General features: G+C 41.3%; 103 protein-coding genes (2 of these 103 running past the window's edge). 46 read left to right on the forward strand and 57 right to left on the reverse strand.

Going from position 1 to position 115,343, the window contains the following annotated elements; translation table 11 throughout:
• On the reverse strand, positions 1 to 707 hold the 5' portion of the coding sequence (locus tag J0X13_RS08875; protein ID WP_207071092.1) for a cupin-like domain-containing protein. 163 nt of this gene lie to the left of the window's left edge; only the first 707 of its 870 coding nucleotides appear in the window; it begins with the start codon at positions 705 to 707; its stop codon lies beyond the left edge, outside the window.
• Positions 708 to 928: 221 nt separating this feature from the next.
• Positions 929 to 2,761, reverse strand: a complete 1,833-nt coding sequence (locus tag J0X13_RS08880; protein ID WP_207071093.1) for a TonB-dependent receptor plug domain-containing protein — start codon at positions 2,759 to 2,761, stop codon at positions 929 to 931.
• 95 nt (positions 2,762 to 2,856) lie between these two features.
• On the opposite strand from J0X13_RS08880, the gene J0X13_RS08885 reads away from it, so the two are divergent.
• Together J0X13_RS08885 and J0X13_RS08890 are read left to right on the forward strand one after the other, a co-directional pair.
• Complete coding sequence (locus J0X13_RS08885) at positions 2,857 to 4,353, forward strand: aminotransferase-like domain-containing protein (protein WP_207071094.1); 1,497 nt, start codon at positions 2,857 to 2,859, stop codon at positions 4,351 to 4,353.
• Positions 4,354 to 4,425: 72 nt separating this feature from the next.
• Positions 4,426 to 5,925: an ArnT family glycosyltransferase gene (locus J0X13_RS08890; RefSeq protein WP_207071095.1), complete on the forward strand. Its 1,500-nt coding sequence runs from the start codon at positions 4,426 to 4,428 to the stop codon at positions 5,923 to 5,925.
• A 158-nt stretch (positions 5,926 to 6,083) separates the two neighbouring features.
• Here the strand turns inward: J0X13_RS08890 and J0X13_RS08895 are convergent, their stop codons facing one another.
• Positions 6,084 to 6,470 carry a putative signal transducing protein gene (locus J0X13_RS08895; protein WP_207071096.1) on the reverse strand — a complete coding sequence of 129 codons (387 nt, stop codon included), beginning with the start codon at positions 6,468 to 6,470 and terminating at the stop codon, positions 6,084 to 6,086.
• Positions 6,471 to 6,716: 246 nt separating this feature from the next.
• Between J0X13_RS08895 and J0X13_RS08900 the strand changes: the two genes are divergently transcribed.
• Together J0X13_RS08900 and J0X13_RS08905 are read left to right on the forward strand one after the other, a co-directional pair.
• The gene (locus J0X13_RS08900) at positions 6,717 to 8,513 is read left to right on the forward strand and encodes a M61 family metallopeptidase (RefSeq protein WP_207071097.1); all 1,797 of its coding nucleotides are present in this window, start codon (positions 6,717 to 6,719) and stop codon (positions 8,511 to 8,513) included.
• Positions 8,514 to 8,909, forward strand: coding sequence for a GNAT family N-acetyltransferase (locus J0X13_RS08905; protein ID WP_242535689.1), 396 nt, complete (start codon positions 8,514 to 8,516; stop codon positions 8,907 to 8,909). It begins immediately after the preceding gene.
• A 185-nt stretch (positions 8,910 to 9,094) separates the two neighbouring features.
• Here J0X13_RS08905 and J0X13_RS08910 read toward each other — a convergent pair whose 3' ends face one another.
• From J0X13_RS08910 to J0X13_RS08935, 6 genes are all read right to left on the reverse strand, one after another.
• Positions 9,095 to 9,373 carry a F0F1 ATP synthase subunit delta/epsilon gene (locus J0X13_RS08910; RefSeq protein ID WP_207028194.1) on the reverse strand — a complete coding sequence of 93 codons (279 nt, stop codon included), beginning with the start codon at positions 9,371 to 9,373 and terminating at the stop codon, positions 9,095 to 9,097.
• Positions 9,374 to 9,457: 84 nt separating this feature from the next.
• On the reverse strand, positions 9,458 to 10,966 hold the full coding sequence (atpD, locus tag J0X13_RS08915) for a F0F1 ATP synthase subunit beta (protein ID WP_207028196.1): 1,509 nt from the start codon (positions 10,964 to 10,966) through the stop codon (positions 9,458 to 9,460).
• A gap of 162 nt (positions 10,967 to 11,128) precedes the next feature.
• Entirely contained in the window at positions 11,129 to 13,888 is a 2,760-nt protein-coding gene (locus J0X13_RS08920) for a TonB-dependent receptor (RefSeq protein ID WP_207071098.1), read from the reverse strand.
• A gap of 209 nt (positions 13,889 to 14,097) precedes the next feature.
• Positions 14,098 to 15,945: a glutamine--fructose-6-phosphate transaminase (isomerizing) gene (gene glmS / locus J0X13_RS08925; RefSeq protein WP_207071099.1), complete on the reverse strand. Its 1,848-nt coding sequence runs from the start codon at positions 15,943 to 15,945 to the stop codon at positions 14,098 to 14,100.
• A 127-nt stretch (positions 15,946 to 16,072) separates the two neighbouring features.
• Positions 16,073 to 17,890 carry a DUF4270 domain-containing protein gene (locus tag J0X13_RS08930; protein WP_207071100.1) on the reverse strand — a complete coding sequence of 606 codons (1,818 nt, stop codon included), beginning with the start codon at positions 17,888 to 17,890 and terminating at the stop codon, positions 16,073 to 16,075.
• A gap of 5 nt (positions 17,891 to 17,895) precedes the next feature.
• Positions 17,896 to 18,705: a glycogen/starch synthase gene (locus J0X13_RS08935; RefSeq protein ID WP_207028204.1), complete on the reverse strand. Its 810-nt coding sequence runs from the start codon at positions 18,703 to 18,705 to the stop codon at positions 17,896 to 17,898.
• A gap of 102 nt (positions 18,706 to 18,807) precedes the next feature.
• Here J0X13_RS08935 and panC point away from each other — a divergent pair, with 102 nt between their 5' ends.
• The 6 genes from panC to J0X13_RS08965 all read left to right on the forward strand — a co-directional run bounded on the left by panC (position 18,808) and on the right by J0X13_RS08965 (position 25,846).
• Complete coding sequence (gene panC / locus J0X13_RS08940) at positions 18,808 to 19,656, forward strand: pantoate--beta-alanine ligase (protein WP_207071101.1); 849 nt, start codon at positions 18,808 to 18,810, stop codon at positions 19,654 to 19,656.
• A gap of 12 nt (positions 19,657 to 19,668) precedes the next feature.
• Entirely contained in the window at positions 19,669 to 20,019 is a 351-nt protein-coding gene (panD, locus tag J0X13_RS08945) for an aspartate 1-decarboxylase (protein WP_207028208.1), read from the forward strand.
• Between the two features lie 3 nt (positions 20,020 to 20,022).
• Positions 20,023 to 20,988, forward strand: a complete 966-nt coding sequence (locus J0X13_RS08950; RefSeq protein ID WP_207071102.1) for a lysylphosphatidylglycerol synthase transmembrane domain-containing protein — start codon at positions 20,023 to 20,025, stop codon at positions 20,986 to 20,988.
• Positions 20,989 to 21,013: 25 nt separating this feature from the next.
• Complete coding sequence (locus J0X13_RS08955) at positions 21,014 to 22,156, forward strand: alpha/beta hydrolase (RefSeq protein ID WP_207071103.1); 1,143 nt, start codon at positions 21,014 to 21,016, stop codon at positions 22,154 to 22,156.
• A gap of 124 nt (positions 22,157 to 22,280) precedes the next feature.
• Positions 22,281 to 23,639 (forward strand): DNA repair protein RadA, encoded by a 1,359-nt coding sequence (radA, locus tag J0X13_RS08960; protein WP_207071104.1) that lies wholly within the window; start codon positions 22,281 to 22,283, stop codon positions 23,637 to 23,639.
• Positions 23,640 to 23,689: 50 nt separating this feature from the next.
• Positions 23,690 to 25,846: an outer membrane protein assembly factor BamB family protein gene (locus J0X13_RS08965; RefSeq protein ID WP_207071105.1), complete on the forward strand. Its 2,157-nt coding sequence runs from the start codon at positions 23,690 to 23,692 to the stop codon at positions 25,844 to 25,846.
• Here the strand turns inward: J0X13_RS08965 and J0X13_RS08970 are convergent, their stop codons facing one another.
• Both J0X13_RS08970 and J0X13_RS08975 read right to left on the reverse strand, forming a co-directional pair.
• Entirely contained in the window at positions 25,847 to 26,887 is a 1,041-nt protein-coding gene (locus tag J0X13_RS08970) for an NADP(H)-dependent aldo-keto reductase (RefSeq protein ID WP_207071106.1), read from the reverse strand.
• Positions 26,888 to 26,946: 59 nt separating this feature from the next.
• Positions 26,947 to 27,711: an exodeoxyribonuclease III gene (locus tag J0X13_RS08975; protein ID WP_207071107.1), complete on the reverse strand. Its 765-nt coding sequence runs from the start codon at positions 27,709 to 27,711 to the stop codon at positions 26,947 to 26,949.
• 117 nt (positions 27,712 to 27,828) lie between these two features.
• Between J0X13_RS08975 and J0X13_RS08980 the strand changes: the two genes are divergently transcribed.
• The 6 genes from J0X13_RS08980 to J0X13_RS09005 all read left to right on the forward strand — a co-directional run bounded on the left by J0X13_RS08980 (position 27,829) and on the right by J0X13_RS09005 (position 33,902).
• A complete protein-coding gene (locus J0X13_RS08980) occupies positions 27,829 to 28,410 on the forward strand; it encodes a cysteine hydrolase family protein (RefSeq protein WP_242535690.1) in 582 nt (193 codons plus the stop codon).
• A complete protein-coding gene (locus tag J0X13_RS08985; protein ID WP_207071108.1) occupies positions 28,407 to 30,479 on the forward strand; it encodes a TonB-dependent receptor family protein in 2,073 nt (690 codons plus the stop codon). Before J0X13_RS08980 ends, J0X13_RS08985 begins: the two co-directional genes overlap by 4 nt.
• A gap of 51 nt (positions 30,480 to 30,530) precedes the next feature.
• A complete protein-coding gene (locus J0X13_RS08990; protein WP_207071109.1) occupies positions 30,531 to 30,878 on the forward strand; it encodes an iron chaperone in 348 nt (115 codons plus the stop codon).
• 6 nt (positions 30,879 to 30,884) lie between these two features.
• Entirely contained in the window at positions 30,885 to 31,367 is a 483-nt protein-coding gene (locus J0X13_RS08995) for a GyrI-like domain-containing protein (RefSeq protein ID WP_207071110.1), read from the forward strand.
• 115 nt (positions 31,368 to 31,482) lie between these two features.
• A complete protein-coding gene (locus tag J0X13_RS09000; protein ID WP_207071111.1) occupies positions 31,483 to 32,916 on the forward strand; it encodes an amidohydrolase in 1,434 nt (477 codons plus the stop codon).
• A complete protein-coding gene (locus J0X13_RS09005) occupies positions 32,913 to 33,902 on the forward strand; it encodes a metallophosphoesterase family protein (protein ID WP_207071112.1) in 990 nt (329 codons plus the stop codon). The genes J0X13_RS09000 and J0X13_RS09005 overlap by 4 nt, the downstream gene beginning before the upstream one ends.
• A gap of 41 nt (positions 33,903 to 33,943) precedes the next feature.
• On the opposite strand, the gene J0X13_RS09010 is transcribed toward J0X13_RS09005, so the two are convergent.
• A complete protein-coding gene (locus J0X13_RS09010; protein ID WP_207071473.1) occupies positions 33,944 to 34,147 on the reverse strand; it encodes a hypothetical protein in 204 nt (67 codons plus the stop codon).
• Between the two features lie 99 nt (positions 34,148 to 34,246).
• Between J0X13_RS09010 and J0X13_RS09015 the strand changes: the two genes are divergently transcribed.
• The 3 genes from J0X13_RS09015 to J0X13_RS09025 all read left to right on the forward strand — a co-directional run bounded on the left by J0X13_RS09015 (position 34,247) and on the right by J0X13_RS09025 (position 36,851).
• The gene (locus tag J0X13_RS09015) at positions 34,247 to 34,471 is read left to right on the forward strand and encodes a helix-turn-helix domain-containing protein (RefSeq protein ID WP_207071113.1); all 225 of its coding nucleotides are present in this window, start codon (positions 34,247 to 34,249) and stop codon (positions 34,469 to 34,471) included.
• Between the two features lie 94 nt (positions 34,472 to 34,565).
• On the forward strand, positions 34,566 to 35,078 hold the full coding sequence (locus J0X13_RS09020) for a DUF3124 domain-containing protein (protein WP_207071114.1): 513 nt from the start codon (positions 34,566 to 34,568) through the stop codon (positions 35,076 to 35,078).
• A 105-nt stretch (positions 35,079 to 35,183) separates the two neighbouring features.
• Positions 35,184 to 36,851: a formate--tetrahydrofolate ligase gene (locus tag J0X13_RS09025; protein WP_207071115.1), complete on the forward strand. Its 1,668-nt coding sequence runs from the start codon at positions 35,184 to 35,186 to the stop codon at positions 36,849 to 36,851.
• A gap of 3 nt (positions 36,852 to 36,854) precedes the next feature.
• On the opposite strand, the gene J0X13_RS09030 is transcribed toward J0X13_RS09025, so the two are convergent.
• Together J0X13_RS09030 and J0X13_RS09035 are read right to left on the reverse strand one after the other, a co-directional pair.
• On the reverse strand, positions 36,855 to 38,396 hold the full coding sequence (locus J0X13_RS09030; protein ID WP_207071116.1) for a glycine--tRNA ligase: 1,542 nt from the start codon (positions 38,394 to 38,396) through the stop codon (positions 36,855 to 36,857).
• Between the two features lie 36 nt (positions 38,397 to 38,432).
• Positions 38,433 to 39,329, reverse strand: coding sequence for a DUF8428 domain-containing protein (locus tag J0X13_RS09035; protein ID WP_207071117.1), 897 nt, complete (start codon positions 39,327 to 39,329; stop codon positions 38,433 to 38,435).
• Positions 39,330 to 39,377: 48 nt separating this feature from the next.
• Between J0X13_RS09035 and J0X13_RS09040 the strand changes: the two genes are divergently transcribed.
• Positions 39,378 to 40,076 (forward strand): ComF family protein, encoded by a 699-nt coding sequence (locus J0X13_RS09040; protein WP_242535691.1) that lies wholly within the window; start codon positions 39,378 to 39,380, stop codon positions 40,074 to 40,076.
• 65 nt (positions 40,077 to 40,141) lie between these two features.
• Positions 40,142 to 41,761: an Ig-like domain-containing protein gene (locus J0X13_RS09045; RefSeq protein WP_207071119.1), complete on the forward strand. Its 1,620-nt coding sequence runs from the start codon at positions 40,142 to 40,144 to the stop codon at positions 41,759 to 41,761.
• On the opposite strand, the gene J0X13_RS09050 is transcribed toward J0X13_RS09045, so the two are convergent.
• The 3 genes from J0X13_RS09050 to katG all read right to left on the reverse strand — a co-directional run bounded on the left by J0X13_RS09050 (position 41,745) and on the right by katG (position 45,320).
• Positions 41,745 to 42,521 carry an amidohydrolase gene (locus J0X13_RS09050; RefSeq protein WP_207071120.1) on the reverse strand — a complete coding sequence of 259 codons (777 nt, stop codon included), beginning with the start codon at positions 42,519 to 42,521 and terminating at the stop codon, positions 41,745 to 41,747. The genes J0X13_RS09045 and J0X13_RS09050 overlap by 17 nt on opposite strands.
• Positions 42,522 to 42,998 carry an ankyrin repeat domain-containing protein gene (locus tag J0X13_RS09055; RefSeq protein WP_207071121.1) on the reverse strand — a complete coding sequence of 159 codons (477 nt, stop codon included), beginning with the start codon at positions 42,996 to 42,998 and terminating at the stop codon, positions 42,522 to 42,524.
• 99 nt (positions 42,999 to 43,097) lie between these two features.
• Positions 43,098 to 45,320 carry a catalase/peroxidase HPI gene (gene katG, locus J0X13_RS09060; RefSeq protein ID WP_207071122.1) on the reverse strand — a complete coding sequence of 741 codons (2,223 nt, stop codon included), beginning with the start codon at positions 45,318 to 45,320 and terminating at the stop codon, positions 43,098 to 43,100.
• A gap of 236 nt (positions 45,321 to 45,556) precedes the next feature.
• On the opposite strand from katG, the gene J0X13_RS09065 reads away from it, so the two are divergent.
• A complete protein-coding gene (locus J0X13_RS09065) occupies positions 45,557 to 46,087 on the forward strand; it encodes a lipid-binding SYLF domain-containing protein (RefSeq protein ID WP_207071123.1) in 531 nt (176 codons plus the stop codon).
• A 52-nt stretch (positions 46,088 to 46,139) separates the two neighbouring features.
• On the opposite strand, the gene J0X13_RS09070 is transcribed toward J0X13_RS09065, so the two are convergent.
• From J0X13_RS09070 to J0X13_RS09090, 5 genes are all read right to left on the reverse strand, one after another.
• Positions 46,140 to 46,601, reverse strand: coding sequence for a hypothetical protein (locus J0X13_RS09070; protein ID WP_207071124.1), 462 nt, complete (start codon positions 46,599 to 46,601; stop codon positions 46,140 to 46,142).
• 69 nt (positions 46,602 to 46,670) lie between these two features.
• Positions 46,671 to 47,108 (reverse strand): hypothetical protein, encoded by a 438-nt coding sequence (locus J0X13_RS09075; RefSeq protein ID WP_207071125.1) that lies wholly within the window; start codon positions 47,106 to 47,108, stop codon positions 46,671 to 46,673.
• A gap of 11 nt (positions 47,109 to 47,119) precedes the next feature.
• Entirely contained in the window at positions 47,120 to 48,775 is a 1,656-nt protein-coding gene (locus J0X13_RS09080; RefSeq protein WP_207071126.1) for a hypothetical protein, read from the reverse strand.
• A gap of 157 nt (positions 48,776 to 48,932) precedes the next feature.
• On the reverse strand, positions 48,933 to 50,297 hold the full coding sequence (locus J0X13_RS09085; protein WP_207071127.1) for a DUF5689 domain-containing protein: 1,365 nt from the start codon (positions 50,295 to 50,297) through the stop codon (positions 48,933 to 48,935).
• 10 nt (positions 50,298 to 50,307) lie between these two features.
• Positions 50,308 to 53,040 carry a TonB-dependent receptor gene (locus tag J0X13_RS09090; RefSeq protein ID WP_207071128.1) on the reverse strand — a complete coding sequence of 911 codons (2,733 nt, stop codon included), beginning with the start codon at positions 53,038 to 53,040 and terminating at the stop codon, positions 50,308 to 50,310.
• A 100-nt stretch (positions 53,041 to 53,140) separates the two neighbouring features.
• Here J0X13_RS09090 and J0X13_RS09095 point away from each other — a divergent pair, with 100 nt between their 5' ends.
• Complete coding sequence (locus J0X13_RS09095; protein ID WP_207071129.1) at positions 53,141 to 54,178, forward strand: endonuclease/exonuclease/phosphatase family protein; 1,038 nt, start codon at positions 53,141 to 53,143, stop codon at positions 54,176 to 54,178.
• Positions 54,179 to 54,311: 133 nt separating this feature from the next.
• Here the strand turns inward: J0X13_RS09095 and J0X13_RS09100 are convergent, their stop codons facing one another.
• From J0X13_RS09100 to uvrC, 8 genes are all read right to left on the reverse strand, one after another.
• Positions 54,312 to 54,749: a hypothetical protein gene (locus J0X13_RS09100; RefSeq protein WP_207071130.1), complete on the reverse strand. Its 438-nt coding sequence runs from the start codon at positions 54,747 to 54,749 to the stop codon at positions 54,312 to 54,314.
• A gap of 99 nt (positions 54,750 to 54,848) precedes the next feature.
• Entirely contained in the window at positions 54,849 to 57,497 is a 2,649-nt protein-coding gene (locus tag J0X13_RS09105) for a TonB-dependent receptor (RefSeq protein WP_207071131.1), read from the reverse strand.
• 171 nt (positions 57,498 to 57,668) lie between these two features.
• A complete protein-coding gene (pgi, locus tag J0X13_RS09110) occupies positions 57,669 to 59,306 on the reverse strand; it encodes a glucose-6-phosphate isomerase (RefSeq protein ID WP_207071132.1) in 1,638 nt (545 codons plus the stop codon).
• The gene (locus J0X13_RS09115; RefSeq protein WP_207071133.1) at positions 59,306 to 60,586 is read right to left on the reverse strand and encodes a peptidoglycan DD-metalloendopeptidase family protein; all 1,281 of its coding nucleotides are present in this window, start codon (positions 60,584 to 60,586) and stop codon (positions 59,306 to 59,308) included. Before J0X13_RS09115 ends, pgi begins: the two co-directional genes overlap by 1 nt.
• Positions 60,587 to 60,605: 19 nt before the next feature.
• Positions 60,606 to 61,568, reverse strand: a complete 963-nt coding sequence (locus J0X13_RS09120; protein WP_207071134.1) for a tryptophan 2,3-dioxygenase family protein — start codon at positions 61,566 to 61,568, stop codon at positions 60,606 to 60,608.
• A gap of 11 nt (positions 61,569 to 61,579) precedes the next feature.
• Complete coding sequence (locus J0X13_RS09125; protein WP_207071135.1) at positions 61,580 to 62,362, reverse strand: DUF3108 domain-containing protein; 783 nt, start codon at positions 62,360 to 62,362, stop codon at positions 61,580 to 61,582.
• A 337-nt stretch (positions 62,363 to 62,699) separates the two neighbouring features.
• On the reverse strand, positions 62,700 to 64,967 hold the full coding sequence (locus tag J0X13_RS09130) for a patatin-like phospholipase family protein (RefSeq protein WP_207071136.1): 2,268 nt from the start codon (positions 64,965 to 64,967) through the stop codon (positions 62,700 to 62,702).
• Positions 64,968 to 64,970: 3 nt separating this feature from the next.
• The gene (gene uvrC, locus J0X13_RS09135; protein ID WP_207071137.1) at positions 64,971 to 66,764 is read right to left on the reverse strand and encodes an excinuclease ABC subunit UvrC; all 1,794 of its coding nucleotides are present in this window, start codon (positions 66,762 to 66,764) and stop codon (positions 64,971 to 64,973) included.
• Between the two features lie 481 nt (positions 66,765 to 67,245).
• On the opposite strand from uvrC, the gene J0X13_RS09140 reads away from it, so the two are divergent.
• On the forward strand, positions 67,246 to 67,809 hold the full coding sequence (locus J0X13_RS09140) for a 5-formyltetrahydrofolate cyclo-ligase (RefSeq protein ID WP_207071138.1): 564 nt from the start codon (positions 67,246 to 67,248) through the stop codon (positions 67,807 to 67,809).
• Here J0X13_RS09140 and J0X13_RS09145 read toward each other — a convergent pair.
• The 4 genes from J0X13_RS09145 to ileS all read right to left on the reverse strand — a co-directional run bounded on the left by J0X13_RS09145 (position 67,797) and on the right by ileS (position 72,919).
• Positions 67,797 to 68,447 (reverse strand): lipoprotein signal peptidase, encoded by a 651-nt coding sequence (locus J0X13_RS09145; RefSeq protein ID WP_207071139.1) that lies wholly within the window; start codon positions 68,445 to 68,447, stop codon positions 67,797 to 67,799. The two genes, J0X13_RS09140 and J0X13_RS09145, sit on opposite strands and share 13 nt — an antisense overlap.
• A 33-nt stretch (positions 68,448 to 68,480) precedes the next feature.
• The gene (locus J0X13_RS09150) at positions 68,481 to 69,062 is read right to left on the reverse strand and encodes a DUF4097 family beta strand repeat-containing protein (RefSeq protein WP_313786666.1); all 582 of its coding nucleotides are present in this window, start codon (positions 69,060 to 69,062) and stop codon (positions 68,481 to 68,483) included.
• A 67-nt stretch (positions 69,063 to 69,129) separates the two neighbouring features.
• The gene (locus tag J0X13_RS09155) at positions 69,130 to 69,513 is read right to left on the reverse strand and encodes a TraR/DksA family transcriptional regulator (RefSeq protein ID WP_207028286.1); all 384 of its coding nucleotides are present in this window, start codon (positions 69,511 to 69,513) and stop codon (positions 69,130 to 69,132) included.
• A gap of 4 nt (positions 69,514 to 69,517) precedes the next feature.
• Positions 69,518 to 72,919 (reverse strand): isoleucine--tRNA ligase, encoded by a 3,402-nt coding sequence (gene ileS, locus J0X13_RS09160; RefSeq protein ID WP_207071141.1) that lies wholly within the window; start codon positions 72,917 to 72,919, stop codon positions 69,518 to 69,520.
• Positions 72,920 to 73,098: 179 nt separating this feature from the next.
• Here ileS and J0X13_RS09165 point away from each other — a divergent pair, with 179 nt between their 5' ends.
• Complete coding sequence (locus J0X13_RS09165) at positions 73,099 to 73,413, forward strand: Hsp70 family protein (RefSeq protein ID WP_207071142.1); 315 nt, start codon at positions 73,099 to 73,101, stop codon at positions 73,411 to 73,413.
• 60 nt (positions 73,414 to 73,473) lie between these two features.
• Here J0X13_RS09165 and J0X13_RS09170 read toward each other — a convergent pair whose 3' ends face one another.
• The 4 genes from J0X13_RS09170 to J0X13_RS09185 form a co-directional block, all read right to left on the reverse strand.
• A complete protein-coding gene (locus J0X13_RS09170; protein ID WP_207071143.1) occupies positions 73,474 to 75,894 on the reverse strand; it encodes a TonB-dependent receptor in 2,421 nt (806 codons plus the stop codon).
• 2 nt (positions 75,895 to 75,896) lie between these two features.
• A complete protein-coding gene (recO, locus tag J0X13_RS09175; RefSeq protein ID WP_207071144.1) occupies positions 75,897 to 76,616 on the reverse strand; it encodes a DNA repair protein RecO in 720 nt (239 codons plus the stop codon).
• Between the two features lie 88 nt (positions 76,617 to 76,704).
• Positions 76,705 to 78,057: an NADP-specific glutamate dehydrogenase gene (gdhA, locus tag J0X13_RS09180; RefSeq protein ID WP_207071145.1), complete on the reverse strand. Its 1,353-nt coding sequence runs from the start codon at positions 78,055 to 78,057 to the stop codon at positions 76,705 to 76,707.
• Positions 78,058 to 78,185: 128 nt separating this feature from the next.
• Entirely contained in the window at positions 78,186 to 79,340 is a 1,155-nt protein-coding gene (locus J0X13_RS09185; RefSeq protein ID WP_207071146.1) for a cystathionine gamma-synthase, read from the reverse strand.
• Between the two features lie 74 nt (positions 79,341 to 79,414).
• Between J0X13_RS09185 and J0X13_RS09190 the strand changes: the two genes are divergently transcribed.
• Entirely contained in the window at positions 79,415 to 80,152 is a 738-nt protein-coding gene (locus J0X13_RS09190) for a DUF3298 and DUF4163 domain-containing protein (protein ID WP_207071147.1), read from the forward strand.
• On the opposite strand, the gene J0X13_RS09195 is transcribed toward J0X13_RS09190, so the two are convergent.
• Complete coding sequence (locus J0X13_RS09195) at positions 80,149 to 80,613, reverse strand: DinB family protein (RefSeq protein WP_207071148.1); 465 nt, start codon at positions 80,611 to 80,613, stop codon at positions 80,149 to 80,151. The two genes, J0X13_RS09190 and J0X13_RS09195, sit on opposite strands and share 4 nt — an antisense overlap.
• Before the next feature lie 174 nt (positions 80,614 to 80,787).
• Here J0X13_RS09195 and J0X13_RS09200 point away from each other — a divergent pair, with 174 nt between their 5' ends.
• The 3 genes from J0X13_RS09200 to J0X13_RS09210 all read left to right on the forward strand — a co-directional run bounded on the left by J0X13_RS09200 (position 80,788) and on the right by J0X13_RS09210 (position 82,875).
• Positions 80,788 to 81,141, forward strand: a complete 354-nt coding sequence (locus J0X13_RS09200; protein WP_207071149.1) for an arsenate reductase family protein — start codon at positions 80,788 to 80,790, stop codon at positions 81,139 to 81,141.
• On the forward strand, positions 81,138 to 82,037 hold the full coding sequence (locus J0X13_RS09205) for a DMT family transporter (protein ID WP_207071150.1): 900 nt from the start codon (positions 81,138 to 81,140) through the stop codon (positions 82,035 to 82,037). Before J0X13_RS09200 ends, J0X13_RS09205 begins: the two co-directional genes overlap by 4 nt.
• A 163-nt stretch (positions 82,038 to 82,200) precedes the next feature.
• Entirely contained in the window at positions 82,201 to 82,875 is a 675-nt protein-coding gene (locus J0X13_RS09210) for an SMI1/KNR4 family protein (RefSeq protein WP_207071151.1), read from the forward strand.
• A 27-nt stretch (positions 82,876 to 82,902) separates the two neighbouring features.
• Here the strand turns inward: J0X13_RS09210 and J0X13_RS09215 are convergent, their stop codons facing one another.
• The gene (locus J0X13_RS09215; RefSeq protein ID WP_207071152.1) at positions 82,903 to 83,376 is read right to left on the reverse strand and encodes an acyl-CoA thioesterase; all 474 of its coding nucleotides are present in this window, start codon (positions 83,374 to 83,376) and stop codon (positions 82,903 to 82,905) included.
• 117 nt (positions 83,377 to 83,493) lie between these two features.
• On the opposite strand from J0X13_RS09215, the gene J0X13_RS09220 reads away from it, so the two are divergent.
• The 7 genes from J0X13_RS09220 (at position 83,494) to J0X13_RS09250 (ending at position 88,759) form a co-directional block, all read left to right on the forward strand.
• Positions 83,494 to 84,471, forward strand: coding sequence for an NAD(P)H-dependent flavin oxidoreductase (locus J0X13_RS09220; protein WP_207071153.1), 978 nt, complete (start codon positions 83,494 to 83,496; stop codon positions 84,469 to 84,471).
• 3 nt (positions 84,472 to 84,474) lie between these two features.
• On the forward strand, positions 84,475 to 85,434 hold the full coding sequence (locus tag J0X13_RS09225) for a YheT family hydrolase (RefSeq protein ID WP_207071154.1): 960 nt from the start codon (positions 84,475 to 84,477) through the stop codon (positions 85,432 to 85,434).
• 115 nt (positions 85,435 to 85,549) lie between these two features.
• Entirely contained in the window at positions 85,550 to 86,026 is a 477-nt protein-coding gene (locus J0X13_RS09230; RefSeq protein ID WP_207028315.1) for a c-type cytochrome, read from the forward strand.
• A gap of 81 nt (positions 86,027 to 86,107) precedes the next feature.
• Positions 86,108 to 86,812: a DUF4488 domain-containing protein gene (locus tag J0X13_RS09235; RefSeq protein ID WP_207071155.1), complete on the forward strand. Its 705-nt coding sequence runs from the start codon at positions 86,108 to 86,110 to the stop codon at positions 86,810 to 86,812.
• 98 nt (positions 86,813 to 86,910) lie between these two features.
• The gene (locus tag J0X13_RS09240) at positions 86,911 to 87,330 is read left to right on the forward strand and encodes an META domain-containing protein (protein WP_207071156.1); all 420 of its coding nucleotides are present in this window, start codon (positions 86,911 to 86,913) and stop codon (positions 87,328 to 87,330) included.
• Positions 87,327 to 88,160: an META domain-containing protein gene (locus J0X13_RS09245; RefSeq protein ID WP_207071157.1), complete on the forward strand. Its 834-nt coding sequence runs from the start codon at positions 87,327 to 87,329 to the stop codon at positions 88,158 to 88,160. The genes J0X13_RS09240 and J0X13_RS09245 overlap by 4 nt, the downstream gene beginning before the upstream one ends.
• 2 nt (positions 88,161 to 88,162) lie before the next feature.
• A complete protein-coding gene (locus J0X13_RS09250) occupies positions 88,163 to 88,759 on the forward strand; it encodes a DinB family protein (RefSeq protein WP_207071158.1) in 597 nt (198 codons plus the stop codon).
• A 3-nt stretch (positions 88,760 to 88,762) separates the two neighbouring features.
• On the opposite strand, the gene J0X13_RS09255 is transcribed toward J0X13_RS09250, so the two are convergent.
• Positions 88,763 to 90,289 carry a SulP family inorganic anion transporter gene (locus J0X13_RS09255; RefSeq protein WP_207071159.1) on the reverse strand — a complete coding sequence of 509 codons (1,527 nt, stop codon included), beginning with the start codon at positions 90,287 to 90,289 and terminating at the stop codon, positions 88,763 to 88,765.
• Positions 90,290 to 90,371: 82 nt separating this feature from the next.
• On the reverse strand, positions 90,372 to 91,337 hold the full coding sequence (locus J0X13_RS09260) for a phytanoyl-CoA dioxygenase family protein (RefSeq protein WP_207071160.1): 966 nt from the start codon (positions 91,335 to 91,337) through the stop codon (positions 90,372 to 90,374).
• 138 nt (positions 91,338 to 91,475) lie between these two features.
• Here J0X13_RS09260 and J0X13_RS09265 point away from each other — a divergent pair, with 138 nt between their 5' ends.
• Positions 91,476 to 92,318, forward strand: a complete 843-nt coding sequence (locus J0X13_RS09265; protein ID WP_207071161.1) for an AraC family transcriptional regulator — start codon at positions 91,476 to 91,478, stop codon at positions 92,316 to 92,318.
• 95 nt (positions 92,319 to 92,413) lie between these two features.
• Here J0X13_RS09265 and J0X13_RS09270 read toward each other — a convergent pair whose 3' ends face one another.
• Positions 92,414 to 93,334: a nicotinic acid mononucleotide adenyltransferase gene (locus tag J0X13_RS09270; RefSeq protein WP_207071162.1), complete on the reverse strand. Its 921-nt coding sequence runs from the start codon at positions 93,332 to 93,334 to the stop codon at positions 92,414 to 92,416.
• A 124-nt stretch (positions 93,335 to 93,458) separates the two neighbouring features.
• Here J0X13_RS09270 and J0X13_RS09275 point away from each other — a divergent pair, with 124 nt between their 5' ends.
• A complete protein-coding gene (locus J0X13_RS09275) occupies positions 93,459 to 94,460 on the forward strand; it encodes an NAD(P)H-dependent glycerol-3-phosphate dehydrogenase (RefSeq protein ID WP_207071163.1) in 1,002 nt (333 codons plus the stop codon).
• On the opposite strand, the gene J0X13_RS09280 is transcribed toward J0X13_RS09275, so the two are convergent.
• The 9 genes from J0X13_RS09280 to J0X13_RS09320 form a co-directional block, all read right to left on the reverse strand.
• Positions 94,461 to 97,130, reverse strand: coding sequence for a carboxypeptidase-like regulatory domain-containing protein (locus J0X13_RS09280; protein WP_207071164.1), 2,670 nt, complete (start codon positions 97,128 to 97,130; stop codon positions 94,461 to 94,463).
• Complete coding sequence (locus J0X13_RS09285; RefSeq protein ID WP_207071165.1) at positions 97,127 to 97,846, reverse strand: GLPGLI family protein; 720 nt, start codon at positions 97,844 to 97,846, stop codon at positions 97,127 to 97,129. Before J0X13_RS09285 ends, J0X13_RS09280 begins: the two co-directional genes overlap by 4 nt.
• 320 nt (positions 97,847 to 98,166) lie before the next feature.
• Positions 98,167 to 98,889: a GLPGLI family protein gene (locus J0X13_RS09290; protein WP_207071166.1), complete on the reverse strand. Its 723-nt coding sequence runs from the start codon at positions 98,887 to 98,889 to the stop codon at positions 98,167 to 98,169.
• A gap of 241 nt (positions 98,890 to 99,130) precedes the next feature.
• Entirely contained in the window at positions 99,131 to 99,868 is a 738-nt protein-coding gene (locus tag J0X13_RS09295) for a GLPGLI family protein (RefSeq protein WP_207071167.1), read from the reverse strand.
• 7 nt (positions 99,869 to 99,875) lie between these two features.
• On the reverse strand, positions 99,876 to 100,613 hold the full coding sequence (locus J0X13_RS09300) for a GLPGLI family protein (RefSeq protein WP_207071168.1): 738 nt from the start codon (positions 100,611 to 100,613) through the stop codon (positions 99,876 to 99,878).
• Positions 100,614 to 100,669: 56 nt separating this feature from the next.
• Positions 100,670 to 100,876 carry a hypothetical protein gene (locus J0X13_RS09305; protein ID WP_207071169.1) on the reverse strand — a complete coding sequence of 69 codons (207 nt, stop codon included), beginning with the start codon at positions 100,874 to 100,876 and terminating at the stop codon, positions 100,670 to 100,672.
• 307 nt (positions 100,877 to 101,183) lie between these two features.
• Positions 101,184 to 102,851, reverse strand: coding sequence for a glycerol-3-phosphate dehydrogenase/oxidase (locus J0X13_RS09310; protein ID WP_207071170.1), 1,668 nt, complete (start codon positions 102,849 to 102,851; stop codon positions 101,184 to 101,186).
• A gap of 4 nt (positions 102,852 to 102,855) precedes the next feature.
• Positions 102,856 to 103,164: an antibiotic biosynthesis monooxygenase family protein gene (locus tag J0X13_RS09315; RefSeq protein WP_207071171.1), complete on the reverse strand. Its 309-nt coding sequence runs from the start codon at positions 103,162 to 103,164 to the stop codon at positions 102,856 to 102,858.
• Positions 103,165 to 103,521 carry a hypothetical protein gene (locus tag J0X13_RS09320; protein WP_207028351.1) on the reverse strand — a complete coding sequence of 119 codons (357 nt, stop codon included), beginning with the start codon at positions 103,519 to 103,521 and terminating at the stop codon, positions 103,165 to 103,167.
• Between the two features lie 60 nt (positions 103,522 to 103,581).
• On the opposite strand from J0X13_RS09320, the gene J0X13_RS09325 reads away from it, so the two are divergent.
• From J0X13_RS09325 to J0X13_RS09350, 6 genes are all read left to right on the forward strand, one after another.
• On the forward strand, positions 103,582 to 104,112 hold the full coding sequence (locus tag J0X13_RS09325) for a CvpA family protein (RefSeq protein ID WP_207028353.1): 531 nt from the start codon (positions 103,582 to 103,584) through the stop codon (positions 104,110 to 104,112).
• A gap of 189 nt (positions 104,113 to 104,301) precedes the next feature.
• Positions 104,302 to 104,814, forward strand: coding sequence for a CAP domain-containing protein (locus J0X13_RS09330; RefSeq protein ID WP_207071172.1), 513 nt, complete (start codon positions 104,302 to 104,304; stop codon positions 104,812 to 104,814).
• A gap of 107 nt (positions 104,815 to 104,921) precedes the next feature.
• Positions 104,922 to 105,464 carry a 3-hydroxyanthranilate 3,4-dioxygenase gene (locus J0X13_RS09335; RefSeq protein WP_207071173.1) on the forward strand — a complete coding sequence of 181 codons (543 nt, stop codon included), beginning with the start codon at positions 104,922 to 104,924 and terminating at the stop codon, positions 105,462 to 105,464.
• On the forward strand, positions 105,461 to 105,835 hold the full coding sequence (locus J0X13_RS09340; RefSeq protein WP_207071174.1) for a DUF1304 domain-containing protein: 375 nt from the start codon (positions 105,461 to 105,463) through the stop codon (positions 105,833 to 105,835). Before J0X13_RS09335 ends, J0X13_RS09340 begins: the two co-directional genes overlap by 4 nt.
• 70 nt (positions 105,836 to 105,905) lie before the next feature.
• The gene (gene amaB, locus J0X13_RS09345; protein ID WP_207071175.1) at positions 105,906 to 107,459 is read left to right on the forward strand and encodes an L-piperidine-6-carboxylate dehydrogenase; all 1,554 of its coding nucleotides are present in this window, start codon (positions 105,906 to 105,908) and stop codon (positions 107,457 to 107,459) included.
• 359 nt (positions 107,460 to 107,818) lie between these two features.
• Positions 107,819 to 108,382, forward strand: a complete 564-nt coding sequence (locus tag J0X13_RS09350) for a helix-hairpin-helix domain-containing protein (RefSeq protein WP_207071176.1) — start codon at positions 107,819 to 107,821, stop codon at positions 108,380 to 108,382.
• A gap of 15 nt (positions 108,383 to 108,397) precedes the next feature.
• On the opposite strand, the gene J0X13_RS09355 is transcribed toward J0X13_RS09350, so the two are convergent.
• On the reverse strand, positions 108,398 to 109,393 hold the full coding sequence (locus J0X13_RS09355; RefSeq protein ID WP_207071177.1) for an acyl-ACP desaturase: 996 nt from the start codon (positions 109,391 to 109,393) through the stop codon (positions 108,398 to 108,400).
• A 45-nt stretch (positions 109,394 to 109,438) separates the two neighbouring features.
• Positions 109,439 to 110,164: a metallophosphoesterase gene (locus tag J0X13_RS09360; protein ID WP_207071178.1), complete on the reverse strand. Its 726-nt coding sequence runs from the start codon at positions 110,162 to 110,164 to the stop codon at positions 109,439 to 109,441.
• 141 nt (positions 110,165 to 110,305) lie between these two features.
• Between J0X13_RS09360 and J0X13_RS09365 the strand changes: the two genes are divergently transcribed.
• Both J0X13_RS09365 and J0X13_RS09370 read left to right on the forward strand, forming a co-directional pair.
• Positions 110,306 to 111,250 (forward strand): carbohydrate kinase family protein, encoded by a 945-nt coding sequence (locus J0X13_RS09365; RefSeq protein WP_207071179.1) that lies wholly within the window; start codon positions 110,306 to 110,308, stop codon positions 111,248 to 111,250.
• The gene (locus J0X13_RS09370) at positions 111,251 to 113,170 is read left to right on the forward strand and encodes an amylosucrase (protein ID WP_207071180.1); all 1,920 of its coding nucleotides are present in this window, start codon (positions 111,251 to 111,253) and stop codon (positions 113,168 to 113,170) included.
• Here the strand turns inward: J0X13_RS09370 and J0X13_RS09375 are convergent.
• The 3 genes in view from J0X13_RS09375 to J0X13_RS09385 are tightly spaced (at most 12 nt apart) and all read right to left on the reverse strand, a layout consistent with a single transcriptional unit that may run on beyond the window.
• Positions 113,167 to 114,303 (reverse strand): ATP-binding protein, encoded by a 1,137-nt coding sequence (locus J0X13_RS09375; RefSeq protein WP_207071181.1) that lies wholly within the window; start codon positions 114,301 to 114,303, stop codon positions 113,167 to 113,169. The genes J0X13_RS09370 and J0X13_RS09375 overlap by 4 nt on opposite strands.
• Positions 114,300 to 115,055 (reverse strand): SDR family NAD(P)-dependent oxidoreductase, encoded by a 756-nt coding sequence (locus J0X13_RS09380; protein WP_207071182.1) that lies wholly within the window; start codon positions 115,053 to 115,055, stop codon positions 114,300 to 114,302. The genes J0X13_RS09375 and J0X13_RS09380 overlap by 4 nt, the downstream gene beginning before the upstream one ends.
• Before the next feature lie 12 nt (positions 115,056 to 115,067).
• Positions 115,068 to 115,343 carry the end of an aldo/keto reductase gene (locus J0X13_RS09385; protein WP_207071183.1) on the reverse strand. The gene runs 597 nt beyond the window's last position, so only the last 276 of its 873 coding nucleotides appear in the window; its start codon lies off the right edge, out of view; the stop codon is at positions 115,068 to 115,070.

The following is a 115,343-nucleotide window of genomic DNA, read 5'->3' on the forward strand; positions in this document are numbered from 1 at the left end:
CGTAAACTCATGGAAAAACCAGCTGTTATATACTTCATGTGGTGCCAATAACCTTCAGGTATATAAAGTACATTCCCGTGTTCCAAATGCGTAATGTAACCTTTTGCACGTTGCAGGGCGGGCCATTTTTGCATATCGGGATCGGTAAAATCTATGTCTTCCCTAGTAATCAAGGAATGGGGTATCTTATATAAAAACTTGGTCTCGTCCTGTGAAAAAAGAATACATTGTTTTGTTCCTTCAAAATGAAAATGAAAAATATTTGCCAAATCAATATCGTAGTGCATAAAAGTATGCGAATCTTCCCCTCCAAAAAACAACATGGGCAACCCTTTCATAAGCCGTAATCCAAAATCTGGATAAGTATAGTCTTTTTGAAGTTCCGGAACTTCCTTTAAAATATTCCAAAGAAAAATGCGGTATTTGGTAGGGCCACTTTTTAAAAGCTCCACATAGTCCGTCATTTTCATTTTGGCATGGGGTTCGTTAAAGCCTTCGTCATGCTTTACGGGGCGGTCATCATACAGGGGCACTTCCTTGTCCCCGGCAATTTCCTTCATATAATCCAAGTTCCACTTGGAATAGGCTGGCCAATCCTCAATAAAGCGCTCGATTACAACAGGCTTCTGAGGCTTGAAATATTTTTGGATAAACTCCTGCTTTGTCAGGGTTTTTTCCCGAGGTATCTGTTCAAGATTCAGCTTCAAAATTTCAAGGAATTTGAAACCCTAAATTAATAAAAGGTTTTTATATAGTTCGGGAACTTCTCCTTGGGTACCTATTTACCTTTCTCCTTGGCGGCCTCGTTCCGTTCTTCCCGCGACAATCGCACTTGTGCCCACGGCATTACAATACGGGGTAGTGGCCACCATCCGTATCATTTCCAATATTTTTGCAAAGGTTTTTAATATTCCATGGGTTGTTGTGCCTATTTAAAACTATATCGCAAGCCAAATAGAACATTACTTGGCGGCATAGGTACAAAACCAGACTCGATGTAATCTGCATCGAAAATATTACTTGCAGTAATGGTAAACTCCGCCTGTTTTACTTTAACAGCCAATGATGCATCCCAAACATTATATGTTTGTCCCGTAGTACGTTCTGCATACTTATAAATTATATTCTGACGTACATTTTTGAACAATTGTGTGCTTAAGCGCGTGGTATATTGGTGTTTTAGCGTATTTAAAGAGTAACGGGATAATTCTTCGTTTTGATCTAAAATATTATCATCTAAAAAAGCATAGCCTACACTTAAGGTTTGCGTAAAGTCTTTGAACTTAAAATTATAAGCAGCATCTAACTCTAAGCCTTTAGTATTTACTTCCGTAATGTTTGTAGCTACAAATACATCTTCAGATACATCGTTTCTAATATAATCTATTAGATTGTCTGCGTCTCTATTAAAAATGGCAACGCTGGCATTAAATTTAGGAGAGGTGTACTTCAAGCCTAATTCTTGCGCAAAAGCTTCTTCTGGCTCCAAATCTGCGTTACCACTGGTAACTGGGTCGTTATAGAACAAATCTGTATAAGTCGGTATGCGGTAGGTATAACCAATATTACCATATACTTTAAAAGTATTGGTAAGGTTATAACCTATATCCAATCCAGGGAACGCTTTAAACTTAAAGTCAGAAAAGTAGGTTAGCGCCACACCTGGAGTAATATCCAACTTGCTATCCGCTACACTAAAACGGTGCTCTAAAAACACATTGGACATAAAACGGTTTGGGTTACCTAGATTATTACTTCTTAGATAGATTTTAGAAAACTCTACTCCAAATCCTGTAATTCCTAATTTAGAGGCATAAGAGGCATTGGTTTCTACCCCAACCTTGTTAGAAATGTGCATGTTCCTATAAAAACCAGGATCATTTCGCCTCAAGAGAAACAAGTCTTGATTACGTTTCCAATAGATTCTTGGCTGTATTTTCAGTTTGTTTTTCTTAAAGGTGGTAGAAAACGCCAAAAGGCTGTTTTGGGTTTCTTCATACTCATTAAATGTAGGGTTAGTGGTATAAAAATTCTCAGCACCAAAATTACGCTCCAAGAAAGAAGCTGTCATTTCAATAGGCTGCGCATTTTTATTGAAAATGCTTTTTAAAAAGTAATTACCATTATCGTAATCTGAGTTATTTCTATACCCCTCAGATGTCATCCTTCCCACATGTATGATATGAGTCGAGTTTTCCTTATCGATACCAGCAGTTGCACTGCCGTTTAATTGCCCAAAAGAACCCGCTTCTACATTTAAGGAAACAGAATTATCCAAATTCTTCTTGGTAATTATATTAATAGCGCCAGCAAATGCATTTTGTCCAAAAACCCGTGCAGCGGGACCTTTTATAATTTCTATTCTTTCTATAACCTCCAATGGCAAAGCTGCGTTCATGGTATGGTGCCCCGTTTGCGCATCGTCCATTTTAACGCCATCTATTAATAATAGGGTTTGGTCAAAACCACCTCCTCTTATATACAAATCTGCTTGGCTACCACCGGTACCACGTCTTCTTATATCTACACCCGCAACTTGTTGTAGTAAATCTGCAACATTTACAGCAGCACTATTTTTAATATCATTGGAAGTGATGATATTAATGGTTCTTGAATTTTCCTTGAAAGGAAGGTTAATTCGGTTTGCGGTCACCACAACTTCGCCTAACGAATCTACCTTTACAACAGCATCGTCCTGTTGCGCTTTTACTTGAAAAGCACCGACCAGTAAAATCGCAGAAAATAAAATTGATTTCTTCATTATTTAAGCTTGTAACGTAAGTTTTTAAGTCAATTCATTATATGCTGCAAAAGTCCTAACTTTCCGGACGATTAAACTAGTCCAGTTTTAAAACAATGAATAGTCCGGTTTTTGATTTGTTGGTCCAGCTAGTATCTGTAGACAGATCTATTGTTCAGCCTGCATATGTACAAGTGGCACAACAAATCATGAACGCCATTCAACGTGGCTATTTGGAAAAAGGCAGCAAATTACCTGGAACACGGGTTTTAAGTAAGTTGTTGAACGTTCATCGCAATACAGCTGTGGCCATCTATGATGAATTGTCCTCGCAAGGTTGGGTAAACATCATACCCAACAAGGGAACTTTTGTGTTAGTTCCAGAAGATTCCAAAGTAAAAATCAAAGCAACCACACAGCATATCAATCAAGTTTACGAGTATCCAAAAATTCCAGGATTCCCGTTCCAACAATCTTTTAATCTAGCTTCTACCAAAAAGGAGACCACTGCCAAATATTCTATAAGTGATGGTAAGCCCGATTTAAGGTTACATCCCGTGCACCAATTTTCTCGGTGGTATAGTGCTGCAATGAAAAGAAAGCCATTAATCAACAAATGGAATAGAACCAATGCTTTGATTCCTTCTGTTTTTAGCACGCAACTTTGCAACTACCTAAATGCCACCAGGGGCTTCCATATAAAACCAACCAATTTATTGAATACCCGCAGTACGGAAATGAGTCTGTATATTGTTTCGCAGGTATTAATTAACCCAAGCGATTTGGTGCTGGTTGGACAACTAAGTAATTATGTGGCCAACATGATATTTCAACAAGCTGGGGCAAAAATAAAAACAGTACCTGTAGATGATGAGGGATTGGATATTGGTTATATAAAGAAGCATTTTATACATGAGCACATTCGTTGTATCTATGTTTGCTCCAATAGGGACTATCCTACAACCACAACATTGAGCACCAAAAGAAGACTGCAATTATTGGAATTGGCCAAAACGCATGGTTTTGCCATAATTGAGGACGATTTTGACCATGATTTTCAGTTTGAAGGGTCTTCCATGTTGCCCATGGCAAGTGCAGATGCCAATGGGAATATTATTTACTTGGGTAAACTGGGGCAGTCTTTATTTCCAAGTTTTCATACTGGGTTTGTCGTGGCGCCAGAACAGATAATTACCGAAGCCAATAATTACTTGCAATTATTGGATACCCAAGGAGACCTCATACAGGAACAAATGCTTTCGGAACTGATATCCGAAGGCGAAATATACCGGCTCAAGAAAAAGAATATAGTAACCTACAAACAACGTAGAGATGCTTTATGCGCTTTTTTAAATGAATATTTTGACAACGTACTTGATTGGCAAATACCTTCTGGAGGGCTTGCTATGTGGTTGCGATTTAAAAACCCTATATCCTTGTTAAAACTAGCCGAAGAAGCGGAAAAACTGGATTTATTCCTACCAAAAACCATTCTCTATCAAGATAAAAATACCTGCGCCATTCGTTTTGGTTATGGGAATTTAAATGAGGTGGAACTTAAAATCGTAATTGAAAAGTTAAAACAAGCGTACCTACAGTTGTTAGCTGATTAAAATAAAAAGAGACCATTTAAAAACGGTCTCTTTAAACATTCAAATTTATCTATATTGCAAAGATGATAATCAATGACCAAAAAGCTGAATACCGTCGTGCTTAAAAAATTACGTTCCTTAAGGTATGAAGATCTGGACTGGAAAACGGTCCTCTTTATTTTGGTCGTGCTCTCGGTCTTTATCCGTTTTCCGTTCTTTTTTAGGGATTATGTAGATCGTGATGAGAGCACTTTTATCCTGATGGGACAGTCTTGGGTAAACGGGCATTTGCCCTACACCCAACTTTGGGACTTGAAACCCCCGATTACCTTTCTTTATTTTGCCATTATTATCAAAATTTTTGGAAAAAGCTTTTTTGCCATTCGTTTTTTTGGTGCCTTTATGGTGGCCATTACCAGTTTGTTCACCTATGGTATCGCTACAAAGATCACTTCCAAAAAAATTGCCCTTTGGGTAGGCATTTTCTGCGTCTTTTTCCAAAGCCTGTTCGGGAGCCTGCAAGGGGTAATGTCGGAACATATTTGCACGTTCTTTTTTGTTGCCGGACTCTATATTCTGTTTTTGAAGAATGACCCAAAGTGGTTCTTTACTTCTGGCCTCCTCTTGGGATTATCAGTTATGACGAAACTGAACATGGCCTATCCTGTTTTATTTATAGGATTCTACTTTTTATGGCAAGGATTTTATGAAAACCATGCTTGGAAGAACATTAAAAACTTAGTTTTTATGGGCTTAGGCTTTTTTATGACCATTGCCTTTATCGTATTGCCATATTATCTCCAAGGAGATCTACAAATTTGGTGGGAGTCTATTTTTGAAGCGCCCTTGGCCTATTCCGAAGGAAAGTTCCACTCGCCACTAAAGACCTTGCCTTTCGCCATCATCATTTTAGGCCTGTTGATTACCGGGTTTACGCTGAAAATAATTGATTGGAAAGACAAAAAGCTTCAAATATTATCGGTAGTAATTATGGGTATCTTATTATCCTTTATGCAGGCTGGTAAAGTAAACGGGCATTATCTTATTCAGTTATACCCTTTTATTCTGATACCTTTAGGAATAGCCGTGGCCAAGCTTCCACCTATTCAAAAAAAATATATACCGGTAATTGTTATCCTCCTTGTTTTAATTCCCATGGAATCTTATCTGGAATATGGCAATATCATATCAAATAAAATAAAGAAGGGGACCTTTTTCAACGGTGAGGGCATTGAAGTGCCAGCCTACATTACTGAACATGGTCTTGAGACCAAGAATATCTTTTTTACCGAATACCATATTGGATATTGGGTCCTTGATGAAACACCTCCTACAAAAGCAGCAACACACCCTAGTAACATTACCCGTGAGGAATTATTCCCATACATGGATAACCCAAGAGAAACAGGTATGGAAGAACTCCGATACATTATGGAGGTTATCCAACCCAAAACTCTAGTAGCCAGAAAAGGAAAAGAAATCTTTGATAAAAAACTAGTGAATTACAACACCTACATTGATGAGTACCTAGAAAAGCACTACATTTTGGAAGCTAGCGTGGGGAGAGGACTTATCTACCAACGGTTAGAATGATTTCTTAAGTGGTGCGGTATTCATCACCACTAAAAATAATATCGATTTCAAAATTCTTTTGCTTAAGTTTTTCAATCGTCAATAAGGTGTGATTGATACTTCCCAAATAGTGTCGGTATCGCTCAAGGGAACTAATGATCTGGCTATAACAAATAATTTTATCTAGAGGGTCTTGTAATAAAATTGCATTGCATGCATTGATACTTTCTGGGCTCAAAAAAAGGAAACAGTTTATAGAAGACACTGCTTCTGGAATAATAAATTTCCGATTTGGTGGCCTTACAATTTGGGCAGACCACTGGATTGCCGAACTCATCGGTAGCGTAGTTACGAACTTCATCAAAAATTTCCTTGGCTTTTTCCTTATCTGTTGAATACACCTGAAGCTTAACTCCCCCCAATGCTGCACTGATCAGTGGGTCGGAATTAATGGTGGCCTCGTCCCTTAAAAAAACAGGGATGCCCTCTGCTTCCAATTTTCCTTTGATCACTACGGCATCTGCAGGAAACTCAAAGGTGCCCAATGTATAAAATTCGGTTTTCATGCTTTCATATATTTTTTGAGCAAATCCAAAGTGCTTTGCTCCAATTGCTGATTCTTGGACAATCCTAAACAATCATTGGAGGAAAAATTTACCAAAGGTTTTGATTCCGGCAGACTGTGCAAGGCATTGACCTTCAATCTTTGTGATAGCCTATCAGATAACTTTTTGGGAAATATCTCCATAACACAAATGTAGCACTTACGGTGATTAAACAGTATCTTAGTCGTTCTTAAACCTATTCCAAAAATGAAATTTATCTTTTCCTTTTTAGCACTGTTCACAGGGTTGTTTATTACTGCCCAAACCAATACGTATCAAATTTCTTTTGACAACGCCGTACATCACGAGGCGGTTATTGAAGGTAATTTTCCCGATTTAACTTCAGATACTGTGGAATTCAGAATGAGCAGGACTTCTCCCGGACGGTATGCCCTTCACGAATTTGCCAAGAACGTTTATGGTTTTGAAGCTACGGACAGTAAAGGAAACGTTTTAACCGTTACCCGCCCGAATCCTTACGCCTGGAAAGTTAGCGGACACGATGGAACCATCAATATCAAATACATTTTGTTTGCCAATCGTGGTGGGGGAACCTACTCCCAAGTGGACGAAACACATGCGCACCTGAATATTCCCGCAACCTTTATGTTCGCTCCTGAGTTGAACGAGCGTAAAATAGAAGTGACTTTTGACGTTCGCGAAGATTTGGATTGGAAAGTGGCTACGCAACTTCCTTTGGTCTCGGGCACCACGTATTCAGCTCCGAACCTCTATTATTTTATGGACAGCCCAACGGAAATCAGCAATTTTATGCTTCGTTCTTTTGAGGTAGATGGGAAAACCATCAATCTTGCACTGCATCACAATGGCACAGAAGCGGAAGCCGATGAATATTTTGAAAAAGTAAAAAAAGTGGTGCTGGCCGAAAAGGAGGTCTATGACGAACTGCCTGATTTTGATTATGGAAACTACACCTTCTTGGCCTGCTACATTCCAAATGCCTCTGGCGATGGTATGGAGCACCGTAATTCTACGATTTTGACCAGTACCCGCAGTTTGGCCAATGGAGGAATGGAACGCAATATCGGTACGGTATCGCACGAATTTTTTCATGCGTGGAATGTAGAACGTATTCGCCCCAAAACGTTGGAGCCCTTTGATTTTGAAGCTGCCAATATGAGCGGGGCACTTTGGTTTGCCGAAGGCTTTACAAGCTACTACACCGGACTGATTTTATGCAGAGCCGGACTTTCCACACCGAAAGATTACGTTGAAGGACTGGCAGGAACATTCAATTATGTTTGGAACTCTCCTGCACGACAATTTTTCAACCCGATTGAAATGAGCTTTCAAGCACCCTTTGTGGATGCGGCCACCTCGGTGGACCCAGTAAACCGGGATAATATGTTTATTTCCTATTACTCCTACGGAAGTGTTCTGGGCTTGGCTTTAGACCTATCCCTTCGTGAAAATGGATTGAACCTGGATGATTTCATGAAGCTCATCTGGAAGAAATATGGAGCGGCGGAAACTCCCTATACCATTCAAAATCTTCACGATGCATTAAAAGAATATGCAGGGGATACTTTCGGGGATGATTTCTTCAACAATTACATTTATAAAAGTGGTATGCCCGATTACAAGTCGCTGATGGCGTCGGTGGGCGTGGTTTTGGAACAACCAAAGGCCTCTCCCTATTTCGGAGCCTATGTATCTATGAGTGCCGATAAATCTGGTTATATGATTCTCAGAAACACGAAAATGGATAGCCCTGCTTACAAGGCCGGTCTGGATAATGGAGATATGATTCTGAGCATCAATGACAAACCTTTTGCAGAAGAGCAATCTTTTGATGATTACCTGGGGCAATTCAACTTGGGAGAAGCTTTACAGGTAAAATTCAAGAGGTACGGAACGGAAAAGACCACAGAAATGGTTTTAACACCAAGTCCGGATTATGCTTTTAGTTTGATGGAAGATAAGGATCAAAAACCATCAGGAAAGATGCTCGAACAGCGAAAAGAATGGCTTAAGGTGGAATAAATGGTGCGTTACAAACAAGCGGAAACCCTAGAAGAGCTAGAACAAATTCTGGATCTTCAGCAACGTAATTTACCTAAGAACATAACTGAAGAAGAAAGCACAAAAGAGGGTTTTGTAACCGTGGAACACACGTTGGATGTGCTCAAAGCCATGAACGAAGCGTGTGGACATATTATCGCTGTTGATAAAAATCAAGTTGTGGGTTACGCCCTTTGCATGCACCCCAAATTTGCGGAGTTTATTGAAGTGCTGCGTCCTATGTTCCGAGAAATTGATAAAATTCTAGAAGGTAAGTTAAACTATATGGCGATGGGACAAATTTGTGTGGCCAAAAGTCATCGGGGACAGGGTATTTTCCGAAAGCTGTATCAAACCATGAAGGAGAAATTGCCCTAAAGTTTTGATACGATCATTACAGAAGTAGATGGTAAGAACAAAAGATCTTTGGCAGCGCATGCTTCCATTGGTTTTGAAACATTGACCGTATACCGTTCAGGTGAAAAGGAATGGCATGTAATTTTGCTGAAATAAAAAAGGGCCGCTCCATTGGAGCGGCCCTTTTGTGAATGAATTCATTTATTTTAATCGGCTAGGACGATTATTTTATTGTCTTTCATCTCCACTGTACCACTTGTTATCGCCAAAACGGTCTCTCCATTGTTTCCTTTGGAAAACTTATCGGCAAAATCCTCGTCAATGGTGATGTTACCTTTCACTTTAACGTTTCCAGCTTGCAATAGGGACACGATAGGCGCGTGGTTCTCCAACATCTGGAACTCGCCATTTACTCCTGGCACAGTAACCGAGGTTACGTCGCCTGAAAATAAAGTGGCTTCGGGTGATACTATTTCTAAATACATATCTTCTCTTGTCATTCCCGCGTAAACGGGAATCTTTTAATTTTGACTTAATTAATAATGGGTTCCTGCTTTCGCAGAAATACATTATGCTTCGGCCAACATTTTCTCTCCAGCCTCGATTGCTTCCTCAATGGTTCCTTTAAGGTTAAAGGCAGACTCTGGCAAGTGATCTAGTTCACCGTCCATGATCATGTTAAATCCTTTGATGGTCTCTTTGATATCAACCAAAACCCCAGGAATACCTGTAAACTGCTCTGCTACGTGGAAAGGTTGAGACAAGAAACGCTGTACACGTCTTGCTCTACCAACGGCCAATTTATCTTCTTCAGAAAGTTCCTCCATACCCAAGATGGCAATAATATCCTGAAGCTCTTTATAGCGCTGCAACAACTCTTTTACACGTTGTGCACAATCGTAATGTTCTTTACCCAAAATCTCAGGAGTCAAAATCCTGGAAGTCGAATCCAAAGGATCTACCGCAGGATAAATACCCAACTCGGCAATTTTACGGGAAAGAACGGTAGTTGCATCCAAGTGAGCAAATGTTGTCGCTGGTGCAGGATCCGTCAAGTCATCCGCAGGTACGTAAACCGCTTGGACAGAAGTAATGGAACCTCTTTTTGTTGATGTAATTCTTTCTTGCATGGCACCCATTTCTGTTGCCAATGTTGGTTGATAACCTACCGCAGATGGCATACGGCCCAATAGTGCGGACACCTCGGAACCTGCCTGTGTAAAACGGAAAATGTTATCCACGAAGAAAAGAACGTCTTTTCCCTGTCCTTCTCCCGATCCATCACGGAAATATTCTGCAATGGTCAATCCAGATAATGCCACACGGGCACGTGCTCCTGGTGGTTCGTTCATCTGACCGAACACGAAGGTAGCTTTGGATTCCTTCATTGCTTTTTTATCTACTTTGGACAAGTCCCATCCTCCTTCTTCCATGGAGTGCAAGAAATCATCACCGTATTTTATAATACCGGACTCCAACATCTCACGAAGCAAATCGTTTCCTTCACGGGTACGCTCTCCAACACCTGCGAACACGGACAAACCACCGTGACCTTTTGCAATGTTGTTGATCAACTCCTGAATCAATACGGTTTTACCTACCCCGGCACCACCGAACAATCCAATCTTACCCCCTTTTGCGTAAGGCTCGATAAGATCAATTACTTTTATACCTGTGAAAAGTACCTCAGTGGAAGTGGAAAGATCTTCAAATTTTGGTGCTTCCCTGTGAATGGGAAGTCCATTGTCTCCAGTTTTAGGCAATTCCTCCAAACCATCGATGGCATCACCGATTACATTGAACAGACGTCCGTAAACATCCTCGCCAATTGGCATTTGAATTGGATTTCCGGTAGCTACTACCTCTACACCTCTACTCAATCCATCGGTAGAGTCCATAGAAATGGTTCTTACGGTATTCTCACCAATGTGTGATTGTACTTCCAAAACCAATCTTGAGCCATCAGCTTTTGCAATTTCAAGGGAGTCATAAATTCTTGGGATCTCTACCCCTGATTCAAACTCAACATCAATGACCGGGCCTATAATTTGGGCAACCTTACCTGTTACTTTAGACATTAGTACGTTTATTTTTAATTGAATACGCGGAAACTAACCGCTATTTTTTCGGCTGCAAAGATATGCTTTTACATTCTTATTCAGAAACCGATTTTCAGTTTTTTTTAAAGAAAAAAGGCGTTGGATTTCCCAACGCCTTTACTTTTTCTTATTTACTGTTGTTTAAGGATTTATGGTCCAAGACAAATAGTAGATGGAACCAATAAAACCAGTTCCTATTGCTGTGTAGTACTCATCTCCCAATAGGTTGGAACCACCTGCCTTGAAAACAGACTTGATGGAAGGAACCGAATAGTTGATCTGGGCATCCAATACGGTGTACGCAGGAATCTCTCCGTCAGCAAAAGAAGCCTCCCAGAAATAGCTATCGCTCCATCGGTAGTTTACGTTAAAACCAAAGTTTTTAAACAGGGCCGTATTTCCAAAGGAAGCCTTAACCTTATGCTTTGGTGTATTAAAGTTTGTTCTTACATCTGGATATTTACCTTCATCTATATCCAATTCTGCAAAGGTGTAGTTCACTCCTAAATCAAAGTTTCCAATTTTGGTGTCCACACCAACTGTACCACCATAAGAGTTAATTTCAGCTTCCGAGTTGGTATATGTTTGATATACTTGATAATCTCCATTCTGCAATGCCAACAACGATAGACCTCCATCCCCAGCTTCTCCATAAAATGGAACTGCAGTAGTTGTATTGGCCAAGAAATTAGTGTAACTATTGTAATAACCACTTAAATCAACTGTGAACCTACCTAATTGAGCTCTATACCCAGCCTCATAAGCTGTTATCTCTTCAGGCTGTACCAAGGGCGTATTTACTGCTTGAGGTGCTCCAGCTTGCAAAGAGCTTGTCGAATATGCATTTTCGTAGGCATCGCGACCCACTAGTTGCACAGTGGATTGTCCGATAAGGGCTTGTCCGCTTTCACTAACATTAAATGTACGCACGTCCCTATCTAGGTTATCAGGTGCCGAACCTACCAAAATGGCACGTCCTGCATTCAAGCCAATAAACAAATCTTGGGTGGTCGGGTTTCTAAATCCTTGTTGAACCGAAACCCTTAGGTTATGGTTTCTTTCTTCACCCAAGGTATAGGCAAATGAAACTCTGGGAGATACAAATCCATCAAAAAATTCATTTTTATCATAACGGGCAGAACCTGTGAATTTCAAACGATCGTCGAGAAATTTCTTTTGTACTTGAAGGTACGCTCCGTATTCGTTGTATTTGATCGGACCATCAATATCGGTAAAGATGGTTCCCTGCGAGTTCAACTCATATTCCCTAAAAGAACCTCCTATTTGAATATCTGCCCAATCATCGATAAGGTGAGCTATATTGTAGTTACCGTTTACATGACGGAACTTGGTCTTATCAATAAATTTGGCTCCAGTGGTCAAATCCCCATTGTTTATTACGGTGTTAAAGGCCCTTTCGAATCCGGGCGTTCCAGGAACCAACCTTCCTTGGTCTGCTGCTTGTCTACCAGCAATGTGGGCTTGGGCAGAAGCCTGTTCTGGAGAAAGTCCTGCTCCCTGAATTCCTCCCAAATAGGTTGGGATATAAGCACTAGCATAATCAGTAAACCATTGTGTATCGGATTTCCAAGCCCTATTCACATTAATTGCTGCAAAACGGGTATCATAAGCATCTCCTGAGTTTTCAGAGACAATGTATCCTCTGACAAAAAAGTTATCGTTTTTGATTTCCAACCTATGTTGCTGCATGGTAAACCCAGCTACGGCATAACGGTTGGCTCCTTGATAGATCGTGGTACCTCTACCTATTCTGCTATTAAGGATAACTTCGAGGTCATTTGCAAATGGCCTGTAGTGCAATGCAAAATCTGCCTTAACACTTTCTGCATTATAGTTGGCCAAATCCGCTTCATCATACCCTGTTCTAGATATAAAAGCAGAACCAACTGTTCCAGATGGAAATCCTGCGGCAGCATCAAAATCCAATGTTGTAGCGACCTCATCCCCGTATACGTTTAATCCATCATAGCCTGGGTTGGAACGGTCAGCTCCAGGATTGTTTAAATCCACTCGGCTGTTGGCATGCCAATCCTCACCTGTTAAAACAGATAAATTTGCTTTAACGGCCAACTTATCGCTAAAGGCATGGGCGGCACGAACACCAAAATCTTTGTAAAAGTTGCTTCCAGCGGCATCTTGTGTAGTTACCCCACCTTTGGCGTAAGCACTTATCCCTTGGAAATCGAATGGGTTTTTACTGGTCATGAACAAAATACCGTTAAAGGCACCTGCACCGTACAAAGCGGATGAAGCTCCTGGCAGGATCTCTACACTCTGCACATCCAGTTCGGACATCCCCACAAGGTTACCTAACACGAAGTTAAGTCCGGGCGCGGTATTGTCCATACCATCTACCAACTGCAAAAACCTGTTGTTGGCAAAGGTTGCAAAACCCCTTGTATTTATGGATTGAAACGTTAAACTGTTTGTATTAATATCAACACCTTTCAAATTTTGAAGTCCGCCATAAAAAGATTCTGCCGTAGTATTTTTGATTTCTCTCAATCCAAATCTTTCAACCGATACGGGAGATTCAAAAATACGCTCCGGCGTTCTTGACGCTGAAATCACAATTTCGTCCAACATGGTATTGGCTTCCGAAAGTGTTATGGTAAGCGTTTGATTATTTGAAGTCACATTGGCTGTGAAATTAGAGAAACCAATGCTGGAAAATTCAAGCTGGAACGGGGGCTCCTCATCAGTGTTAAAGGTGAAATTTCCATCAAAGTCCGTAGTGGTCCCTTCTGCTTTGCCCACCAATACAACGTTTGCTCCTGGTATGGGCTCATTATTTTCATCAACTACCTTTCCCTGTACGGTGGTCTGACCATAGGTTGCCAAACCCAACAGCATTAGGGAAACAAACATAAGTTTTTTCATTTGCTATGGATTAGAGTTAATTTAGTTTTTGCGCATGTTAAGTATCAGTCGGGAAGATACATTTTTTTTTATTTCAATTATACAAAATTGAAAAAAATTATGCATGCATAATACTTTTTTGATAAAAAATCCTATTCAAATATATGTTTTCAACAAAAAAGGCACCAAAACTGGTGCCTTTTTTGTTCAATTATATGTTTTGTATATCATTATTCTACCGTAACCGACTTTGCCAAGTTTCTCGGTTGATCTACATTACAACCTCTCATTACTGCGATATGGTAGGATAACAATTGTAATGGAATTGTTGTCAATAAAGGAGAAAGACTTTCCGAAGTATCCGGAACCTCGATTACATGATCCGCCAACTCTTTTACGGTTTCATCTCCTTCTGTTACCACAGCAATGATTCTACCTTTTCTTGATTTTATTTCTTGGATGTTACTGACCACTTTTTCGTAATGTCCTTTTTTAGTTGCAATTACAACCACAGGCATTTGCTCATCAATCAGCGCAATGGGTCCGTGTTTCATCTCAGCAGCTGGATAACCCTCTGCATGGATATAGCTTATTTCCTTTAACTTTAGCGCTCCTTCCAAAGCTACCGGGAAATTATATCCTCTTCCCAAGTATAAGCAATTGGATGAATCTTTGTAGGTCTCGGATATTCCCTCAACCAAAGTATTGGACAACAATGCCTTTTCCACTTTGGTAGGGACAGCTTCCAGCTCCGCCAAAAATTCTTGATATTTAGATTGGGACAATGTTCCTTTTTCTTGCGCCAATTTTAAGGCTATCAAGGTTAAAACCGTAATCTGTGTTGTAAACGCTTTGGTCGATGCCACTCCAATTTCCGGTCCGGCATGGGTATAGGCACCCGCATGTGTTTCCCTTGCTATGGATGAACCCACCACATTACAAACTCCAAATACAAATGCCCCCCTTTCTTTGGCCAGTTTAATAGCTGCAAGAGTATCTGCCGTTTCTCCTGATTGGGAAATAGCTATCAAAACATCATTTTCTGTAATTACCGGGTTTCTATATCTAAATTCCGAGGCATATTCTACCTCCACAGGAATCCTAGCCATATCTTCAAAGATATATTCAGCTACAAGTCCAGCATGCCAAGAAGTACCACAGGCAACAATAATGATTCTATTGGCATTTAAGAATTTTTCCAGATTTTGATCAATCCCTGCCATTTTTATAATACCCTTGTCGGCCAACAAACGTCCTCTGTAGGTATCCATAATAGCCTTGGGTTGTTCATATATTTCCTTGAGCATAAAATGATCGTACCCGCCTTTTTCTATCTCTTCCAGGTTAAGCTGAAGCTCCAAAATGTTCGGGTAGGCAATGGCATCATCCTTTATCTTGCGAAGCTTGATTTCCTTGCCAATTCTTACGATGGCCATTTCCTCATCTTCCAGATAAACGGCATTATTGGTGAACTCTATAAAAGGTGATGCGTCAGAAGCAATAAAATATTCGTTTTCACCTATTCCGATGGCAAGGGGGCTACCTAACTTGGCAACCACGATCTCATCTGGTTTATTTTTATCGAAAACTGCTATAGCGTATGCCCCAACAACTTGGTTCAATGCTATTTGAACGGCTTTGCCCAGCTTAACATCTTCCTTGTTCTTAACTTCTTCTATTAGATTTACAAGTACTTCAGTATCTGTATCCGACTCAAAGGTGTATCCTCTTTTTATGAGTGCTTGCTTAATGGACTCATAGTTTTCTATGATCCCATTGTGTATAATCACCAAATCTCCCGAATTGGAGTAATGTGGATGAGAGTTTACATCGTTAGGGATTCCATGGGTAGCCCATCGTGTATGCCCCAAACCTAATTTCCCATTTGTGGGAATGGAGGTCTCTACTTTGCTCTTTAAATCCTCTACCTTTCCCTTGGTTTTGGCAAGATGGATATCTTCTCCATCAAAAAGGGTTACCCCTGCACTATCGTAACCTCGATATTCGAGTCTTTGCAAGCCTTTAATAATAACCGGGTAGGCATCTCTATGACCAATGTAACCAACTATTCCACACATAAGATATTTTTTAGTTAAAAGCCATTTGGGGGTTTGGTATTCAAATTTAAAGGCTATACGTTAAAAAATGTAGTTCTGGTTCTTTAAACCGATAAAAGTTCAAAAAACTACGATAAGCCCAAGCTTTCTAGTTGGCCTCGGTGTAGTAAATCTCCAATTTGAGTTTTTTCTCTTCTTCCTCGTTGCTTACATTGCTTCCATAAAGAACTGTTCCTAATGGACTTACGGCAGCAGCAACTGGATAATCGACTCCTTCGGCATTGCTCCCTATAGCTTCTTGAAGCAACGTGATACCAATATTTGGTGTTAATGTTAGGCCCAACTTGGCATTTACAGAATCACGAACAATAATATTATTGATATGTTCAGTTATTCGTATGGTATATTTTAAACCTAAGTCACCGTCTTTTTCCAACACCCCATCATGATTTGGAAAATACCTCAATGGGTTGGTTCCTGAATTTGATGTAACGATTTCATTTGAAGCATCGAACAAAGGTCTATTGTTCTCTGAATTGTAAAGGTAAAGTCTTGGTGGTTCAACAACCGAGGCATCCACAGCTTGGCGATCAACATAAAACACCAAATTAGCTTCATTTACAATCCAGTTTTTCTGTTTTATCTCATTAATGATACTCGAACCACCGTTCTCGGTTTCATCAAAAAGCCTCACCTCCGCAAGAGTAGCCCCTCCTTTTACATAAATTCTAGAAGCATTTTCGTTGTTGCCAATTGCATTTACAACTTCTGTAGGCAACATTTCATTTTCAAAGACATTTACGGCATTGCCCGTAATTCCCGCAGAGGTTCCTACCAAGAAATTTAGGGTGAAATCCCTTTCGGACTTCACCACATCATCGGCCTCTGCATCATAATCATCATACTCGTAGGTGATGGTAATGTTAGCTTGCGTCAAATCCAGAAGGAACATAAGTTCATCCATATCGGTACCGGACAAATGTATTCCCCTGAAAAAGTTTTTAAAATTGGATTGACTAAGTAATTCTGGCTGCCCTTCTTTGTCCAATATATTTTCTTGGAAAAAATCGGGATCCAATGCAATTCGTATACCTGGATTGAGTCTATTGGTCACTTCTTGTGATTCATCAACATTTTCTGTTTCCGGGTCGTCTTCATTCTCTCGGAACAGTATTTCTTCATCATCAATGGTAACTTCACCATTAAAAAGTGTCTCACCAATAAAACTGGAAAAATCTTGATTGGAATAATATTCCTGGGCTTCTGCAAAATTTGAATTTGGGTCAAGGTCTCGAAGAAAATAATTGGACCTCGAAACAATCAGATTAAAAGGTTGGGACCTATCACCATAAATACTGTCCAAATCAAACCTGTTCGGGTAAGAATTGGCCACAAAATCATCTCCAGTTCCATCTTCATCCGGGTCAAAAGGATTGGAGCCTTGAATTCGTTCTTGGTTATCGGTTACGCCATCCCCATCAAAATCGGAATTTGGGTCATTCACATCATCACCGCTTTCGAACTCGTCATCCACACCATCTCCATCGGTATCCGACGAAGGGGGCAATTGGAAGGGAATATACAAATAGACTTCCTTGACCGTTTCGTTCTCTTGAATGGTACTTTCATTATCGTCCGAATCTGCCTCGTCTTCACCTGACTGTGTAAGATCACCAAAGGTCGGTGAAACACTGGGCAATGACAGTTGGGAAATAATACTTGCCTTCCTTTTCCCATAGATCGGGTCGTTGAAAGTACCCAATTGATATAAGGGCAACCTGTTGGTCTGTACGGCGGTTATCCCTTTATTGTAGGCAAAAACATCATACTCCGCCTTGCCGGTCGTAAAGGGCTCTCCCGAAATAACACCTTCACCTATGGTGTCCAATTCGTCTTCACAAGAGGCAAGCAGTAAAAACAAAGTCCCAACCAACGCTGAAACTTTGAAAATCTTGGAAAATCTCATTCAATCTATTTTAAAACCTCTGTATTATAGAAATTTATGTATGCCTCTTCTGCTTCCTGCAGGGAAACGTAAGGCAGTACCGGTACGGAAAGATTATCAATATGACTTTTAAGGTCATCGGACAAATCCTCCGCGGCTAAAATAACGGCATCGGAATGATCTACGGCAACCTTTAACAAATTATTATACTCGGGATGGGCAAGTGAGGAAATCTCTTCTTTATCAATGCCATCAAAAGCAATCTTATCTATCATGGCACTATCCAATTCTCCCTCAAAATCTTTACCGTAAACCGAGGTAACTATTTTACTTTCGGAGAACAACGGCTCATCCGCGTAGTATTTTCTCAAATAAAGCGGCACCATGGAGGCCATCCAGCCATGTACATGGATAATATCTGGAGACCAATTTAATTTTTTCACTGTTTCAACCACACCTTTTGCAAAGAAGATGGCACGCTCGTCATTGTCAGGGAACAAATTCCCATCGGCATCGGCAAATGTGGCCTTTCTTTTAAAATATTCATCGTTGTCTATAAAATAGACTTGGATCCTTTCTTTTGGTATGGATGCCACCTTTATGATCAAGGGCATATCCATGTCGTTGATCACCAGGTTCATCCCCGATAAACGTATTACCTCGTGTAATTGATGCCTTCTTTCGTTAATGTTTCCGTACCTTGGCATAAATATGCGGATTTGCCCACCGTTACTGTTCACCATTCTTGGCGCTTCGTACGACATTAAGGAAACAGGATTCTCTGGGAGGTAGGGAACTAATTCAGAAGATACAAACAATACCTTTTTACCATTCATAAACACTTTCTTTTGTTTATCTGAAAAACATAGCTGCAAAAGTACAAAAATTATGCTGATTAGCAGTATTTATAGTATTTTTGCACCCTTTTGTACCTGTATATGAAGATATTCGACCGTAAAAAAGAACTTAACAACTTCACTTTGGGGGAGCGTAAAAAAGACCGTAACATTGGTCTGGTGCCCACAATGGGCGCGCTTCACACAGGTCATATCTCCCTGGTAAAAAAAGCACTTTTGGAAAACGACCTGGTCGTGGTGAGCATTTTCGTGAACCCTACACAATTTGATAAAAAAGACGACCTTGAAAAATATCCGCGCACTTTTGAGAAGGATATTGAACTTTTGAAACAGGTTTCGGACAATATTGTAGTTTTTGCTCCCACGGTTGATGAAATTTATGAGGGCAAACTTGAATCTGAATCCTATGAGTTCGATGGCCTGGACAAAGTAATGGAAGGAGAGTTCAGAACTGGTCATTTTGATGGCGTTGGGACTATTGTGGAGCTCTTGTTAAGAACTGTGGCCCCCGACAAAGCCTATTTTGGTGAAAAAGATTTCCAGCAATTGCAGATTATCCGGAAAATGGCCGAAATCAAGAACTTGCCGTACGAAATTATCGGATGTCCAATAGAAAGGGAACCACAGGGTTTGGCCATGAGTTCCCGCAACGAGAGACTCTCTAAAGAAACCCGCGAAAAAGCTGGTTTTATACACGATACACTACAAGCTGCCAAAACCGATTTTGGCACGAAAAGTGCGGCATATGTAAAGGATTGGGTGAAATCTGAATTTGAACAACATCCTTTGTTTGATCTGGAATATTTCGAAATCGCGGACGAGAACACATTGACTCCTGCTTTAAAAATACAGGACAACCAAAAATACAGGGCGTTTATAGCCGTTTACGCAGACGGCGTACGCTTAATTGATAATCTAAGATTGAATTGATAATTTTGCACCATGCAAGTAGAAGTCGTAAAATCTAAAATTCACCGTGTAAAAGTTACCGGAGCAGACCTTAATTATATAGGTAGCATTACCATAGACGAAGATCTTATGGATGCCGCCAACATTATTAGGGGCGAAAAAGTGCAGATTGTGAACAACAACAACGGTGAGCGATTGGAAACTTATGCCATTCCAGGCCCTAGAGGTTCTGGAGAGCTGACCCTGAACGGTGCCGCCGCCAGAAAAGTGGCCGTCGGAGACGTATTGATCCTGATTACCTACGCTTGGATGGATATCGAAGAGGCAAAATCATTTAATCCAGCATTGGTGTTCCCCAACGAGGAAACCAATCTACTCAAGTAAATTTTGGGCAAATCCCTGAAAAAATTTCTTAAGATATTTGTACCCATCGCTTTTGGGCTGTTTTTGGTTTGGTATTCTTACAACTCCACCACACCGGAAGAACGAAAACAAATCATCCATTATATTTCCAATGCGAGTCCAATATGGGTGACCATTTCCGTAATCATTGGCATATTGAGTCACATTTCAAGGGCCATACGCTGGAAATATCTTTTGGAACCGATGGGTTATCGCCCCAAAACCATCAATACCATATTTATTGTGCTTATATCATATTTCGCCAACTTGGGGATTCCCCGTTCAGGTGAAATATTAAGGGCTACAGCACTGACCACCTATGAGAAGGTGCCTTTTGAAAAAGGGTTCGGCACAATTGTTACCGAAAGGGTCATAGATCTTTTAATGCTTTTGATCATTATTTTGATAACCCTGGTGCTTCAAACTGATTTTATTCTTGGATTTTTAGAAGAAAGAGGCGTAAACATTATCGGTGCCATAGGAATATTACTTGTTGGTATTGTCGGCCTCTTTTTAGGGTCATACATCATCCGTAAATCCAGATCGCCATTCGCATTAAAACTAAAAGGGTTCCTCAATGGATTGCAGGACGGTGTTCTGAGCGTTTTCAAAATGAAGAACAAATGGTCTTTCATTCTGCATACCCTATTTATTTGGGCAGCATATTTTGGCATGTTCTGGGTCATAAAATACACCGTAGAGGAAACCATACCACTATCCTTGGGCGAATTATTGGTAGCCTTTGTTGCCGGGGCCTTTGCCATGTCCACTACTAATGGCGGAATTGGCCTTTACCCTATTGCTGTGAGCGCTGCATTGGGAATTTATGGCATCAGCTCCATATCTGGAGATGCATTTGGTTGGATTATGTGGATTGCCCAAACGTTGATGGTGGTGGTTTTCGGTACAATATCCTTCCTTGTTTTACCGTTATTGAACAGAAATCGGTAAGCCCCAGCCGCCTAAATCTTAACCAATGAAAAAATGTCTATTTCTACTGATAGGCTTTACTTGCTTGAACCTCAGCGCTCAAGTGACAAAAGAGATTTTTGAATCCTTCAAACTGCAAGAACGGAGGGATGTCTCCTACTATTTTCCTGAAGACTATACCGAAGAAAAATCGTATCCATTGATTGTGGTTTTGGACGCCGAATATTTGTTCGGCCTGGTTGTTGCCAACGTAAAATTCCAAAGCAAGTTTGATCGTATGCCCGAAGCCATTGTGGTCGGTGTTCATCAACTGCAGAACGATTTGCGCTGGGAAGATTGCGACTACGAGGATGTATCGGGATTACCTACGGAGAAAGGCAAAATGTTCTACGAATTTTTGGGCACAGAATTGATTCCCTATCTGGAAACCAGCTATAATATCGCCCCGTTTAAAATGTTCGTGGGTTACGATATCACAGCCAACTTTGGCAACTATTATCTTTTCAAGGACCGTTCATTGTTCAATTCCTATATCAGTATTTCACCTGTTTTGGCAACCGATATGGAAAGTAGGGTTCCCGCCCGCTTATCCGAACTGGACCAGACCATTTTTTATAATTTGATCATTGAAAAACAACCTACGGACGATAGGCAGCGTGTCCTTCAAATGAACACTAGCATCAACTCCATCACCAAAGAATCCCTACATTACTTTTTTGATGAATATGAAAGTGCCGACCATACATCCATCGCGGCCTATGGTATAAGCAAAGCTTTTGACAACGTATTCCGGATATACAGGCCCATTACTCCGGCAGAATATAAATCGGACATCCTTACTTCCGAGGAACCCGTTTTCAATTATTTGGAAAATAGATACCAAACCATAGAAGACCTGTTCGGGTTTGAAAAACCCGTGGAACTCAACGATATTATGGCCATTTATGCTGCCTGCCTGAAAAAAGAGGACTATGAATCACTGGAACCTTTGGCGGACCTTTGCAAAAAGGAATTTCCAGATACTATGATGGGCTTTTATTTCGAGGGGGAATATTACGAGTTCATCGGAGAACCCAAAAAGGCGTTCAAAACATTCGAAAAAGCATTTCAACTTGAAGAAATCGACTTTTTGACCAAGGATATGGCCCTCGAAAAAATTGATGCCCTAAAAGCAGACTTCGGTTATTAACGGGATGGATTCCTCGATTATTGGATTATTAGATGATTTCCCTTCTAAAAATCGAACTATCTAATTTTCCAAACATCCAATCCATCATCTAAATCCATATCTTTAGGCCCCTCATTTAGTTTGAATGGCCAAGACCAAAACAGCATTTTTTTGTCAAAACTGTGGAGCCCAATTCCCCAAGTGGGTGGGGCAATGTTCCTCTTGCAAGGAATGGAACACCATTGTGGAAGAAGTGGTCCAGAAGGAGGACAAAAAAAGTTGGAAGGCCGACAAAGTCGCCAGACAGGCCAACAAACCGCTACGGGTTTCGGAGATCACACAAGAAAAAGAACTCCGTTTGGACACATTGGACCAAGAATTCAACCGTGTTTTGGGCGGTGGGCTGGTACCTGGATCGCTGACCTTGTTGGGCGGGGAGCCGGGCATTGGTAAAAGTACGTTACTGCTTCAGATTGCGCTGAAATTACCCTATAAAATCCTATATGTATCGGGCGAGGAAAGTCAACGGCAGATAAAAATGCGTGCCGATCGCATTCAACCCAACAGCGAAAATTGTTACATCCTTACCGAGACCAAAACTCAAAATATTTTTCAGCAAATCTCAACTATTGAGCCTGATTTGGTCGTAATCGACTCCATTCAGACCCTGCACACCGATTATATCGAATCCGCAGCTGGGAGCATTTCCCAAATACGCGAAAGCACTGCGGAACTCATCAAATTTGCAAAAGAGAGTCACACTCCCGTTATTTTGGTGGGGCACATCACAAAAGATGGCACCATTGCCGGTCCTAAGATTTTGGAGCATATGGTAGATACCGTTCTCCAGTTTGAAGGCGACCGTAATTATGTATACCGTATTCTCCGTTCCCTTAAAAACCGTTTTGGTTCAACCGCGGAACTGGGTATTTACGAAATGCAGGGAAGCGGGCTTCGCGAAGTCAACAATCCCTCGGAAGTATTGATTTCTAAAAATGATGAAGACCTCAGCGGCACTGCCATTGCCGCCACCGTGGAAGGTATGCGACCCCTATTGATTGAAATCCAAGCCTTGGTAAGCACCGCCGTTTATGGAACGCCACAACGCTCCGCCACTGGTTTCAATGCCAAAAGATTGAACATGCTCTTGGCCGTTTTGGAAAAACGAGCAGGCTTCAAGTTGGGAGCAAAGGATGTTTTCCTGAATATTACAGGTGGAATCTCCGTGGATGACCCTGCTATTGATTTGGCTGTTATGGCCGCAATTCTATCCAGCAATTCGGACATTGCCATTGAAAAAGGCGTCTGTTTTGCCGCAGAGGTTGGCCTTGCTGGTGAAATTAGGCCTGTGCAACGTGTAGACCAACGTATCCTTGAAGCTGAAAAACTGGGTTTCTCCAAAATCTTTGTTTCCAAAAACAATAAGATTGGATTGAAACAATCTGGTATCCAGATTCAAAAGGTGTCCAAGATTGAAGATGTTGTCGCCCATTTATTCGGATAAACCAGTAATTTCAGGTTTCTTTCTATATTTAGGAAACTTTCAAACTGCACATGAAAAGATATTTCCTTCTTTCTTATATCGCCATTTTGGCCTCTTGCTCCAACCCAAATCCAAATACAGCGAACAAAGCCTATTTCAGTACTTGGGAGCATTATTTGGGGGACCCCGAACGAACACATTTCTCCAATCTTGATCAAATCGATACTACCAATGTCTCGCGATTAAAATTGGCCTGGAGCTATAAAAGTGGAGGTTTACAGGAAGGAAGAACTACACAGATACAAACGAGTCCCTTAATGGTTGAAAATGTTCTTTATGGTGTAAATGCAGCCATAGAACTATTCGCCATCAACGCAAAAACGGGAGAGGAAATCTGGAAATTTTCACCAAAAACCAAAGATGAATCAGGTTTAGGTCTCAACCGTGGATTAAATTATTGGAAATCTGATGGTACCGCTCCGAGCCGTATTTTTTTCTCATCAGGACCAAAACTGTATGCCATTAATATAGAAACGGGCCAGCCCATTACCGATTTCGGAGACAACGGCAGCATAGACCTACGAGATGGTCTGGGGAGAAACCCAAGCAAATTATCCGTGGTTTCCAACACCCCGGGAGCAGTTTTTAAAAATATATTGATTCAAGGCACCCGAGTAGGTGAAGGACCTGGCTCTTCTCCAGGCCACATCCGCGCCTACGATGTGCTTACTGGCAAAATCTTATGGACGTTCCACACCATTCCACAACCAGGGGAGTTTGGTTACGACACATGGCCTGCCGAAGCATACAAAAAAGTGGGTGGTGCCAATAGTTGGCCTGGCATGGCATTGGACAACGAGCAAGGCATTGTTTATATCCCCACAGGTTCAGCGGCTTTTGACTGGTACGGGGGCGACCGTGAAGGGGCAAACCTTTTTGCCAACTCCCTGTTGGCGCTTAATGCGAATACAGGAGAGCGTATTTGGCATTTTCAAATGGTACACCACGATATTTGGGACCGAGATTTGCCCGCACCGCCCAATTTGGTGGACATTGTTCGGGACGGAGCGACCATCCCTGCCGTGGCGCAGGTTACCAAAAGCGGTCATGTTTTTGTGTTCAACAGAATTACGGGAGAGCCTTTGTTTCCTATTGAAGAAAAAACATACCCTAGCTCCACATTACTTGGAGAAAAAGCGTTCGAGACCCAGCCCTTGCCTTTAAAACCAGCGCCGTTTGCACGCCAGATTTTAACAGAGGAGGATTTATATGCCCCAGACCATACCGCTTTTGTGGATGATTTGGTACCAGGGAACGAAACCGACAATCAACCAACCGTGCTTGAAAAATTCAACTCCATAACATCCAAAGGGCAATTTATACCGATGGATACCACTGGAGTGATTCTATTTCCAGGTGCCGATGGCGGTGCCGAATGGGGCGGGGCAGCACTCGACCCTCGAAATGGGGTAATGTATGTGAATGCCAACGAAATGGCATGGATCATTAAAATGAAAGAAATTGGCGGCGATGCTGAAAACTCAAGTATTGGACAAAGTTTGGCGCAGATACACTGTGCCAGATGCCATGGTGGTGATCTACAAGGCTTGAACGGAATCCCTCAGCTTCAAAATGTGAAGATGCGATTGGAAACAGACTCCATAAAAAACATTATCCAAAAAGGTCGTGGTGCCATGCCGGGCATGCCAAATCTTTCCGAAGAAGAAACCAATGCCATTACCGAGTTTTTAATGGATATCGAAGAAGCCAAAGATCATAGGGTGGAGGAAACAAAAATCGATGTGCCCTATTCTATTTCGAGCTTTGCAAGGTTTAAAGATGACAGAGGTTATCCTGTGGTAAAACCGCCATGGGGAACATTGAACGCCATCGACCTTAACTCGGGTGAATATCTGTGGACCGTACCTTTAGGGCACGAAGAGAGTTTACAGGACCCCAATGTTCCAGTTTCTGGGCTTGAAAACTATGGAGGACCGGTCGTTACCAAAGGGGGAGTGCTTTTCATTGCAGCAACCAAGGACGAAAAAATCCGAGCGTTTAACATGGAAACGGGCAAAAAACTTTGGGAAGACCAACTACCAGCGGGAGGTTATGCCACACCGATTACCTACCAAGTTGATGGCAAGCAATACGTGGTCATCTCCTGCGGAGGTGGCAAAATGGGCACCGACTCTGGTGATGAGTACCGTGCCTATGCTTTGGAATAGTTAAGGCGCAGGATTCGGAATAGTTTTATGAATTTCCTCAATGCCCTCCAAAACTTCATCGGACAGGTCTACATTAATACTTTCGATATTTTCCCTGAGTTGCTCCATACTGGTTGCACCAATAATGTTACTCGTTAAAAAGGGTCTGGTATTTACAAAGGCCAAGGCCATCTGTACCAAGCTCAAACCGTGTTCCTTTGCCAGTTCTGCATATTTTTTTGTGGCCGCAACAGCAGTATCCCCACTATACCTGTTGTAATTTGGGAATAAGGTCACCCTAGCTTTTCTCGGTGGAATTTCCGTAAGGTATTTTCCACTCAACACTCCAAATCCAAGAGGAGAATATGCCAGTAAACCTATCTGTTCACGCATGGAAATCTCGGAAAGACCAACCTCAAAAAGTCGATTCAATAGACTGTATGGGTTTTGGATGGTCCGCATTCGAGGCAGGGACTGGTGTACTTTACTTTCTTCCAAGAAACGCATGGTGCCCCAAGGGGTCTCGTTGGACAATCCCACGTGACGAATTTTCCCCGAGGCGATCAAATCACGTAGTGTTTCCAATACTTGGTGAATATTATCATCCCAAACATCAACAGCATGTGCGTTAAATCCGCGTTGCCCAAAATAATTGGTATTCCGTTCTGGCCAATGGAGTTGATACAGATCAATATAATCCGTTTGCAATCGCTTTAAGCTACTATCCACCGCATTGATTATGGATTCCTTGCTAAACCCTGTGCTTCGGATATGTTTTGCGGCGTGGCCAGGTCCCGCTATTTTGGATGCTAACACCACTTTGTCCCGATTTCCGGTTTTTTTGAACCAGTTTCCGATAAGTTCTTCGGTAACGGCATAAAGCTCCTTTTTTGCAGGAACTGGGTACAATTCGGCCGTATCAAAAAAGTTTACACCTTGGTCCAGCGCATAGTCCATTTGTTCGTGCGCTTCATCTTCATTGTTCTGGCGACCCCAGGTCATGGTTCCCAAACAAATTTTGGAGATTCGGATATCTGTATGTGGAATTCTAGTATATTTCATTTCAAAAGTTTAGGACGGTCAAAGGTACTCAAACAAAAACATCGGCCTTTATGCCAATGCTATTTTTCGACTTCCAACAAAATGGGACAATGATCACTATGTTTTGCCTCCGACAAAATCACCGAGCGCTTTAATCTATCTTCCAACGGTTCGGCCACCATACCATAATCCAAACGCCAGCCTTTGTTGTTGGCCCTTGCGTTGGCTCGATAACTCCACCAAGTATAGTTGTCCGGTTCTTTATTGAAATGCCTGAAGCTATCAATAAAACCACTTTTCATAAAGTTTCCGATCCACTCGCGTTCCACGGGTAAAAATCCAGACACGTTTTTATTGCGGACCGGGTCGTGAATATCAATAGCTTCATGACAGATATTGTAATCCCCACAAACTATCAGATTAGGGCGTTCTTTTCTGAGCTCTTCCGAATACTTTTGAAAATCGGCCATATAGGTCAATTTAAAATCCAAACGATCCATATTCGTACCTGATGGTAAATACATGCTCATTACAGAAAGGTCACCAAAGTCGGCACGGATGTTTCTACCCTCATGATCCATGTAATCTATACCTGTTCCGAATTCAATATGATCAGGCTCGTTTTTACAAAGTAAGGCCACACCACTATATCCCTTTTTTTGGGCGCTGAACCAATAGTTGTGGGAATACCCCGCGTCTTCAAAAACAGAGGTGTCCACTTGTTCCTCCATGGCCTTGGTTTCCTGCAAACAGACCACGTCGGGACTTACTGTTTCCAACCACTCCACAAAACCTTTTTTCAGGGCGGCCCTTATTCCATTTACATTGTAGGATACAATTTTCATTCGTTCTAATTTGTTCAAAAATAGCTATTGTAAGCGGCTCCCTAAAATTGAATTTACCAATGGATATATCAATGAAAAGAATCAAGGTGTTCGTTCTTGATGTTTTACCTTAATTTTATGAAAAAATTCATCCTCATGACTGCACTAATTCTGATTGACACCCAAATCGGACTCCAGGAAACAGGCTTTTATGGCTCCGAACGGAATAATCCCGAAGCAGAAGAAAATTGTGGTAGAGTATTGCAATTTTTTAGACGGAAGCAACTGCCCGTTTTCCATGTGAAACACAATTCCACCAATATTGATTCACCCCTGCACTCAAGCAAAATGGGAAACAATTTTCATCCAGCGGTAAAACCCTTGATCAATGAACCGGTTTTTGAAAAAACGGTAAATTGTGCTTTTATAGGAACCGATTTGGAGACACGTTTAAAAAGGATGGGCATAACCAATTTGGTAATTGCAGGCCTGACCATTGAACACTGCATTTCCACGTCGGTCCGGATGGCCTCCAACCTCGGTTTCAATGTTGTTTTGGCTTCCGATGCCACTGCAGCCTTTGATAAAATGGGGTATGATGGCAATAAATACCCAGCAGATGTAATCTTTCATGCGGAATTGGCCAATTTAAAGGATGAATTTGCAACCATTATGGATACCCACACCTTGCTGGGCGAACTTGATAAATCAATTGAATGAATCTCATACAAAAAGGACTCCCCCTACTTTTTACACTTTTCACTGCGCTTAGCATATTGGCACAGGACATCCAAAAAGATTCCATCACCCAATTGGACGAAGTAGTGCTCACCCAAGAGGCCATACCCAAAAAGGCAACAGGAATCACCTCTTCATCCAAAATAGCGGGCAAGACTTTTGAGCGGTTCAACCCTACGGACATTCCATCGGCAATCAATCAGGTTTCGGGGGTGTACATCCTTTCGGGCGCCATCAACACCAATCGGATAACCGTTCGGGGAATAGGTTCCCGAACGCCTTATGGCACCAATAAGCTCCGTATGTATTTCAACAGTATTCCGGTAACCAATGGTACAGGCTCCTCAACCATAGAGGCCTACGATTTTGAGAACCTAGGTGCAGTGGAAATTATAAAAGGTCCAAAAGCTACAGCCTTTGGTTCCAATCTTGGTGGGGCCTTTTTGTTGGAAACCAAAGCTTCGGTGGAGGACAAGACACAGCTCATCAATTCATTCTCCATGGGGTCTTACAACATGCTCAAGGACAATCTTGGTTTTTCCCATTCGGAAGATGGTTTTAATTTGAATTTTAGTTACAACCACCTAGAAACCGATGGCTACCGACAGAACAGCCAGTTCCAACGTGATGGATTGCTCTTGAACACCCGGTTCCGGACAGGGCAAAAAAGTAGTATGGCCTTTTTGGTGAATTATATCGATTACACCGCCCAGATTCCAAGTTCCATCAACCAGACCGATTTTGAGGAAGATCCTACCCGAGCAGCATCAAACTGGTTGGCTGCCCAGGGGTACGAGGCCAACAAATATATTTTAACGGGACTGTCACACACCTATCAATTTTCTGAAAAACTTCAGAATACCACTAGTATTTTCTATAGCTATTTAGATCATTACGAGCCACGTCCCTTCAATATTTTGGACGAATTTACCAACGGCTATGGTTTTAGAAGTCGTTTTGCGGGCAATTGGGGAAAAGCGGATTTCACCTTTGGCGCAGAGTTTTATCGGGACGAATACCGTTGGGGCACTTTTGAGAATCTGTACGAAGAAAATAACGGCAACGGTAGCTTAGAAGGGACTCAGATCAGCAATAATAAAGAATTCCGTAGGCAGTTCAACCTTTTTGGAACGCTGACCTACCCCATTACGGCTCAACTTTCTGCTCAGCTGGGCCTCAACTGGAACAAGACCCACTATGATTTTAGGGACCTGTTTAACCAAGGAGATGCCAATGCCTCGGCCAAACGAGATTTTGATGCGATACTGCTTCCAAATTTTGGGGTTAACTACCAATGGCAAAAAGGAAAGCTATACGCAAATATTAGCAGGGGGTTTTCCAACCCAAGTTTGGAGGAAACACTGACCCCGGATGGTATCATCAACCCGGATATTGCACAAGAAACAGGAACAAACTATGAGCTGGGCACAGAATGGATGCTGTTCAAGAAAAGGCTTTCAGCAAATGTTACCGTATACCGAATGAACGTAAAAAACCTGTTGGTGGCCCAACGGGTCGGCGAGGACCAGTATATTGGTAGAAATGCGGGGGAAACCCGCCACCAAGGTATGGAGCTCGATCTGCACTACAGAGGAGAACTATCACCAACGATCACTTTTTCACCCTATCTCAGTTATACCCTGAACGACCACAGTTTTGTGGATTTTGTGGACGGCGATAACGATTATTCGGGCAATCCGCTTACAGGTGTTCCAAAACACCAATTGAGCTCGGGAATCGATTTTCGCCATTCCAACGGTCTACAATTGAACCTCACCCATCAGTTCGTGGACGAAATTCCTATGACGGATGCCAATTCCATAAGCAGTAATTCCTTTAATGTGTTCCATGCCAAGTTGGGATTTCGAAAATCACTTTCATCACATATTAGTTTGGGACTTAATGCTGGAATCAATAATATTTTTGATGCTAACTATGCCCAATCCGTATTGATCAACGCTGTGGGATTTGGCGGGGCACAGCCCAGGTATTATTACCCCGGCAATGGACGCAATTATTTTGGAGGACTACAATTAAACTATGTTTTTTAACTATTCTTCAAAATAGAATGGCCTATTTTTAATGATACAAATAGGTTGACTATGAATGAGGTAGACCAATATATTTCAAGGTTTCCGGAAGAAGTTCAACAGCAACTTCAAAAAGTAAGGACCATCATTAAAAAAATGGCGCCAAAGGCTACTGAGCAAATGGCCTATGGCATGCCGGGTTACAAAACAAACGGAAAACCTTTGGTATACTTTGCAGGGCATAGAAACCACATTGGGTTTTATGCGACGCCGTCGGGACACGAAGCATTTCAAAAAGAACTTTCCAAATACAAACAAGGGAAAGGCTCGGTTCAGTTTCCCTTGGACCAACCCATACCTTTTGAACTTATTGAAAAAATTGTGAGATTTAGAGTTGAAGAGAATGCTGACCGTAAATAAAATTTAATGACCCCAAAAATTCAAACCCTGCCTACTACGCTATTGGTCGGAAAAAAATCAATCACTTCGTTTGCCAACAATAACACTTTTGAACTATGGCAAAGTTTTTCTCCTCGGAAAAAGGAAATTAATCATGCAATCAATAATGGTCTCTACGCGGTAGAAATCTATCCGACCACCACATTTTTTCAAAATTTTGACCCTATTCGGGAATTTCAAAAATGGGCAGCCATTTCTGTTTCCAAAATAGATGAAATACCTGAAGGGATGGAAAGCCTAACTGTTCCCGAAGGATTATATGCCGTTTTCCCATACAAAGGAAAACCAAGTGAGGCCATGGAAACTTTCAAATATATTTATGGTGATTGGCTTCCAAATTCGGAATACGAAATGGACAGCCGACCCTATTTTGCACTTATGGGCGACAAATACAAAGGAGAACATCCCGAATCTGAGGAAGAGTTTTGGGTTCCCATCAAGAAAAAGTGAATCAATTTTAGGATTTTACAATAATGCTCTTGGATTGGTTGCTTCGATATATCATCTTGGGTTTAAGTGTTATATTTGAAAGAATTGCTATTACCAACCAAAACCAACGGCTACTATGAAACGATCTTTTACACTCAGCTTAGCTTTATCAATTATTTCCACTATCACCTTTGCCCAACAGGACAAGAATAAAATTATTGCTGACCTCGATGCCAAAAAAGAACATTACAAGGAAATTGCCAAAGAACTTTGGACCAATCCTGAATTGGGCTATTTGGAAGAGAACAGTTCTGCCCTTCTGCAATCAGAATTGGAAAAAGAAGGCTTCACCATTAAAAAAGGTGTAGCTGGAATTCCAACAGCTTTCACAGCAACTTATGGTTCTGGAAGTCCCGTAATTGGGGTTCTTGGTGAATTTGATGCTCTCCCTGGCATGTCCCAGGATGCCGTACCATTCAGAAAACCAAGAGTGGTCGACGCACCTGGTCAGGCTTGCGGCCACCATTTGTTCGGTACCGGCTCCATGGCTGCGGCCATTGCCGCCAAAGACTATTTAAAAGAATCGGGGAAATCGGGTACCATCCGTTTTTATGGAACGCCCGCCGAAGAAGGAGGTTCTGGAAAAGTATACATGGTCCGAGCAGGTCTATTTGATGATGTGGATGCCGTGGTTTCTTGGCATGCAGGAGATAAAAACGCATCCAACCCAAGTACCAATTTGGCAACTATTTCCGGTAAGTTCCGATTTACCGGACAATCATCACATGCCGCGATGGCACCAGAATTGGGTCGATCAGCCTTGGATGGCGTGGAAGGAATGAACGATTTGGTAAATATGCTACGTGAGCATACCACAGAACCCACCCGTATCCATTACGTAATCACCAAAGGTGGAGATGCTCCCAACATTGTTCCCAAAGAAGCTGAAGTGTACTATGTGATTCGCCATTCCAACCGAAAAGAGGTGAAGGCCGTTTGGGATCGTGTGGTAAAAGCTGCGGAAGGCGCAGCTATCGGAACAGAAACCGAAATGACCTATGAAATTATTGGTGGAACCTACGAGAAATTACCAAACGAGCCTCTTTCAAAAATAATGCACGACAATATGACCCTTGTTGGCGGTGTTTCATATTCACCCGAAGACCTGGAATTTGCCAAAGAAATTCAAAAAACCTTGGGAGCGCCAAAGCCCATTGAAAGTGCGGGGGAGATTCAACCCATGGAGTTCACCTATGGCAAAGCCTCCGCCGATACGGGAGATGTGAGCTGGAACGCTCCAACTGCAGCCGTAAACACTGCAACATGGGTGCCTGGAACACCTGCACACAGCTGGCAGGCAGTAGCCGCTGGAGGCACCGATATCGGGTTTAAAGGAATGATGGTCGCCGCCAAAACCATAGCGCTCTCCGCAATGGACCTGTTCAAAAATCCCGAACTTTTGGAAGCTGTTAAAGCCGATTTCCACAACCGAAGAGGAAAAGATTTTACATATGAAGCATTGCTTGGGGATAGAGAACCTGCTCTGGATTATAGAAAAACTAAACCATGAAAACAAACCTTCTTTTTTCTCTTGCCATTTTAAGTGTAATCGGTTGCAAACAAAATACACCACCTATTCAAGAAGCACCTGTAAAGTTTCAGCATGATGTTACTTCAGGGGCAAAACCTTGGACAGGTGAAACATTTGAGACCACAGAGGATGATTTTACTTTCGCTATTATTTCCGATCTCAATGGTGGAGAAAGGGAAGGGGTCTATGCCACCGCCGTGGTGCAATTGAATATGCTCGACCCCACTTTTGTACTCAGTGTTGGGGACTTGATAGATGGCGGCACGGAAGACACCTTGCAACTTAAAAAAGAATGGGATTCCTTTGACGAACGTACGGCAAAACTCAACATGCCTTTTTTTCATTTGGGTGGCAACCATGATCTCACCAATCCTGTGATGCGGGAATTCTGGAAAAACCGATTCGGACCACGTTACTATCATTTTGTTTATGAAAACGTACTGTTTTTGATGATGGATTCCGAAGATTATGAAGAGAAACGCATGCTGGAAATCTACAATGCACGGGCCAAAGCCCTAAAGATCATTGATGGGGAAATCGAGGGTAAGTACGAAGATTCCGAATACTACCACATGCCCGAAAGACGGATTGGAGGTATGAGCAAGGCCCAATTGGATTATTTTACCAAAGTTTTGAAGGACAATCCCGATGTAAAATGGACCTTTGTGCTCATGCACAAACCCCTTTGGATGCGCGAGGATGAAAAAGGTCTCGGCCCCTTGGAAAATGTGTTGGCCGACCGAGAATATACCGTTATCAACGGGCATTTCCATTCCTTTTCCAACCAAATGCGAAAAGGACATAGCTATACCATTTTAGGCACTACGGGAGGCAGCCAAAACCCACAGGACTCCATGGCATTTGATCATGTTAGCTTGGTTCGTATGGCCAAAAAGCCGGTGATCACCCACCTAAAAATGGAGGGGATTTTGAATGAGCTGGGGAAAGTACCATTAAGGGATTAAGCTTTAAAGTTTGCATAACCACTTGAATTGATGAGATTAAATTATACTTGCACTTTTTTATCCAGAATCCTTTTCAGCCCTCTCAGTATGGTAACAACATTCTGAATTTCCTGTTGCTCAAAACTGCCTAGCTTCACATAAAATAGCATCTCTACCGTCAAGTCCAAATAATTGCCAAGTATTTCAGGTGTGCCGCAGCAATCATTTATCCAATCTGTCAATTCGGTGATTTGGGTTTCGTTCATAATTAAGAAGATTTGGTTATATCTAAAGATATGAAACAAATTTTATTTAGCTACTAATTAGTGGTAATTAATTAATAGTGATAATGATTTCTTTACTTTATGGATAAATCAAAAGAAATCAAGAAACTAGCCTATCGAATTAAGTCATTAAGAATTCAAAAAGGATATAGTAGTTACGAAAATTTCGCTTTTGAAAAAGGAATCCCACGCGCCCAATACGGCAGATACGAAACTGGTACCGACATTCAATTTACTAGTCTACTAAAAATTGCCCAAGCTTTTGATATGACCTTGGAAGAATTTTTTAGTGAGGGGTTTGATTAAAGTGTCACCCTGAATTTAGTTCAGGGTCACACCTAATTGATTCTAAAGTTTGCCAACAATCCCTATCTTAGTTTACTCATTTTTGAAACGAACTATGAGCAAGCTGTCTTCACTTATTCTTTTAATTTTGATTCTTTCCTGTGCCGAAAAATCCAAGGAAGAAGTAAGTTCGATCGATCCTGTGAACTGGAATAACCGAATGGCTGAAATCGCTAGTTCCGATTCTCTTGTAAAGGGAACATCGTACCTATCCGTATATTCAGAAATTTATAGCGAAACGGAGCATCGAACACACAATCTTACCAGCACGATCAGCATGCGAAATACCAACCTAAAGGATACCATATATATTAATAAAGCCGAATATTTTGATACTGAGGGGACCCCGATACGGACATACTTTGATCGGCCCATCTACATTAAACCCATGGAAACCGTGGAAATTGTTATTGATGAGAAAGACAGATCAGGTGGGACAGGTGCCAACTTCCTTTTCCAATGGTCCATTAAACCCTACTCCCACGAACCTTATTTTGAAGGGGTTATGATTTCTACATCCGGACAACAAGGATTATCCTTCACTACTCAAGGACGAAGGGTAGAATAGTTCAATTGGACATACAAATGTCATAGTTTTACTCCCCCAATTATAGTATCTTGTCTATCAGTTTTGGACCATATTTATGGTTCCCACGAACATAAAAACTACACTATGACCGATTTGCAAATCGCCAAAGGTGTTTCTTTGAAACACATATCTTCCATTGCCGAAAAATTTGGAATAGACCCCGATAATATTGAAATGTTCGGGAAATACAAGGCCAAACTTCCATTAAAGGCCATAAATCGCGAAAAAGCCCAAAAGAGCAATCTTATTTTGGTTTCAGCCATTTCACCAACCCCTGCAGGGGAGGGTAAAACCACCATGTCCATTGGTCTTTCCGAAGGACTGAACCGTTTGGGCAAAAAATCGACGGTGGTTTTACGGGAGCCCTCCTTGGGACCTGTTTTTGGAATTAAGGGAGGAGCAACAGGAGGCGGCTATTCCCAAGTGCTGCCCATGGAGGACATCAACCTGCACTTTACAGGGGATTTTGCAGCCATTGAAAAGGCACATAATCTATTATCCGCGATTATTGACAACAATATCCAGAGTAAAACCAACTCTCTACTATTAGACCCCAGAACCATCGGCTGGAAGCGGGTAATGGACATGAACGACCGCTCCCTACGCCATATTATCGTAGGACTTGGTGGAACAACCTCGGGAGTTCCAAGGGAAACTGGTTTTGACATTACCGCTGCTTCTGAGATTATGGCCATTCTATGCTTGGCCGAAAGTCTTACCGATTTAAAAGAACGATTGGGAAATATTTTTGTGGGCTACACCTACGATAAAAAACCCATTTACGCCAAAGACCTAAAAGCTGAAGGCGCCATGGCAGCTTTATTAAAAGATGCCATAAAACCCAATTTAGTACAGACCATCGAAGGAAACCCAGCCATTATCCATGGCGGGCCTTTTGCAAATATTGCCCAGGGCACCAACTCCGTAATTGCAACCCTAATGGGCATGTCGCATTCCGATTACACGGTCACCGAAGCAGGATTCGGTTTTGATCTAGGGGCTGAAAAATTCTTCGACATTAAATGCCAAAGTGCGGGTTTAAAGCCAAAGGCCGTAGTACTTACCACTACCATTCGTGCCTTAAAGTACCATGGTGGGGTAGATTTAAAATCCTTGACAGAACCCAATGTGGAAGCCTTAAAAAAAGGATTGCCCAATTTGGAAAAACACTTGGAAAACATAACGAAGTTCAAAGTAGTTCCTGTGATAGCCATCAATAAATTTGTATCGGATACGGATGAAGAGATACAAGTAATCATGGAATTGGCCGCTTCGAAAGGTATACGTGTTGCGGTGGCCAATGTTTGGGCCAAAGGGGGCGTTGGTGCGGAAGATTTAGCAAAAGAAGTGATTGAAATCGTCGAATCCGGCACTTCGGCATTCAAGGCGCTTTACGATTGGGAATCCAGTGTACAAGATAAAATTGCGACTATTGCCACGGAAATTTATGGTGCGGAGTATGTCGACTACACATCAAAAGCCAAAGCCGACCTCAGAAAAATTGCTGATCTAGGATTGGAACAATTACCGGTTTGTATTGCCAAAACACAAAAATCCCTATCGGACAATCCAAAGTTGTTGGGCAGGCCAAAGGATTTCATCATCACGGTGCGGGAAATAGAGATTGCGCTCGGTGCGGGTTTCTTGATTCCGATTACTGGCAATATTATGCGCATGCCCGGTTTACCGGCACATCCAGCATCCGAAGGCATCGACATTAACGATGACGGTGAAATTACGGGCTTGTTTTAAACCTTAGATTTTCTGTAACCAATAACGCATGTCCACCTCTTTGGAGATGATTTCTTTCACCTCCGAAAGTTTCACGCGCTTTTGTTCCATGGTATCCCTGTGCCTTATGGTTACCGTATCATCCTCCAATGTTTGATGATCTATGGTTACACAAAAAGGCGTTCCTGCCGCATCTTGACGACGGTAACGACGACCTACGGCATCCTTTTCATCATAATCCACATTGAAATCCCACTTGAGCTCGTCCACTAATTTTTGGGCAACTTCTGGAAGTCCGTCCCTTTTCAACAATGGAAGAACGGCCACCTTGTTCGGCGCCAAAACAGCTGGAATTTTAAGTACTGTACGCGTGGTGCCATTTTCGAGCTCCTCTTCCTGTAGTGAATTGGAAAAAACAGCCAAGAACATACGGTCCAATCCTATGGAAGTTTCCAACACATAGGGAGTATAGCTCTTATTTTCCTCGTGGTCGAAATACTGTAGTTTTTTTCCAGAGTATTCTTCATGTTTGCTCAAATCAAAATCGGTACGGGAATGGATTCCTTCCAATTCCTTGAATCCGAATGGGAACCTAAACTCAATATCAGCGGCAGCATCGGCGTAATGAGCTAATTTTTCATGGTCGTGGAAACGGTAGTTTTCCTCTCCCATTCCAAGGGAAAGGTGCCATTTCATTCGTTTTTCCTTCCAGGCTTCGTACCACTCCAATTGGGTTCCAGGCTTTATGAAGAATTGCATCTCCATCTGTTCAAATTCCCTCATACGGAAGATAAACTGACGGGCAACGATCTCGTTACGGAAGGCTTTACCTGTTTGGGCAATCCCGAACGGAATCTTCATCCTTCCTGTTTTTTGAACATTTAAAAAGTTGACGAATATACCTTGTGCGGTTTCTGGGCGAAGGTACAGGTCCATTGCACTATCGGCGGAGGCTCCCAGTTTGGTTCCGAACATGAGGTTGAACTGCTTTACGTCAGTCCAGTTTTTTGATCCAGACAGTGGACATGCAATCTCCAATTCCTCAATCAAGGCTTTTACATCGGCCAAATCTTCATTCTCTAGAGATTTCCCCATTCTTTTTAGAATGGAGTCTGCTTTTTCTTGATACCCCAGTACCCTATTATTGGTCGAAAGGAATTGTTCCTTGTCAAAACTCTCACCAAATCGCTTGGCCGCTTTTTTTACCTCTTTTTCAATCTTAGCTTCAATCTTAGCGACATAATCTTCAATCAAAACATCGGCACGGTACCTTTTCTTGGAATCCTTGTTATCTATCAAAGGATCATTGAAAGCATCAACGTGGCCAGAGGCCTTCCAAGTTGTAGGGTGCATAAATATGGCTGCATCGATGCCCACGATATTCTCATTGAGCTGAACCATGGCCTTCCACCAATATTCGCGAATGTTTTTCTTTAGCTCGGCACCGTTCTGACCGTAGTCGTAAACTGCACTGAGTCCATCATAAATCTCACTGGATTGAAATACATAACCGTACTCCTTTGCGTGGGAGATAACCTTCTTAAAAATGTCTTCCTGATTTGCCATTGGGCAAAAATAGAATTTTACCCAAAAAGTAGTATGCTATTTCAGCTGAAATTCAGTTGAAGCCAACAATCTTTCGTCCTCGAATACATTTAAGGTATAAATTCCTTCGGGCAAAGATCCTTCCGGAACGGTGATGGCATCGCAAATACTGATTTCTTTTCCGGTATATACAATCTCAACTTTTTTGCTGTAAGTGTTTCCGCTTACAGAAATTGTATTGGCATTATCCTCGATTATGGCCATATTGGGGTCCAAGAACTGAAGGTATAGCACTTTGATATCGCCATCGGAATTGGGGTCGCTCAAAATAGTAACACATCCCCTCAGCTTTTCGATTACCGAAGCCTTATTGGTTTTTATGGGTCTGCCCGCCCTTAGTCTAAATCCACTGCCTTCGGCATCCTGCAGTTTTAGATAACTTTTGATTCGCAATTCACGAGTAAGTTCTTTATTGGTCTCGCGAAGTAAAGATTCGGTTTGTTGCATGCTACTGGCCCTCCCTCGAAGCTCCTCGAGTTGCTTTAAGGTTTCATCATATTTGCTGGCCAATAAGCTATTGTTATACCGAAGAAAATTGTTTTTGAGCTTTAAACTGTCAAATCGCAATTCCAATTTCCGAAGTTCTTTTCTGGTTTCCTTTAATTTGGTGATGCTGAAGTTTAACCTTCCTACCGAATCCAACAATTGCTGAACCCTAAAGCGGGAGGTTTGCAACTCAATTTCATTTACTTCATTCAATCCGGACAAACGGTCAACTTCCGCTCGCATCAAGGTAAGGTCTTTCACCAAAAGTGACTTTTCCTCCTCCAAATAGATCATTTGGTTTTTGGATTGAGCATAGCTGTAATAAAAGGCAATAAGAATCCCCACAATTACCGCGGCCATAGCGGCAAAGATAATTTTGTAGTTGAAATTGTTATCTTGGGAGTTCATGGGGTTGACAGACTACTCTAAAATGTAAAAGATTTGACACCAAAAAGGTTGGCTAAGATAATAAACGAGATTAACAACATCCTATTGCCAAGGGTATGTTTTGGATGTAATGCCCAATTATTTAGTGGAGAACACATTTTGTGTACCGTTTGTCGACATGATGTGCCGCTCACCGATCATAACTATCTGGAAGAAAATGCAGTGGACCGTATATTTTATGGAAGAACTCCGATAAAAAAGGCTGCTTCTTTTGTTTTCTTCTCAAAAAATGGACACATAAAAAATATGTTGCACTGGTTGAAATATAAAAACCAGGAACAGATCGGTAGCTTTTTTGGTGAATGGTGCGGTACTTATTTAAAGGAAAATGGACAGCTAAATTCTATCGATGCTGTGGTACCCGTTCCTTTACATCCTAAAAAACTCAAGAAACGTGGTTACAATCAGGTGGCATTATTTGCCAAAACAATAGCTTACCATATTGGGGCCGAATATTGTGATGATTGGCTGATAAAAGTGAAGAACATAAAAACCCAGACCAAAAAAGGCCGACAAGGCCGTTGGGAAAGTTCCAAAAATGCATTTCAACTCAATGAATCCCAAATGCAAAAAAAATATGGCCATATCCTTTTAGTGGACGACGTCATCACTACCGGAGCTACCATCGAATCTTGTGCACACACGCTTCTTCAACAAAATGATTTGGAAATTTCTGTTTTAAGCATGGCCATGGTGCCAGAGGGTTAAAATTTACTAATGCGGCGTTTCATTTTTTAAATTAGTTGTTTCTTTGTTCCACATTATTTTTAGGCATGGTGCACTTAAAAAAATTGTTGGGACTTCTTTTTTTCACTTTTATGGTTATGGCCTTATGGCAATGTGCCAAAAGGGGTTCTCCAAGTGGTGGCCCAAAAGACACTAAACCTCCGGAGTTAGTTAGGGCCGAACCTGAAAATTTTACAACAAATTTCAAATCCACTAAAATACGCCTGTATTTTGATGAGCTCATCAAGTTGGAGGATGTACAAAACCAGTTGGTGGTCTCCCCTCCATTTAAGAACGCTGCAGAGATAACCCCAATGGGAGCGCCCAGTAAGTATATTGAGGTCATCATTAAAGATACGCTTAGGGAAAATACAACTTACACCATCAATTTTGGTCAAAGTATTGTGGATAACAACGAAGGGAATCCCAATAGTTTTTTGAGCTATGTATTCTCAACGGGAGACTATTTGGATTCTTTAACGCTTTCGGGAGCCGTAAAAGACGCCGTGAACAGAAAAGCGGATGAGTTTATCAGTGTAATGCTTTATGCGATCGATAGCACTTATAGCGATTCCATCATCTACAAAGAACCGCCTTTGTACATCACAAATACAGGTGATAGTCTTCCTCTTTTTGAATTGCAAAACCTAAAAGCGGGAAAGTATGCGCTATTTGGCCTAAAAGATGTGAACAAGAACAACATGTTCGACCAAGGACAGGATAAAATCGGATTTATTGAAGATACCATCACTATCCCAACAGACTCCATTTACTTATTGAACTTGTTCAGGGAAGAGTTAAATTATAAAGCTTCCGTGCCAAGCCTGGTTGCCAAGAACAAGATTATTTTCGGATATCAGGGAGACCCTAGTGATATGAACATCCAAGCCTTGACTTCGCTACCCGATTCCGTTACGACCACTATTTTAAAAGAACGGGACAAGGACACCTTAAATTATTGGTTCACCCCGACCGAATTGGATTCCATTAATTTTACGGTTGAGAATGATAAGGCACAGGTGTTGGACACTTTTACCGTAAAAATGAGGGAACTGCCCTTGGATTCCCTAAAACTTACCTCATCCGCTAGCGGAAAGTTTGATTTTGAAGATACATTCAGTGTTTTGGCAAATACGCCCATTGCTGTTTTGGACACTAGCAACATTTCCCTAATGGTCAGTGATTCCATTCCTGCCAGCTACACCTATACACTCGACACATTAAAAAATAAGGTGGATTTTGATTTTGAATTGGAGCCCAACCAAAAATATACCTTTTCCTTTTTACCGGGTGCCATCACCGATTTTTTTGGGGTACAGAACGATTCGCTTGATTACAATTTGTCCACAGGGAGTTATGCTGACTACGGTAACCTAAGAATAGTTTTAGGAGGCGACGTAACTTATCCCGTAATTATGCAGTTGACCAACGAAAAAGGGGAAGTACAACGAGAAATCGCTGCTTCTGAATCCCAAATCTTTGAGTTCAACAATTTGGATCCCGGCAAATATGTGGCCCGGGTAATTTTGGATGAAAACGGAAATGGTAAATTGGACACAGGCGATTATCTAAAAAAGATTCAACCCGAAAGCGTAAATTATTACCCGGGAGTTATTGATGTCAGGGCCAACTGGGAGATGGAAGAAACCTTTATCCTATCAAATTAAAGCGGTCCCTATCCTCCAAAAACCTCAATTTTTTTCTTGTTGACTCAATATGCTCTTTATCCAAAGTAGCGTACAGAATTTTTTCATCTTCAGAAAAAGCCAAGGTTTCGCCCAAAACGTCATAAACTGCAGAATGACCGGGGTATTCAAAATCCAATCCGTCCTTTCCTGTTCGGTTTACACCAATACAATAGGACATGTTTTCAATGGCCCTTGCCTTTAGAAGTGTATCCCAAGCATTGATTCTTTTTTTGGGCCAATTGGCCACATAGATCAACACATCATAATCCTCCGTATTTCTGGCCCAAACAGGAAAGCGCAGGTCATAACAGATCATTGGGCAAATTTTGAACCCTTTATATTGAAAAATTAGTTTCTCATGGCCTGCCTCGTAAACTTCATCTTCACCCGCTAGTGTAAAGGTGTGTTTTTTATCGTACACCTGGGTACGACCCTCTGGTGATATAAAAAATAATCGATTGAAGAATTTGCCGTTTTCTTGAAAAACAATGCTTCCGACAAGTGCTTTATTTTGTTGTTGGGCAATTTGTTTCATCCATTTTACCGTACCCTCTCCTTCAGATAGTTGAATATTTTCAGGTTTCATGGTAAACCCCGTAGTGAACATTTCCGGTAGTACGATCAAATCAACATCAGCAGGAATGCCCGCTATTTTCTCTTCAAACATTTTTCGGTTGCTTACCGGGTCTTCCCAGTATAAATCAGTTTGAATCAAAGCAGTGTTCAAGGTTGAGGGCATCTAGTATTTTTTTAAAAGTTCTTCCAATTCGGTATTTCCTTGCTCCAGAACAAGATCCATCGCAGTTTTTCCCCTAGTATCTTTTACAGATGTATCTGCACCATGTTTTAAAAGCAGTTCGGCAATATCCTTCCTATTGAAGGTTACGGCATAAATCAGACAAGTGGCCCCCATGGCATTTTTTTGGCTAACGTTGGCCCCAGCTTTGATCAATTTTTCGGCAATATTGGTATAGCCCTTAAAACAAACACCCATGAGTGCTGTATTACCGGAACCATCCAAGGCATCCACTCGAGCTCCTTTGTCCAGTAAAAATTGCACCATATCCTCATGGCCATAGTATGCTGCCAGCAATAAGGGTGTGGACCCTCTTTGGTCTTGGGCCTCCAAAAAATCCGGGGCGTTCTCCAACAGGTTCGCTACCTCTTTTAAGTTCCCGTTTCTGATGTTATTGAAGAGTTCTTCTTTGTTGTTCATAGCTAATTGAAAGTTATAAAAAAACTGCCACAACCTTGCAGGCCATGGCAGTCTTTGTGATTAATTTCCTTTTTCTATTTTATGCTTTGTTTGGATTGATTAATCCAAGTCAAAGCGATCTAGGTTCATAACTTTGGTCCAAGCGGCCACAAAATCTTTCAAGAACTTATCTTGGGAATCACCACATCCATAAACTTCCGCAATTGCACGAAGTTCGGAGTTGGAACCAAAAACAAGGTCTATACGGGTTCCGGTCCATTTTACTTGGCCAGTTTTTCGGTCTCTGCCTTCAAATAACTGTTCATCACCGGAAATATCTTTCCACTCGGTTCCCAAATCCAATAGATTCACAAAAAAGTCATTGGTCAAGGTCTCAGGTTTATCTGTGAACACCCCGTTTTTGGAACCATCTTGGTTGGTGCCCAACATTCTCATACCTCCAACAAGAACCGTCATTTCTGGGGCGGTCAACATCATAAGTTGAGCCTTGTCCACCAACAGTTCTTCAGCAGGAACACTGAACTTCCTTTTTGTGAAGTTCCTAAATCCATCGGCCAGTGGCTCCAAAGCCTCAAAAGCCTCTACATCGGTTTGTTCAGCAGAAGCGTCCGTTCTACCTGGAGTAAATGGAACAGTAATATTTTTACCGGCATTTTTTGCAGCCTTTTCAATAGCCGCAGATCCACCGAGCACAATCAGGTCTGCCAAAGATATTCTTTTGTTCCCTGACTGGGCTTTGTTAAACTCTTCCTTAATGCGCTCCAAAGTATCCAACACCTTTTTCAATTGTTCTGGATTGTTCGCTTCCCATTTATTTTGGGGAGCCAAACGAATACGTGCTCCATTAGCTCCTCCTCGTTTGTCAGAATCCCTATATGTAGATGCTGAAGCCCAAGCTGTACTAACCAATTCGGAAACACTCAAGCCAGAAGCCAAAATATTGGCCTTCAACTCCGTAATATCCTTATCATCCACCAAATCATGGTCTACTGCAGGAACTGGATCTTGCCAAATCAACTCTTCCTCTGGTACCTCTGGTCCCAAATATCGAGAAACGGGACCCATATCCCTATGTGTCAATTTATACCAAGCACGTGCATAGGCATCGGCAAATTCCTCTGGATTTTCAAGGAAGTGTCTTGCAATTTTTTCATAATCAGGATCCATACGCAATGACAAATCGGTCACTAGCATGAACGGAGCATGTTTTTTACTTGGGTCATGGGCATCAGGGACTGTTCCTGCACCAGCGCCATCCTTGGGTTGATATTGCCAAGCTCCAGCTGGGCTCTTGGTCAATTCCCATTCATACCCAAACAAGTTTTTCAGGTAAGTATGGCTCCATTGGGTTGGTGTATCGGTCCAAGCCCCTTCCAAACCACTGGTGATGGTATCGGAACCTTTTCCCGTACCAAAATTATTCTTCCATCCCATACCTTGCATCTCGATAGGAGCTCCTGCTGGTTCAGGTTCCAAGTATTCTGCATCGGAAGCGGCACCATGGGTTTTACCAAAGGTATGTCCACCTGCAATAAGAGCTACGGTTTCATAATCATTCATGGCCATACGACCGAAGGTCTCCCTAATATAGTGAGCTGCTTCTACAGGATCTGGATTGGCATTATGCCCTTCTGGGTTAACATAAATCAAACCCATATGGGCAGCACCCATTTGTTTCTCAAGTTCGCCGTCTTTATTGTAACGTTCCTTATTGGCCAACCATTCTTTTTCCGAGCCCCAGTAAATATCTTCTTCTGGCTGCCATATGTCTTTACGGCCACCAGCAAAACCGAACATTTTTAAGCCCATGCTTTCATGAGCCACATTACCGGCCAAAATCATAAGGTCTGCCCAAGAAATCTTTTTACCATATTTCTGTTTAATAGGCCATAGCAACAATCTTGCTTTGTCCAAGTTGGCGTTATCAGGCCAACTGTTCAATGGAGCAAAACGTTGGTTTCCCGTTCCACCGCCACCTCGTCCGTCCGAGATACGGTAAGTACCGGCACTATGCCATGCCATCCGTATGAAAAATGGTCCATAGTGTCCATAATCCGCAGGCCACCAATCTTGACTATCCGTCATTAATTCCGTTAAATCCTTCTTGACCGCTTCCAGATCCAAGGATTCGAATTCCTTAGCATAATCAAAATCTTCATCCATTGGGTCTGCAAGTGATGAATGTTGCCTAAGGATGTTCAAATTCAACATATTGGGCCACCAATCTCGGTTGGAGGTTCCTCCTCCGGCAGCTTGATTCATTTCGCCGTTTAAAAATGGGCACATACTTTCGTCTGCTCCATTTGCCATTTCTTTACTCATGATATTATAGTTGTTTTTAAATAGATTTTCAGAATAATAAAAATACAAAATCACACATCCTTATCATAGAGGTTTAATATTAAAATACTATTAAAACATAGCTGTTCTCTATTGTGGATGGATTCAGTATAGAAAAATCTTCACCCATATGCCTTTCTTAACAATTATTGGGAAAGCCCAGCCCAAAATCTGCGACTAGGTTTTCTAACTTTGAGTGAACAGGAAAAATAAAAAGTATGAAAACGATAAAATCCATCCTAGTAATCAGTGTACTATTACTAGGAACAAGTGCATTTGCACAAAGTAAAAAAGATAGGAAAATAATGGCGGATGCACAAAAGGCAAAAACCACCTTGTTGGAGACAAGTCCCGGTTTGGAGCGCTTTTTTGATGAGTCCGCAGGCTATGTGATTTTTCCCAATGTGGGGAAAGGTGGTTTTATTATCGGTGGAGCATCGGGAAACGGTGTGGTTTACGAGAATGGCAACGCCGTGGGCATGGCCGACCTTAAAAAACTGAACATCGGATTGCAAGCTGGCGGACAGGCCATTATTGAGGTGATTTTCTTTGAAACGGATGTGGACCTACAACGCTTTAAAACCGAAAAATTCCAGTTTGCTGCGGAAACCTCTGCGGTGGCCTTGAAATCTGGGATTGCCTTTGAGGCCAAATACAAAGATGGGGTGGCTGTTTTTGCCTTGCCAAAAGCGGGCCTAATGGCCGATGCCTCGGTGGGTGGACAAAAATTCAAGTATAAGGCTTTTTAAGCATTCTGCCATTGTACGTATAAATTGGAAGTCCCTTTTAAAAGGGGCTTTTTTATTGCAACTGTAGTGGAACAGGGTTTTGCCATTGTATTTCCCTAATCATTTTGTTCCTTTTTCGCTTTTTCAGATAAGAATTGGCCAACAATGGTATTGATACACTGATTTCCATGGTGCCCAGAGCCATCAATCCTCCTCCAAGAAGAGTTGCACCCATATTTTCACAGAAATCCGTATCATCACAACCACTATCCTGAGAATAAATCAAACTTGCTCCAGTAAGCATTACCAATCCCAAACCTACAAAAGTACTCCCAATGGTAAGACTGTTCTTTCGCTTTCGATCCATATCTAAAATTTCGCGCAACTGTTCTTCGTTTGTCTCGCTCTGCTCAATGAGATAGACATAATCAAGCCCAAATTTTTCTAACCGTTGTTGTTGCTTAAGGGAAAAGTCTTGGGCGTACAAATGCATGGAACACCAAAAGCCAATTGTAAAATAGATTATATTTTTCATGATATTATTTTAATTTGTTTAGAAAACCAGCTCCTTTAGGGATTGGGCATTATAATTGGACTCCTTGCATTAATTACATGTACCATTGCAATCCATAGCATTGTTATAATCCTCTTTTGTAAACACAAAATCCTCTATGAAATCATCCGAATGAATACAATAGTCTATGGGGTTCCTTTCGTTTTGGTTGCACTCTTCTTTGAAAATTGCATACCGTTCGTTATTATAAATCACTACAATAGAGTCCATTAAACGACTCCCTCCAAGAAAAACTTTAAAATTGTATTCACTCGGCGGCAATCCGTCTCTAAATACCTTTTCCACTTTTTCATTGACAGCCAGATTGGTAATTTCAGGCTCTGCATCTGGAAAATCAGATCTGTAACTTTTGATCACAATAGGTTTTCCACTTTTATTTTCCATGGAATAGTAATAGACATCCCTCTCGCCAAAATTTTCACCGCATGCAATAAGCAACAGGGCCAATAGAAAGCATATATTCTTCATACTTTTTAAATTTAATCCTTCCAATTGTTAAACAGTTCATCCAAATATTTTTCGGTAGCATTGTTATATTTGTTCTTGATATTGTCTCGCCACTGGTTCCATGATTTGGCCCCAACCAAAGCCTCTTCCAATTGTTTTATGGTATATCCTTTAACCCTGTCAATGGGAAAATCATCACCATAAAAATTTCTCTGGTTGACATCATCGATCATATCATGCCCTGCCGAAGTATAGAAAGGTTTACTTTTGATTCGTTGATATTGTAAGTTTACATTTTCATAATTATAGTGTGGTTTATTATACTTGTTTCTGTATCGATTTAAAGCAAATGTAACTTCTACGGTTGCGGCCCAGGTTTCCAACAATCTACGACGGTTTGCTCCCGTAGGCCCAGGGTTTTCACAACCATTAAAAGAAGTACAGGGTCCGTACCAAGCATCCCAGACCACAGCATTGTATGCATTTCTGTCCACTTCCCTATGTGCCGCATGGGCCAATTCATGAACTATGGTCCCATAAACTTTATCTGATCTTGACTTCCATTCCAATAAGGAAATGTCACTGCCAAACCAAATCCTTCGTGCCTTTACATAGGATGACCTATCATTTTTTTGACGTGCCGCTATTTTCAACTGCCTTTTTAAAATATGATTCCGTGGAGGGGATGTTAACCCAAATCTACTACCATAATAATAGTCCATGGCACCTTGGTGAATAAGTGCATAGTACTGTTGTCTATCATTGACCACCTTACTTAATGAACTTCCCAAATTTACATTCCAATCCCCTCGTTTTTTAGGACCATTCAACATAGCCTGCCCATAAGTGCCTGCCCGTATACTAAATTCGTACCTATCCCATTTGATACTGTAATTGGCTTTTCGCCTAAATCTGCCATTGCATGAAAACTTTCCATTTTTATCCGTAATCCCCCTTCTTGTGGTAAACCATCTTCTAGCCCTTACTTTGATACCGGAAACACCAACAAAAGAATTGGCTATGTAATCATAAACCTTAATAATACCTGAGGGTCTCCATTTTCTTTTGGCAGTCAATGCGTCTCCTGTTTCATCATCTAAATTACCTGTTAATCGCAAAGATTCGTCAACTAGTTGATATATAGTTTCCTTGGCCGCGAAAGCGGGTTTAGAACCATCATCGGGGTCATTGTCTTCATCTGGAACAAAAAGCTCTTCTAAAACCTCATAATCTATGTTTTCTGGAAGTCCATGATTTATGGGAACAGAAGCGTATTGATATGTAGGTTGATCTGTAGGAATTTCCGGATCATGGTAAAAGTCGCCAGTTTCACTGATTTCAAAATCTAAAGGAATATCATATAATGCCAGAGTAGAATCCGTTTTAAGTGTTGAAAGTTCCTCTTCTGTTTTAGGTTTAAACCTAACATATATGTGGGTTGCTTCAATTTCTCCATCTTTTGATACTTTTGATTTTTCCTTTAAACTTTCCCAAGCCTTCCTCATATTCGCCACAGAATAGGGGTTCTCCAGTTTTTTGCCAAGCTTGATCATTTGCAAAGTATCCCTTTCCTCCAGATCAACTTGTTGTGTCTCTTCGGGTATTACCGCCTCTTTTTCGCACGAGGCCAACCAACAAATCACCATGGCAATACATACATTGGCCCAATACATTTTTCTTTGTTCCATAGTTAAAAGAATTAAAATGTTCTTGGGGTATGCTGTTCCTTAGATAAGTTAATGAAATGAAATGCCCAGATCTGGGCCCGATTAACGGATGGCCCTTTTGGGTCGACGGATGCCCGTTTTCAATTAATGATGGGGAAGCTATAGGTACAATTGTATCTCAATCTCGAACCCCTGGGGCAAAGTCCTCGGGGGCATTTTGGGGCAAATCCGTTGTGCCCGCCCCTCCTGAATCATTAAAAATGGTCCACTCACCAAAGGTGAAGGTTGGGTTTCCTTTCGAGATCTCTGGCTTACGAATGGCTCTTCCATCCTCAAATTCGTGATTGGTTCCAGAGCCATCCTCCCCAATAACTCCAAACACATCGATCACGGTACCAAAAGGGTCTACCAATTCCAGATTATCATCTCCGTTGGAGTCTGCAGGACTGTTGGTGGATACGCTCAAATTGGGGGCAAATCCATAGACCAGTTCAAATTCCTCTGCATTGGGAGATATGACCAGTGTACTCTCGGCATCAATACTAAACCCCGACAGATCGATGGAAGAACTTACTTCCGTATTATCGTTGGTATACCTGCGAAGGGTCCACAGGTTTAAATCCAAAGGTTCGGGAGCCGAGTTGTAAAGCTCCACAAAACGGGCGCTGGCATTGTTGTTCGGGTCGGCCAATTCAGAAATAAAAATTTGGTTGGAAGTGAACTCGGTAATGATTTCAGGACACCTTTCTTTGGTAAAGTTTACATCATCCAAAGTGCGAATCACCAATTGAGGGGTATCGCCGTTCCTGATTAAAATCGCCGTGAGCGTTCCATTTGCTTCGGGCAATGGTTCAGCTTGGAAATCGGCATAACCACTATTTACAAGCGAAATCTCGTTTTCTTCACAATCCATTATCGTTCTTTCTGTTTCTTCTTGGGCAACGGCATAAGTTTCTCCCAAGATTTCTTCAGCGAATTCAACATTTTCCAATTGCACCAATATGTTTGATGGTAGCTTATCCAATTCGGGAATGGTTGCAACCACAGGGTCAGGGGTCCCTCCACCATCGCACAACACAAAAAGATGGTCAAAAACCTTTCCCTTTGGCAATCTTCCAATGGAAAGGTTTCCAAAAGATGAAAAAACACTCCCTACTCTAATGTTGCCACTTCTTTTGCCCAGATAAAGGTCCTTCAGCTTTAACAATACGCTGCTCCCCACCGGAAACTGCAAATGGGATTCCCTCAAATCCATTTCCAATTGAATCCCCATTGATGGATTGCCCAGTGCATCTTGCAGGTACAGCCGTCCAAAAAAATTGCCTGCTCGGTCGGATGAGATGACGTAGCCTTCCAAAATCAGATCTTCTTGAATCTGAATCACATCGTCTTCTACTAAGGAATCCAACTCGGCAAAAGTGATGTTGGCCACCATGTCGCTTGTGCAATTCCTTTCAATTTCATCAAATTCCCTTCCATCCACACAACATAAAAGGGAGATCAAAAGGATAGTTCCAATAATTTTAAAAAACACAGTTTTCATAAGAAGTATATTAAAAGCTAATGGCCAAATTCAAGAAATAGGTTCTTCCGTAGCTGTACCAATATTTTGGCGCGAAGGAGGGCGAGCCACTCAGGTTATCTTGTTTCAACTGACCAAAATTCCCGTTTCTGCTCTGCTCGTAGCCACCCGTACGGAAAACCGTATCAAAAACATTATTGACACTTGCAAAGAAGCTGATGTATTTACCATCGATGAGCCAAGATTTACCTCCGACCAGATTGAGCAAGTAAATGTCGTCCAATTGGTTTTGCTCTAGCAATTTGTCAATATGCTCTTCCGAAGCATCTGGAAATGGTTCGCCCGTTTCAGGGTCTATCAAAAAACTGGAAGTTCTGGTGATCGTTGATAGATTGATGTAATTATTGGTAAGATAATTGGTGGTGCCGCTTATCCACCAGTACTTTGGAGCTCGGTAGGATACTCCCAGCGCAAGTGCGGTTTGTGGTCCTTGGGCCAATTTTAGATTTTTGAGGTCGGCAATACCCAAATCAATATTTCCCTCGGGAGCGATAAGGTCCTCTTCAGCACCTGATGTATCAAAGTTAATTTGAATGAATGGATCGCTAGCATACACATAATGGCCCACATTCCCGGCAGCGGTCAATTTTACGCTGGATGAAGCTTCGTACTCGAATCCAAACTCGATGCCTTTATGGAGCTTGTCCAATCCTGTTATCACTTCCTGAACAAAATCGGAGCCCAATCCTGAATCCACAAAAAAGAAATTGATATCGGTAGTATGCTGAAACCTTGTATAAAAAGCACTTATCCGTGCCGTTAAACCCGGTAGACGTACAAAATAGCTTAAATCCACACTGCTTACCATCTCCTTCTGAAGCCCAGGAACGGTTTCATTATTTTCTCGCGGGTTGATGAATATATTTTGGATAATGGGTGGTCTTTCCACCAACGCTGCATTGGCCGTAAACCAATGTCTTCCCGTTACGAAATAAGTAAAGCCTCCTTTGTATGCCAAATTGGAGAATGCTATTTTCTCTCCCGTTCCAAAGGAATTTTCCAAATAGCGCTCGTTTTTGAAGAAGCCATCACGTTGCACAGTAAAATTGGAATACAAAGCCGATATAAAACCATCCCATTTCTTGAAGGTCAATTGAATTTGGGCAAAGCCTTCCATTTGGGACGCATCTAAATTATAGTTGTAATTGAACTTTTCGCCCTCGGTTTTCTGTAGTTCTCCATCACTGTCGTTCAAAGTATTGGAAAAGGTATCCATATCCTCATGGTATGTAGCCCCTAACAAATCCTGAATCACTGCATAGTTCCCAGATGTCGTGGTTTTATAATTCCCGCCAAATCCAAGTTGGATCAAGTTGCCCACAGTGCAAGTAAAACTTGTAGCCCCAGAAATGGTCGTGTTCTGGGCAACATCATCATACAGTAAATAGGATGCTTTTTCTCCAGTATTGGCATTGGCTTTATAAAGTTGTTCCCAATTCAATTGAGGATTTTCCAAAAATGCGTCTTTCGCCAAATTTGCATTGATGAAATCCGCTCCAATGGAACTGTTGATGTGATAACTGGGCAAATATCGGTAGTACGTTGGGTCGGGATTCGGCGCATTATAATAGCCAAGTCTACTTCGGGAGTTGATTCCTGTTTGATAGGCCACTCCAACATTCCAATTTATATTTTTCTTCTCCAAAGCGTAATTGAAGAGAAGCAAAGGCTCAAAAATCTCCCGCTCCCTTGAGTTGCGAATTTTACCACCTTGCTTGCCCCAATACGGATTGTACTGACCTCCCATCAAATCAAAAACCTCTTCGGTCAAAGCAGAGGAACGCCCACGACGGTTACGTGCCAGTATAGAGGTAAACGTAATGCTATTTTGCGGGTTGAATTGATACTCTAGGGCAGCGAAAAACGAGTAGGCATCGTACAAGGTTCCCTTTACAAAACCTTCTTTGGCCCATCGGCGCGAAGCGGATACGGAATAGGCCAACCCGTTTGGTTTTTCTCCTGAATTATAAGTTGCCATCAACCTACCGCGATAAGTACGATTCGATAAAGATGAGGATAGACGTAAACCAGGTCGAAAACCAGAAGGTCGGGTATTGATGTTGGTGTTGCCCAAAATTCCACCGAAGGTATTAGAATTCAACCTTAGGCTATGGGTAAATTCTTGATTGCGAACAACATCATTAAGTCCACCCCAATTGTTCCATTGTGGCCTGCCGTCAAAAAATTTGTTCATTGGAACACCGTTCATCAGTACGTTCCCGTTTCTTGAATCGTAACCCCGAACTTTAAAAAATGCCTGTCCAAAATCAAACGCCGCACGGTTCAGAAATATATCTCGTGTGGATTGCAACAACCCCATGGAGCTGGAGACAGCTTCAAAATCTTCGGAAAGGTCGCCATCGGTAAGTGAAATCAGATTATCGGTTTGTTCACGGGCAATATCCCTTTCCAGATAAATCGACCCTAAATCAATCGGATTTCCTTCCAGATAGACCGAAAACCGTTTTGTAATAAAATCCAACACGGATATTTGGAGTATTTGCTCCCCAGTTTGCAACAATATGATTTCAAACTTTCCCGAGGTATCAGTTGCGAATTTTTGAGAAATGTTTTCCAGGGTAATCGTTGCATTCGAAATGGGGATATCCGTAGACTTCTCCATCAATTGCCCTGTAATTCGGGTACTTTGTTGTGCGTACAGCGATGTACAACAAAGCACGGCCACTATTATGGCTAGCCTCATAGCTTATTGTAGGTTAATTAAGAAAAAGGGGGTGTAATTGCTGTACAAACTGCAAGAAAGCTAACAATTGTACTTATTTTAGCTTCAAAATCAAAATAAAATGCGATTATTAATATGCCTACTTGTATTAATATCGACCTCACTTTACGGACAAAAGTCCAAGACATACACTCTAAGAACGATTGCTTTTTACAACTGTGAAAACCTCTTCGATACGGCAAATGACTCCCTTACTTTTGATGACGACCGTACCCCCGAGGGACGTTATCATTGGACGCAAGAGCGTTATCTGCAAAAGGTGGAAAACCTATCCAAGGTTATTTCCCAAATTGGTGCAGAAACCTCCAAAACCTCCCCGGATATTGTGGGGCTTTGCGAGGTTGAAAATCTGGCCGTGGTCGAGGATTTGGTGCAACACCCAAATTTACAAGGGAAGGATTATGGCATCATTCATTTTGATTCGCCCGATGAGCGCGGAATCGATGTAGCCCTGCTTTACAAAAAGGCTTCGTTTATACCCTCATCATTTAAGAGCCACAGGCTTTTGTTATTTGATGATTTGGGGGAACGCGAATATACCCGTGACCAATTGGTAGTGGGCGGCACTATGGACCGTGAAAACATCTATTTTATCGTGAACCATTGGCCATCCCGTAGGGGCGGGGCAGCGAAAAGTTCACCTTTGCGTATACGCGCTGCCTTGCTCAACAAGCGAATCATTGATTCGATCCAGGAATTGGACCTCGATGCAAAAATCATTGCCATGGGTGACCTAAACGATGACCCCATTGATGACAGTTTGAAAAAAATACTGAAAACAAAAGGTAAAAAACGTCAATTGGACAGTGTGAGCCTTTACAATGCCATGGAAACCATGTTCGAAAAAGGTGTGGGTTCCCTTGCGTACCGAGATAAGTGGAACCTTTTTGATCAGCTTTTTATGACGGCAAACTTGATAAACCAGGACAGAACAACACTTTCATTCTGGAAAGCGGGCATTTTTGCGCCACCATTTATCCGAACGGACAAAGGACGATTTAAAGGTTACCCATTACGGACGTATTCCGGTGGTACATATACCGCTGGATATAGCGACCACTTTCCTGCGTATTTGTTTTTGTTGAAAGAGGTGCGGTGATGATTTCCAGTGAACTGTCACATCGAGCGCTGTCGAGATGTTTTGCCGACCTTTCGACTGCGCTCATGGTGACGAAACATTTAACACCTTTACTATGGATTCCTACGCTCGCAGGAATGACATTGCATTTATTTTAAGCGAACCATTGGTTCCATGGAATACGACTCAAGATCAATAAAAGACCTAGACCGTAGAAAATGGAAATGGTCTTGAACTTTCTGTCGCTTTCCATCAACTTTTTATGCTTAGACCATCCTATGGTAATCAGCACCAAGGCTATAATGTTGATAAATGGGTGCTCTACGGCCAACAAACGCGCAGGAGCATTCAATCCGCTCATACCAAGTGTTTGGATGGCTTTAAGCCCATTGGCGGACACAAAGTAAAGAACAAGCCCCACCAACAGCTGAATATGGCTCAAAATGAGCGCAAACAAGCTTATGCGAAGGTCTTTATGGAGAGTGAAGTCCTTTTTGCCCAACCAGCCTGCTATGGCGTTGACTACGGCAATTACTAAAACGGCCAGCACCACATAGGCCAAATAAGAGTGTAGGTTCTTGATGATTTCCATTAGGTATAGTTTGTGTGGTCTAAAAATACGGAATTTTGAACATAAAAAAAGCCCCTCGCCAGAGCGAAGGGCTTTTAATGAAATATATGCTAAATCTTATTAGAATCTGTATGTTACACTTGCATTCCAAGTACGTCCGTTTCCGTAGAATACACCGAACGCATCAGTTTGGTTCAAGTAAGCATTGTTGAACAAGTTGTAAACGTTTGTTCTAATTTCCATTTTGTTCATGCCAAAATCAAACGTGTAAGCTGCAGTCATGTCCAACAAAGTATATGCATCCAATTTAGTTGTTTCGTAAGAGTTACCTTCTGCAACAACATCGGCTACATCAACAAACTCATACAAGTTTCTAAAGTGGTTCATATCCAACCCTACCTCAAATCCATTTGCGAAATCGTAATCTGCATTAAGACCCATGGTGAATTGAGGAGCATTGCTGATCTCAACTCCATCCAAGTTAACATTTCCATCAAAGAAGTTTGCTGGAAGTGGATCTCCGTTTTGGTCTGTGTAATCACCTATTTCGGCATTGGTAAAGTATGTGTTGTCTCTAAAGTCCCTTGTTCTGTAAGGAGTGCTTCCAGAGAATACCCAGTCACCATAAGATGTATAAGCACCGACAACCAATCCTTGAGCGGCTCTCCAACGAGCAGTAAGCTCGATACCTTGGTGCAACTGAGTTACATCTGTTTGCTCACGGTTAACATCTACTTCCGCATCTGTAGCGATATCGATGATGGTGTTACCATTGGCAATAAATCTGTTAGCCCATTCAGTTCTGTACAAATCCACTGTGAACTGGAAATCGTAAGTGTTGAATTTATATCCAAGTTCCAAACCAGTGATTTCTTCGTTCTCCACTTCTGGATCAGCCAACTCTGCTGTACCAGAGAAGATGTTGTCCAAGAATGGTTGACGTGAATAGAAACCAGCATTGGCGTATACAGAGCTCTTTTCGTTAAAGTTATATGCTCCACCACCTTTTAGGTTGTAACCAAATTTGTTGGCTTTGTCAGATGTTTCAGTGGTTTGGTTACCATTGACATCAGTTGCAAACCTATCTTCTCTTTGGTAAGATTGGTTGGATATTGCCCCTTGGAAAAATACGGAGAATGCATCCTCTGCGTATTCAATTTGACCGAACATTCCCTGATAGTTGATGTCTTCAGAGTAATCGTAGTTGATTCTCTCATCTTCGTCAGCGAATTTAGTCAATGTGCTCCATGGATTGATACTGAATGACTCTGTTACAATTCTGTCATCTGGTCTATCGTTAGACCATCCGGACAATCCATAAAAATCGGCAACTTGTCTAAAGTGATCTCCTGTGTAGAATCTAAAGTCAGCACCAACATTAAAGCTTAGGTTATCGTTAAGGTCATGGCTAAAGTTAGATACCATTCCATACCATTGGTGGTTGTTCATGGAAGCACGACGGATATAACCAGCACCATTAGGCGCTCCGTAGTCTCCACCTATTCCAACAAGAGCATTGTTTGCTCTAATTCCGGCATAATCAATTTGGCCATCAATACCACCTGCTACTGGATAATCCGGCAATCTAACTCTTCCGTTACCTCTTGGTCCGGTTCCACCACCACGGCCCCAAGAAGCGTAAAGTACGGTTGAAAGGTCGGATTTATCAGAGATATCCCAATCCCAGTTCAAGTTCATTACCGGCTTGTGGTAGAAGTTTGTTCTTTCAGACTCCAACTCACCTTCATCAAATCCCCAGTGTTGGTTGTATTTTCTTTTGGCTTCAACAACCTCAAAAGGTTGTGACCAACGTTGCATGTGCCATTGTGGTGCACCAAAAATCAAGAAGTTAAAGTTGTGATCCCCGATAAGTTTACCAACAGAGAAGAAATAGTTCTGACCCTGTCCTTTGGTTCCTTCAGCAAACTTTCTTTGACCTTGCCAGTGATCCAACATCACTGAGAATCCCCAGCCATTTTCGTTGATTCCTGAGTCGTAAGAAGCAGTGGTTTTAAAGAAACTGTCGTTACCAACCATGAAACGACCGAAACCGCCTTCACTTTTTTCAGTGGCCTTGGATACGATGTTCACGGTACCACCTACAGAAGAAATGGCCAATTTAGAAGAACCAAGACCCCTTTGTACCTGAACAGCATTGGCGATATCTGCCATACCTGCCCAGTTGGACCAGTACATTCTTCCATCCTCCATACCGTTGATAGGCTGTCCGTTCAATAGGAAAGCCGTGTTGGTTTGGTCAAAACCTCTCAAGAACATTTGAGAATCACCAAAACCTGTTTGGTTGGATACGTATACAGAAGGCACGTTTTTCATTACCTCTGGGAATTCCACGTTACCAGCAGAAACAGCTTGTATTTCATCTCTTTTAATGGTAGTAACGGCAATAGGAGTGCTTCTGTCCTCCTCAAGGTCGATAATACCAGATCCGATTACTACAACTTCTCCCAATTCTTGGGCGTCTGGCATCAATTGAATTGAGCCGAGGTCTCCAGTTGAAGTAAATTCAACTTGCTTTCTAATAAAACCGATGTAAGAAATCACCAAGGTGCCAGAGCTTTGGCTTACCTCCAAGGTAAATTTTCCATCAAAATCCGTAGACGTACCATTTGTAGTACCTTTTACTACCACGCTGGCTCCTGGAAGCGGGCCGCCAAGCTCGCCGTCTACTACAGTACCAGTAAGAGTTCCTTGTGAAAACGCCATCGCGGAAACAAAAATAGCCGCAATAGCCAAGTAGATTCTTTTCATTTAATCAGTGTTTAAGTGTTTAATTAGCCCTGCAAATGTGATTCATTTTTGACACACTGGCATTAAGCCAAAGTTAAAATCATGCAAATATACTTAACACTAAATTAACAAAACAAATCATCTGAAAGACAATTGTTTAGAGTTTTTAAAAGGTTTTAAACAGTTGGTAATTTACTCCTTAAAAAAATGCAAAAGGTTCAATGTGGAACTATCGTGTTTACCGATTTCTGAATTTTCGATATCCCCCAAAATATTTTTGGCCAGTTGTTTGCCCAATTCAACCCCCCATTGATCGTAGCTAAAGATGTTCCAAATTACACCCTGCACAAATATTTTATGCTCGTATAGTGCAATAAGGGCACCTAAACTTTTTGGGGTCAATTTGTCAATCAATATCGTGTTGGTAGGCTTGTTTCCTTCGAAGATTTTAAAAGGAAGCAGTTTTTCGAGCTCTTCACCGGACAACCCTTGTGATTCCAGTTCTTGTTTTACTTCATCCGCTGTTTTACCGTTCATCAAAGCTTCGGTCTGGGCAAAAAAGTTTGCCATCAATTTATTGTGATGGTCCACATCACCGTGCAAAGACTTCTTGTAGCCGATAAAATCGGTTGGAATCAATTTAGTTCCTTGGTGAATCAATTGGAAGAAGGCATGTTGGGAATTAGTTCCCGGTTCTCCCCAAATAATGGTGCCGGTTTCGTAACCCACTCTATTTCCAGATCTATCCATACTTTTTCCATTACTTTCCATAATACCTTGTTGTAGGTATGCAGAAAAACGATGCAAGTATTGGGTATATGGAATTATGGCTTCAGTCTCTGCCTTGTAAAAATTATTATACCAAACGCTGATAAGCCCAAGTATTACCGGAATGTTTTTTTCAAACGAAGTTTCTTTAAAGTGCGTATCCATTTCATGGGCCCCATCCAAAAGGGCCTCGAAATTCTCGTAGCCCACAGAAAGTGCAATGGACAAGCCAACCGCGCTCCAAAGCGAGAATCTCCCACCGACCCAATCCCACATGGGGAATACATTTTCATCCGCAATACCAAACTCCTTGATTTTTTCAAGGTTAGTGGATACCGCTACAAAATGATCGGCCACATCCTTCTCTGTTCCTGTTTGCAAAAACCATTTTTTAATGGTCAGGGCGTTACTCAAGGTTTCTTGTGTAGTGAAAGATTTGGAAACAATAACGAAAAGCGTGGTCTCTGGATCAAGTTCTTTCAAGACTTCATGCACCAAATCACCATCCACATTGCTCACAAAATGGGTTTTTAAATCATTTTGATAGAATTTCAATGCTTCGGTCACCATTACAGGGCCCAAATCCGATCCTCCGATTCCAATATTTACGATATCCGTAAATGCTTTGCCCGTATGCCCTTTTCTTTCGCCTGAAATAATTGCTTCGGAAAAGGTTTTTATTTTTTCTTTGACTTCAAATACCTCATCAACAATATTGACTCCATCCACCAAAACGCTATCACCTTTTTTGGCCCGCAAAGCGGTATGCAGCACAGCTCTACCTTCGGTTTGATTGATGAGCTCCCCTCCAAAGTAACTTTTTATGGCTCTTTTAAGTCCTACTTCTTCGGCCAGTTCCAACAACAGCTTTATGGTTTCGTCAGTAACCCTGTTCTTTGAGTAGTCAACTAAAAAATCGTTCCAAAGAAGTGATAAATTTTTCCCTCTATCCTCTTCTTTTGAAAAGAGTTCCCTTAAATGTACGTCTTTGGTCTGTTGATAGTGTTGCTGAAGTTTATTCCAGGCATTAGTTGTAGTAGGATTGATTGTGGGTAGCGACATTACTGGGTGTATGATATTAAGGTTTCTTCGGGTTCTGTTGGGGTTGGATCTAAAAATTCTATGCAGTCCAATTGTTCTTTTAAAGGAGAAATATGTGCTAAATAGTCGGTACGCAACGAATCTGCTATGGGTTCTGCCGCAGGCAGTTTTTCCTTAAGAGGGTCCACTTGCCTACCGTTCTTCCAAAAGCGATAGCATACGTGAGGTCCGCCGGTGTTACCGGTCATACCGACCCATCCAATAACATCGCCTTGTCGCACAAACTCGCCTCTTTTAACCTTTTGGGCTTTCATATGGAGGTATTGTGTGCTGTACGTCCCGTTGTGTTTGATCTTTACATACTTTCCGTTCCCACCTCTTCGAGTAGATTCCGTTACGGTTCCATCGGCAGTTGCAACGATTGGTGTACCAATGTCCGCTGCGTAATCCGTTCCTTTGTGAGGCCTTACTTTGTAACCGTAGTAGGCTATCCTACGCTTAAGATTGTACCTGGAGGACAATCTATAACCAAATTTGATGGGCGCTCTTAAAAAGGTACTTCTTAAATTATTGGCATCTTGATCAAAGTAATCCAAAATTTTGTTGGTAGTGTCAGCTACATAAGGAAAGGCATATACCGTTCTTCCCTTGTGCTCAAAAAGTGCGGCTTTAATGGGGCCTCTTCCTGCATAAACGGTATCATTGATATAGCGTTCATCAAAGACTACTTTAAACTTGTCTCCTTTTTCCAAACGGAAAAAGTCAATCGTCCATGCATAAATCTCCGACAGACCTATAGTTACACCATAGTCCACGCCCAAATTGTCCATGGCTTCAGAAAGACTACTGTTGATTACTCCACCAACTTCACGTTCCCTAAGTGTAACTTCTTTTTTATTTTTATAAGCAACTGCAGAGTCGCGTAAATCAACAACTGTATAATTTATCCTATCGTTTTGATAGATAAAAACTTCGGCCACTTCACTGGTATCCTTTGATTTAAGGATGAGGTATGGCTTGCCCACCATAATTTTGCGAACATCGAAAGTATCGCGATAATTTTCTGAAATGGCAGCGATTTTTGGGTAATCCACCTTGTTTTTGAGCATGAGTTCACCAAAGCTATCGCCCCTCCGAACGGTATCGCGTACTACCTTGAATTCATCTAGATTAAAGCCGTAGTGAAGCTCTGGCAACTTTTCAATAGGTTCTGCCTTTGCTACCTCCTTAACCGGTTCCTTAGTTTGTTTGCATGATGCCAGCACGGCCAGCACCACAATTGCCCCAATAATTTTCCGCATCGTTCTTCTATTCCTTGTTTTATTTTTTGTCGGGATTAAAAACATGGTCTACCCATTGTTTGCCCCATGTATCCAACTCTTCTTTGGTATGCAAAGTTGGGAAAAAAATTATTTTCTGGAAACTTGGCGGTAAATACTCCTTCCAGTTGGTACCACCAGTCGCCTCAACATCTTTGCCCTCTCTTGCCAAATATCTGTGTGCCGACCCCATATGCATCAACGGCCAATTTACATTAGCGTTCAAATCTAACTCTTTTAACGCTGAAATCAACTCTTCATTGTTTTTGGATGTTTCGGGCAGCTGAAGATATTTTTGATATACGGTACTGTCTTTCACTTGGTTGGCTATGCGTAGAAGTCTTGGCGTATACCTAACCTCAAACTGTTTTAGGGTAAGGGTTTTTTCTCCTGTAGCCAAATCGGTAGCACCTTTTTTCCAATAAACATGCTCAAATAGTTCTTCTATGTTGTTTTCAGACGAAAACGAACCCCTGTCGGACGGATGTACCATATTTTCCAATGGAGTCGCATAAAATTCTATCATTCTATACTGTACTGACTGAAACCCACTAGCTGGAAGCAATGCCATACGGTACCTCAGAAACTGTTCCCGCTCCATACCCTTGATCATTATACTAAAGGAAGATATAAGCGCTTTAAAATAACTGTTGATCCGACGAACTTTTTCTATAAAAAAAGTAACATCCTGGGATTTGTCCTCCACAATCTGTTTTTCTTCGTGGAGGATGAGTTTAAAGTACAGCTCTGTAATTTGGTGGTACATGATGAAGATTTCCTCATCAGGAAAATGTGTCCGTGGCACTTGGAGGCTTAACAGTGTGTCCAAATGGATGTAATCCCAGTAAGTAAGATATCTTTCGTAGAGAAGTCCATCCAGATAAGAGCTAAGGTCCTGGCCCGAGTTTTTGTACTTCTCCTCTAGCTTGTTGATTTGGGAAGCGATTTTTGCGTCCTTATCCATTAATGCCGATACTAATTCATTATTATTTTGAACTGGTTCTTTAATCCGTTGTAAGCATCCAAATCTGCCTTTAACGATCCCACGGCCAAATCTGCCTTTATTCGAATAGGTATTTTGTTCCAGTCGTTCGAAACCCAAAGAGTAAGGCTCTCTTTCTCCTTGAATACACGGCCGGACTGAACCAAAGGCCTAAATTTAAGACATTCCACCTTTCCAAACTTCGTCCTGAGGATTTCTTTTCCCAAATATTTTAACTGAAACGTAAAAATCCCATCATCATCAAAAAGCATATCCAGTATTATGGATTCCCCCTCTTCAAATTTTTCAAGATTATAGTTGCTCCTTAAATAGTAAGACGCAGAAATCAAATCCTGTATTTTGTCGTGGATGGCTATGTCCTTTTCTGTGCCGTTCTTATTATCGATCAATAAAGCTGTATCTTCTTTGTAGTCGAACTCTATTTCTATATCCTTGGTGTATCCACCTTCATCAATTTTTCGAATAAACTTATAAGGTTTCCCATGTTCGCGGTCAAAATAACTTTCGTAGGTGTCATCGACCTTAAAAAAAATGCTTGCAAAACCCGTCGTCTTGCCTTTTCCCACCACATGATAAACAGGAACCTCATCAAGCTTACTGGAAGTCAAATGCATAGTTGCGTAGCTTGCATTAAGGAAGCCATAGTGAATTCTGAATTTGAGCCATTCCCCCGGTTTAAAGGCCGGTCGTAAACTCTGACCCATTACCGGCATTGCCAATAAAAGCAGAAGTAAGGGCATCAATATCTTTTTCATAAACAATTTTATTGGTATAAAATTAATAAAATCACTTTAGGGGCTATGCTGTTCACATATACTTAAACAAAACTTATTCCAAAATAGTATAAACAAAAAAAAGCCCAGTCTCGAGACTGGGCTTTTCCTAAATAACCAACCAAACTTTAAATTATGAAAAACCAATACTTAAAGTTATAAGGGAACCACCCCTTATGTGGGTCAAAGATAAGGCAAGGTTTTGTGGCTAAAAGTGTTTTTAACGGACTTTAACTAAACACCAATTAAATTGATTGGTTTTAGTCGTTTTTTTGACAAATTATTAAGAGAATTAACCTTTTGGATATAAAGATTTTTATTAAAACCAATATCCCAGACTAACGAAAAAGTTTCCATCTTTTGTTTCCGGGCTCCAAGAATAATACAATTGTATCGGGCCCAAGAACGATTCAAAACCATATCCAACTCCATACCCAGAAAAACTAGGTTCCTTGAACCAATCCCCGGTCCTAAAAAGGTCATCGGCAATATTCGCATAATTTGCATTAAGGAGCATATGGTGCTTAGGTGCAAAACGGTAATCCAAGCGTCCATATGTTTTTATAAAACTATTTCCTGGAAGACTAAGGAAATCATACCCCATAAAGGGTACAAAATTATTGACAAAATCGTTGCCAAACCCACCCAAAGCAAAGTCAAAAGAGGTTACTGGTGAGGTGCCCAGTTTAAAACCTCCATTGGTTTCCAGCTGCAAAGTCAAATTTGGCACTACAGAAAATGCTCCTCCAAATGTTGCTTTTGCTATTGCAAACTGAGTAAAATTATCCGTGTAGTCGGAAGACAGGCCGTAAAAATGAAAGTCGCCGTCGAACAACAATCCTCTAGTGGGAAAATATTTATCGTCATAAGTGTCCAACTTTATTTGGGAGTATGCGTTAAGGTAGTTGGAGTTTTCAAAAGTGGTACGTTGATTGGAGCTTGAGATATTGCCATCGGTTTCCGATGCTACTTGATTCAATGTTCTGGTACTGTATTTGAGAAATTTGTGTTCCGCTCCTATGATAAAGGCAAATTCTTCCTGTATTACTGTTTGCAGATACACTTGATTGGTTAAATCGGTAACATCCATGTTTATCCTTTGAATGTTAGGGTCCGCAGGAATATTAAAGTTACTTTGTATCAGTGAAAAATCGGTGTCGGCATCAAAATTTGTCAATTTTGAGTTTATTCCAAAACTCCAATAATATCCTTTGTCCAGATAATACTGCATATTATACCTAATGTGATCTCCCAAGATAAAATCGAATGAAGCCACATCATCTTTCATTAAAAAATTTTTCTTGGTGAGATTTATAAGCGCAGCGCTTTTGTACAGGTCATCATAATGTGCGGACATTTTAATGAACATCTTGGTCGGGTTCTCTTTAAGTTTCAAAATCAAATCCGTACCCAGTCCATTGGATACCAGATCGTATCGAATTGCCTTAAAGTTTCCTGTGGCCGAAAGATTGCTCATTCCCTGTCTTAAATCGTCAAAAGAAATTTTTTCAGCCAAGTTGAACCTTAGTTTTCCTTTGATGTATCCCCTGGTATATTGATCGTTCCCTTCGAGAATCATTCTGTTTATGGTCAAGCTATCTGCCATTTCAACCCTTTTCCTTGGTCTTGGCGTCCCATTTTGTCTTTTGGCCAATTGTTTTAATTCTTCCAATTTACCTTGGGCCGCTTCTTCACCACTTTTCACGATCTGTGTTCCTTTGTCAAAGGCTATTACGGAAAACTCATCAATATTGGGCCTTATATAGATGTCGGTTTCCTTTGACTTCTTCTTCATATCGTTGACAGTACGGTAATTGTTGATCTGCAACAATATTTCCGTAGCACTGGACAGCGACTCGCGTGTGGCTAAATCGTGTTGCACATCAACCCCAATGATGATGTCCGCCCCCATACTTTTTACTCGGTCAATGGGATAATTGTTCACCACACCCCCATCAATCAAAATTTGGCCATCTATCTCTGCCGGTTCAAACAATGAAGGAAATGTTCCGCTGGCCACAATAGCTTCGGGCAGGTAGCCTTTATCCAACAAGATTTCTTCTCCTGTTTCTACATTGGTGGCCATACACAAAAAAGGTATTGGCAATTTTTTAAAATCCTGAATATCCTTTACATGGAAAAGTAACTGTACCAAAAGATTATAGATGTTCTGTCCCCCTGAAATGGCTTGTGGAAAGGATATCTTAAAGTTTTCGAAGGGGAGTGAAAGTGCATATCGCTCAGAATCCTCTTTTTCATAAAATGTTTTGGCGCTACGCGGCACGTTATCCTGGATCAAGTCGGTGAAATCGGTACTCCTAAAAATGGAATCCAATTGCTGTGCAGTATATCCCGAAGCATACAAAGCGCCAACAATGGCCCCCATACTTGTTCCCCCTATATAATCTATTTTTACTCCAGCTTCCTCAATAACCTTTAATGCACCAATATGGGCCAAACCTTTTGCACCTCCGCCGCTTAGGACCAGCCCCACTTTTGGCGGGCTGCCTTCCGAGGTGTTTTGAGCATTTGCCACCGTAGCCAGTAAGGCAAATAAGATTGATATGGTTATTATGATATTTCGCATTGCTTACTTGTGAAAGGTTCGATAGATTTTCTTTGCTTTTGATTCTCCTACCGCAGCTGTCAAATTTTCGAGGGATGCTTCTTTTATCCGCTTAACGGATTTAAAGCTCTTTAATAATTGTTGGGCGGTCTTTTCACCTATACCTTCAATATTAACCAATTCTGAACTAATAGCACCTTTACTTCTTTTGTTTCTATGATGTGTAATGCCAAATCTGTGGGCTTCGTTCCTCAGCTGTTGGATTATTTTTAAACTCTCCGATCTTTTGTCCAAATACAAAGGCACTGGATCATCTGGAAAATAAATTTCTTCCAAACGTTTGGCTATGCCCACAATCGCAATTTTTCCCCGAAGCCCCAACAACTCCAGACTCTTTAAAGCTGATGACAATTGTCCTTTCCCGCCATCAATCACTATAAGTTGAGGCAACGGTTCCTCTTCATTCAATAATCGTTTGTACCTTCTAAAAACGACCTCTTCCATACTGGCGAAATCATCCGGTCCTTCTACCGTTTTAATGTTAAAGTGACGGTAGTCCTTTTTGGATGGTTTCCCATCTTTAAAAACGACACATGCCGCAACTGGATTGCTTCCCTGTATATTCGAGTTGTCAAAACACTCTATATGACGTGGTTCTTCGGACAAGCGCAGATCGGATTTCATTTGGGACATGATTCGTTTGGTATGCCGATCAGGGTCTGTGATCTTTATTTGCTTTAGCCTATCTTGACGGTAGAATCTGGCATTCCTTTCCGAAAGATCCAAAATCCTACGTTTGTCTCCCAGCTTGGGCAATGTCACTTTTAAGTCTCCATCCACGGTAACGGGGAATGGCAGATAGATTTCTTTAGAGGTTGAATTGAAACGCTGCCGAATCTCGGTAATGCCCAATTGCAGTAATTCCTCATCCGTTTCGTCCAGCTTTTTCTTTATTTCCAAGGTATGTGAACGGATTATGGCACCGTGGGAAATCTGTAAAAAATTGACATACCCGTATGTTTCATCGGAAATGATCGTAAAGACATCCACATTGTTGATTTTTGGATTTACCACTGTGGATTTTGCCTGATAATTTTCCAATACATCGATCTTGTCTTTAACTCGTTGCGCCTTTTCAAACTCCATTTCTTCGGCAAAGCCGTTCATTTGTTGCTTAAAGGTCTGAATGGAATTTTTTAAATTCCCTTTGATGATCTGCCTAATGTCCTCGATTTGATCGTGATATTCCTTTTCCGTCTGAAATCCCTCGCAAGGCCCCAGGCAATTGCCCAAATGATAATCCAAGCACACTTTGTATTTTCCCGCCTCTATTTTTTCCTCGGACAGATCGTAATTACAGGTGCGCAAGGGGTACAGGCTCTTGATCAGGTCCAAGAGTGTCCGTACCGTTTTCATGCTCGTGTATGGGCCAAAGTATTCGGAACCGTCCTTAATCAACTTGCGGGTAGAGAACACCCTGGGGAACCTTTCATTTTTGATACATATCCACGGATAGGATTTATCGTCCTTTAGCAAAACATTATATCTGGGCAACAATTTTTTGATCAGATTGTTTTCGAGCAGAAGAGCATCTGACTCTGTTGGCACAACAATATGTTTTATGGAATGTATCTTCTTTACAAGAACACGTGTTTTACCATATTCCTGCTTTTTATTAAAATAAGAAGAAACACGCTTTTTAAGGTTTTTGGCTTTGCCCACATACAGAATTTTTCCATCGGCATCATAAAATTGATAAACTCCAGGATTGTTGGGAAGGGAACTTAACTGTACTTTTAAGGATACCGATTTGGACATATGAGCTCTAAAAAGTGAACTTTTTTGACTTTACAACAAAGTTATATTTTAATTACCGTGATTATTGTTAAACTTAATCAATTACTTGTTTGAATGGATAAACATTGATAATCATCCAACAATTCTTGCAAGAATACACGAAACCAGAATTTTAAAGTAGTTTTTTAAAGAAATTGAAACCAGGGTTTTTCCATTAAAAAACTACGGAAAACTTGCAAACGAACAGTTAAGAATTGGTCTAAATTGTTAAACGGTTGCTAAAAATTATGCATTTCATCGATAAAAAGTGCATTTCATGGTATAGTTTTCAATTGTTTTACTTACATTTAACCATATAAATACAATCCTATGGAAAACTATATTATCGTTTTGGGAATGTACCTGATTTTGATGCTTTTCTTCAAAATCTTTTTCTCCGTGGCAACAAAAGAAGAATAATAGGTCATTTACCCAAAACAACCCCAAAATCTTCAACAGTAATATGTTGAAACGTGAACTAAGAAAAAAATACAAAAAACTGAGAGCGGAAATTTCCCCAACAAAAGCCTCAGATTTAAGTTTGATTTTAGTGAACACCTTACTTCAAATCCCAATTTGGGATTTTTTTTATTTCCATACATTTTTGAGCATCGAAGAAAAAAACGAGGTAGATACGTTGCCCTTGATAACCCTATTGCAGGGCAAGGATAAAAATGTGGTTGTTCCCAAAGTAATAGGGAAAAATACCATGGAAAACTATTTGCTCACCGATAATACCTCTTTAAAATTAAGTGATTGGGGGGTTCCAGAGCCAGTGGACGGCATTGAAATTCCAGAAACCAAGATCGATGTGGTTTTTGTGCCACTTTTAGCTTTTGATCTCCAAGGGAATCGTGTAGGATATGGAAAAGGGTTTTATGATACCTTCTTGAACAAGTGCGGAAAAGAAACCGTTAAAATTGGATTGTCGTTCTTCAATGCCGAAGACGAACCTATTTCTGATATTAATGAAAATGATATAAAATTGGACTACTGCGTTACACCAGAAAGGATTTATGAATTCTGATCGGTAACTCCCTCTTTCTTCTCATCTTGCTTTGGAAATGCTTTTTTGTTGAACACGATCAATATTCCAACTCCAGTGCTTATTGCTGTATCGGCAACGTTGAACACTGGTTCAAAAAAGCGAAAACGTTGACCTCCAACGGAAGGTACCCAATCTGGCCACGTAGTATCCACCAAAGGAAAGTAGAGCATATCCACTACTTTACCATGAAATAAGCTCCCATAAGTTTCATTGGCAAATAGTGTAGCTACCTGCCCATTACTGTGATCAAAAATAATCCCGTAAAAAACGGAATCGATAATGTTGCCCACTGCCCCGGCGAAAATTAGGGAAACGGCCAAAATCAGCGTTCTCGGTGATTGTTTTCTAATAATATCCCATAACCAATATCCAATTCCAAAGACCGCAAAAATTCGGAAAATGGTCAAGATCAATTTTCCGACAGATTCTGAGATGGGCAAAATATCGCTTAATTTTGTGCCCCAAGCAGCCCCTTCGTTCTCGATAAAAAGAATTTTGAACCAACTGAACACTTCATGGGCCTCTCCTAGGATAAAACTGGTTTTAATATAAACCTTGCTAATCTGGTCCACGAGCAGGATCAGTATTATGATAATAAGGGACTTCTTTAAATTCATGCTTTTACTAAAAGGATTGCAAAAATATAGATATTATTTTGTTTTCGTCAGGAAGATGTTTCCTTCTATTGTCTTAAGAACAAATTGATTGTAACCAGAAGGGATGTCCTCGGTTTCCACTTTTCCATAAACACTCTCGGCCATGATCTCACCGTTTGGGGCCGATAGCAAAATATCTCCTGTTTGTGTTATTACCTCTACAGATTCCGAAACATCTTCCAAGGTACATCGTCCATCAGATAAAGTAACATTCAAATCTTCATATTTTCCAGTGGCATATAAGTTGGTATTGGTTCCAAAAACATTCACACTTTTATATTCCGGAACACTGATTTCCAGGGCAATGGAAACCACTTTATGGGCACTGAGCTTATCGTTGGGGTTTATAAAAAGAGGTTGGAAATCTGCACTTATCATGGCAGTAGTACCGCTTTGCTCTATGGAAATCAATAAATCTTTGGCATACTCGCCCTCCATACTCGCGGAAACCTGAACTTCATCAGAAGATGACGTTTTTAAATCAATTCGGTAACAATATTGAGCATCAATTTGAATGGTTTCTGTTCGGGGGCCGATAAAAGCCTTCCTTACTAATTTTTGCGCGTGAAGATTCACGAGCGTAAAAAAAACCAACAAAAACAACAACGCCCTCATAAAGAAAAAACGCCCGAAGGCGTTTTGATTATTTCTGCATATTCTTCGCCTCAATGCTCAACGTAGCATGGGGCACAAGCTTTAAACGCTCTTTGTTGATGAGCTTTCCGGTTACTCTGCAGATACCGTATGTTTTGTTCTCAATACGCAACAAAGCGTTTTTAAGATCACGAATAAACTTTTCTTGACGGATAGCCAACTGAGTGTTCGCCTCCTTGCTCATGGTCTCGGAGCCTTCTTCGAATGCCTTGAATGTTGGTGAGGTATCATCCGTACCATTGTTACCGTCATTCATATAGGAACTTTTTAAAAGCTCTAAATGTTTTTTGGCCTTCTCTATTTTTTCCTCGATCAGGGTTCTGAATTCCGCAAGGTCCTTGTCGGAGTATCTTACTTTTGAATCTTCTGCCATTTTCTTAATGTTTTTGAATAAACAATTTTGTGTTCACCTCATCAAAGGCTATTGCAACACCTTCTTCAAGTTTCTCTTCAAAGTTGAGCTCGGCGGTCAAAGTTTCCGTTTTGATATACTCCTCATTACTGGAAACAGCATTTTCCACTAGGCCGTCCTTCAATATTTTGATATCAATTTTATCTGTTACCTCAAACCCTGATTCCTTTCGCAGATTCTGGATTCGGTTCACAAGTTCCCTTGCGATTCCTTCTTTCCTCAAAGTTTCATCAATGGTCACATCCAAAGCAACGGTCAACGCACCAGAGCTGGCCACCAACCAACCTTCGATGTCCTGGGAACTAATCTCTACATCGGTTAACTGTAAATTAACGGTTTTATTTTCCAACTGTAGCAATAATTCTCCCTCGCGTTCAATTTTTTGTATGTCTTCTTGTCCCAGTTTTGATACTGCCGTCGCGATAGCCTTCATATCCTTACCAAATTTTGGGCCCAAAACCTTAAAGTTGGGTTTAATTTGTTTTACAAGCACTCCGGAAGCATCGTCCAACATCTCGATCTCCTTCACGTTCACCTCAGATTTCACCAAGTTGGAAACTGCTTCAATATCGCTTCTTTGCTGATCGTCCAAAACAGGGATCATAATTTTTTGAAGCGGTTGGCGCACTTTTATTTTCTCCTTTTGACGAATGGAAAGTACCAAAGAAGATATTTTCTGTGCCAACTGCATCTTACGCTCCAAGTCCTTGTTTACCATATTGGAATCAAAAACCGGGAATGTTGCCAAATGCACACTTTCAAAACCTTCCTTTTTAGTGGTGGAGTCCAAATCCCTGTATAATTGATCCATAAAGAACGGAGCAATCGGTGCAGATAATTTGGCCACTGTGGACAAGCAAGTGTAAAGCGTTTGGTAAGCGGAAATCTTATCCGTTTGATAGTCTCCCTTCCAGAAGCGTCTCCTGCTCAATCGAACATACCAGTTACTCAAGTTTTCCTGAACATAATCGGAAATCATTCTAGCGGCACGGGTAGCTTCGTAATCTCCGTAAGCCTCGTCCACATTTTTGATCAAGGTGTGGAGCTCGGACAAGATCCATTGATCTATCTCCGGCCTTTCTTCCAAAGGCATATCAGCTTCGGAATAGTCAAATTCATCAATATTGGCATAAAGTGCCATAAAGGAATAGGTGTTGTAAAGCGTTCCAAAGAACTTTCGTTTCACCTCAACAATTCCTTCTATATCAAACTTAAGGTTGTCCCATGGGTTGGCATTGGAAATCATGTACCAGCGTGTGGCATCGGGGCCATGTTCCGGCAATACCTCGAACGGGTCTACTGCATTGCCCAATCGCTTGGACATTTTTTTACCTTCCTTGTCCAGAACCAGTCCATTGGATACCACATTCTTATAGGCAACACTATCAAAAACCATAGTTCCGATGGCGTGCAAGGTATAGAACCAACCACGGGTTTGGTCAACCCCTTCCGCGATAAAATCTGCAGGGAACGCCACTCCATCGTCTATCAGTTCGTTGTTTTCAAAGGGATAATGCCATTGCGCATAGGGCATAGAGCCACTATCGAACCAAACGTCGATAAGGTCTGCCTCACGCTTCATAGGCTGTCCCGATGGTGAAACCAAGGTAATGCCGTCCACTATATTCTTGTGCAAGTCGATTTTATCGTAGTTTTCCTCGCTCATATCGCCAACCACAAAATCTTCAAAAACGTCCTTGTCCATCACACCCGCCTCAACGGCTTTGACCATTTCTGACTTCAACTCTTCCACGGAACCTATCATCAATTCCTCTTTACCATCTTCGGTACGCCAAATAGGCAACGGAATGCCCCAATATCTTGATCGTGATAGGTTCCAGTCGTTTGCATTGGCCAACCAATTCCCGAAACGCCCTTCCCCAGTGGATTTTGGCTTCCAGTTGATGGTCTGGTTCAATTCAAACATACGGTCCTTAACATCGGTCACCTTGATGAACCAAGAGTTCAGAGGGTAATAAAGGATAGGTTTGTCCGTACGCCAGCAATTTGGATAGCTGTGCACGTATTTTTCGACCTTAAAGGCCTTGTTCTCTATTTTTAGTTTGATGGCGATCTCTACATCAATCGACTTTTCGGGTGCTTCGCCCTCATCGTAATATTCGTTCTTCACGTACTTGCCGCCAAACTCTTTCATTTCAGGCCTGAACTTCCCTTGAAGGTCTACCAACGGAACTGGGTTGTCGTTTTCGTCCAAAACCAACATAGGGGGAATCTCCGGCGTAGCTTGTTTTGCCACCAATGCATCGTCCGCACCAAAGGTAGGTGCAGTATGCACGATTCCCGTACCATCTTCAGTGGTCACAAAATCTCCAGAAATTATCCTAAAGGCATTCTCTGGATTTTGGTAGGGCTGTACATAATCTATCAATTGCTCGTACTGGATGCCTACCAAGTCTTTCCCCACAAAGGATTCTCCTACCAAATAAGGAATCTTTTTGTCTCCTTCTTTAAATGATTTCAATTCTACCTCGGTCTCCACTTGGGTAAACTTTCCAGAAAAATTGTAGCCTACCAAGTTTTTAGCAACTATTACATTGATAGGCTCAAACGTGTATTGGTTGTATGATTTAACCCATACATATTCAATTTTTGGGCCCACTGTCAGCGCTGTGTTCGATGGAAGGGTCCATGGAGTGGTCGTCCAAGCCAAAAAGTAGATATCGCCACCTACCGTTTGCAAAAATTCTGGAAGTGAATCGGTTTTGGCCTTGAACTGTGCGGTAACTGTAGTATCCGTCACATCTTGATATGTTCCTGGCTGGTTCAGCTCGTGCGAACTTAAGCCGGTACCCGCTTTTGGCGAATAGGGTTGAATGGTATACCCTTTATATATGAGTCCTTTATCGTAGATCTGTTTGAGCAGCCACCAAACGGATTCCATATACTTGGGCTTGTAGGTGATGTACGGGTCGTCCATATCCACCCAATACCCTACTTTCTCGGTCATTTCGTTCCAAACATCCGTGTAGCGCATTACTGCTTTTTTACAGGCCGCATTGTAATCCTCAACCGATATTTTTTTGCCGATATCTTCTTTAGTAATTCCAAGCTCCTTTTCCACCCCGATTTCCACAGGCAGTCCGTGGGTATCCCACCCTGCCTTTCTCTTGACTTGGAAGCCTTTCATGGTTTTGTACCGTGGAAAGATATCTTTGATGGTACGCGCCATTACGTGGTGAATCCCTGGCATTCCGTTTGCAGATGGTGGTCCTTCGTAAAACACGTAGCTCTCCTTGCCCTCCCTTGTGGAAACGCTTTTTTCAAAAATTTGTTTGTCTTTCCAAAAGTCAAGAATTTCTTCAGACACTTTTGGCAAATCCAATCCTTTATATTCCGCAAACTTCATATACTGCTTCTTCTACTAGAATTCAAGTTTGCAAAATTATAAATTTAGATGGAATTATACCCTTCATTTTGGCATTAGAATTCACATAATTCCCTTAACCTAAATATGATATGCAGCCTATCACCTGTTTACATGAAATTACCTATCTTCCTTCATTATTAACACTTAACCATTTTACTATGAAAAAAATAGTGATTGCCGCAATGGCATTGACCCTTTCCATGTCCGTGATGACATCCTGCAGAGACACCAAAGACAAAGCAAAAGAGGCTACTGAAGATGCTGCCAATAGCTTAAAGGAAGCTGGCGATGATTTGGAAAAGGCTGCAAAAGATGCTACCGACGCTATGGAAAAAGCGGGCGAAGAAGCCAAAGAAATGGGCGAAAAAGCCTTGGACAGCATTAAAAAAGCTGGTGAAGAAACCATGGAAGCCGCAGAAAAAGCTGGCGAGGACATGAAAGAAGCCGCCAAAAAGGCCATTGACAGTATGTAGGTTTCAAAACTTCTATTGAAAAACTAAATAAAGGTTCGGAATTTTTCCGAGCCTTTATTTTTAAAACACGTATCCCAATCCTAAAACCAAGTTGGTTCCAGGGGCTGCAATTCCCGAGGAATACGGTCGATACCGTTGGTTGGTCATGTTTTCAAGGCTCACGGATGCTTTTAAGGCGTTGGTAATTTGATATTGAGACCTAAAGTTTAGTGTGTACCATGATGGCGAATAGGGATTTCCGTTGGCATCAGTGGCATACATGAAAGTTTTGCCCTGTTCGGACAGTGCTAAATCATCATTGCTTACCTCTCCATTATAATTGACAAAGACATCTGCCTTTAGTTTTTGGTTTTCCCAAATCAAATGTACATCACCAAAGGTGGGCGCGGCGTGGCGCGATGGACTATCCGTGCCGTCATCGTCTTCCTCAATACCCTCAGTCAAGGTTAGGTTGGAGTTTAGAGAGAGGTGCTCATTAAAATAAGCTTCCAAACCAAATTCAAATCCGTAAACATAAGCCTTGGCCGCATTTTGAATCGCCTGAACATTGCTCGGTTCACCATTGTATTCGATTTCGGTCTGACCTCCAAAGGAAAAATCCCTTCGCACAAGAGCATCCACCAGATAGGTATAGTAAGCGGCTCCCTTCAGTACAAGGACATCGTTAAAGTTTTTTCTGAGACCCAACTCACCATTATAGGCATACTCTGGTTCCAAATCGGGATTTGGCACCACTACAGACCCTGGTTCCGAATCAAAAATCTTTCCGATATCATCAATATTGGGTGCTCTAAAACCTGTGGATCCGTTCAAGGTTACCTGCAAATCCGATCTGGGAAACCAACTTAGTCCCAAACTCCCCGTCAACGCTCCAGTAACTATATCAGCCTCATCAAACGGAAAGGGATAATAGGTGGTCTCAAATGTAGCATCAACCCACACTTGACTGTAGCGAATTCCTGACAGGAAGGAAAGGTTGGGCTTTAACTGGTACTCACCGTTAATATATCCGGCCAAAGTTTGCCAAGTGGCACCATCGGGATACCTTGAAGCTGTTTCCTCAACTTCATCCGTTTCTATATTGCGCATGCTTCCTTGGGAGTTCACCTTGTTAAAAACATACTCGGCTCCGTAGTACAGATTAAGAGCTCCTATTTTTTTGTTTTCAAAATCCAAGTTCACGGATAGGGCATCTACTTTTTCACGGGTCGAATACAGTTCGGCGTCCTGAAATCCTCGGTCGTTCCGGCTTTCTTCAAAAAATTGATAGGCGGTGGTCAATTTTACGCCATCATAGAACTTATTTTTTCCTTTGTTGGTGATTTGAAAGTTCCCCATAAACCATTTTTGGGGGCCGTAGTACCATTCCGCGGAACGAAGCCCATCACCATCCCTGCTAGGCCTAATTAACCTATCGTATCTGGGATAATCCGACGTTTCGGAATAATAGATTCCCAAATCATAGTTCCAGGTACTATTGGGTCTGTAGGTGAATTTTTGGAGAAAGTTCACCTGATCATAACCTGAACTCACTTGTTTTTTGGGGTCATCGTTCGTTACCAGAATATCGGTGCCGTTCTCTCTGATCACGTAGTTAGGGCGCAAATAAGATTCTGGACCGTGTTCCCCCATCTTTAGATCTCTAAAACTATTGTAGGTGAAACTGGTATATGAAGCCCATTTTTGCTTGCCAAAATTAAAATCTACATGAGCGGTATTCTCGGAGTTGGCCGATGCAAACCTATAATTCACATTTCCAGAGAATGCTAAACTATCCGCAAATGAAAAACGTGGCTTTTGTGTGTAAAAGTTCATCACACCCCCTATGGCATCACTACCGTATATTACTGACCCTGGACCAAAGGTTACCTCCGTCTTTTTGATGGTAAACGGGTCTATGGATATCACATTCTGAAGGTTTCCTCCCCTAAAAATGGCATTGTTCATTCGCACGCCGTCCACGGACAATAAAATCCTGTTGGTGGCAAAACCTCTGATCATTGGACTACCTCCTCCCAATTGGCTTTTCTGCACAAAAATCTTCCCACTATTTTGTAGGAGATCGGCCGATGTCTGCGGTGAGGCAAAAGCAATGTTACGGGCATCGAAGGTTTCAATTTTTTGTGGGATATGTTTTCTCTGTTGTTCCCATTTGGAAACCGACATCACCACTTCTTGAAGTTCTTCGGTTTTTAATTGAAGATAAACCCTGTTGCCCCGACGTTCAATCTGCTCTTTGGTAGTAGTATAGGTTTCGTAACTAATATGTTTAAAGGTAATTCTCTCGTTCGGGGAAAAAATGTCCAACTCGGTTTTACCATTGGCATCGGTGACGGTTGTCTTGGACTGGTCCTTATTAAAGATAGCGATATTGTCCACGGGGATTCCTGTATCCGCATCCAAGACGGTTACTTCTTGAGCATAAAAAGTTAGGGTGAATAAAAATAGGATTAGGGTTAAAGTTGGTTTTAGGTTTTGCATTTTTAGGTAAATACTGCATTTAAAACTGCGAGAGACTTTGGTTCACGAAATCCGTGTACATGCAATCTGTAATACTGAATCACCGTTTTTAAGAGTTCTCGCCGGTTCGACTTAGTTAGTTGTATCATCTTTAAAGCCTCAAAATTCATGCCCAAAAATTTCTTAAAACTTTGCAAGTTTTCGGTCTGAATCAAGGGGTTAAGGCTAGGTGTTTTGCAGAAACTTCCTTCCAACAAATCAAAAAACGGCGAGTTTTGGTAAGATGTGTCCGGATAAAAGCCCAAGTACTTGGTCAAATTGAGTAAAAATAAGATGTGAAAGTTTGGCGATAACTGATGGATATCCATCCAATGGAGTGCATATTCCAAGTAATTGAACAGACTTTCGTCCTGCTCTTGCTCCTGAATACTGTTGCCCAACATCTCCGCTAAAAAGAGTACAACGCTGTTCTTTACCACATCGGTGTGCAAGGTTTGGTAGGGAATGGCAACCTTAACATCCCTTATGCTTTCCAGTGTGCCTTTATTCCTGTGGTTGGCCACAATTTCCAATTGCATCAACGGAAGAAAATAAGCGGGCCTGATCTTAGCCTTTTTGGAGGCAAGTACCCCTTTTAGCAAATATGACTTTACCCCATCGGATTGGGTAAACGCCCTAACAATAAGACTAGTGTCCCCATACTTTATGGAGGAAAGTACTATGGCCTTTGTGGTGATTTGCATGGGCTAATAAAAAAGCAGTTACCAAAAGTGTAAAAGTAATCACTCCTTTTGGTAACTGCCAACCAAAAACCATTCTCGATGGTTTATATTATATGACCCCTTGAGCCAACATGGCGTCCGCAACCTTAACAAAGCCAGCAATATTGGCCCCTTTTACGTAGTTGCAGTATCCATCCTCATCGCCGTATTGCATACAGGCATCATGGATGTCGGACATAATTCCTTTCAATCTCTTGTCCACTTCTTCCCTGGTCCAGCTAATGCGCAATGAGTTCTGGCTCATCTCCAATCCTGAAGTAGCTACACCACCTGCATTGGAAGCTTTGCCCGGAGCAAACAAAATTTTGGCATCGTGAAAAGCGTGTATGGCCTCTGGTGTAGAAGGCATGTTGGCACCCTCTGCAACGGCGATACATCCATTTTTAATCAATGTTTTAGCAGCGTCACCGTCCAATTCGTTTTGGGTGGCACATGGCAATGCAATATCACAGGCTACTTTCCAAGGAGTTTCTCCCTTATGGAATTCTGCTGATGGATATTTATCGGCGTATTCGGAAATTCTTCCTCGTTTATTGTTTTTAAGATCCATCACATAGGCAAGCTTTTCCTTGTCGATGCCATCCTTATCGTAGATAAACCCTCCTGAATCAGAAAGTGTCAACACCTTACCTCCAAGGTGCAACACCTTTTCGGCGGCATATTGGGCCACGTTACCAGAACCCGAAATCACCACCTTTTTACCTTCAAATGTTTCGTTTTTGGTCTTTAACATGCTGTCGGCAAAGTATACGGTACCATAACCGGTGGCTTCCGGACGAATCAAGGAGCCTCCCCAAGAAAGTCCTTTACCCGTCAGTACCCCAGTAAATTCGTTTCGTATCTTCTTGTACATACCGAACAAGAATCCTATTTCACGGGCACCAACTCCAATATCTCCGGCTGGGATATCGGTGTTTGGACCGATGTGTCGACACAGTTCCGTCATAAAAGCGTGGCAAAATCGCATGATCTCATCATCAGATTTACCTTTTGGATCAAAGTCGGACCCTCCTTTACCACCACCCATAGGCAACGTAGTCAGACTATTTTTGAATACTTGCTCAAAAGCCAGGAACTTTAAAACACTCGCGTTTACGGTGGGGTGGAAACGAAGCCCGCCCTTGTACGGTCCAATAGCAGAGTTCATTTGTACGCGGTATCCACGGTTTACATGGATTTCTCCATCATCATCTATCCAGGCCACACGGAACGAAATCAAACGCTCTGGCTCTACCATACGTAAAAGGATATTCTTACCATAGTAAATATCATTTTGCGCTATATAAGGTATCACGGTTTCCGCAACTTCTTGTACGGCTTGAATGAATTCGGGCTCATGTCCATTTCTGGAAATCACCTCATCCATGAACACTTTTATTTTATCTTCTATTCTTTCTTCCATATCTGGGTTAAAATTATTTTTCTTTCCGCTAACGAAAAGCGTTATTTTATTGAATTATGAATTTCAGGGCAAAATTATATTATTTCAATAATTTGAATATTTATTTTTTATAAATTTTTCAAAAAATGTTAGTTAAGCGCCTGTTCGAGGTCGGCAATCAAATCTTCCACATCCTCTATGCCGACACTTAGCCTGATGAGCGCGTCAACAACACCGTTTTTTTCTCGTTCTTCTTTAGGAATACTGCCGTGCGACATACTTGCAGGGTGTCCTACCAAACTTTCGACACCTCCTAACGATTCCGCCAGGGTAAATATTTGAAGGTTCTCCACAATTTTAATGGCACTCTCATAGCTTCCGCCCTTGGGTACAAAAGAAATCATGCCACCAAAACCTGTCATCTGTTTTTTGGCTACTTCGTGATTCAGGTGGTGTTCAAAGCCAGGCCAGTATACTTTATCGATTTTAGAATGATTCTCCAAATATTTGGCGATGGATTCCCCATTTTCGCAATGTCTTTGCATACGCACATGGAGTGTTTTTATACCACGAAGGGTCAAATAACTGTCCATAGGGCCACAAATACCTCCGCTGGATTTCTGGATAAAGTACAATTGATCGGCCAGTTCTTGTTGCTTTACCACTAAGGCGCCAACCACCACATCGCTATGGCCTGCCAAGTATTTGGTAGCGGAATGCATAATGATATCCGCACCCAGATCCAATGGGCGCTGCAAATAAGGGGTGGCAAATGTATTGTCCACTCCCAGCAGTAATTTATGGCTCTTTGTGATTTTGGCTACTGCTTCTATATCAATAATGTTCATCATAGGGTTTGTGGGAGTTTCCACCCAGACCAACCTTGTGTTTTCGTTGATTTGCGAAACCAGTTCTTGCATATCCACCATTTCCGAAAACCGAAACTTGATTCCATATTTTTCATACACCTTTTTAAAAAGCCGGTAGCTGCCACCATAAAGGTCACTGGTGCAGATGACCTCATCACCTGGGCTCAATAATTTCATTACGGCATCAATAGCGGCCATTCCGCTACCAAAAGCCATCCCAAAATGTCCGTTTTCCAAACTGGCCAAGGCATTTTCCAGGGCCGTTCTGGTCGGGTTTGCCCCCCTGGAGTATTCATAACCCTTGTGCCCGCCAGGCGTGGACTGTGCATAAGTGGAGGTTTGATATATAGGTGGCATTACAGCTCCATAAGCCGCATCGGGCTGCTGCCCTCCGTGAATCGCTTTACTATTGAATTTTAACTCTTTTTTGCCCATGCTGAAACTATCTTCATACAAATGTATCGTTATCTTTCCGAAGTATTATTTTTGCTGACCCAAAACCTAGATCCATGAAAAAATACCTTGGTTCTCTCCTAATATTATCTTTGTTAGCCTGCCAAACAGAGAGTAAACTCACTTTTGAACCTATCCAATTACAGGGGGAAATCTGTGAAGACTGTCCCAAAATAGAGGTCAATATCCCAAATGCTCTTGAAGACTCCCCGGTTTCCGAGGCCATCAACCGTTCCCTGAACGAAGAAATCATCAGTATTTTATCTTTTACCGAAGATAAGAACATTGATAGTGCAGAAAAGGCATTACAATCCTTTACCGAAAGTTATAAGGAAGTTAAAACCAAATTTCCCGACGAGGTACCATGGGAAACCACAATTGATGCCGAAGTAATTTATGAGGATCATAATATCATTACCATTATGCTGAACTCCTATTCTTTTACAGGAGGTGCCCACGGTTACGCTTCCACTTCATATCTCAATTTTGATAAAAAACAGGGTGAAGAATTGGAAAACTGGGAACTTTTTGGGGATATGGACGGATTTGAGGATTTTGCCGAGACCAAGTTCCGCATTCAGGAAAAAATCCCGCAAGATGCCAATATCAACGCCACTGGATTTATGTTCGAGGGCGATTCTTTTCATTTATCGAACAACATCGGCTACACGACAGATGGATTAAAGTTGATATACAACCAATACGAAGTGGCCTCCTATGCCGACGGTCCCATTGAGTTGGTTTTACCTTACAATGAAATCAATCTGTACTTAAAACGAAAAGTAAAACTCTAAGCTCGTGCCAAGGCCTTTTTCAGTGCCAAGATGGCACCAAGATGAAGCCCTTCATGAAATACATTAAAGGATAAAGCATCTTCAGGACTGTTTAGCCCGATTTTCGGAGTGGTCATATATTCTTGGAAATTTTTGAACCTACCATGCTCATAATCCAATTGAATATGTTTTACCGTACTGAACAGATAGGCAGATATTTTTTCTTGTTCCACCTTTGGAGGCACCCCATCTGGAAAAGTGCCTTTTTTGTATTTGTTGATCAATTCTTCTTCAATGGTAAAATCCAGACCGCTCAATTTGTACATCAAAAGTTGGGGGGTCACAACTACATGGGCAATGTTCCACCAAATATTATTGTTGAAACCTTCAGGAATTTGGAACAAATCCTCTTTGGGCGTGTTCTGCAAAAAATCGTGAAGAATTTTTCTGTTCTTAAGAAGAATATCGAACGTCTTTTCCATAAAAAACAATTTGATTGATGTAAAACTAGCCCTAAAATTTGAAACCGCTTTCCTCTAACAAGGATTATATCGATCAATAAAAACAAACACCTCCCTTAAAAGCTGTTGATTTTACATGTTGATAATGTAATTTGAGGGATTTTTGATTTCCTTTGCCCATCCAACACCATACTTATGAAAAAAATATACCATTTGGGCAGTTGCTCTACATGTAAACGCATTCTTCAAGAATTGGAACCTTTGGACGGTGTGGAACTGCAAGAAATAAAGTCTGAAGCCATTACTCCTGAACAATTGGAGCAAATGGGCGCATTGAGCGGAAGCTATGAATCGCTATTCAGTAGAAGGGCCATGCTTTTCCGTCAGAGGGGGCTCAATGAAAAAAACCTTTCTGAAAACGATTATAAAGACTTGATCCTGGAACATTACACCTTTTTAAAAAGACCCGTGGTTGTAGTGGATGATCGGATTTTTGTGGGAAATTCCAAAAAAACGGTCGAAGCTGCCAAGCAAGCCTTGCATTCATGAGCAAAAGAACCCTGGCCATTTTGGCCGCTATCGGTGCCACCTTTATTTACGGCATAAACCACACCGTGGCCAAAGGAGTTATGCCCGGGCACGTTAAACCCTTTGGGTTTATATTTTTAAGAGTTGGTGGAGCCGCCCTTCTTTTTTGGTTGATTTCCTTTTTTGGACCCAAGGAAAAAATTGAAAGAAGAGATTGGGGAAGAATGTTGGTATGTGCCCTCTTGGGAATGTCCATTAATATGCTTTCCTTTTTTAAGGGACTGCAACTTTCCACACCCATTAACAGTGCTGTTTTAGTAACGATCATACCTATTATCGTAGTGGTTATTTCGGCCTTGTTTTTAAGTGAGAGAATCACTTTGAACAAAGGGTTGGGAATATTCATGGGATTTGTTGGGGCCATTGGGCTTATCCTTTTTGGAGTAGAAGCCCGTCAAGATGCCCCCAATATACCTTTTGGCAACTTTTTGTTCATTATAAATGCAACTTCTTACGGTGCTTACTTGGTAGTTGTAAAAAAATTGATTGAAAAGTATCATCCCTTCACTTTAATGAAGTGGCTCTTTACCATCGCTATTTTTATTAATCTTCCGCTTACCCTTCCGGAGGCTTTGGAAATTAAATGGTCCACTATGCCCATTTGGGCTTATGGCTCAATAGCTTTTGTGATTATCGGCACCACGTTCCTGACCTATTTGTTCAACATTTTTGCACTAACACAGCTCAAGGCCTCATCTGTAGGTGCATTTGTGTATATGCAACCTTTGGTGGGAATTCTTTTCGCACTTTTTTCAGGCAAAGATGAGCTTACCTTAGTTAAAGTAGTTGCAATGACCCTTGTTTTGGCAGGGGTATACTTGGCGAGTAAAAAACCAAAGCGGATTTCTCCATATTGATTTAAAACCTGCTTAAGTCAAAAGGAAAAGGGCATTCATCAATTGGCTATACCTAAATTGAAGTCTAGCGCGTATTTTACGTTCTTACCTAATATGTCTTTCACCCCGATTAAATATATAATGGTTTTAGTTTTTAATTGGATTGGGCAAATAAATTGAAAAAATGACCGGTCCCTCTTTATCCGAACAAATCGACCGCATCAAAAAAAAGCTTGTTAAAGCCAAGTTGATCGATAAGGACTGCAGGGTCTTTGGAGCGGGACGTCACAGATATGAATTAAATCCGCCTGCAAGTATAGCCGAAGTCGAAGCTTTGGAGAAAAAATACAAAATTCGGTTTCCTGAATGTTACAGGACTTTTGTACTCAAGGTCGGAAATGGAGGGATTTCCTACTTGAATTCAGGTGCGGGCCCTTTCTATGGAATATATCCTCTCGGAACCAATATGGATCAGCTGATTTATCCAGGTGCCGTGACGCATCTGAAGAACGCGTGTTTTCTACATCCAAATATGACCGATATCTTTTGGGATGATTTTATGGATTCCATATTTGAAAATAATACCTCCGACGATGAGTTGGATGAGGAGTATACCAAAATTTATGGCGGTATCTTGCCTATCGGTTCGCAGGGGTGCTCCTACATTCATGCACTGGTGCTGAACGGACCTTATGAAGGCAAGGTCATAAACATGGACGTATGCGCACAAATGGCTCCCCGTTTTTCTTATGACAACAATTTTTTGGACTGGTACGAACATTGGCTCGATGAAAGTATTTTAGGGGAATTGGCAAAGTCTCCAAGCTGGTTTGGCTATTCAAAAAGAAGCCTGGATTAGTACATTGAACTCGGTTGTATAAAATATTTACAAATCCTTTGGAACTTGAACATGTTTGCGTGTATCGGCCCTCGTCAAAATTTTAAAGTCTTCCGATTTTTCCATAGCGCCGAAAGTCTCCAAAAAATCTTTTGGCAATCCTGTTAATTTCCTTTTTTTCAAATCAATCCAAGCACCCATCATTTCGCAACGTGCAAAGTTTTTGCCATTATGGTCGTAGAAGTTGTGTCTGAATTCAAAAAACATTCCGTCCTTGCTCATCCCAACAAATTCCAATGAAACCCTTACAGGTTTGCCCGGAAAAGCTTCCTTAAAATAATAGACGTGCTCATAGAATACCACTGGACCAATATTGTGCTCGGACATACTTTTTTGGTTAAAACCTATTAGTCCCAGATACGCCATTCGGGTGTGGCTCATAAAATTGATATAAGCGGAATTCGCCAAGTGTCGGTTAGCGTCTATATCGCTCCATCTAATCTCAAATTCTTTAAAAAACATAGAGGGTTATTTTGTTATGCATGCATAATAATTGTAAAAATACCATAGTTTTGATAACTGATTCCAATAAGGAAGAAGAATTGTTCCTATTTTTAAACATAGTTTAACACGAAACCCATGAGCCAAAAAGCTGAATTCATCAAAAATCTAGCGCTTCCTGTAATTGCAGCCCCGATGTTTTTAATTTCCGGGCCAAAACTGGTAGTGGAATGTTGTAAAAATGGTATTGTAGGTACCTTTCCCGCCTTAAACCAACGTACAAGCGAGGGTTTTGAGGAATGGCTTATCCAGATCAAATCGGAATTAAAGGCTTTTGAAGAGGAGACGGGCAAAAAAGCCGCTCCTTTTGGTGTAAATCTCGTTGTGCATCCAACCAACCCAAGACTAGAGGCCGATGTAAAGCTCTGCATTAAACATAAAGTACCATTGGTAATCACTTCTCTTGGAGCAGTTAGTCAAGTAGTAGATGCCATTCATAGCTACGGAGGTTTGGTGTTCCATGATATTATTAAAAAGCGTCATGCAGAAAAAGCAGCAGAAGCTGGGGTGGACGGTCTTATTCTGGTATCTGCGGGTGCCGGTGGTCATGCAGGCACCATAAACCCAATGAGTTTGGTCGCTGAAGTGAAGAAATTTTTCAACAAGACCATTCTTTTATCCGGCTGCATTAGTACGGGAAGGGATGTTGCCTCGGCATTGCAAATGGGAGCCGACCTTGCCTATATGGGTACTCGTTTTATTAACACAGAAGAAAGTAAAGCTACGGAAGAATACCGAAAAATGATCATAGATTCCGGTGCCAGCGATGTCATATATACCGCGGCCATTTCCGGAGTGCCCGCCAATTTTTTGGCAGCCAGTTTAAACGCTGCCGGTATATCCGAGGAGGATTTGAAAAAAGGTCGAAAAATAGATTTTGGCAAGGAACTGGATACCGAGGCCAAAGCATGGAAAACAATTTGGTCGGCCGGTCAGGGTGTTACTACCATAGACAATGTACTACCAGTGTCCCAGTTGGTCGATACACTGAAAGGTGAATTTAAAGCCTCCGTTGAAGAACAGGCCAAGCTATTGAAAACGTATCCAAAGGAATAACCAATGCCTCAAGTTGCTTCCGAATATACACCGCCCTTTTTATTTAGAAATGGCCATTTCGCCACTATTTATTCAGGCATAATACGCTCCGTGAATGGGGTAGTTCAAAAACGGGAACGCATCATACTATCTGATGGGGATTTTTTGGATTTGGACTGGAGCAATTCAAAAACACTTACCAAAAAATTGGTTGTGCTTTTGCACGGATTGGAAGGAGATGCACAACGCCCCTATATTACAGGTAGCGCCAAAATCCTAAATCAAAATGGGTACGACACTTGTGCGGTAAATTACCGTGGATGCAGCGGTGAGCCCAACAAAATGTACCGTTCCTATCATTCTGGGGCCACAGAGGATTTAATCGAAGTACTTGATCACATTCTGAACACCAGGGATTATTCGGAAATTTATTTGAAAGGGTTTAGTCTTGGCGGTAACCTATTGCTCAAATATTTGGGCGAAGACAACAATGTTCCAAAAGAACTAAAAGGTGCCGTAGCGATATCCGTACCCTGCAACCTTCACGATTCCTGTAAACAATTGCTCAGCCCAAAAAACATATTGTATGCCATTAAGTTCAAAGGAAATTTATTGGATAAGCTAAGGGAAAAGCAAGAAATGTTTCCAGATAAAATCAGTGATGCGGACATTAAAAAAATCAAGACCCTGAAGGATTTTGATGACATCTACACCAGCAAGGCACACAATTTTAAGGACGCTTTGGACTATTATGAAAAGTCCAGTTCGTTACAGTTTTTACCCAGTATTAAAGTGCCAAGTTTAATCATTAATGCCAAAGATGATTCCTTTTTGGGACCTGAATGCTATCCCGTAAAAGAAACCGATGAGAACTCCCATCTATATTTGGAAACCCCTAATTATGGTGGCCACGTAGGTTTCTGGGGCAAAAACAACATCACCTATACCGAAAAAAGGGCTTTGGAGTTTTTCAATTCCATTTAAAAACAGCTATGACAGGCCAGTTGTGAGGGACAAAACAAAAAACCCTCCGATTATTAGTCTCTAATTACCTATCTTAGTGGCTACATTTTCAAAAACAAACTTCAATAGAGTCAGAATGAAAAAAATTGTAATGGTCTTGGCCTTAGGTGCCATGATAGCAAGTTGCGGCGATAAAAAGGAAAAGAAAGATGGTTTTGAAGTAAGCCGTACCAAAACTGAGGATACAAAAGCACAAGCTAAAGAAGAAGTTCCTGTTGATATGGACAACAAAGGTGTTGGGCCAATAACCAGTTTAGAATTTCCTGATGAAATCAACGATGAAATGGTCGCACGTGGTAAAGCAAAGTTTGAAGCTATTTGCGTTGCTTGTCACATGGTCGACCAGCGTATGATTGGTCCTGCATTAAAGGGAGTTTATGATAGAAGAAGCCCAGAATGGGTAATGAACATGATTTTGAACCCCGACGGTATGTTGAAAGAAGACCCAATTGCCAAAGCACTTTTGAAAGAGTACAATAACGCCATTATGCTCAATCAAAATTTGACCGAGGACGAAGCAAGGGATGTTGCAGAATACTTGAGAACACTCTAACAAACCAACTTTATTATATTAGAGCTGCTGTTTTGCAATAAAAACAGCAGCTTTTTTTATCTTAATAGCAAACTTTCACCCATGAAAAATATACTGATCACCCTTTGTTTGCTGTTAACTCCGTTTTTGCACGGGCAGGATCTTCAAGGCGCTTGGACCACCATCGAATCCGATGGTAAAGGATACCAAGTGGAACATACCCTAATTTTTACTGGGAGTTATTTTTCAGAAGCCATTTTTGAAAAACCAAGTGGAAAGTTTTTGGGTACAAAAGGGGGTGGTTATTCAGTAAGTGGTGATGATCTGAATCTTACTTATGAATATGATTCACGTAGTCCTGGAAATGTAGGTACGACAAAGAATGATGCGTTCTCCGTAACTGAAAATAATTTAGAATTGGGAAAATTGAGTTGGACCAAAATTGACAACGGAACACCTGGAGACCTTTTTGGAGCATGGTTGATTTCTGGGAGAAAACGCGATGGTGAAATTGTGAAACGAGATACCTCAGGGCCTCGAAAAACCATGAAAATTTTATCTGGCACCCGATTTCAATGGATTGCCTACAATACGGCTACAAAAGAATTTATGGGAACTGGCGGAGGCACCTATACCACTATAGACGGTAAGTATACCGAAAACATCGGTTTCTTTTCAAGGGATGACTCTAGAGTAGGAGCCAGTTTAGAGTTTAATTATGAGTTGAAAGATGGTGATTGGCACCACTCCGGTTTCAGTAGCAAAGGAAACCCGATTTACGAAGTGTGGAGCAAAAGGACGCAATAGCATGCATATTATTTAGCGATTTAACAACCTTATCTATTGAGGAGTTCATCTATTTTTTTAGTATTTTACTACAGCATTAACCATTAATTTCTGAAAAAATGAAAACCTCAATCATCCTGGTTTTTTCCGCCGTACTGCTGGTGGAATCATGCGGTGAGCCAAAAACGAGCGAGGAAGCGCTGTATGGCCCCACTTGGGAACTCGAGTATATTTCCGGATCCCGTATTGCCTTTGAAGGGCTCTTCCCAAAAAAGAAACCACAGATCACTTTCGATAAAGAATCTGGAAAAGTAATGGGCACCGATAGTTGCAATGGCTACTCCGCAGATTACGAACTTGCCGAAAACACTATAGTTTTTGGCGACCCCGGCCCTACCACCATGATGTTCTGCGGCGGTAGCGAAAGGCAATTTCTTGATATGATGAAAAAAATAGATGGCTACTCCGTGGAGGGTGGAAAGCTCAACCTTTTGGTCGGAGATGTACCCATGATGCGATTTAAAAAAGTAAACCCATGAAAAATTCAATCATATTAAGTTGTGCCGTATTGCTGTTTTTCGGCTGCGTTGAAAAAAAGAAGGTAGAAACTTCTGAGCCTGAAGCCACCGAAGCATCAGAAGAAATTAAAGCAGATACCCTTATAACCGAGGAAAAAAAGCGGGAAATGGAACCCATTGCCATAAAAATTGATGGGAGTTACTTTAAAGCTACCGGAACTGAACCTTTTTGGGGACTTAAAATATATGACGACAAAGTGGAGCTGCAGACGATGGAGGATACCATCACCACTCCTCCCTCCACAGCCATAAAAGCACAGGATGGTAATATTAGCATGTACCGCATTCAGACGGAGGCCACCCAAATGGATGTAATTATTTCCCATAAAGAATGCACCAATGCCATGTCTGGCGAGGTATTTCCATATACAGTAACCGTTTCTTACAAAAATACAGGCGGAGGTGAAACCATAGTTTATGAAGGCTGTGGGTCTTACATTACAGATTATAGGCTACACGATATTTGGGTCTTGGAAGAAATGAAAGGAAACCCTATCTCCAAAGAAGATTTTGATGGAAGGGAGGTCCCAAATATGGAAATTAATATCAATAACAATCGCTTTTCTGGTTTTTCGGGGTGTAACCGTATGACAGGGAGCCTTTTTTACGAGCAGGATGTTCTTCGGTTTACACAAGTTGCATCCACCCGAATGGCGTGCCCAAGTATGGACAAAGAAACCGAGTTCCTGGCCGCACTGCAAGGCAGCACAACATATAAAATTGAAAACAACCGACTGTATCTCTCCAATGGATCGGAAGAGAATTTGTTGGTTTTTAAAAAAATTGATTGATTTTGAAAAAACTATGCTTCTTTTTACTCATTTTCATTTTGATGACCAATCACCAAATTCAAGCACAGGAAATGGAACTTCCTTATAAAGAAATCCCTGACTACCCTTCCGATTACAGCTCCGGTAATTTAATTTCCAGAATGATCGATGGATTGGGATACCGATATTATTGGGCAACCGAAGGATTAACCGAAAAGGATTTGGCTTACAAACCTTCAGAAAGTGGACGCTCTACTTTGGAAACTTTGGAACACATTTATTCGATGTCCAACAATATTTTGTTGGCACCGGATGCCAAGCCCTATATTCGACCAAAAAATCCAACTCCATATTCTTTTGAAGAATTACGCGCCAAAACACTAGAAAATCTTAAAGCAGCAAGCAATAAAGTTTTGGGCAAGAGTTCTGAAGAGATGGAAAGCTTCAAGGTGGTTTTTAAGCAAGGTGACCAAACCTCGGAGTTTCCCTATTGGAACATGATCAATGGAATGATTTCCGACTGCATCCAACATACAGGTCAAGTAGTTTTGATGCGCCGGGCCAGCGGCAATCCACAGAACCCAAAGGTGAATGTGTTTTTAGGAAAGACCCGTGAATAAACTCTAGTTATCCACCACAACTTTATAGGTTGGATCTTCCAATACGTTCACTTCGATAATATCGTCGGCATTGGCCAACAATCTTCTACAGTCCCGGCTCAAATGCTTCAGGTGTACTTTTTTGCCTACTTTTCGGTAGCGCTCCGTAATCCTGTTAACGGCCTCAATGGCGGACATATCCACCAACCTACTTTCTGCAAAGTCGATCACCACTTCTTCAGGGTCGTTCAGCACATCAAACTTTTCGGCGAATAAAGTGGTGCTCCCAAAGAATAACGGACCATAGATCTCATAATGCTTAACGCCTTCGTCATCAATGCTTTTTCTGGCCCGAATACGTTTTGCATTGTCCCACGCAAACACCAAAGCGGAGATAATCACCCCTACCAAAACCGCAAGGGCCAAGTTATGAAGGAACACGGTCACCAAGGTAACCAATACCATTACCAAAACATCGGATTTTGGCATTCTACGGAAGGTTTTCAAGCTTGCCCATTCAAAAGTTCCCAACGCTACCATGATCATCAGCCCTGTAAGCGCCGCCATTGGTACCTTTTCAATCAAGTTGGAACCGAACATGATGAAGACCAACAACATCAAAGCAGCTACAATCCCTGAAAGACGTGCTCGTGCTCCATTAGAGGTATTGATCAAACTCTGCCCGATCATGGCACAACCACCCATCCCGGAGAAAAATCCAGAGAGAATGTTCGCCGTGCCCTGAGCAACAGCTTCTTTATTGCCACGACCACGGGTTTCGGTAATCTCATCCACTATGTTCAGGGTCAATAAACTTTCAATCAAACCTACTCCTGCCATAATTGCGGCAAAAGGGAAAATAATCTGTAATGTTTCCCAAGTAAAAGGAAGATCGGGAATATGAAAAGGAGGAAATGTTCCTTGAATGGAGGCGATATCCCCAATGGTTCGCGTGTCCAATCCAAAGAAAAACACGATTCCGAAGACCAAAAGAATAGCGGCCAAGGATGCTGGAATTACTTTGGTGAGCTTGGGAAGTCCCCAAATAACCACCATGGTCAACAGTACCAACCCCAAGAAAATATACAACGTACTTCCACTCAACCATTCACCGTCGACAGTTTTGAACTGGCTCATTTGCGACATGAATATGATTACGGCCAAACCGTTCACAAATCCAAATATGACAGGATGGGGCACCAAGCGCATCAATTTACCTAGTCGAAGAACCCCGGCCAACAATTGCAAAATTCCAGCTAGGACCACAGTGGCAAAAACATATTCCACTCCATACTGCTGTGCCAAAGTAACGATCACAACCGCAACGGCTCCCGTAGCTCCAGAGATCATTCCTGGTCGACCTCCCAAAATGGAAGTGACCAATCCCATAACAAAGGCAGCGTACAAACCTGTTAAGGGAGATAGGCCCGCAATAAAGGCAAAGGCAATGGCTTCGGGCACCAAAGCAAGTGCAACGGTTAAGCCCGATAAAATTTCTGTGCGATAGTTTACTTTTTGCGAAAAATCGAAAAGATTGAGATACTTTTTCATGGCTTCTTTCTTGAAGCGCGCAAAAGTAGCATTATTAAATGCAAGACCCTAATCGCACGGAAATTTTTAAGGATTTGATAATCTACCAGTTAGTCAGCCCCAATAACTTTTCCCCAAGTGGACTTAATTTGGCGGTTTCGTATTTGGTCTGCTCCCATTTTCGTGGGTCTCCTGGAAACGCATAGCCTTCTGGAGCAATCCTATTTTTCCAAGAATTAATCCTCCATTCACGCATTTGCTCATTGTCCTCTTCGGCGGGCATCATCGAAATGTACTGTGCAATCCGAACCTTGTCCCCGGATTTATTGGGTCGGATACCATGGGGTTGGGTACTGTTAAAAATCAGAAGGTCCCCTGCTTCCAGTTTCACTTTCACGATCTTGTCTTCCAAGCCTGTAATATCTGGCTGAAAATGATCACGGTCTTCGGGCTGTGTCTGTTTCCAAGTATCGTAGTTCCGGTACAACCATGGTATGCATTGGAACCCGCCCATGTTTTCATCGGTCTGATCGGCAAGGGCCAGCACACCCTGCACATTTTGAGGTTTGGTCTCGGGATCGTAATCCCAATGAATGAATCCTTTTTTGTTCTCTCCCGGACGTTGCGGCATGTTCAAGTTGGCGCGATCTATCGTTACCCATAACTTTTCCGTTCCCCAAATGTCCACAAATGCTTCGTATACTTTTTGCGTTTGTCTGTTGTTCCATAAATGTTGATTGTTATATACTTCTACCATTCCAGTACCCGTGAGTTCTTTCATTTTCATTTCGGCACGGGGAGGAGCATACCAAGTTTCCGGATCATCTGGATCTTTTTCATCAAACTCCCATAAAAAATCGGCGGTCGCCTTGGCTTGTTCCTTTGGAACGGCATTTTTGATAACAATATATCCGTTCTCTATCCAGAATTCCCAGTCTTCTTCGCTCAGTACACGAAGTGGTTTACCATTGGACCTGTCGTTGAGTTTTGTTTTACTACTTGTGGCCGTGGATGGGTTCCCAGGAATTGCTTCGTGGGCCTTGTTGGCCATTTCTACTTTTTGTTGCATTCTATTTCTGTTTTTTTAGTTGAATAATCTATACCCCAAAACTATGGGAGCTGCTCAGCGATTTCTACCCTAACATTGACCAATATTTGAACTATTTTGACTTTTAATGCTTATTTTTGAAAATATTTGAGCAATACAATGAAAATTCAACTTGAAAACATACAACCCAATGATAAGAGTTCCTTCCATTTATTGCACAACCCCAAGCTGAACGATCTCTTTTTTTGGCATTTTCATCCCGAGTTTGAGCTAGTCTATATTGAAGGTGCTAACGGTAAGCGGCACGTGGGGAGGCATATCTCCAATTTTAAAGGAAGTGACCTCGTTTTGATCGGTTCCAATATTCCCCATTTGAATTTTGACCACGGTATCAAAACAGAATATCACAAAGAAGTTTTGCACATAAGCGCATCCTTTAAAGAGAAGGTGTTTACTGAAATCGATGAACTAGAAGATGTGTATGAACTGTTGGACCGATCACAGCACGGCATCGCTTTTTATGATAAAACCAAGGAAACGGCGGGAGCCATTATGAAGCAATTACAAGGAATGAGCCGATTTGAACAATTCCTTGAAATTTTACAGTTGCTCAAACTTTTGGCCAATAGTGATGATTACACGCTTTTGCACCAAAACCCGATTATAAACGACAAGGCCAACAAACAACAGGAACGTTTACAAAAGGTGTATTCCTATATTGATGAGCACTATTCCGGAAAAATAGCTTTGGAGGATATTGCAGCATCAATCAACCTTGGTAAAGAGGCTTTTTGCAGGTATTTCAAGAAGAACACCGGGAGCACTTTCACCAATTTCTTGAACCAGTATCGCATTACGCAAGCCAAACGCTTATTGTTGATGGGCAGGAACATTGGCGAAACTTGTTACGAATGCGGTTTTGAGAGCTTGTCCTATTTTAATCGGACCTTTAAAAAAATCAGTGGCGAAAATCCATCAGATTATAAAAACAGAAACCGTTAAAAAAAGAACCGCCCCGAGCTTTACGGCCCAGGGCGATTCTTAACTAAATAACCAACCAAAAAACTGTTTGTATGGTCGAACAAAATTGTTCTTCCTTACATATTTCGTTGACGGGTAACGTCCATTACAGGGTTGTTGGTCTTTGAACGTTTTTTACCTGTTCCGTCACCTGATTTCAAATATTGTATGTATCCCCTACCTGTAAATTCATAAACCGTTCCGCTGGATACATGGTACAACTCTATGGTACTGTCATTGATAACGTACAATTCAAAATAATCATTGCCCAAATAATCATAATCCAGCGTTAAAGTTTTCAGGGAGGCGTCGTTGGCCACATCGTATACTTCGTAATCACCTTCATAATCCCATTGTATGTTGGTAAGCGGAATGCCTTGTGCATCTACCGAAGACCTGAAATATCCGCCGATATCGTCAAAAAACTGCAAGTAGTTTTCTTCATCAAATTCGTTTAGGGCACCTACTTCACTGGTATAGGTTTTCTCCCAAACCTGGTATTCCTGCAAAAAATAATGGATGTTGTCATAAAACACCATATCGTAGTCAAAACTGTTCCTTTGGTATCCCTCCAAAATATAAGAGGTGTCCGAACGGGAATCATACAGTTCCAGCGTATTGTTGTCCAAAGCGAACACTTCCAGCAACCATAGTCCGTCCGCATCGTGATCTATTTCCACTTGACCGCTATAGGTGGCGTAAGCACCTACATCTATGCCCAATCCGTTGCCTGTTTTACCCAGACCGGAAAGGTTGTTGTTGGCATACACGATTCCCCTATCAAACGAAATGGTAAAGGCACGTTGTAAAAAAGGAACTTCACCGTTTCCACGGGTCTCGTTGATATCCACATACCAAAGGTCGTACGATTCCAAAACCAAGGCGGTATTGATCGGTGGTTCTATGATCAAATCATCATCCACAATAACCTCGGTATAGCAAGAACTGGCCAAAAGGCCTATGAACAAAATTCCAAAGAGTAGTTTTCTATTTTTCATAATCGAGGTTTTAAAGTTCTATTTACCTAAACCAAGCACTGTGCCAAATTTTTCAACCATTTGATTATCAGTTAATAATAAGCTGATAAATTTATTTTTTAGTTTTACACACTAATTTGTATGCATGAAAGACAAACCTACGTTCGGAGTTTTTGGAGGAGGAAGTTGGGGAACGGCCATTGTAAAAATGTTGACCGAAAACTTAGATCAGGTCAATTGGTACATGCGCAGCGATTCTGCCATCCGCCATATTAAAAAGGAGTGGCACAATCCCAACTATTTGAGTTCGGTGGAGTTTGATGTGGATCAATTGGTGATGAGCCACGATATTAATGAAGTTGCCGAAGCGTCCGATGTGCTCATTTTTGCCATTCCTTCTGCTTTTTTGGATCGGGAACTGCAGAATTTGACGGTTTCCTTGAAGGATAAAATCATTTTTTCTGCCATTAAGGGAATTGTTCCCGAAAGTGGACGGATCGTGGGGGAACATTTTAACGAGAAGTACGAAATCCCTTTTGAGAATATTGGCGTGATCACCGGACCCTGCCATGCCGAAGAGGTAGCCTTGGAACGTTTATCGTACCTCACCATTGCCTGCGCCGATGCCGACAAGGCCAAAATGGTGGCCAAACATTTAAAGAGCGACTATATCCGCACCAAAATATCGGATGACATCATCGGGACTGAATACGCGGCCATGTTGAAGAATATTTATGCCATTGCTGCGGGCATTGCCCACGGACTTGGTTATGGCGACAACTTCCAAAGTGTGCTGATGAGCAACGCCATTCGGGAAATGAAACGTTTTATTGACCGCGTATACAAAATGAAACGCAACATCAATGCTTCTGCCTATTTGGGTGACCTATTGGTAACGGGCTATTCCGTTTTTAGTAGAAACCGTATGTTCGGGAACATGATCGGCAAGGGCTACACAGTTAAAAGTGCCATGATGGAAATGAACATGGTTGCCGAAGGCTATTATGCCACCAAAAGCGCCCATGACCTTATGGACAAACTGCAAAAGAAGTCCAAAGCGCCCATTATCAACGCCGTGTACCAGATACTTTACAAGAACAAAAACCCGAAAAAAGTGTTTGAGAAGCTAACGGAGAAGTTGGATTGATCAAAGCTTGTATATTATTTTAAACATCACAATCCTTGGCATTATGGCGGTTGATTGGTCGCTGATTAAAAAATCGGAAAAGGAATTCTGCCTTTTAAACCTCACATCAATTAGATTGTTTGCAGAGATTTCAAAACCCCAAGGGCTATCTTCTTGTTGATAGAAGAGTGAGGCATTGGCCACATCAAAAATAGTGGTCAAGTTTTGGCCCTCGTTGTTGTATTCGGTTCTTTCATAATCCGCTTTCAAATGAAGATCATTGAAAAACACATAATCCAGATTTGCAAAAATGCTAGAATTGGCAAAGGTGTTTTTATTCGTAGATGTGATATAAACTGAAGGTTTGTGTGTAAATCCCAGCTCAATATTGGGCCATTCATCGAAAAACGTCTCTACTTTTCCAGTGGCAGAAATGGAACGTGACAGGTTTTTGGAAACATTGTTGTTCACCAATTGGAAAAACTCGTTATAGCTCCCCCTACCTTCAATGCTAAGTTTTACCTTGTTTATACGTTTTCCAAAACCAAAATTAGCATTTAGGGAGTTTTCGGGCTGGTTGAACATAGTATAGGTCACAAATTGATTGATACCATCCAATACTGTAGCGTTTTTCGCACTTTGGGTTCGTTTATTATAGGTCAATCCCAGGTTTAGGTTTAAGCCTCGGAACAAACTGAATTTATAATAGCCCAGGGAATAGGAATGGTTTCTTCCATTTTGTAAATCGGGTACGCCCAACCCTACGGAGTTAAAGGATCTCAACATAAAATTGAGTCCCAATTGATCAATGGTCGGGAATTGCATGCGTTGCCGGTATCGAAATCGTATTTTTTCACTGCTATTGAATTCCGCCTCTGCATCAAAAGTTGGCAACAAAACTTGGGTGCTATTGTTTACCGAAAGCTCTTCTTGATCATTGTCCCATATATAGTTGTGATAAAATAGTCCTGATTTCACGGTAAAAATCCCTGCCAAGAATTTATATTCCAGTCCTAAAAAGGTATCATTGAACCTATGATCAATATCGTTTCCAAAGCCATTTTCCGAAAAATCATTTAGGGTTCCATTGGAAAGTCGTTGTCTTTCGTCGCTTATAAAAGCATCAAACTTTGCATTGGCACCAAAAGTGGTGTAGATATGGTTAAAGTTATTGAGCACCCAATAATCCTTCATCAACAAATCAAATGATGTGGAACGGGTCTCTTTTTGTTGAAAAACTTGATAGAAATTATCTTCTTCCAAAGGAATTAAACCCAACAAAAATACTTGGTCTGTTTCCCAGGCATTGTGCGGATTGTTTTTCTGATGGGCCGCGGAAGCCTCTAAACTAAGCGTCTGGGCCCGGGAAAATCGTTTGCTGTATTCCACATTCTGCTTTAGCTCCAGTGCGGAAACATCTTGAAGGGTATTGAAAAACGTGTTTTGATCTTCACTCTGAGTTAAAATGATGCCATCGCCCTTGTTTTTGGTGAGTTTTGCAAAGGTATTCAAGGTTATATTCTCATCGCGGTTAGGTTCGTGTTCCACAGTTGCCTTGCCTATCAAAAAGAAATTGTCGAAATCATTGACTTCGGTTCTGTCCTCATTCAACAATCCATCGGAGTTGTTGTAGCTATTCAAAGTGTTAGTTTCCGTTTGTGTACTGCTGCTATTGGCAATCACATAACTATTGATATCCGTTTTGGGCGAGACCGTTTGCCTAAGATTGAATGCCCCAAAACGATTGGTGTTGGCCTTGAAATCCGTATTGTTCAAAAATTGGGAGAAATCGTCCCTACTTAACGAAAAGTAGCCGCCGATATCGTCCATAAGCTTGCCAAACCCTCCGTTGAACTCCAAGTAATCGGTAAAGGAAAAACTTTTGACCCCAATGTTGTTCAAATCCCCAATAAAATTCACGTTGGTCTTGGGACTGTAATAAAACAGATTGGGATGCGCCAAATAGCAATCTTTGATGCCTCCCCCCGCTTCCATATCGCCAAAGGTGAATTTCTTTTTGTCCTCCTTTAGTTTGATGTTAAGGGCAAGTTCATCGGAATCCTGTAGTCCTTTGAGAAAGCCAATTTTATTATAGTTGTCCAACACTTGAACTTGATCCACGGCGTCGGCAGGAATGTTATTTACGGCGAGTTTGCTATTGCCCGTAAAAAAGGTTTTGTCCTCCACGAGTACTTTGGTCACTTTTTTTCCTTGGGCGGTAACATTGCCTTCTCGGTCTACCTCAATGCCTGGTAGTTTTTTGAGCACTTCGCGCAATTTGCGCTCCTCGCCTGTAACAAAGGCATCGGTTTGGTAGGTTATGGTATCCTCTTTTACGGCTATGGGGATTTTATATTCCAAGATTACTTCATCCAAATCATTGGTCTTGGGCACCATTGTCAAATCTTTGGTTTCGTTTTGCAAAGCAGTATACTCAAATAAAAGTTTTTGGTAACCGAGATAACTTACCTCAATGGAGTAGGCCACCTCTTTTTCCAAGCGCAGGATATACTCGCCCATATCGTTGGTAATGGCAAATTGGGTGCTCTCGCCATCATTATTTGGGAATGCCAATATATTGGCATTGGCCATTGGTGTGTTGGAATTATCCAAAATAACTCCACTCAGGACGATATTTTGTGCGAACACACAGTTAATACATAAAAAAATCAGAAATGTAAGCTGCTTCAATCACCCTGGTTTATTATAGCATTCATTCTCTCATCCATTCTCTTATAATACCCCTCATAAGACTCTTTAAACACACATTTAGGTTGAATTATTTTTTCCCTTTTATCGAGTGTTATTTTGGATGCGGTGTAAACCACTGATGAAATTCTTAATTCCAATATTACACCTGGTAGACCATTAAACCCAAGAGGTCCAAAACTGTATGGAATATCAGTGGTAAACCATGCTGCTACATCTAATGTTCTTTTACCTTCTTTACGAACCGTTGTGGCCTTGTAACAATTAAAATCACCTATTTGCTTTTGGTAGGCTTCTATTTCCCATTGGTTTTCCTGATCATAGGTTAAGCATACGGGCTCACCAGAGCCTTGTTCTGCAACAATCTTTGTGTTGTTTCGCTTATCCGTATACCACACTTCCTCTCCATCACATGATACAACTGCTATATTGTATATGTATTTTGGTATATCGTCGCTTACCAATTGCTCTTTCATCTTGAACAGAGCTACATCCTTATTAGCCAATAATTCAAATTGAAAATCATCCATTAACAAGATGGTTTCTTTGACAATATTTTGTGCCTCTTCACTTTCTATTTCCTCTATATCCCTTAATGACTTTATGGTGTACTCCACAACAATATCCGATGTTTCTCCACTTTGGGCAAAAACGGTAAAAAACAAAAGACCTATGAATACTTGAATTGCACTTTTCATTTTCTGAAATTTATAGGTTAAGAAACAGTTTCTCTTACCCATTTCAGCGCCAAAAAATGTAAGATTGGTGTTAAGCTATGTAAAAATTATCTTTCAATGCCCTAGAAATCCATGGATGCTTCTTTTGGGTTGACGGATGGTAGTTATGAATTGAAGTTTTTAAATTTTAGGAAAGTAAAAAAGCTATAAAATGAAATCTGATTTTTACTATTTATGGATTGAAACACGATTTGTTCTGGACCACTTATTGATGGAGCTAAAACAAAGAATATAAATCAATAAAAAATATCGGCTCAATGCAATTGACTATTTCATGTAAATTACCTTCCTCCAAATCGTTCCTTGGCTATTTTGGCCCCTATGGCATCAAATTCTGCTTGTGTTATGGGTTTTTTTCCTTTAGGTGGAGCTATAAGGTTTCGTTGCTTTTCATCCAACTTGCCCAAGCTTATTTTATCTGCATAAAACACCCTATCCTTTTCCTGTAGTTCCAAAATCAGACCAGGAAGACCTGAATAATTTTTGGGGCCAAAAGGCAAATTTATTTCGGGAGTGTACCAGGCAACAACGGGGAATTCAAATCTTCCTTTGCTATTATTTACAACGTAAGTCGTAGTAGCTTTATAGCATCTGTATTTAGCTATATATTTACTTTCCTTTGTAAGCAACCAACCCTCCTTTACTATAGGGTGTTCAATAATAAACTGCTCCCCATAAGCCGGTTTATCCTCCAAAACAACACTTTTTTGAAAACTAGTATAATACTTTCCATCCGTTTCAATAATAGACAAAGCGATATCTAAACTACTATCTGCTTCACTTTTCAAAGTTTGTTCCTTGTAAAAAATGGAATTGTCCCCATTTCCCAAAAGAATAAATTCTATAGATTTCACCCTCTCTCTTGAAGTTTTATAAATATCCTCCAATACTTCGGGAACTTCCCACTCCAAAAGTTTTACCTTATAAATCAATTCTACTGAATTTTGTTGGGCTATTATCCCTATGGTCCAATTCAGGAATAAAAAAAATAATACTTTTTTCATTTTCAAAATATTTAATAGGTTAAGAAATAGATTCTCCTGCCCCTATTCAGCGCCAAAAATTGTAAGATTGATATGAAGCTATGTAAAACTTATCTTTCAATTCCCTAGAAATTCACGGATGCTTCTTTTAGATTGATAGATGATGGCATTGAGTTTACGAATTGACAAGTTTTGAGTTTTTTGAAAGGAAAACGCTTTAAAATACTATCGTTTTTTACTTTTCCCTGAGTTCTCTGAACTTCTACCACCCTTCATCCAACCGCGCTTTAACCTTATCCCCTTCCTTTTTATATTCTTCCTCGGTCATGGTGTCAATATCATTTGGCCAATCTATTTTTATATCTTTTTTGGGGTTTAGTCTAATCTCGCTAGTGGTGTAGGTAGCTATGGGCAATTTTAGTTCCAATATAAGGCCGGGTAGGTTACCTACGTAATCTATTGGACCAAAAGAAACCGGGATTTCCGGTGCATACCATGCTTTTGTATTCTCGTTCAATCCTGTTACCGATTTATCTAAAATGGCTTTGTAACAAACGAACTTTCCAATTTGTTTCTGTTCCTTGGTCAATGTCCAATCTTGTTTTGTTATTTCTGACTTTACATTATACTTCCTACCTTCATAAAAAGTCTGTAAAAGTTGGGTCCCATCTTTTATATCAGTATAATAAGTTCCATCAGAGGTGAGCATTTTCACCAAATCATCCAATTCTTCATAATCCGAAATACTGAGTCCTTTTTGATGTTGAAAAATGCTTTGCTCGTGGTTGAAGAGAAGCTCCAACTGAATGTTATTGGCCGCATCGGCGGTCATTCTAAACATCCTCCCCAATTCGGGCGATATTTTCCCATCATTTATCCCATCTTCATAAAAATCTTCCATGTTTATATTGTAGAGGATTTTTCCGCTTGTAATTTGGGCAAACAAAGCTTGGATGCTCATTATCATAAAACCAATGTATATAGCAATTTGGTTTTTCATGAACTTATTAATTAGGGATTGGCCTCATTTTCTGAAGGAGTTCCAAGTATTCCTTTTCACTCATTTCTTCTCCTTTCTCCATCTTCAATTTTTTTTGATTTTTGAGTTCTGCACCGATTTCAATCTTATCGGCATAAAAGAAAAGTTTTCCATTCATGGAACCCTCTAAAACCAAACCTGGTAGCCCGTCAATTCCCTTCGGGCCAAAGGGCACATTTATTTCTGGAGTAAACCAAGCTATAGGGGAAAAGGTTAACATTTTTTTTCGTCCAGGATCATATTGTTCTTTGTAACCAACAGCTTTATAGCAGGTATAACCCTTTATTTTTTTTGTTTCTTTAGTTATTTCCCAATGAAGTTCATTGGGGTCATAGAGCACATTTATTTTTTTTCCAAAATCTTGAACGTATTTTATTTTTTTTTCTTTGCTCCTGTAGTAAATTGAGTTTCCCCCTCCATGATTAACTGCCAATCTATACATTATGTCACTATCTCCAACTTCGAGCTTTTTATCGTATTGATAAACACCTAATTTATCATTTGACACCAATTCAAACTCCAATTCCGAATAGGCTTCGTAGAGTTCTTTAATCATAGCCCTGTGTTTAGTCGGTTTTGAATTGTCGTCGGACTCGATTCTTATCTTGTAAATAACTTTTAACTTTTCTTCTAAAGATTGTGCAAATGCTTCGACACAATTGCCGATGATTGTAAAACAAAGAATTATTAAATACTTTTTTTTCATTTAAAATTTTTTAAAAGGGTGGTAAACCACCCTTTTTTAGATATAGATATTATGTACTACATATAATTGGCACAATAGTTTACCAAACTATTGTAGTCCGCATTGTAATCATCAGCAGACATACATTTAGTTTCACTTTCAATAACTTCAAGTACTCCAGCTGCCCACTCTCCACATGTAAGCAGTTCCTTCTCTTCATAAGAATTGTTTGCTGATAGTACAAAAGAGAACAGAAGCAATAATCCAAAAATCACTCTTTTCATTTTCTAAAAATTTAATAGGTTAAGAATATGTTTCCCTTACCCATTTCAGCGCCGAAAATGTAAGATTGGTGTCAAGCTATGTAAAACTTATCTTTCAAAATTCCCAAAATCCACAGATGCCCCTTTTTGGGTTGACGGATAGCTGTTATGAATTGACGGATAGAGCAATGCTTTGTTAAGGGTCCACTTTGCTGATGGACAAACTGCAAAAGAAGTCTAGAACGCCCATTATCAAGGCAGTGTGCCAGATACTTTACAAGAACAAAAACCCGAAAAAGGTGTTTGAGAAGCTGACGGAGAAGTTGGATTACTCCCGCTCCAACGAAAAATCGGAATGCTCTTTAAGTTGTGCATTCAATTCCTTGGAAAAAGTCTCCATTTCTTGGTCGGAGTAGTTATATGCATTTTGGAATTCCTCAAAGACAGCTTCCTTGTACTTACGAACGCTGTCGATATCAAAATAAAGTCGACCTGTTCGTCTAATAAAAAAGTCCAATGGATTCAATGCCATTTCGTGGGCAATGGCAAATCGGGACTCGGCCCGGATCATCCGTTCTTTGGTCTTTTTACCTTTTATGTTGGCATATAGTTCCAAGATGGTTTCGGCTTGTTTGCCATACGTGGTCACTAAATACCAGGCATCGTATTTGGCAAATCCATCAGCCTGGAGTTGTTCCTCTAGTTTGGCGATGTATTTTTTTACGTGTTTGAACTTTTTAAAATCGTTCCCACAAAGTGGAATCTTGTCCGTGGTGCAATGTTCCGGTTTTGCCTCGTGATCTTCCTCCATTTTTTTGGCGATACGGTTCACAGCTCGTTCGGCCATTTTTCGGTATCCCGTAAGCTTCCCCCCTGCAATACTCACCAATCCTGTATCGGAAGTGAAAATTTCGTCTTTTCGTGATAATTCGGAGGCAGATTTTCCCTCTTCGTGAATTAACGGTCGCAATCCGGCCCAAGAAGAAATAATATCGTCCAGCTCCAATTCAATGTCGGGGAACATGTTATTCACTGCCGAAATCAGGTATATGGCATCTGCCAGTTCGGTGGTCACATGGTCCTTATCGGAATTGTAATTGGTATCTGTAGTGCCTATGTAGGTTACCTTTCCGCGTGGAATGGCAAACATCATCCGCCCGTCGGGAATATCAAAATATACGGATTGCTTCACAGGAAGTTTTTCCTTTGGAAACACCAAATGGACTCCTTTCGTTAAATGCAGTCGCTTCCCTTTTTTGGATTGATTGACACTCCGGAGTTCGTCCACCCAAGGGCCTGCGGCATTGATCACATATTTTGATGAAACGCTGTACTCATCTCCAAATACCTCGTCCGTAAACTTTACTCCCGCAACTTTTTCATTCTCATACATAAAATCGGTGACCTTGGTATAATTGAATATCTCCGCACCAAATTGAAGACTGGTCTTTAGGTTTTCCAAGGTCAATCGGGCATCGTCGGTTCTGTATTCGGCATAATACCCGGCTCCGTTCAAAATCTTTTTGGGTAAAAGGGGTTCCAACTTCATGGCCTCTTTTTTCTCCAACATCTGTCGTTTATCATCCCCGGAAACTTGGGCCAAAATATCATAGACCTTCAAACCTATGGACGTCAACCATTTTCCGTAGGAACCACCCTCGATCAATGGGAGTAACATCTTTTCTGGAAGCACCAAATGTGGGGCGAGTTTATGTACGATGGCCCTTTCGGAACCTACTTCCTTTACCAACCAAAAGTCGAATTGCTTTAAGTAACGCAGCCCACCATGAATCAATTTGGTGGATTTACTGCTGGTACCCGAGGCAAAATCTCCTTTTTCGAGTAATAGCACCTTCATTCCGCGAGACGAAGCATCCAATGCTATACCAGCTCCCGTGATCCCCCCGCCAATTACTACGAGGTCATAGGTAATTTTGGCTGCTTTCTGCAGTTTGTTCTTTCTGTCTACGTTGGAAAAAGCAATGTTCTCGCCCATATTTCTATTTATTGAATTCGTATTCACGCTCCACCTTGCAAATCCTGACCTTATACCATGAATACCATGTTTGTATTCCCTTTTTCTGGGCTTGTTTATGATCCATATTGGCTTTCCAGTCGGCAATGGCTTCCAAACTTTCCCAATAGCTCACTGTAATGCCCACACCGTCCCTAGCACTTTCAATGTCCAAAAATCCAGGTTGTTTTCGGGCCAAAGTTTCCATTTCTTCAGCCATTTGAGCATAACCTTCATCCCCATCGGTTCTTAGACTAGAAAAAATCACTGCGTAGTATGGTTTGGCAAGTTCCATTTAAGTGATGTATTCTTTTTCCAAGAAATAATTGACCAGCGCTTCCTTCATTAAAACGGATTGCTCACCGGCCTTTAACGGTGGTAACTGTTCCTTCATGGTATAATGTGGCCATCCGTCGTCATCAAAAAAATCAAAATCATAGTACCCATAAGGCTCCAAAAGCCTGCAAATGGCAATATGCATCAGGTTGACCTTCTCATCCTTTTTAAACTTTCGATGAAAATTACCCAGTTCTTGAACCCCTACCAAATAGACAATCCCGTCCAATTCCAGTGGGTCACCATCAGAAAATTGTGCGGAGAGTTTCTCCACCAAAAAATTCCATCGTTCCTTTAATTGATCGTCTCTTGACATATGAATTGTTAAGTGTACCAAAGGTACAAATCAATATTCTATATTTGTTAAAACCCTTGTATGAGCTTTTTGGACATTATCATCGGTATTCTTTTGGTCTGGGGCCTTTTTAAAGGCTTAAAAAACGGTCTGTTTGTTGAGTTGGCTTCATTGATTGCCTTGATCGCGGGAATATATGGTGCTATCCATTTTTCATACATCACCGGCGATTACCTTGCCGAGCAGTTCGATTGGAGCGATCAACACCTAAAAATTGCTGCATTCCTGATTACCTTCTTTGCCATCATCATAGTAGTAAACTTGGCCGGAAAGTTTCTGACCAAGATTGCCGATTTTGCCATGCTCGGGCTTTTGAACAAAATTGCCGGGGGCATTTTTGGAGTGCTAAAAGTTGCCGTAATCCTGGGTGCGTTCCTCATTTTCTTTGAAAAGCTTTCATCTCCCTTAGGACTCATCAACGAGGAAACCAAAAAAGAATCTGTTTTCTACGAACCTATCAAAGAAATTGGTGCATTGGTTTTCTCTTTTGTTTTTGATGAGGAGAAAAACAACCCTTCAGACCCAATGGAGAGCTCAGAAGAAATTATATAAACGGGGCATTTTTATCGATAAGTGGCATTGGGCATTTCCTAAAAAATGTCGTTCATCTCAGCATACTGTATTTCAACGTAATAATAGACCCTAACATGGAGATTTTATCCGAATGGAAAAAGTGTCCATTATTTTAGCAAGTGAGAACACTAGGGAACTTAGAACACTCCCGAAAAAACACCCCGAAAAATGAAAAAATTTTCTGGCACTACGCTGGTCATACTCTTTTTATTGGTAATCAGTAGCTGCAGTAAGTCTTCTACAGAAGAACTTGAACAACTATACACCGAAGCCAATCTGGGAAATGAAAAAGTAACCATAGATCCCGTTCAAATGGAAGAAGATTTGGTTCTTTTGATAAATCAGCACCGAAATTCCCTTGGATTAAATACCTTGGCCAATAGTGCTCCGGCTTACAAATATGCAGAAGCGCATACGGATTACATGATTGCGCACAATATCCTTAGCCATGATAATTTTGACTCACGGGCATCCCAAGTTGCCGAGGAGACCAATGCCATAAGTGTTTCGGAAAATGTAGCCAGATATTACATTTCCGCGGAGAAAACCTTGGAAGCATGGGTAGAAAGTGATTCGCACAGGGAGGCGATGGAAGGGGATTTTACCCACACCACCTTGAGTATCCAGCTGGATAAAGATGGAAGACCTTATTTTACCCAGATATTCATCAAAGTACCATAACAAAACAAGACTATACACTTTAAAAAGACCTGCCAGGTAGCAGGTCTTTTTTGTTGATTGCTATGTTGCCTGCAAGGTTTTTTTTACCTTTCGTAAAATCTTTGAACATGGCGATACAGGCACCTTTTAATCTTAACAAATGGATTGAGGAAAACCGGGACACCTTAAAACCTCCTGTTGGAAATAGAAATCTTTACAAAGAATCCGGCGATTACATTGTTATGATCGTGGCCGGACCCAACGCACGAAAAGACTACCATTACAACGAAACCGAAGAACTTTTTTATCAGCTCGAAGGGAATATTGAAGTTCATATCCAGGAAGGTGGTCAAAAAAAGACCATGAAGCTCGGGCCTGGCGATATGTACCTTCATCCTGCCAAAGTGCCTCATTCCCCTGCCCGCCAAGAAGGTTCCATTGGACTAGTGGTGGAGCGAAAACGTACGGATCTTGATGCCGAAGATGGACTACTTTGGTTTTGCGACAACTGTAATCATAAATTGTACGAGGTTTATTTTAAACTTAATGATATTGAGAAAGATTTCTTGGGTCATTTTAAGCACTTTTACGGTTCCGAAGAATTGCGTACCTGCGATAAATGTGGCACGGTTATGCCAGTTGATGAACGTTTCGTGGCCAAAGAAGAATGATACTCCTTTTAGCAAAAACCGTCATTGGGATCGTAGCTTTGCTCCATATCTACTTTTTGTGGTTGGAAATGTTTGCCTGGACAACCAAGGCCAAAAAAGTATTCCGGAAATTCCCTGAAGAATTGTTTGAACCCACAAAAACATTGGCGGCCAACCAAGGTTTGTACAATGGCTTTTTGGCAGCAGGACTTATTTGGTCCCTGACCATTCAAGATGCAGTATGGCAAATTTATGTGGGATTGTTCTTTTTAGCATGCGTGGCAACTGCTGGCATCTATGGAGCTGCAACCGCATCAAAAAAAATATTTGCGGTACAAGGTCTTCCGGCAATCTTGGGAATTGTTCTACTATTGATCCATCAATTCCTATAAACCGTTTATCCTCTAGGAGAATATTCGTAATATTGTAAAAATATAACAATACATCATTAAAAAGTTATAAATGTCAAAAATTGCAACTGATTTTGGAATAGAAGAGGCCTTAAAAGAACTTGGCCTAAACGAAATAAATAATGGTACTTCTACCGGAAAAGATTGGTTTTCCAATGGAGACGTTATTGCATCCTACTCACCTGTTGATGGTGAACTCATTGGAAAGGTGAAAACTACAACCAAGGAAGATTACGAAAAAGTAATTAGTACCGCTCAAAAAGGTTTTAAAAAATGGAGAACCATGCCTGCTCCCCAACGCGGTGAGGTGGTTCGCCAATTTAACGACGAGCTTCGACGTTTAAAAGAACCATTGGGCAAATTGGTGTCCTATGAAATGGGGAAAAGCTACCAAGAAGGCTTGGGCGAAGTACAAGAAATGATCGATATCTGTGACTTTGCAGTTGGCTTATCACGCCAATTGCACGGGCTTACCATGCACAGCGAGCGACCTGGCCATAGAATGTACGAGCAATATCATCCCCTTGGTGTTGTCGGTATCATTTCAGCCTTCAACTTTCCAGTGGCGGTTTGGTCCTGGAATACTGCCTTAGCTTGGGTTTGTGGCGATGCTTGTATTTGGAAAGGTTCTGAAAAAACACCGATGACCTCGGTGGCCTGTCAAAACATAGCAGCTAGAGTGTTTTCTGAAAATGGAGTGCCGGAAGGTATTTCTTGTTTGATAACGGGAGACTACAAAGTAGGTGAATTCATGACCAAGGATGATCGCGTTCCGTTAATTTCGGCCACTGGATCTATTAGAATGGGTAAAATAGTGGCTCAAGCGGTAGCAGCAAGATTGGGAAAATCCCTTTTGGAGCTTGGTGGTAACAACGCAATAATAGTTACCCCGGATGCCAATATTAAAAACACGGTGATCGGTGCCGTATTTGGTGCGGTCGGTACTTGTGGTCAGCGTTGCACCTCAACACGTCGATTGATCGTGCATGAGGATGTATACGATAAGGTCAAAAATGCCATCGTTGACGCTTATAAGCAAATACGTATTGGAAATCCTTTAGATGAAAACAACCATGTTGGGCCGCTTATTGATAAAGATGCCGTCAAAAACTACCTGAGTGCACTTGAGAAAGTTGAGGCCGAGGGCGGAAAAATTTTAGTTGAAGGCGGTGTGCTCAAAGGTGAAGGCTACGAAAGCGGGTGCTATGTAAAACCTGCTATTGCCGAAGCCGAAAACCACTTTGATATTGTTCAACACGAAACATTTGGTCCAGTCTTATACCTTTTGAAGTACAAAGGTGACCTACAAAATGCCCTGGGCATGCAGAATGGTGTAAAACAAGGGCTTTCCTCTGCCATAATGACCAACAACTTGCGTGAAGCAGAGCGTTTCCTTTCCGTTGAAGGTTCCGATTGTGGTATTGCCAACGTGAACATTGGTACTTCTGGAGCTGAAATCGGTGGTGCCTTTGGTGGTGAAAAAGAAACTGGTGGTGGTAGAGAAAGTGGTTCTGATGCTTGGAAGATATACATGCGCAGACAAACCAACACCATTAATTACACTACAGAACTACCGTTGGCACAAGGCATCAAGTTCGACCTTTAAAAAGAAAAAGCCGCCCATTTAGACTAAACGCTAAATGGGCAGTCTTTAAAACCAACTTAACTAACTCAAACTTAACTTAAAAACCCCATTCCAATGCCGGAACTTTGTCGGGAGAAACAGGGTTCTTTACCTAATATTTGACTTAAATTTCAAAATATTTTAGCGAGATATTAAATGGTATCTTACGAGTGGTCAAAAAAAGTGTGTGGTTGGTATCTTTTATTCTATTTTCTGTTTTTGATTTTTCCTACAAATTGTCCATATTTCCAAAATGGACAACTTCATGTGCTTTTAATTTAGAGTTTTAAGATTTTTTTAATAATTTAAAAGTGCAGTTTTTGCTGTTCAAACATCTAACTATGGATTGGGAAAGTTCAACTATATGGTATTGGATTATTTTGGCTTTCACAGGAATCATTGCTGGAATCCTTGGTTACTTTTTTGGAAAGTCCGATACGCCCTCTATTCCTCAAAAATCCGCAGAACTGAATGAACTTGAGGTACAAAACGCCAAGCTAAAGTCTGATTTGGAGACCTGCCAAAAACGGCTTGGGTCTTACACTACAAAAACAAAGGATCTTAAACCGGATTCAAACATAAATCTTTCGGAAAGCAGGTCTTTCTCCTTTAATGCCCCAGAAGCCAAAGCAGCGTTTGGAAAAAACATTAAAGAAAACGATTTAAAACTTGTTGAAGGTATTGGCCCAAAAATCGAAGAGTTGTTCCACAATTTTGGGATTAAAACCTGGAAAGCCTTATCCGAAACCTCCGCAGACAAATGTCAAGAAGTACTCGACTCCGGTGGAAAGCGTTACCGCATCCACGACCCAGCTTCTTGGCCCATGCAAGCCAAAATGGCTTACGAAGGACACTGGCAGCAGTTGTTCGAGTGGCAGGAAAAACACCGTGCCGGTAAATATTAAGTAGTAGAATTTGTTCTAGAGCATACCGTTGGCCTCTACCCACTTAAATGTATATTGCTCTTGTGAAAATTGCATTCGCTCGGAAATACGCTGCAGCCTTTCTGGAAGTTTCATTAAATAAACCCTCCCTTTTTCTGCCTGCTCGGACAATCCCCTTAGGTTTCCTATGTCCCAATAATCGTTCAGTTTTTTTAGAATATCGATATAGTCCTGGGCGGTATACACTCCCAATCGTTGTGCACAATTGGAAAACTGCTCAAAAGCTTCGCCAATGGTACCGCCCGACTCCCGTAAAAAATGTGCCGGCATCACAATTTTTTTCTTCATCATATCTGCAAAGGCCAATACCATGCCGTCGGGGTCTTGCCCCATGATTGTTTTAACGAACTCTCGATAAGCCAAATGGTGTCTCATCTCATCCCCAGCGATTATGGTACACATTTTTGCCAAAAGTGGATTTCCCTTCTTCTTGGCCATCTTGCCCACTCTTTTATGCGAAATATTGGTAGCCAGCTCCTGAAAAGTGGTATATACAAAGTTCTTATATGGGTCTCTATCGGTTCCTATGTCAAATCCATCAGATATCAAATGCTGTGTGGTAATCTCGATTTCGCGCATATTTACGCGGCCCGACAGGTACAAATACTTGTTCAAGACATCGCCATGACGATTCTCCTCAGCGGTCCAGGCTCGCACCCATTTGCTCCAGCCATTTTCCTTTCCGTTGTGTTGATCTATGCCCTCCACATCCATCAACCAAGATTCGTAAGTCGGCAAGGCCTCTTCTGTAATGGTATCGGCCACAAGGGTGACCCAAAAATCATAACCAAGTTCTTTGGCTTCACCGCGGATTTTTTCTACTTCATCAAAAAAATCATCACTTTGGGAATCTGGCAAAAAATCGGTGGGTTGCCATATTTTTTCTGTTGGTATAAGAAATTCATCAATGAATCCTTCCACTTTGGGTTCAATCGCCTGCATTACTTCCAATCGTACATTCTTGATCGACATATTCGGGGTTTTAATTATTGTCCTTATAAGTTAATGATTTTACCGCTAATTCCTTCCTCTTTCTCCAGGATAAAATGTATGTACAGGATCACTTTGCCAATATTCCTTGGTTTCGACATCCAACATGGTCAATCCTCCCTTAAAAGCAGCTCCTGTATCCACATTCCAAACATTTGCTTTTTTCTGTGGATGTACAAACTCATTTTTCGACAACGGAGTATGGCCGATAAAAACTTCTTTGTAGTGGGTCAATCTTTTTGGAAACCTTGGGTCGTTAGGTGTCAGATCGGAATCAAGTGCAGAGGCCAACTCCCATAAGGTACGATCCCAGTAAAAAGATTGCTCAAAATATTCATATTCGACACCTTTTAAATTGGTATAACCAGCATGTAGGTACAATCGGTTGTCATTGGTAAGGTGATAGTTCTTTAAATTTTGATAAAACTTAAGATGTATGTCCCATTTGTCCCTGTCCGCATTTAAATAGGATTCCCTTGTCGCCATTCCCCCGTGCGCCAACCATTGTGGATTTTCCTTTTGATCCTCGAGCCAAGCCCTGCAAAGCTCATCGTGATTTCCCCGAATGAACGTACAGGTATACTCACTTTCCAATTGGATTAAAAAATCGATGGTTTCCACCGCTGTACTCCAAGCATCCACATAATCTCCCAAAAAAACAATATGGTCGTTCGGAGTAACCTTCGCCTTTGTCATTAATTGTTCCAACGCCCGTACCCCAGAATGAATGTCGCCCACAACAAGTGTTCGCATAGAAAAGTTTTTCGCAATATTACACACAAATGGTTGGCTTGTGAAAAATCCTAGCGGCTTTATCACGTATTTAACCTAGAATTCAAATAAAACTAACTGATTTTTGGACATGGTATCAATTTCTATGTACCTTAGAATAATATGAAAAAAGTTTACTGTATTGGTGAATTACTGATAGATTTTGTCGCTGAACGACAAGGAAGCGACCTTTCCAAAGCCAATGTGTTTACCAAGAAAGCAGGCGGTGCCCCTGCCAATGTAGCCTGTGCCATTTCCAAATTGGGCGGAAACGGTGTTTTTATCGGATGTGTTGGCGACGATCCATTTGGTAAATTCCTTTTGGAAACCCTGAAGAAGGAAGGAGTGGATATTTCACTGGCACAACTATCGGACACCTTTACCACGCTTGCCTTTGTTTCGCTCTCGGAAGATGGAGAACGAGACTTTGTTTTTAGTAGAGGGGCCGACAGGGAACTCAAATATAATCCCAATCTGAGGAAAAATCTTTCCGGGAACATTCTTCATCTTGGCGCTGCCACCGCTCTTTTGGGCGGACCGCTGGAAAAGACGTACACCAAATATCTTTTTGATGGACTTACCAAGGAGATGTTCATCAGTTTTGACCCCAATTTTAGAATTGACCTTTGGAAAGAAGATCAGGAAACCTTTATTAAGAAATGTATGCCGTTTGTGGAGAAATCACACCTGTGCAAGTTCAGCTTGGAGGAGGCACAGCTTATCTCTGGAAAAGAAGATTTACATGAGGCTTGCGACCTATTGCACAAGGCAGGGACTAAAATTATTACGGTAACATTGGGCAAGGACGGGACTTTATTGAGTATGAACGGTACCAAAAAGGTGATTCCAAGCGTGAAGGTTGCCCCTGTTGATACCACAGGAGCAGGTGATTCCTTTATAGGGTGCTTGTTGTATCAAATTTCGGACCTCGGCAATTTTGAACCAATTTTCGAGGATTTTCCACTCGTTGAAAAAATGGTAGCCATGGCCAACAAAGCAGGGGCCATAACCACTACAAATTATGGGGCAATTGTGGCGCTGCCCACAAAAGAAGATTTGGAAAAATAAATGAACCAAGCTGAATTACATAGACTGCTCAGCCAAAAAGACAAGAACGATCAAGAGCTATTTGATCAACGATTGGCCGCCAACCTCACCCTTATTCAAAAACAATTCTTTTCCCTATACCCAGAAGAGCAACATAAAAATGATTTCCAAAAATTATTGGAGTTACTTTCCACTTTGTTTTTGGAGCGACCAGAAATATTACGGAACCAAGATTTAAATAGATTGCAGTCCGGCAATTGGTACCAGTCCGAAAAGCTCGTGGGAATGCAGCTTTATGTGGAACATTTCAACAAAGACTTAGAAGGGCTGCAAGAGAAAATCCCTTATTTCAAAAAACTTGGGGTCAACTTTTTGCACCTGATGCCCATCACTACCCGACCCAAGGGAGAAAGCGATGGCGGATATGCAGTAAACAACTACTTGGAGGTGGACAAAAAATATGGCTCCAAGGAAGATCTGCTCGAATTGACCAAAGCGTTCCGTAAAAACGGTATCTATTTGATGCTCGATTTTGTGGTGAACCACACCTCAAATGAATTTTCATGGGCCAAAAAAGCCAAAAAAGGGAATAAAAAATACCAGGGATACTATTACATCTACGAAGATTTTACCATCCCTGCAGAATTTGAAAAAACTTTGCCCGAGGTTTTTCCCGAAAGTTCGCCTGGAAATTTTACCTATATCCCTGAAATGGAAAAATGGGTGATGACAGTCTTCAATAGCTATCAATGGGACCTCAACTATACCAATCCCGAAGTATTTTTGGAAATGCTCACCAATTTGGTAAAGCTAACGGACATGGGCGTGGATGTGGTCCGTTTTGATGCGCTTGCTTTCCTGTGGAAAAAAATAGGGACCATCTCCCAAAACCTACCCGAAGCGCACAACCTTATTACGCTGTTCCGAATGTGCCTGCAGGTAGTGGCCCCGGGCTCCATTCTTTTGGCAGAAGCCATTGTGGCCCCAACGGACATCATAAAATATTTTGGTGAAGAAGAAAAGCAAGGCAATGAATGTGAGATTGCCTACAACGCATCTTTGATGGCACTATTATGGAATTCCATCGCCACAAAAAAAACACAATTGCTCTATAAAAGCTTGATGCATGTACCTTCCAAACCCAAGGATTGCACTTGGATCAATTATATCCGTTGCCACGACGATATTGGATTGGGATACGAAAACCACCTCATACAGGAATTGGGATGGAACCCCGAAATGCACCGAAAATTTTTGTTGGACTACTTTTGTCAACGATTGGATTGGTCGCCAGCCACTGGAATGCTTTTTATGTACAATCCAAAAACAGGGGATGGTCGCATCACAGGAAGCGCAGCCTCCTTGTTGGGTCTTGAAAAGGCACTTAAAAACAAAGATGAAGACTTATTGCAAGAGTCGGTGCGAAAAATTATTATGCTGCACGGGATCACATTGGCCTTCGGAGGTATTCCGTTGATTTATGCAGGGGACGAAATAGGAACACTAAACGACTATTCCTTTCAAAACGATCCTGCAAAAAAAGGGGATAGCCGATGGGTAAACCGTCCGATGCAGGATTGGGAAACCATTTCAAATTTGGACAACAAGGACCTACCACAATCCAGCATATTCCATACGCTTCAAAAACTCATCAAAATAAGAAAGGAAAACACGGTTTTCGCGGACCACAACAATCTTGAGTTGTGCCATACCGGGAACGACCATATTTTTTCTTTTGAAAGAACCCAAGGTAAAAAAGGATTGTTGGTCATCTGCAATTTTGATGAGAATGCTCAGGTTATCGATAGTAGCTGGATCAAAAAACTGGGGTATTTCAGTAATGGAGAACCATTGGATTTGGTGTCCGGTGAAAAAGTGGGTCTGAACAGCGCCCTATTGGAAATAATGCCCTATCAGATGCTCTGGCTGATGAGGTCCTAGGCGTATCTGACCTTTCTCAATATCCGTTGCGACTCCTTCAAAGATTGATACACATGGGTGTCGTAAGCTTTGAGCAATGCTCTTGAATTGTCCATTTTATCCTTGGCCTCTTCAAAACCATTTAAATAGCAAATAAGATAGGTCGCTGGCAAATGGGTAATATCCGTATGCTCGGCATCGGTCAATGGAATATGGTTTTCCAGTTTTTTGAGCAACGCATTATTGGTATTGTACACATGATACAGCGTTTTTTTATCAAACTGAGGTGGTTCAAATATTAGTTTGCTGTTGATGGTGTACTTGCCATTGTCCGAAAATGTGATCGTCATTTCTTCCAAGGGATAATATTTTTGCTGAGACCCCAATCCCAATTGCACATATTCCAACGTTTTAAAGGAATCATCATCATAATCAATGGTGATTTCATCCAAAGCGGAATAGAACAATTTGACTTGTTCGTTGATCAATTCAATATCCACCCTTGAATAATAGACCTTTCCCTTGACCTTCTTTTTATTGCCTGCCCAACAGACCACAAATTGTTCTTTGAAAACCTTGTAATCACTTGTTAAATCTGGGTGTCTTGTATTGAAGAAATTGATGACGGCATCCAGTGTATATTCGATATTGTTCCGAGCGTGCTGCTCAATAGTGGCCACCTTTTCGGAATTGATATCCTTGAGTTCAATATCAAAAGCTTTGGGTAGGCTAATGCTCCCTTCGCGAAAGAAAACGGCTCCCCCGTAGTACTTCCAAATATTTTTACGCAGGGCACAGACCTTCCCGTTGGACCTGATGGTGACCAATCCGACCACCTTGCCTTCGGGCAAATGCGGAAAGGGAATGTTTTCGTAGGAAATCAAAGGAGGATTTTCCAAATAGGCATTGACGAGGTTCTGTATCTTACTATCATCGAAAAAATCGACACCAACAATCGTATTGTCCTCATCCTCTACCCCGATTACGATAAAAGAGTTGTTTTTCGGGTTGCTATTGGCCAAGGCACAGACATGTTTTAAAAACTTGGCCTTGCCTTCCTTTTCACCAATGGATATAAAACGCTTTTTGTCGTAAAAACTATTCTCGTCGTTGTGGGCCAAAAGATTTTTTACGAGTAGGCGTTTATTGATCATAGTTCCTTCTTCACAATTGTGCTGCTGGCCTGTGCGGTGGGCATTACCACAAGGTCGGCAATGTTCACATGGTAGGGTCGGGTAACCACGAACAGGATAATGTCCGCAATGTCCTCTGGTTTTAAGGGTTGAAAACCCTTGTACACATTCGATGCCCTTTCCGAGTCTCCTTTGAATCGAACATCACTGAATTCAGTTTCTACCAAGCCCGGGTTTACGGCCCCAACGCGAATACCATAAGCATTTAAATCGATTCGCATACCTTGGTTTATGGCATCCACGGCGTGCTTACTTGCGCAATATACATTTCCGTTGGGGTAAACCTCTTTACCTGCCGTGGAACCAATATTGATGATATGCCCTGATTTGCGTTCCACCATTTTAGGGATGATGGCCTTGGATATATAGAGCAACCCTTTTACATTGATGTCCAACATGGCATCCCAATCGTCTGGGTTGCCCTTGTCTATAGGGTCCAGACCGTGGGCATTCCCCGCGTTGTTGACCAAAATGTCTATCTCTGAAAATTCCTTGGGCAAACTTTCAATGGCAGAGAAGACGTCCGTTCTATTTCTCACATCAAAGTTAAGTGTGTAGATGGACGTATCCCTTCCCAACTCATTTTTAAGTTGTTCCAAGCGCTCTTGCCTTCGTCCACAAAGGATTAAATTGATGCCTTGCTTTGCAAAAAGTTCAGCGGTTGCTTTTCCTATTCCGCTGGTTGCTCCTGTTATTAATGCTGTTTTTGCCATTCTAAATTTATTCTACGGAACATCGTGGCCTTGGCCCGCTACCAAAAGGGTGAACCAGTCCTGAAGTTCCAATTCCAATTTTATGGCCTCAGCGGCCAACTTCATTCTTTTCTTGTTTGTCGTCCCTATAACCGGGTGAACATTAGCAGGATGTTTTAAAATCCAAGCTAAAAGTAGCTGGCTTTCGTCTGCATCGTACTTGTCCAGTAAAGGGCCCATTGCTTCTTTAATCCGTTCAACCTGATCGTCGGTTTCTCTGAAAAAACTTCCCAAAGGGCTCCAGGCCAT

Source organism: [Muricauda] lutisoli (nom. illeg.) (genome assembly GCF_017313105.1).
GTDB classification, from domain to species: Bacteria; Bacteroidota; Bacteroidia; order Flavobacteriales; family Flavobacteriaceae; genus Flagellimonas; species Flagellimonas lutisoli.

What these genes read in the sequence shown, in the direction of transcription:
- J0X13_RS08880 (WP_207071093.1), bottom strand. Translation starts at nt 2,761, where the DNA reads ATGAAGAAATCAATTTTATTTTCTGCGATTTTACTGGTCGGTGCTTTT.
- J0X13_RS08885 (WP_207071094.1), top strand. Translation starts at nt 2,857, where the DNA reads ATGAATAGTCCGGTTTTTGATTTGTTGGTCCAGCTAGTATCTGTAGAC.
- J0X13_RS08890 (WP_207071095.1), top strand. Translation starts at nt 4,426, where the DNA reads ATGACCAAAAAGCTGAATACCGTCGTGCTTAAAAAATTACGTTCCTTA.
- J0X13_RS08895 (WP_207071096.1), bottom strand. Translation starts at nt 6,470, where the DNA reads ATGAAAACCGAATTTTATACATTGGGCACCTTTGAGTTTCCTGCAGAT.
- J0X13_RS08900 (WP_207071097.1), top strand. Translation starts at nt 6,717, where the DNA reads ATGAAATTTATCTTTTCCTTTTTAGCACTGTTCACAGGGTTGTTTATT.
- J0X13_RS08905 (WP_242535689.1), top strand. Translation starts at nt 8,514, where the DNA reads ATGGTGCGTTACAAACAAGCGGAAACCCTAGAAGAGCTAGAACAAATT.
- J0X13_RS08910 (WP_207028194.1), bottom strand. Translation starts at nt 9,373, where the DNA reads ATGTATTTAGAAATAGTATCACCCGAAGCCACTTTATTTTCAGGCGAC.
- atpD (WP_207028196.1), bottom strand. Translation starts at nt 10,966, where the DNA reads ATGTCTAAAGTAACAGGTAAGGTTGCCCAAATTATAGGCCCGGTCATT.
- J0X13_RS08920 (WP_207071098.1), bottom strand. Translation starts at nt 13,888, where the DNA reads ATGAAAAAACTTATGTTTGTTTCCCTAATGCTGTTGGGTTTGGCAACC.
- glmS (WP_207071099.1), bottom strand. Translation starts at nt 15,945, where the DNA reads ATGTGTGGAATAGTTGGTTACATTGGTCATAGAGATGCCTACCCGGTT.
- J0X13_RS08930 (WP_207071100.1), bottom strand. Translation starts at nt 17,890, where the DNA reads ATGAGATTTTCCAAGATTTTCAAAGTTTCAGCGTTGGTTGGGACTTTG.
- J0X13_RS08935 (WP_207028204.1), bottom strand. Translation starts at nt 18,705, where the DNA reads ATGAATGGTAAAAAGGTATTGTTTGTATCTTCTGAATTAGTTCCCTAC.
- panC (WP_207071101.1), top strand. Translation starts at nt 18,808, where the DNA reads ATGAAGATATTCGACCGTAAAAAAGAACTTAACAACTTCACTTTGGGG.
- panD (WP_207028208.1), top strand. Translation starts at nt 19,669, where the DNA reads ATGCAAGTAGAAGTCGTAAAATCTAAAATTCACCGTGTAAAAGTTACC.
- J0X13_RS08955 (WP_207071103.1), top strand. Translation starts at nt 21,014, where the DNA reads ATGAAAAAATGTCTATTTCTACTGATAGGCTTTACTTGCTTGAACCTC.
- radA (WP_207071104.1), top strand. Translation starts at nt 22,281, where the DNA reads ATGGCCAAGACCAAAACAGCATTTTTTTGTCAAAACTGTGGAGCCCAA.
- J0X13_RS08965 (WP_207071105.1), top strand. Translation starts at nt 23,690, where the DNA reads ATGAAAAGATATTTCCTTCTTTCTTATATCGCCATTTTGGCCTCTTGC.
- J0X13_RS08970 (WP_207071106.1), bottom strand. Translation starts at nt 26,887, where the DNA reads ATGAAATATACTAGAATTCCACATACAGATATCCGAATCTCCAAAATT.
- J0X13_RS08975 (WP_207071107.1), bottom strand. Translation starts at nt 27,711, where the DNA reads ATGAAAATTGTATCCTACAATGTAAATGGAATAAGGGCCGCCCTGAAA.
- J0X13_RS08980 (WP_242535690.1), top strand. Translation starts at nt 27,829, where the DNA reads ATGAAAAAATTCATCCTCATGACTGCACTAATTCTGATTGACACCCAA.
- J0X13_RS08985 (WP_207071108.1), top strand. Translation starts at nt 28,407, where the DNA reads ATGAATCTCATACAAAAAGGACTCCCCCTACTTTTTACACTTTTCACT.
- J0X13_RS08990 (WP_207071109.1), top strand. Translation starts at nt 30,531, where the DNA reads ATGAATGAGGTAGACCAATATATTTCAAGGTTTCCGGAAGAAGTTCAA.
- J0X13_RS08995 (WP_207071110.1), top strand. Translation starts at nt 30,885, where the DNA reads ATGACCCCAAAAATTCAAACCCTGCCTACTACGCTATTGGTCGGAAAA.
- J0X13_RS09000 (WP_207071111.1), top strand. Translation starts at nt 31,483, where the DNA reads ATGAAACGATCTTTTACACTCAGCTTAGCTTTATCAATTATTTCCACT.
- J0X13_RS09005 (WP_207071112.1), top strand. Translation starts at nt 32,913, where the DNA reads ATGAAAACAAACCTTCTTTTTTCTCTTGCCATTTTAAGTGTAATCGGT.
- J0X13_RS09010 (WP_207071473.1), bottom strand. Translation starts at nt 34,147, where the DNA reads ATGAACGAAACCCAAATCACCGAATTGACAGATTGGATAAATGATTGC.
- J0X13_RS09015 (WP_207071113.1), top strand. Translation starts at nt 34,247, where the DNA reads ATGGATAAATCAAAAGAAATCAAGAAACTAGCCTATCGAATTAAGTCA.
- J0X13_RS09020 (WP_207071114.1), top strand. Translation starts at nt 34,566, where the DNA reads ATGAGCAAGCTGTCTTCACTTATTCTTTTAATTTTGATTCTTTCCTGT.
- J0X13_RS09025 (WP_207071115.1), top strand. Translation starts at nt 35,184, where the DNA reads ATGACCGATTTGCAAATCGCCAAAGGTGTTTCTTTGAAACACATATCT.
- J0X13_RS09030 (WP_207071116.1), bottom strand. Translation starts at nt 38,396, where the DNA reads ATGGCAAATCAGGAAGACATTTTTAAGAAGGTTATCTCCCACGCAAAG.
- J0X13_RS09035 (WP_207071117.1), bottom strand. Translation starts at nt 39,329, where the DNA reads ATGAACTCCCAAGATAACAATTTCAACTACAAAATTATCTTTGCCGCT.
- J0X13_RS09045 (WP_207071119.1), top strand. Translation starts at nt 40,142, where the DNA reads ATGGTGCACTTAAAAAAATTGTTGGGACTTCTTTTTTTCACTTTTATG.
- J0X13_RS09050 (WP_207071120.1), bottom strand. Translation starts at nt 42,521, where the DNA reads ATGCCCTCAACCTTGAACACTGCTTTGATTCAAACTGATTTATACTGG.
- J0X13_RS09055 (WP_207071121.1), bottom strand. Translation starts at nt 42,998, where the DNA reads ATGAACAACAAAGAAGAACTCTTCAATAACATCAGAAACGGGAACTTA.
- katG (WP_207071122.1), bottom strand. Translation starts at nt 45,320, where the DNA reads ATGAGTAAAGAAATGGCAAATGGAGCAGACGAAAGTATGTGCCCATTT.
- J0X13_RS09065 (WP_207071123.1), top strand. Translation starts at nt 45,557, where the DNA reads ATGAAAACGATAAAATCCATCCTAGTAATCAGTGTACTATTACTAGGA.
- J0X13_RS09070 (WP_207071124.1), bottom strand. Translation starts at nt 46,601, where the DNA reads ATGAAAAATATAATCTATTTTACAATTGGCTTTTGGTGTTCCATGCAT.
- J0X13_RS09075 (WP_207071125.1), bottom strand. Translation starts at nt 47,108, where the DNA reads ATGAAGAATATATGCTTTCTATTGGCCCTGTTGCTTATTGCATGCGGT.
- J0X13_RS09080 (WP_207071126.1), bottom strand. Translation starts at nt 48,775, where the DNA reads ATGGAACAAAGAAAAATGTATTGGGCCAATGTATGTATTGCCATGGTG.
- J0X13_RS09085 (WP_207071127.1), bottom strand. Translation starts at nt 50,297, where the DNA reads ATGAAAACTGTGTTTTTTAAAATTATTGGAACTATCCTTTTGATCTCC.
- J0X13_RS09090 (WP_207071128.1), bottom strand. Translation starts at nt 53,040, where the DNA reads ATGAGGCTAGCCATAATAGTGGCCGTGCTTTGTTGTACATCGCTGTAC.
- J0X13_RS09095 (WP_207071129.1), top strand. Translation starts at nt 53,141, where the DNA reads ATGCGATTATTAATATGCCTACTTGTATTAATATCGACCTCACTTTAC.
- J0X13_RS09100 (WP_207071130.1), bottom strand. Translation starts at nt 54,749, where the DNA reads ATGGAAATCATCAAGAACCTACACTCTTATTTGGCCTATGTGGTGCTG.
- J0X13_RS09105 (WP_207071131.1), bottom strand. Translation starts at nt 57,497, where the DNA reads ATGAAAAGAATCTACTTGGCTATTGCGGCTATTTTTGTTTCCGCGATG.
- pgi (WP_207071132.1), bottom strand. Translation starts at nt 59,306, where the DNA reads ATGTCGCTACCCACAATCAATCCTACTACAACTAATGCCTGGAATAAA.
- J0X13_RS09115 (WP_207071133.1), bottom strand. Translation starts at nt 60,586, where the DNA reads ATGCGGAAAATTATTGGGGCAATTGTGGTGCTGGCCGTGCTGGCATCA.
- J0X13_RS09120 (WP_207071134.1), bottom strand. Translation starts at nt 61,568, where the DNA reads ATGGATAAGGACGCAAAAATCGCTTCCCAAATCAACAAGCTAGAGGAG.
- J0X13_RS09125 (WP_207071135.1), bottom strand. Translation starts at nt 62,362, where the DNA reads ATGAAAAAGATATTGATGCCCTTACTTCTGCTTTTATTGGCAATGCCG.
- J0X13_RS09130 (WP_207071136.1), bottom strand. Translation starts at nt 64,967, where the DNA reads ATGCGAAATATCATAATAACCATATCAATCTTATTTGCCTTACTGGCT.
- uvrC (WP_207071137.1), bottom strand. Translation starts at nt 66,764, where the DNA reads ATGTCCAAATCGGTATCCTTAAAAGTACAGTTAAGTTCCCTTCCCAAC.
- J0X13_RS09140 (WP_207071138.1), top strand. Translation starts at nt 67,246, where the DNA reads ATGTTGAAACGTGAACTAAGAAAAAAATACAAAAAACTGAGAGCGGAA.
- J0X13_RS09145 (WP_207071139.1), bottom strand. Translation starts at nt 68,447, where the DNA reads ATGAATTTAAAGAAGTCCCTTATTATCATAATACTGATCCTGCTCGTG.
- J0X13_RS09155 (WP_207028286.1), bottom strand. Translation starts at nt 69,513, where the DNA reads ATGGCAGAAGATTCAAAAGTAAGATACTCCGACAAGGACCTTGCGGAA.
- ileS (WP_207071141.1), bottom strand. Translation starts at nt 72,919, where the DNA reads ATGAAGTTTGCGGAATATAAAGGATTGGATTTGCCAAAAGTGTCTGAA.
- J0X13_RS09165 (WP_207071142.1), top strand. Translation starts at nt 73,099, where the DNA reads ATGAAAAAAATAGTGATTGCCGCAATGGCATTGACCCTTTCCATGTCC.
- J0X13_RS09170 (WP_207071143.1), bottom strand. Translation starts at nt 75,894, where the DNA reads ATGCAAAACCTAAAACCAACTTTAACCCTAATCCTATTTTTATTCACC.
- recO (WP_207071144.1), bottom strand. Translation starts at nt 76,616, where the DNA reads ATGCAAATCACCACAAAGGCCATAGTACTTTCCTCCATAAAGTATGGG.
- gdhA (WP_207071145.1), bottom strand. Translation starts at nt 78,057, where the DNA reads ATGGAAGAAAGAATAGAAGATAAAATAAAAGTGTTCATGGATGAGGTG.
- J0X13_RS09185 (WP_207071146.1), bottom strand. Translation starts at nt 79,340, where the DNA reads ATGGGCAAAAAAGAGTTAAAATTCAATAGTAAAGCGATTCACGGAGGG.
- J0X13_RS09190 (WP_207071147.1), top strand. Translation starts at nt 79,415, where the DNA reads ATGAAAAAATACCTTGGTTCTCTCCTAATATTATCTTTGTTAGCCTGC.
- J0X13_RS09195 (WP_207071148.1), bottom strand. Translation starts at nt 80,613, where the DNA reads ATGGAAAAGACGTTCGATATTCTTCTTAAGAACAGAAAAATTCTTCAC.
- J0X13_RS09200 (WP_207071149.1), top strand. Translation starts at nt 80,788, where the DNA reads ATGAAAAAAATATACCATTTGGGCAGTTGCTCTACATGTAAACGCATT.
- J0X13_RS09205 (WP_207071150.1), top strand. Translation starts at nt 81,138, where the DNA reads ATGAGCAAAAGAACCCTGGCCATTTTGGCCGCTATCGGTGCCACCTTT.
- J0X13_RS09210 (WP_207071151.1), top strand. Translation starts at nt 82,201, where the DNA reads ATGACCGGTCCCTCTTTATCCGAACAAATCGACCGCATCAAAAAAAAG.
- J0X13_RS09215 (WP_207071152.1), bottom strand. Translation starts at nt 83,376, where the DNA reads ATGTTTTTTAAAGAATTTGAGATTAGATGGAGCGATATAGACGCTAAC.
- J0X13_RS09220 (WP_207071153.1), top strand. Translation starts at nt 83,494, where the DNA reads ATGAGCCAAAAAGCTGAATTCATCAAAAATCTAGCGCTTCCTGTAATT.
- J0X13_RS09225 (WP_207071154.1), top strand. Translation starts at nt 84,475, where the DNA reads ATGCCTCAAGTTGCTTCCGAATATACACCGCCCTTTTTATTTAGAAAT.
- J0X13_RS09230 (WP_207028315.1), top strand. Translation starts at nt 85,550, where the DNA reads ATGAAAAAAATTGTAATGGTCTTGGCCTTAGGTGCCATGATAGCAAGT.
- J0X13_RS09235 (WP_207071155.1), top strand. Translation starts at nt 86,108, where the DNA reads ATGAAAAATATACTGATCACCCTTTGTTTGCTGTTAACTCCGTTTTTG.
- J0X13_RS09240 (WP_207071156.1), top strand. Translation starts at nt 86,911, where the DNA reads ATGAAAACCTCAATCATCCTGGTTTTTTCCGCCGTACTGCTGGTGGAA.
- J0X13_RS09245 (WP_207071157.1), top strand. Translation starts at nt 87,327, where the DNA reads ATGAAAAATTCAATCATATTAAGTTGTGCCGTATTGCTGTTTTTCGGC.
- J0X13_RS09255 (WP_207071159.1), bottom strand. Translation starts at nt 90,289, where the DNA reads ATGAAAAAGTATCTCAATCTTTTCGATTTTTCGCAAAAAGTAAACTAT.
- J0X13_RS09260 (WP_207071160.1), bottom strand. Translation starts at nt 91,337, where the DNA reads ATGCAACAAAAAGTAGAAATGGCCAACAAGGCCCACGAAGCAATTCCT.
- J0X13_RS09265 (WP_207071161.1), top strand. Translation starts at nt 91,476, where the DNA reads ATGAAAATTCAACTTGAAAACATACAACCCAATGATAAGAGTTCCTTC.
- J0X13_RS09270 (WP_207071162.1), bottom strand. Translation starts at nt 93,334, where the DNA reads ATGAAAAATAGAAAACTACTCTTTGGAATTTTGTTCATAGGCCTTTTG.
- J0X13_RS09275 (WP_207071163.1), top strand. Translation starts at nt 93,459, where the DNA reads ATGAAAGACAAACCTACGTTCGGAGTTTTTGGAGGAGGAAGTTGGGGA.
- J0X13_RS09285 (WP_207071165.1), bottom strand. Translation starts at nt 97,846, where the DNA reads ATGAAAAGTGCAATTCAAGTATTCATAGGTCTTTTGTTTTTTACCGTT.
- J0X13_RS09290 (WP_207071166.1), bottom strand. Translation starts at nt 98,889, where the DNA reads ATGAAAAAAGTATTATTTTTTTTATTCCTGAATTGGACCATAGGGATA.
- J0X13_RS09295 (WP_207071167.1), bottom strand. Translation starts at nt 99,868, where the DNA reads ATGAAAAACCAAATTGCTATATACATTGGTTTTATGATAATGAGCATC.
- J0X13_RS09300 (WP_207071168.1), bottom strand. Translation starts at nt 100,613, where the DNA reads ATGAAAAAAAAGTATTTAATAATTCTTTGTTTTACAATCATCGGCAAT.
- J0X13_RS09305 (WP_207071169.1), bottom strand. Translation starts at nt 100,876, where the DNA reads ATGAAAAGAGTGATTTTTGGATTATTGCTTCTGTTCTCTTTTGTACTA.
- J0X13_RS09310 (WP_207071170.1), bottom strand. Translation starts at nt 102,851, where the DNA reads ATGGGCGAGAACATTGCTTTTTCCAACGTAGACAGAAAGAACAAACTG.
- J0X13_RS09315 (WP_207071171.1), bottom strand. Translation starts at nt 103,164, where the DNA reads ATGGAACTTGCCAAACCATACTACGCAGTGATTTTTTCTAGTCTAAGA.
- J0X13_RS09320 (WP_207028351.1), bottom strand. Translation starts at nt 103,521, where the DNA reads ATGTCAAGAGACGATCAATTAAAGGAACGATGGAATTTTTTGGTGGAG.
- J0X13_RS09325 (WP_207028353.1), top strand. Translation starts at nt 103,582, where the DNA reads ATGAGCTTTTTGGACATTATCATCGGTATTCTTTTGGTCTGGGGCCTT.
- J0X13_RS09330 (WP_207071172.1), top strand. Translation starts at nt 104,302, where the DNA reads ATGAAAAAATTTTCTGGCACTACGCTGGTCATACTCTTTTTATTGGTA.
- J0X13_RS09335 (WP_207071173.1), top strand. Translation starts at nt 104,922, where the DNA reads ATGGCGATACAGGCACCTTTTAATCTTAACAAATGGATTGAGGAAAAC.
- J0X13_RS09340 (WP_207071174.1), top strand. Translation starts at nt 105,461, where the DNA reads ATGATACTCCTTTTAGCAAAAACCGTCATTGGGATCGTAGCTTTGCTC.
- amaB (WP_207071175.1), top strand. Translation starts at nt 105,906, where the DNA reads ATGTCAAAAATTGCAACTGATTTTGGAATAGAAGAGGCCTTAAAAGAA.
- J0X13_RS09350 (WP_207071176.1), top strand. Translation starts at nt 107,819, where the DNA reads ATGGATTGGGAAAGTTCAACTATATGGTATTGGATTATTTTGGCTTTC.
- J0X13_RS09355 (WP_207071177.1), bottom strand. Translation starts at nt 109,393, where the DNA reads ATGTCGATCAAGAATGTACGATTGGAAGTAATGCAGGCGATTGAACCC.
- J0X13_RS09360 (WP_207071178.1), bottom strand. Translation starts at nt 110,164, where the DNA reads ATGCGAACACTTGTTGTGGGCGACATTCATTCTGGGGTACGGGCGTTG.
- J0X13_RS09365 (WP_207071179.1), top strand. Translation starts at nt 110,306, where the DNA reads ATGAAAAAAGTTTACTGTATTGGTGAATTACTGATAGATTTTGTCGCT.
- J0X13_RS09370 (WP_207071180.1), top strand. Translation starts at nt 111,251, where the DNA reads ATGAACCAAGCTGAATTACATAGACTGCTCAGCCAAAAAGACAAGAAC.
- J0X13_RS09375 (WP_207071181.1), bottom strand. Translation starts at nt 114,303, where the DNA reads ATGATCAATAAACGCCTACTCGTAAAAAATCTTTTGGCCCACAACGAC.
- J0X13_RS09380 (WP_207071182.1), bottom strand. Translation starts at nt 115,055, where the DNA reads ATGGCAAAAACAGCATTAATAACAGGAGCAACCAGCGGAATAGGAAAA.